Raw genomic sequence first — 109,069 nt, forward strand, 5'->3', positions numbered from 1 at the left:
CGCCGGACTTAAATTGTGAGATAGCCACACCCTTCACGGGGTGTGGCTATTTTGCTTTAACGGCCCAACCCTGAAATGCATGCACGCGAGATCAGCCTCGCGACCGTTCAGAGTTACAACGCTCGTAGCCCAGAGCGTTGTTGTTGCTGCTGCGTGCTGCGTGAGCGAAAGCGGCCTAGAGGTCAGTACCTAGCTCCGGGGCATCCTTGATCAGCGCACGCAACAAGCCCGGGGTCATCCTCAGCGCACCTGAGCGATCGACCGTGATGACATCCACATCCCAACGCGAAGTCACATCATCGAGTGCGTCGTCGCTGCCGGCCACAATTGCGGTCGCCAACACATCCGCTGTCACGATGTCATTCGCGACAACACTCACTTGAACGAACTGCGTCGGCGCTATGCTGCCCGCGCGCCATATGTGGTCACCACGTTCCGCGCTGCCCGAAGTCGCGATGGCCCGCCGCGGGTGCCGCAACTCCAGAGAACACAGCAGCTCCGTAGGGGAGAGCGGCTCGATGATTCCCGCACGAACTAACCGTGGGGCGCGCGGCGTGGCCGATGCAGAATCGAGAGTGGCATCGCCGGTGGGGGAGACGAGAAGGTCGCCACCGACGTTGATACTCCACTCCGGGCATCCGGCCTCCGTGAGGTGAGCGCCGGCCTGCTCGATTGCTTCTGCCTTGACGATGCCATTGAGATCGATCGTGCCGTCAGGGCGGTGGGGACTGAAGTTGCCACCGGTAGTCGACCGCCACTCGAGAGCGCGCGAGTACGACGCGAGGAGGATTGTGCTTGCCGAAGACAGCGAGAGGCGTCCGTCAGCAATCCTGCTGAGTTCCGAGTCGGGCTGGTACAGACTGAAGCGGTCATCGATGGCTCGAAAGCCGAGTTCCAGCTCCGGCAGTTCCGAAGCCCACGCATCGGGTACGTCGATTGAGGCCATCGTTCCCATCGTCGAGAACACATGCCGCATTACGCACCCGCTTGATCGAGCGCTGACTGCAGTGAAGTTAGGTAGGCCTGAGTTGTGTAGGTCGCGCCGCTCACATTCGAGACGTGAGCCGACTGGGAAGAGAGTACTTCACTGCGCAGAATTGGCGCCGCATGGTTGCTGATCTGCACCGAACGGCCATCCTGATCAGTCAGCCGCAGCGGCGTGACATCGCTGATGCTGCCCGACGCGATCGTCACCGCAACCTGCACGTTGCCGAATCGAGTGCGAACGCTCGATCCGGTGTAGGTGCCGTCGGCGGGGCCCGAGGAGGTGGCGGTCTGAGCAGGGGTGCCCTGTGACGGCGTACTTGACCCACCAGCGTTGCCGCTTGTCGTGCTGCCGCTAGACGTGGGTCCGGCGGTGCCGTTGGTCGCGCCATTTACGGGCAGCGAGATCGATGTGCCGTCGCTCGTCGTGACGTTGACGCCCGCCTGGTAGCCGACGACGAGCACACTCACCGATGCGAGAATGCTGCCTAAGATCGCTCGTGTTCTCACCAGTCGAACCTTTCTGCGTGAATTTGGTGGGGGTGGATGCCGGAAGCTCGCACTTCAGCTTCGACGAGGTCAAGCCATGCTGTCGGACCGCACAGGAAAACGTCGGAGTCGGCGAGGTCAGGGAAAGCGCTCTGAAGGGTGACGCCGCGCTCATAGTCGGCTGAGGTCATCCAGCTATCAACGCCTCGCGGACGGTGACCAACCATGGAATAGCAGTGTGCGCCCTTGGCCTCGGCAATGGCCCGAATCTCGTCCCAGTGATAGGTCTCGTCCGGCGTGCTGGCCCGCAAAAGGATGGTCGCTTCGCCGGGAGCGAAGGACGAGTGCTCGAGTAGTGCACGCACCGGCGTCACACCGATGCCTGCCGCGATAATGGCAAGCTTCGGCGATGTGCGTGCCGCTTCAGAGAACAGCCCATAGGGGCCTTCGATGCTGACGCGAGTGCCCACCGGAAGCGTCGTCAACTGCGCGCTCCCTTCACCCAAGTTGCGTACCGTAATGCGAGCCGTGCTTTCGGTCGGCATTGCGGAGAGCGAGATGGGATGCGAATGCCACCAGGTGCGGGGCGTCCAGAACCGCCAAATGAAGAACTGTCCACCGGATGCTCCGAGAGAGCGCAGATCGTTGCCGGCGAGTTGGATCGTGGTGACGCCCGGCGCAATTTCGGTAACCGCTGCCACGCGCATCCGGTGTCGGAGGCTCGACACGAGAGGCTCGACGAAGCGGAAAGTGATGATGCTGCCGAGGGCGATTACGTAGAGTGCTATCCAGTAGACGCGCTGGGCGGTGCCCTCGGCGAGCACGCCGCCGACACTCAACTGGTGCGGAAGCGCAAACGCCACCGAAACGTAGCTGAGCAAGTGGATGAGGTGCCATCCCTCGTAGCTGAAGCGACGACGCACGGCGACGAGTGACGACACCACCACCGCGATCAAGAGGCCCAGGCCGATGAACGCGAGAGGCATGTCGGGAAGAGCAAGCATGGGGCCGATTTCGGCAATCGGGTTGATCCCCGACGCCATCCCATAACCGATCAGCAAGACAGCGCCATGCCCGAGCAGAAGATACAGGGCAGGTTTGCCGAGGGAACGGTGAACAGCGATAGCGCGGTCGTGACCGATAGTGCGATCGATGAGGGGAATTCTGGCTGCCAGTACGAGCATCACGAGAATGAAGTCGGTGCCAATGAGTCCGGCGATGATGCCAACGCTCGTGACGGCATCCGAGAGCGTGGAGAACTGGCCGATGCCTCCCGAGGCGAGGAAAAGTGCTGCCGCGGTGGCACCCGACGCCCACAACGCGATGACCATGAGATCGGAGCGGCGGGCGCGCCGAGCAAAAGTACGTTGGTACTCGCGGGCGGCCGAGAGGCGGTTGCGCGCCGCGTTCCGATCGTTCTGAGGTGTTGCTCGAGGGTGAGCCTGAATGGTCATGAGTTAACAGTGCTCGGGCTAGCTATCGAAAGGCTAAGAGAAAGTGCCCTTTTGCGTGAGGAAACTCACATGTTCGGAAAAAGAACTGTGGCTCGAAGCCCGTTTGGTGCATTCTCGACCGTCGCCGAGCCGCCAGCGGCGCTCGCAATCGCATTCACTAGCGCAAGCCCCAACCCGCTGCCGCCCGTCGATTCGGTGCGGGAACTATCGGGGCGCGAGAAGCGATCAAACGCGATCGGGATGAACTCCTCGGGCATCCCCGGTCCGCTGTCGATGACTTCCAAGCGCAACGACGACTCATCCTGAACGAGCGACGCCACCACCTCGCCCTCAGCCGAGATCGCAGCGAGTGCGTTGGCCAGCAGATTGTCGACGACCCGGCCGAACGACTGCGCCGCAACCGCATACTCCGTCGTCTCCTGAGCAACGTCCACTGTGAAATCCACGCGTGCCGACCGGGACATCCCCACCAGCCGAGCGCGATCAATGCACCCCATAAACTCATCGACGAGCACTCCGGCACTAGCCGAACCCCTGCTCACCTCGTTCTCCATACGACTCAACTCCAGCAAGTTGGTCGCCAAAGAACTCAGACGATCCACGGATGCCTCAGCCGACGTCACTTGGGCGGCGAGAGCCTCCGCATTGCCGAAGTCGCCGTGCGCTAGTTCGAGCTGGGTTTTGAGTGCCGCCAGCGGCGTGCGCAACTCGTGAGCGGCATCCGAGACCATCTGTTTTTCACGATCGGTCGATGCCCGAATTCGACTCAGAAAGTCGTTGAGGGTGGTGGCGAGGGCGGAAAGCTCGTCGCGCGCGGCACCGACCGGAAGCGCGGCACTCGTGTCGCCGCTGAGCTGTTCGGCTTGGCGACGCATCGCGTTGACTGGCCGCAGAGCTGCGCTGGCGAGAGCCCACGATGCGATGCCGAAGCCCAGCAGCAGTGCGATGCCCGCGATGATGAGAATGCGGTCGAGGCCGCGCAGAGCAAGTTCGCTCGATGACGTGCTGCGCGCTGCAAACAACTCCCACGTGCCCTCTGCCGTTGACACTGTTTGGCTCGCGACAATGTATGAGCGTTCATCGTCGTGATCGCCGTGGTCATCCTTCAGCACGAATGTCTCGTCGGTGGTGGTTGCGCGTTCGATTGCCTCTGTGATGTCCCGCGGCAGCGTGTTTACCTGCACGTCGCCAGCGGGATCGGTGATGTACACGAGCACCCCTGTGCCGGGATCATCCACTGCTTCATCAGGGTTTGCCTTGATGTCGGTAACAAAAGAAGTGAGGTCGCTCGCGGCGAGTGAACTATCCGCGTCGGCCAAGATGTTTTGCACGGCCACACGAACGACGACAAGAGCGAGCAGCAACAGTATCGTGGCTGCCGCGACACTGCCGAGAGTGATGCGTGCGCGGATAGAGAGGCGGGAGAACATCACTCCACCACCGTGAGGGAGTAGCCGACACCGCGCACCGTGCTGATGCTGACGCCCGCCGCCGCGGGGTCGAGCTTGCGGCGAAGGTAACTGACGTACTGATCAACCACTGTTGCATCGATATGGGCGGTCGTGCCCCAGACTTCGCCGAGGATTTCGGCGCGAGTCAGAGTCTCGCCGGGGCGGGAGCTGAGCATCCAGAGCACAGCAAATTCTTTTGAACTCATAGGAAGTGCCGTGCCGCCGGATGTCGCCCGCACGGTCGCACCATCGAGAACGAGGTTGCCAATTTTGCAGCTGGCCTTCGCGGTGGACGAGTCGCGGCGAACGAGGGCGCGGATGCGTGCGGCGAACTCGGCGAAGGCAAATGGTTTGGTGAGGTAGTCATCGGCTCCGGAGTCGAGGCCGAGTACACGATCTTCGACAGCGTCGCGCGCGGTGAGCAGCAGCACAGGCAGAGGATTGCCGTGCTCGCGCAAGTGGCGACAGATCTCGAATCCCGACATTTCGGGCAGCATGACGTCGATGGCCGCGGCGGAGTAGTCGTCGCTCGCGGCGGCAATGAGCGCATCCATACCGTTGGTGACGAGCGTGACGGCGTAGCCATCATCTTCGAGCCCGTGTTGAACGAGAGCGCCCATGGCGGCATCATCTTCCACCACCAAGATCTTCGTCATGAGTGTCAGACTACGCCGCAGAGCGGTCGCTCTGATCGGCGGAGGCGAAGTGGCACCGGTGCGTCGGCAGACCGACGGGCTAGCTGCAGGCGCTTCGTAGTGCCGCAACCGCATGAAGAGGTGGCTGCGCAGCAGATAAACAGGGACAATGGATGGAGATAGCTCACTTTTTTGAAAGGGACATACATGGATATCTTCGCCACCGGCGGGCTCGTGCTCATTATCGGAATCGGGGTGGTTGTCCTTGTTGTACTTTTCCTCGTTATGCTGCTGATCGCTCGCGCCTGGTTCAAGGTCGCTCGCGCTGACGAGGCGCTCGTCGTTTCGGGACGCTCGCAGAAGGATGGCGCAGGCAATGACTCAGCAGTCACTGTCATCGTCAATGGCAAGGCGCTCGTTAACCCGATCACGCAACGCCACGAGACGATCTCGCTGCGTTCGCGCCAGGTTTCGATGACGGCGGAAGCCCAGTCGGCCGACAACGTGACCCTTCAGGTTGAAGCTGTCGCGATCGTGAAGATTGGCTCAGACCCGATGCTCGTTCGTCGCGCGGCCGAGCGTTTCGCCTCGCAAGACAAGGCCATTGAGCAGTTCACGACCGAACAGCTCGAAGGTGCTCTTCGTGGTGTTGTCGCAACCCTGTCGGTTGTTGAGCTCATGCGTGAGCGCAAGAAGTTCTCTGACCAGATCGCAACGGATGTTTCAACTGAGCTTGCTGAGCAGGGCCTCATTCTCGACTCGTTCCAGATCAAGGGCATCGGCGACAAGGTTGGTTACATCCAGTCGCTCGGAACCCCGCAGATTGAGTCGAAGCGTCGCGAAGCTGAGTTGGCAACCGCCGACGCAAACCGCGAAATCTCCAAGCGCAACATCACTGTTGCCGAAGCAAACCTGATCGAGCAGACTGCTCTCGACAAGAACACTGCAGACTCCAAGGCCGAGGTCGGTAAAGCTAACGCTGAAGCCGAGCAGGCCGAAGCGCTCGCCCGTGCCCGCGCAGAACAGGGCGTTCTGCAGCAGCGTGCCGAAAACCGTCAGGCTGAGCTTGATGCTGACGTGAAGCGTCTCGCTGATGCCAACCTGTACAAGGCGCAAAAGGATGCCGACTCTGACGCTTACCGTCTCGTCAAGGGTGCAGAAGCTCAAGCCCAGATCGCCGCCGTCGAAGCAGAAGCTGTTCGTGTTCGTGCAGCAGCTGACGCGGATGCCACCCGCCTTGCCGGTGAAGCAAAGGCTGCCAGCATCGAAGCAGAAGCCGCGGCTCTCGCTAAGCACCAAGATGCTCTTCTCGCCCAGCGTGCGCTCGAGGCGCTCCCGCAGGTTATGGAGCAGTGGGCCAAGGGTTACGGCCAGATCGGTTCTGTTACCGTCATCGGCGGCAGCGGGGCAAGCGGTGGAGACACCGTCGGCACCGAGAGCGCTGTTGCGCTTCGCGGCACGTTCGAGTCGATCAAGGCTGCCACCGGACTTGACTTGGCGTCGATCATCCAGGGCCGCACTGTTGGTCAGGCCGTAGGAGAAGCTGCTCGCGGAGAGTCAGGCGACAGCACTCTGGCGGCCACGCTCGCTCAGGCAGCGAACACGGTCGCGGAGCCAGCTCCGGCTTCGGCCCCGGCTGCTACCGAGGCTGACGCCGCCGAGTAGCGTTCGCGCTCTTTAGTCACGAGGCTATGGCCGGGCATCCGTACGGATGCCCGGCCATAGCTTTTTCTCGTGTGTGGGTGCGCGCTTCAGCACGCAGCGAACGAAAGTTAGTTGTCGTCGCCGACGAGTTCTGAGCCCTCGGGATATACGTCGAGCTGGGGTTTGCGAGCGAGGAAGATGATGCTCGCGACAAGCCCGCCCCAGACGAGCACGGCGGCGATGATGAAGAATGTGATGGCGATGCCGCTCATTTCTTGAGCTCCTTCAGTGCTGTGGTGCTGGGCCAGGGGGTGAAATCGTCGGGGTCGTGCTTCCAGCGCAGGACGGTCATGGTGATCGCGCCGATCACAATCACTGCGATGGTTCCCCAGCCGGCGACAGCGAGATACCAGAGCGGGTAGCCCTCGTAGCCTTCGGTCACGAGTACGATGATGCGTTGGATGAGCATGTAGAGCAGCACGGCCGGAGCAAGAATTCCGACGAGAAGCTGCCAGACGCGGCCGACCTTAAAGGTGGAGACGGCGTTGAGGTGGCCCGCCAACTCTGGTCCCTTGCGGAACACCCAAATCACCAGAATGGTGGCCGCAATTGCCGCGGCGACGATTCCGATGTTGTTGGCCCACTGGTCGACAGTATCGAGGGCGATGAGGCCGGTCGTCGTCGAGAACAGGAGTACCGAAACGATCGCCAGCGCAGAACCCACTCGAATGGAGGCTTGGCGGGCCGTAATGCCGAACTTGTCTTGGAACGCGGATGACACGACCTGCAGTACCGATAGCAGTGACGTGAATCCGGCCATGACGAGCGAGCCGAAGAACAGTGCACCGAAGAGGGGGCCACCCGGCATTTGCGAGACGATCGCCGGGAAGGTGATGAACGAAAGCCCCACCCCCGTGAGCCCCTCGAGTTCGTCGATCCCGACACCCTGCTGGAAGGCGAAGAAGCCGAGGGTCGCGAAGACTCCGATGCCGGCAATGATCTCGAACGAGGAGTTCGCGAAGGCAACAACGAGCGCCGGTGCAGTGACGTTCGCTTTGCGGCTGCGGTACGAGGAGTAGGTGATCATGATGCCGAAGGCGATGGACAGCGAGAAGAAGATCTGGCTGTAGGCCGCGATCCAGACATTGGGGTTGCTGAGCGCGGAGAAGTCAGGAGTGAAGAGAGCATCCAGACCGGTCATCGCGCCGTCGAGGAAGAGGGCGCGAACCACAAGGATGAGGAAGGCGACGACGAGCAACGGCAAGAAGATCACGTTCGCGCGCTGCACGCCCTTGGCAATACCCGAGCCGAGAACCGCAAGCACGGCAACCCATACGAGCACGAGAGGAATGAGTACGGCAGGCACGAACTGAGAGCTGAAGCCGGGATCTGAGGTTTGCAGGAACTCCGTGATGAAGAATCCCTGAGTGTCATCACCCCAGCGCAGATCGAAGCTAAAGGTGAAGTAGCTGGCTGCCCACGCGACAACGGCGGCGTAGTAGATGGCGATGACAATGCAGATCCAGACCTGAAACCAGCCAAGCGATTCGAGCCACTTGCCTGCCTTGCCGCCGAGACGACGGAACGCAGTCGGGGCTGAACCGCGAAAGCGGTGCCCAATCGCATAGTCGAGAAACAGAATCGGGATTCCGGCCGTGACCAAAGCGATCAGGTACGGAATCAGGAATGCCCCGCCACCGTTCTCGTAGGCGACACCCGGAAAGCGCCAAATGTTGCCGAGACCCACGGCGGAGCCGATAGCCGACAGGATGAACCCGAGCTGCCCACTCCACTGTTCGCGGGGCCGCGAGGCTACCGTTGTTGATGAGGGAGATCCTTGTTGCGCTGACACCGTCGCTCCTCTGCGTGATGGCCACCTGAGTGGCCGGCGCTGGGGCCGCCCCGAAATTGCGGCCCACTACCCCCGAAAGGGTGTTCTCACGTTAACACTTGGGTGCAGCTCGTTGCGACATGTGACAGTGATTGTTCTCGCTCAACCCCTCAAGTGCAGAGGTGTGACGCGAGGGACCGAACAGTAACGAATGACGCTAGAGCGCAGTGACGAGGCCGCCAAAGGGGAGTGCGACGCCGAGAATTTTTTCGGCCGCGCGGTGACCGGAGCGTAGTGCCGCGGTGACGGTGGCAGGGTCATCCGTCCACGTTGCTTCGCCCGCAAAGTGCAGCACATTCTCGACCGGGGTGGCCAGAAGGTCGTGATCTTCGGGCATCGAGCCCGGGGTCATATACGCGTACGAGCCGTGAGAGTAGGGGTCGTCTTGCCAGCGCGTCACGAGCACGTCGTCGGGCTGCTCGACACGATCGCCGTACAGCCCGCGCAATGCATCGAGCACGGATGCGGCGATCTCATCGTCGCTCCATGTGCGAGTTTCGAGCGCGCTCGGCCCCGCCGCGAACGTGAGTAGCCGAGGAACGCCATGAAGGTCGGTGAGGTCGTACCAGGAATGCCACCACTTTCCGGCCCCGCCCTGCTGGCGAATCGCGTAGACGTTCTCATCCCAGAAGCGCGTGGGGAAACGGAGGAAGACCTTCTCGAAGTTATTCATCTCGAAACCGTCAATGGCCTGCGTGAGCCACTCGGGCAGGGCCGGCTCGAACGCGAGATCGCCGCTCGTGAGCACCCCAATCGGCACGGTCACGATAACGCGGTCCGCGGAGAATTCGCCCTGCGCGGTGGCGACCGTTGCGCCCTGCTTCGACCAACGGATGCCGGTCACGACGTGCTCGAGACGCACGTCAAGCCCCGCCGCCAAGTTCGTCGCCAACTGATCGAAGCCGTCGGGAAACACCACCTCATCACCATCAACGGAATCGTCGTCGAGGCCGTGCGCATCGAGGCCGCCAGCGTGCACGCCGTACTGCTCCTCGGAGCGGTGCAGCACGAACTCCCGCACGCGCTCCGCCCGATCGGGGTTCCAGCCGAGGGCGGAAAGCGCGGCATCGATCGCCTGCTCATAGGTTGTGCCGCGAGTGGAAGCCTGCACCGCGGTCGCAAGGTGCATGTCGAAAGTGTGTACGTCATCCGCGAACTGGGCGACAGCCTCGTCGCTGAGGCGCTCGCCGGTGGGGCTGTAATAGGCGATAGGCCGACCGGTGGGTTGGTAGCTGCCGACGGTGAACTCGACGGTGCGCATGCCGAAGCCATTGACGACCTCGGTGAGGGGGTTGTCGTCGATGCCGTGAATCCAGGATGCTCCGCGGTCGGTGGCGACGTCGCCGGAGCGTTCGGTGAAGGTGCGGCCACCCGTGCGGTCGCGGGCCTCGAGCACGAGCACGCGCTGGCCAGATTGGGCAAGAAAGCGTGCCGCCGTGAGCCCGGAGACTCCGGCGCCGACGACGATTGTGTCGAACGTTGTCGCGGCGGGGTCGACGGTGGGCGCGCTCTCGAAGTCGGTCATGGGGTCAGAGTAGCAATGCAGTGCCGTGCGAGCCCGAGCGGAACAGACGACAGGCGGAAAAATTCGAGAGTTTTATCGCTTGCTCAGAATCCGGAAAAACTACGCCCGGACGTAGTTTCTAAAATAGGCAGCCCCAACATAGGATCGGACTATGACAACGGGGCCGAAAATGGGGCGCGGCAGGCGCGTGCGAACGTCCATGATCGTTGCCGCGACATCCGCTGTAATGCTTGTGCTGGCTGGCTGCACGGCCGCTCCGGATGCAGGCGCGACCGTTGCCCCGAATGACACTCGTCCCGTGGTGCTCACGACCTTCACGGTGCTCGCCGATATCGCCGAGAACGTGGCCGGCGACAACCTGCGGGTGGAGTCCATCACCAAGGTGGGTGCGGAGATTCACGGCTACGAGCCCACGCCCGGCGACATCGCCAAGGCGGCCGAAGCTGACCTGATTCTCGACAACGGGCTCAACCTTGAGGCGTGGTTCGCGCAGTTCGTGGACGGTCTCGATGTGCCGCATGTCGTTGTGTCTGATGGCGTCGACGTGATCACCATTGCGGAGGATGCCTACGAGGGGCTGCCCAATCCGCACGCCTGGATGAGCCCGCTCAATGCGCAGATTTACGTCGACAATATGGCGGCCGCGTTCTCTGAGCTCGACCCGGATAACGCCACCGACTACGCCGCCAACGCTGAGGCCTACAAAGCCGAGCTCCAGCTCGTGCACGACGAACTCAGCACCGAATTGGCCGAACTTCCGTCAACGCAACGCGCGCTCGTGACGTGCGAGGGCGCCTTCTCGTACCTCGCCCGCGATGCTGGCCTCAGTGAACGCTACTTGTGGGCGGTCAACGCTGAGCAGCAGTCGACGCCCCGCCAGATCGCGTCCGTCATCGAGTTCGTGCGTGACAACGAGGTGCCTGCCGTGTTCTGCGAATCTACTGTCTCCGACCGCTCGATGCAGCAGGTTGTTGAGGCCAGTGACGCGACCTTCGGCGGCACGCTCTATGTTGATTCGCTGTCCGAAGCGGATGGCCCGGTTCCGACCTATCTTGAGCTGCTGCGTCATGACGCCGAACTCATCATTGCCGGGCTCACGGGAGACGCATCATGAGTGTGCCCGCGATTGAGGTGCGCAATGTCAGCGTTCACTATGGCGATGTTCTTGCTCTCGACAACGTCAGTCTGAGCCTGGCGCCCGATCGCATATATGGCCTGATCGGCATGAACGGTTCGGGCAAGTCCACACTCTTCAAAACGATTACCGGGATGCTGCGCTCCGACCACGGAACAGTCACGTTGGCAGGTCGGCAGCCTGCACTCGCGCGCAAGGCCGGAGGGGTTGGCTATGTTCCGCAGAGCGAAGAGGTGGACTGGGCGTTCCCGATTTCGGTGCGCGATGTCGTGATGATGGGCCGCTACGGGCACATGGGGTTGTCGCGTCGTCCGCGCGCAGCAGACCGTGCCGCCGTTGAGGAGGCGCTCGCCCGTGTCGAGCTGACTGACCTGGCCGATCGCCAAATCGGCCAACTCTCCGGCGGGCAGAAGAAGCGCGCGTTTGTAGCGCGCGGCATCGCCCAGGGCGCGACGATCCTGTTGCTCGATGAGCCCTTCGCGGGAGTCGATAAGCGCTCCGAGCGCACGATCACGACACTGTTGCGCGAACTTGCCGCCGAAGGCGCAACGGTTCTCGTGTCGACTCACGACCTCAACGCGCTGCCGAAACTCGCCGACGAAGCAATCTTGCTGATGCGCACGGTGCTGTTGCAGTCGACCCCCGCGGAGGTCTTGAAACCCGAGAACCTTGCTCGCGCTTTCGGCCTCGATGTCACGGCGGGAGACACGGAATGACCCCTCTCGACTTCCTGCTCGAACCGCTGAGTTATGACTTCATGGTGCGGGCTCTCGCGACGAGCGTGACCGCTGCGATTGTGTGCGCCGTGCTGTCGTGTTGGCTCGTGTTGATCGGCTGGTCGCTCATGGGTGACGCGGTCTCGCATGCAGTGCTCCCCGGTGTGGTCCTCGCCTACGTTGTCGGTGCCCCCTTCGCCCTCGGCGCGGTCATCTTCGGGTTCCTGGCGGTAGCCCTCATTGGTGTGGTGAGAAACACGAGTCGCATCAAAGAGGATGCCGCGATCGGCATTGTTTTCACGAGCCTGTTCGCGCTCGGAATCGTGCTGATCTCGGTGACTCCCTCGCAAACAGATCTCAGTCACATCCTCTTCGGCAACCTCCTCGGCGTCTCGTGGGCTGACCTCGTGCAAGTGCTCATCCTCGGTGCCATTACTCTCACGATTCTTCTCGTGAAGCGCCGCGATTTCACGCTTTTCGCGTTCGACGCCACTCACGCTCACGCAATTGGCCTCAACCCCAAAGTGCTCGGTGCTGCGCTCTTGGGCCTCCTCGCCCTGACAGCGGTTGTCGCGCTGCAGGCGGTGGGAGTCGTGCTCGTGGTCGCACTACTCATCATTCCGGGGGCCACCGCCTACTTACTCACGGATCGCTTCGCCCGCATGCTCGTGGTCGCTCCGGCGCTGTCGGCGCTCGCGGCAGTCACGGGGCTGTATCTCAGCTACTACCTCGACACGGCATCCGGCGGCATGATTGTTCTCGTCGAAGGCTGTTTCTTCGCGGTCGTCTACTTGTTCAGTCCGACGCAGGGCGTGATCGGCACACGCGTGGGTGCCCGTCGACGTCAGCGGATGCTCGCTGCTCGGTAGCGGCAACGACACCGCCTCCACGCCGAACCCGCGCGGTGCGACTCGCGCTACGGCGTGAGGGTGCCGCCTGATACGTAGAGTGCGTCGGTCGCGCTCCGGCCGAGGCTAATCGGGCCCGCGGATTGGCGCCCGCCGTCGTTGCTCGCCCCGCCCCTCGCCCCACTGATTTCGCCGACGACGACTCCGAGCACGACCACCTCGAGCGCATCCGAATACGGCGCACCAGCGTTCACGCTGAGGGTCGCTTCGAACACGATGCCGCGCTCTTCGAAAAACTTGAGTAGCTCGGGGTCGTCGTCGGAGATGCGTTCGACGATGACGGTGCTGCCGGGGGCGATGCGGCTGAGCTGTACGGCATCCGGAATCGTGATCACGCCGTCGGCGCTGGGGATGGGGTCGCCGTGCGGGTCGCGGGTGGGGTGTTCGAGAAACTCGTCGATGCGTTCGACCATGAAGTCGGAGACGGCGTGCTCAAGGTTTTCGGCTTCGTCGTGCACTTGGTCCCAGCTATAGCCGAGCACGCTGACGAGGAACGATTCGATGAGGCGGTGGCGGCGAACCATCGCCACGGCGTGAGCACGGCCCACGGGGGTGAGGGCGATGGAACCGTAGCGGGCATGGTCAAGGAAGCCTTGATCGGTGAGGCGACGCACGGCATCCGAGACGCTCGAGAGGGTGTAGCCGGTGCGTTCCGCGATGACGGTGGCAGTGACGGGAGCGTCGGACCATTCGGTGAGGCTCCACACGGTTTTCAGGTAGTTCTGGGTGCTGACCGAGAGCTCTGTAACCGACATGAGCCAAGTCTAGAGCCGAAGATTCAACTACGGATAGACGTAGTTAACGACGCTTGCCCCCACCCTGAGAACGGAGGGTGGGGGCAAGTGGCTGGGAGAAGTTAGTTGAACATTCCGTCGAGACCAAGGTCGCCGGTTATGTCACCAATGAGGCCATCGGTGTCAACGACGCTGTCGAGGATGTCGTCGACATTCACTGCGTCGGTGACGTCAGTAACAACATCGCTCGTGTTGTCTACGACGTCGGATACCTCGGTGACGTTCTCGACAACGTCGGTTACCTGAGTGGCGTTGTCGACGACGTCAGAGACGGTGTTGCCGTTCGCGATGTCGCTGACGTTGGCCGAGTCGCTGACATTGCCGACCGCGGTGTCGTTACCCGAAGCGACGGGGGCGTTTACTTCGTTGCCCGATGCGACGGCCTTGCCGTTGAGGAGGTCACCGTTGAGGATGCCGCCACCAAGAATGTCTCCGCCGAGTACATCGCTGCGCAGGAGGTCAATGTCGCCAACCTGAGGCGCGATGAGCACCGGAATGTCGGTGCTGCTGGAAGATGAGTAGGAGTAGCCCTTCGTCGAGGAGTCGCTGTCGCCGGTTGCTGCCATGGCGGGAGCTGCGGCTCCAACTGCGATCAGTGCTACTGCTGTAGCGGTTGCGCCGATCGTGGTCTTCTTCGTGAATGCGTTCATTTCTGAACTCCTTCTTACGTTGTTGGTCTCCGTGGAGGCCCTGCGCCTCGAGGCTTTCCCGAGCCGCAATGAGTACTCCGGAGCACTCGTGTAACCGGTTTGGGGGTCATTTCGAAAAATCACGAAATCGGGCAATTTGAGTCACGGATGTCGTTGGCAAGCGCTCAGAGATTCCCGGTTTTCCGGGGGAGATTTCGCTCTCTGGCAGTCAACTGAGTGGAGTCTGGCGAAACGCCCAGTGGTGCATCCAACGCCGCATCCAGCCCTGCATCCAGCCCTGGAGCGGCTCGCCTATTCGGTCGCTGCTGCTGCCTTCACGGCGTTGTAGGCCTCAAGGGCTTCGCGACGGGTTTCGGCAAGATCCACGATCGGTTCGGGATACGCGGCGGTGCCGAGTTCGGGAATCCAACGAGAAACGTACTCACCCGTGGGGTCAAACTTTTTCTGCTGCAGCACCGGGTTGAAGACTCGGAAGTAGGGGGCGGCATCCGCACCGGATCCGGCAACCCACTGCCAGTTGGCGGGGTTGCTGGCGTCGTCGGCATCCACGAGAGTGTCCCAGAACCACTGTTCGCCAGCCCGCCAGTCGATGAGGAGGTTCTTGATGAGGAAGCTCGCGACGACCATGCGCACGCGGTTGTGCATCGTGCCGGTGTGCCAAAGTTCGCGCATCCCGGCATCGACGAGGGGGATGCCGGTGCGGCCGCGTCGCCACGCTTCGACTTCGCTGATACCGGCTGGTTCGGTGACGTCGCCGATCTGGTCGACCGTGTACCCCCACGGGAAGGCGTTGTAGGCGGGGCGGTAGCTGTCGGTCGCTAGCCGCGGGTTGTCGAAGAGTAGGGCGGTGGAGAATTCGCGCCAGCCGACTTCGCTCAAGAATTTGGCGACGTTCTTGCGGGCGGCTGAGGGCAGGTCGGCGGCGGCGTTACCGCGTACCCGATGCCAGATCTGGGTGGGACTGATCTCGCCGAACCGCAGGTGTGGGCTGAGGCCGCTCGTGGCATCCACGGCAGGTTCATCGCGGCGGTGATAGTCGGCGAGACGTTCGGTGACGAAGGCGGTAAGGCGATCGTGGGCTCCTGCTTCGCCGGGGGTCCAGGTCTCGCGCAATCCCTCGGCCCAGTCGGGGCGGGTAGGCAACAGGTTCCAGTTGGCGAGGTCGTCGCTCGCGGGGGAGTCGGCGGGCCAGCTCAGTTCGGCTGCGGTCGGCGCGGGAAGTGCCTCCCGCACGGGGCGATCTTGCGCCGCACGCCAATACGGGGTGAAGACTTTGTACGGCTCGCCCTGCCCATTGCGGATGTGCCACGGCTCGTTTAACAAATTGCCCTGATGACTTTCGACCGTGAGCCCCTGCTCGCGCAGGCTCGATTTGAGTCCGGCGTCAATGTCGCGGGCGGCCGTGTAGCGGCGGTTCCAGTGCACCGAGGCGGCGTCGAGCTCATCCACGAGAGCAGGCAGTGTGCGCGCGGCAGGACCGTGACGCAGCGTCAGCTGGCCGCCTAGATTCTGCAGGGCGGCATCCAGAGCAGTAAGGCTGTGGTGCAGCCACCACTTGCTTGCTGCCCCCAGCGGGCGGATGCCGTCGCTGGTTTCGTCATGAATGTAGACGACAACAAGGGGTCGGCCTTCGCTCGCGGCTGCCGTGAGCGCAGGGTTGTCGGCTAGTCGCAGGTCGTTGCGCAGCCACAGGATGGAGGGCTGATTCTGGTTTCCGCTCACGGCCCAACTCTACGTTCGGTGGCTTGTGTTTGGGGTCGCCTGGCGGGGATGCGCTGCCGGCGAGATTGTGGGGCTACCGCGGTTCGAGCGGGTAAAAGTGTTCGCCTTGCCAGCGCTGGGTGCTCTGGGCTTGGCGGCTCGTGGTCTGCGACCACGGCGGGTACACACGAAAGCCGCGTTTGCCGCCGATGCCATCGACCGAAACAATCCCGCGATCTTTGAGGGTGCTGAGCGGGAAGATGAAAGCACCGAAGTTGGTGCCGTCGCGCACGATCACGACGAGTCGCTGGGTGCCATCATCGCTGCGATGCGGCGCGGTACTGCCATCGGCGGATCGGTGCCAGACGGTGACAAAGAGTCCGGATTTGGTTGGCGTGAGTTTCGCTACCCGCAACCGGGTGCCGACAGGGAGCGTGGTGAAGGCGCCGTATTCCGCGTTGTCGGGTTCGGACACGAGCTGAGTGTGCTCGGGCAGCACATCGCCGAGAGCATGGATGGCGTGGGCAACATCCGGCTGCAGCGGGGGAGAGGTCACTGTGTCCGTTCGGTTCAGGCGTCGTGCCAGCCTACGTCTAAGAGCGCGCGTTTAGTTTCGGCAGTGGCTAGCGCGGCGCAGTCCTCTGGGTAATACTCAGGGAATGACTTCGAGTGCTGACCGCATCCTCAATGAGCGCCACGAAGTGCTTGGCGTTGTGCTCTTTGTCTTCGCGGGCTGCGGATTTCTGGTGCTCTGCCTTGTGGCGGGGATGGCGACGATTATGGCAGCCCAGGTGCCGGCAACCGTTCCCGTCGCGTGGAAAGGTCAGGGTCTTCTCGTGGCGGCCGTCGCGTGGTGGACGGGGCTGGCTGTCGCGTTGGCGGGGGTGGCGGTCTGGATACTGCGAGCCAAATCGAAAAGATCACTATTGCCCTGGGCTATTGTCGACTTCGCTCTGATGGTTTTACTCATCGCGGTTGTCGGGTTTTTCGCTTTCTAGGGGCGCCCGTTAAATAGTTCGAGGGCCGGTTTCAGAGGCATGAAACCGACCCTCTCCCTTTGCACCAAGAGTGTCCTGCAATCACATTCCGCAGTAGCTGCCACAGCAAACAACTTCTGCTCTATGAATGTATAACGGAAAGATAACGCTGTCTAGTTACCGTTCCGTTATTTTTGGAAAATTTCCAGAATTGGTTGTCTACCGCCTGTATTTCTGGGCAAAACACGTGGAAATCTGATGTCTTTTGGCCAGATGAGCAGCAGCCGTGGTGCTGAGATTGAGTTCGGGCCGTTACCGGTCATTGCGGTCGTGAGCGGCGTGCTCGGTATCGACGCTGGCGACGGAGACGGCCAGCCCATGCGCCATCGGGCCGCCAACGCCCTCTAATTAGGGGGAGCGGCTAGAGGTGGCAATCGGTTATGGTTCAGGCGCACCTAGTTGAGGGAGATTCATGCCTGCACCAGGCTTCGCTGTGATTGATTTCGAGACGACCGGGCTTGCGCCTGGTGTGCACGACCGAGTTGTCGAAGTCGCGATCGTCCATGTTGATGCGCAAGGCGTGATCGAGGGCAGATGGGACACGCTTGTGAATCCGGGGCGTGACCTTGGCCCTCAACATATTCACCGGATTAGGGCAGCCGAGATCTTAGACGCGCCTACATTCGCTCAAATTGTTCCTCGACTCTTGGAACTGTTCGCCGGACGCGTGATCGTGGCTCACAATGCAAGCTTCGACTTGCGTTTTCTTTCTGCGGAGTTCGACCGTGCTGGAGTGTGGGGCATGCCGTCAGTCATTAGTCTCTGCACGATGCAGCTTGCGCGTGAATACCTTCCTGGTGCGGGCCGTTCTTTGGCAGACTGTTGCGATGCAGTCGATATTGTCTTGGACGATGCGCACCGTGCTTCATCCGATGCATTCGCGACTGCGCAGTTGCTGGCTGCTTACATCCGCGCCTCTGTCGATCATGCGACTTGGGCGCAAGTGTTGAACGAAGCCCTTGGCTTGACGTGGCCCGCGTTCTCGGGTGCCGCAGTGGAATGGCTTCCACGTGAGCTCGCCGCAGGCGAAGCTAACGACAGTAGTTTTCTGGAACGCATCACGTTGAAAATGCCAGAGTATGCGGGCCCCGCCGAATGTCTGGACTATCTCGCACTGCTGGACCGATGTCTTATCGATCGAGCAATTTCGGCGCATGAGGCGCACGCACTCGTTGCGTTCGCCGAGGAGTCGGGCATTAGCCGCGACACGTGTGAGGCGCTGCACCTCGAGTATTTTGACCAACTAACTGAGATCGCGTGGGCCGATGCCATCTTGACCACGGCGGAGGCGGCTGACCTAGTTCACGTTGCAGACTTGTTGGGTATAGCGACGGGCGCAATCGAGCGTGCACTTGCAAAGCGCACTCCATCACAGGGCAGAACGAAGGCTGCCACACCTAGCTCGTTCGCCCTTGCGGCGGGAGACCTAATTGTTCTTACAGGCGATATGGCTCGCCCACGCCCCGAGTGGGAGGCGCGCCTGGTTGCGCTCGGCTATGCACCTCATGGAGCGGTGACGAAGAAGGTACGGCTCGTGGTCGCCGCTGACCCCGATTCACTCTCGGGCAAAGCTCGCAAAGCCCGCGACTATGGCATTCCGATCGTCAGCGAGAAGTGGCTTCTCGAATTGGTCGGGTAGCGCGGACCGACAGGGTTCGTCGCCGATAGAGTCGTCTCAGCGCCGCGAAACGTACACGGTTCTCGGCAATAGTTTTGCATGCACAACGGAAGCCCTATGACTGCTATCCACGAACTTCTCACCTATTACGCCACGATGGCGCGGGCTAGTCGAGTGGAATCAGGGCCGTGTGTCGCTCGACTGGTTCGCTGAACAACTCACGGAGAGCCCTCTCCAAAACCCGCTGAAGATCCCAAAAGCGAACCCGGCCAAGCGGTGGATAATTCGTTCATCGGAAGGATTCATGTCTGGACTCTTTATCGCGCTAGGGCTGCTTACCGTCTTTCAGATCCGAAAAGAACTGCGCGAGCTCTCCGAGTAACACGCTGTGACGACCTAATGCTCGTGCCGTGAGGAAGCGAAAAGTGTTGGTTTAGTGCGCCGAGTCGACCAACTTGAGCCCAACAACGCAGCCGACGAGTCCCATGAGCAGCAGCACTTTGATCCACGACACGGGTTCGCCGCCGAACACCATCGCGTAGGTCACGGTCAGCGCAGCACCGATGCCGACCCAGATGGCGTAGGCGGTGCCGATGGGAATCTCGCGCATCGCGTAGCCGAGGCCAGCCATGCTCGCGAGAATCGCGACACCAAAGATCACTGTCGGCCAGAGCTTCGTGAAGCCCTCCGATTTGCCGAGAGCGGTGGCCCAGACGGCTTCGAGCACGCCAGAAAGAATCAAAACAAGCCAGTACACAACAGTCTCCTTGGCCAGTCTTGTCGCGTACCCGGTACTGATCCGTCGTCGGGAGCCGACTATCGCGGCTACAAATTCAGCGTAGCAAAGTGGGTGCGCCTTGGCAGCGCCGGGCAGCATCGAGCACAGCCTCGAGTGTGATCCCGCGTCGAGCCATGACCTGCGCCCCTGAACCGGATTCGCCGAACTCTTCCACGCTCACCACTTCGCCGCCGAGACCAACCCAGCGGTACCAGCCATCACCGCGTCCTGCCTCAACGGCAACACGGGCGGTGATCGCAGCGGGCAGCACCGACTCACGGTACGAGGCATCGCTGCCCGCAAACCACTCAACGCTGGGCATCGAAATAACCCGAACCCCAACGCCATCCGCAGCTAATGCTTCTGCCGCCTCAAGGGCAAGCGAAACCTCACTGCCGGTAGCGATGAGTGCGAGATCGAGACCGTCGCCGTGCTGCCACGCCACATAACCGCCGTGGGCGACCTTGGCATCCAAGTCGTCGCGTTCGTGCAGAACGGGAACATCTTGGCGAGAGAACACGAGAGCCGTGGGGCCTGCGGGTTGCGCGATCAGGCGCTTCCACACCGACACCACTTCAGCGGCATCCGCGGGGCGCACCACATCGAGCCCGGGCACCGTGCGCAGCGACGCCACTTGCTCAACGGGCTGATGCGTTGGCCCATCCTCACCAACAGCAACACTGTCGTGAGTAAACACATAAACGACGGGCAACTGCATGAGCGCAGCGAGGCGGATGCTCGGTCGCATGTAGTCGCTGAATACGAGGTAGGTCGACGCAAACGGTCGCCATGGCCCTTGAATCGCGATGCCGGTGAGTATCGCCGCCATGGCGTGCTCCCGAATCCCAAAGCGGATGAATTCGCCGCCGGGGTTACTCGCGGTCACGGCGGAGCCGGGCACCTCCACCCCGGTAGAGCCGGCGAGGTCTGCCGATCCGCCCCACAGCGATGACACGTTTTGGAGAGCTTTGATGGCGACGCTGTTGAGCTTGCGAGTGGCGGAGGGTGTGCCGACGGCGGGAAGTTCGATGTCGTTCAGCGCGGAGAGCGCTGCGGTGGCATCCGGCGTTCGGAAGGCGTGCCAGGCCCTCGCTGCCTCGGGGTTGGCTGCCTTCCAGGTGCCGAGGTCAGCGTTCCATTTGTCTTCGAGGGCCTGACCGCGCGTGAGGGCTTGGCGCGCGAAGCAGAGCCCGTCATCGGTCACGAGGTCGTTGAGCGGAGCATCCGCAGCGAAACCGAGTGAAGTTTTGATGGCGGCAACTTCGTCGTCGCCAAAGCCGCCGGAGTGGGCGGCGGGCTTGCCCGAGAAAGCGGCCGAGGGGGCGCCGATCACGCTGCGCACGGCCACGAACGTGGGGCGGCCATCGCGAGACTGCGCTTCAGTGAGCACCGCTTCGATCTCATCGAGGTTGCTCGCGTCGTTGATCTCGAGAACTCGCCAGCCGTAGGCGGCGTAGCGAGCGCGAACGTCTTCGCTGAAGGCCGCCTCGCCAGTGGAGTCAATGGTGACGTTGTTGTCGTCCCAGATCACGACGAGGTTGTCGAGACCGAGGGTGCCCGCCAGGCTCGATGCCTCGCCGCTCACGCCCTCTTGCATGCAACCATCACCCGCGATGGCCCAGATGGTGTTATTCAGAATCTCGTTGTCGGGCGCGAACAGTGCGCGCTCGCGGCGGGCGGCCAGCGCCATGCCCACGGCCGAGGCGACTCCTTGCCCGAGCGGGCCGGTGCTCATTTCAACGCCAGGGGTGTGCCTGAGCTCCGGATGCCCGGGGGTGCGGCTATCGAGGGTGCGGCTCTTGGCCAACTCGTCGAGCTCAAGCCCGTAGCCCGTCAGGAATAACTGCACGTAGAGCAGCAGGCTCGCATGGCCGGCGGAGAGCACGAGGCGGTCGCGACCCAGCCAGTCAGGGTTGCCGGGGTTGTGGCGCAGAATCCGCTGGTAAAGCACGTGGGCGAGCGGCGCCAGTGCCATGGCGGTTCCGCCGTGGCCGTGGCCCTTCGCCTGCACCACGTGGGCGGGAATGGCGATGGCGGCGCGCAGCGAATCCGCTTCAGTGGGAGTGAGATTTCCTGAAAAAGGGAGGGCTGTGTCTGACATACCTGACACTTTGGTCTACTTGTGTACTAAAGTCAATGTGTGCGGAAGGATCCGCCCAGTCACGAAGTAGACTTCCCTGACGGTAGGTCACAATGCGGAGGACAAAGCTATGGCGCACGTGATCTCCACCGGTTCTGGCGTCGTGCTCGACCTCATCCGTTCGGGTCAGGCCACAACGCGTACCGATCTCATCTCCCAGCTCGGCTGGTCGCGCATCACTCTCGCTCGTCGCCTCGACGAACTGCTGAACGCCGCGATTATCGTCAGCGCTGGCCAATCCGATTCGCGTGGTGGGCGACCGCCCGAAGAGTTCGTCGTCAACAAAGACGCTGGCCTGCTGCTCGCGATGGATATCGGCGGCTCGCACTCTCGGCTCGCCATCACCGACCTCGTCTCCACGATCCTCCTCGAAGATGAAGCCGACATCGGTCTCGAGCACGGCCCCGACGACATCTTCGACTGGAGCTGCCAAGTCTTCGACCACATGCTTGGCCTGCTCGGCAAGTCTCGTGCCGACGTGCGCGGTATCGGGGTTGGTGTTCCAGGCCCGGTCGATTCGGCCAGCGGTCGCATCGCCTCGCCGCAGCTCAACTCCCAGTGGGCGGATGTCGTGGTCAAGGATTATTTTCCGGATGATTACCGAGCGGTGTTCGCTGTCGATCGCGACGTCAACATCCTCGCGGTCGGAGAGCACCGTTTGGGGTGGCCCGAATTCGACGATGCCATCGTCTTGAAGGTGGGTATGGGCATCGGCTGTGGACTGGTGCTCAACGGTCGGGTTTATCACGGTGGTCGTGGAGGAGCGGGCGATCTGGCCCATTCGCCGTCTGGTGGTGCTGAAGTCTGTTTGTGCGGGCGCACGGGCTGCCTCGACACCGTGGCCAGTGGGCGAGCGATCAAGCGTGAATTGAACGCGCTCGGCGCCTCAGTGCGCACGAGTGCCGACATCGTGGCGCTCGCGGACTCCGGGCATGGCGGAGTCGCCGGGCTTTTGGCGGCAGCGGGAGATCATATTGGGCGAGCGTTGCTCGATTCAGTGGCGTTGCTCAATCCATCTGTCGTCGTCGTCGGGGGCAACATTGCCCAGGCCGGTGCGATTCTCTTGGATCCCATTCGCGACCGTTTGCTTCGCGACGCAACGGCATTTTCGCGCCGCGACCTTGTCGTGATTCCGGCCACAATGGGGCATCAGGCGGGTGTGATCGGCGCATCACTCATCGTTCAGGACGCACTGTTTGAGGCCGACCGTATTAGCCGACTAACTCGCGAAGACGGTGCCTCGCTTGCCCGCTACGGCGGCAAGTAGCCACTTACGACTACTAGTAGACATAAGTCCCTTGAGGGGACTAGGCTCACAGTCGTCGGGCACAGTCATCGTTGACGGCTCGAGCCACAAAGCGAGAGAGAAGGATGCAGTGACCGCGACTTTGGCAGACGAACTGAGCGACGACGCGATAGTCCTTCACGCTGAAGCGCACGACTGGCGTGAAGCTGTTCGCCTTGCTGGTGCAGCTCTCACCGCGACCGGCTCTACCACTGACGAATACACGAACGAAATGATTCGTGCCGTTGAGGAACTCGGCCCGTACATCGTAATCGCCCCTTCCATCGCCTTGGCCCACTCGCGCCCCTCACCCGCCGTGCTCAGAACGGGCATCAGCTGGGTCACGCTCTCAAGCCCCGTCGAATTCGGCCACCCCAACAACGACCCCGTTCGACTCGTTGTTGGACTCGCGGCTGTCGACCACGATTCTCATCTGGCCACCATGTCCAATCTTGCCGGTGTGCTCAGCGGCGACATCGAGCGCTTTCTCGAAGCGACCGATCCTGAACAACTCCGGGCACTCATCCGAGAGAACACGCACTAACCCACTCTCGAAAACGAAAGGCACACATATGAAGATCGTTGCGGTCTGTGGAATGGGAATCGGCACATCCGTTCTCCTCAAAATGAACGCCGAGAAAGTCCTTCGCACGCTCGGAGTGGACGCTGAAGTGGAGGCCGCCGATATTGGGGTCGCCCGAGGCATGGCGCGGGACGCGCAAATTGTCTTGACGTCTGAAGAGCTTGCACCCGAAATCGGTGACGTGTCGGCAAACGTCATCATCATCGACAACTTCTTCGATCTGGAAGAAATCACCACGAAGCTCAAGGCGGCGCTGCCCGACTAGCGTGCGGCCTCCAACTCATCAACTAACACAAGGGAGAACACAATGGAGTGGCTTGTTGTAGTCCTGAATTTCATCGGACAACAGATCCTTAATGTGCCGGCATATCTTGTCGGCATCATCACCGCGGTGGGCCTCATCGCACTCAAAAGACCGGCAGGAGCCGTTATCGGCGGCGGTCTTAAAGCAGCACTAGGTTTCTTGATCCTTGGTGCCGGCGCTGGCGTTGTGGTTGGCTCGCTGACTCCACTCGGAGACCTTATCTTGCGGGTGACTGGAGCTCAGGGTGTCATCCCCACCAACGAGGTCATTACGGCACTCGCCTCGGTTGAGTATGGTGCGACCAGCGCCTATGTACTCACCCTCGGCTTTATCGTGATGCTCGTGCTTGCTCGGTTCACGCCGCTCAAGTACGTGTTCCTGACGGGTCACCACATGGTGTTCATGGCGCTGCTGCTGAGCGTTGTGCTCTCGGTCGGTTTCGGCCCGGATCTCAACTGGCTCGTCGTGCTGATCGGGGCGCTGTTGCTCGGTGTGATCATGGTTGTGATGCCGGCCTTCGCTCACCCCTGGACAAAGAAGATCACCGGTGATGACACAATCGCGATCGGCCACTTCGGAACCCTCGGCTACATTGCTGCTGGTGCTGCCGGTCAGGCAACCGGCCAGAAGAGCCACTCGACGGAGAAGATCAACTTCCCGCAAGGGCTGAAGTTCTTGCGCGACTCGATGGTCGCCACCGCAATTTCGATGGTTCTCATCTACCTGGTGTTCGCTGTCTGGGGCCTCATCGCTCTGCCGCTGCAAGAGGCGCTCGACGTCTTCGGCTCTGCGGATGCCGGTGCCTACATCATGGCCGCATTTGCGCAGGCGCTGCAGTTCGGTGTTGGTGTCGCGATCATCCTCTACGGTGTGCGCACCATCTTGGGTGAGCTTGTCCCTGCCTTCCAGGGCATCGCCGAAAAGGTCGTCCCCGGAGCAAAGCCTGCTCTCGACATCCCGCTGGTATTCCCCTTCGCTGCCAACGCTGTCTTGATCGGATTCCTCGCGTCGTTCCTTGGCGGTCTTATCTCGCTCGCCCTGTTGGCGACCTGGCTCGGCCCGGTCTTCGGCCTCGCGCTCATCCTGCCCGGCATGGTTCCCCACTTCTTCACGGGTGGTGGTGCCGGTGTCTACGGCAACGCGACCGGTGGCCGTATGGGTGCTGTCGTCGGTGGTTTCGTCAACGGTGTTCTCATCACGATCCTGCCCGCCATCCTGCTGCTCGTTCTCGGCGAGCTTGGGTTCGCGAACAGCACATTCGGCGATGCAGACTTCGGCTGGTTCGGAACGCTCATTGGCGTCAGCCTGCTCAGTGGGGTCCCGGCAGTGGGGGTCGTCTTGACGATTGTCATCGCGATCGTGCTCGTCGTCGCGGCATCCATCTTCCAGATTCGTGTCGTCAACAGAGGCTGGCTGCCCGGTGCGAAGAGGGAGGCGTGGCTCGCGAGCGAGGCTGAGAAAGCGGAAGCCGACAAGGCAGAAGCGAAGGCCTAGCTCAGCGATTCGGGCTGTAGTTTCCTAGGGCGGGCGTCATCTCTTCGGAGATGGCGCCCGTTCTTCATCGGTCGACCAGTGCTTGAGTAGACCGCTACTCAAACGCCCTCACTGACTCAGGAACGCGGATGCCGGAGCGCAGGTCAGGGGCCGCAACCACTGTCGCGGCTCGTGCCGCAAACCGCACTTGCCCACCCCAGGCGTCTGCCGCTATGTCGGCTTCGGTGTCTTCTGGCCACTCGTCGGAGGTGCGCAACGACCATTCCGTGATGGGCAGCGCGAGCACGAGGGTGGCCGCGAGTTCTTTCTTGCTGTTCGGGCGCACTTCGGCGAGGCGGCCGGGGATCAGTTTCTCGGTGATGGCGTCGAGTGCGGCAGCTTTGTCGTCGCCGTCGAGCACGCGAAAGGAGCCGAACAGTACTGCGCTGCTGTAGATGAGTGATGATTCGAATGCCGAGCGGGCGACGACGATGCCGCCGACTGCGGTGACAGAGACGGCGACCGGGGCACCGGAGACGAGGCGCATCCAGCGCGAGCCGGTTGACCCGTGCACGATGAGTTCGTCGCCGCGGCGGGCTACGGCGGTCGGTAGCACTCCGGGTGTTCCGTCGTCATGAACGTAGGCGACGTTGCCCACGATTTCCGAGTCGAGGAGGGCGTCAAGTTCTGCACGATCGCGGGACATCTTCTCGGGCATCCTGGTGGCAACTGTCGTGGTCATGTGGTCAGTGTGGCAGGTCGTGGGCCCGTCCGTCTTCCGCTGCGAATGACACGCAGTGGTCACGTCTCCACGTTGCATGACAAGCTCGCTTGACATGTGCGCCGAGTGTAAAGCATGCTTGTCACATGGAATCAGAGATTAGAGACAGGCGCACCGCCGCCGGGCTTTCGCAAGCAGCCCTTGGTGCCGCGCTCGGCGTATCTCGCCAGACCATCAATGCCATCGAGACGGGGCGTTACGATCCTTCCCTGATTCTCGCTGTTCGACTCGCCCGATTCTTCGGGTCAACCATCGAGGAAGTGTTTCACATTGAAGACAATTAGTCGTTTGAAAGTTTCGGCGGTCAACACAGTTCTCTTGAGCGTGCTCGTCGCCGGCGCAATCGCCACAGGGCTATTCAACAACTGGGTTGAAATGAGTATCCTGCTGATCGCGGCAGTATTCATTTTCGTCAGCGCCGTCTATGCCCGCGGTCAGAAAGCGAGTGACGTCACTCGACTCAACGCGATCGAGTATCGCGATGAGCGTGATCGACTACTCGCCAAGAGCGGGTTCGCTGTCGTCGGCGTTGCCGCGCTGGTTCTTTCCATCACCGAGTTCGTGCTCGCTGCTGTGTTCCAGCAATACATTGCCATCGCGGCGGCTCAAGTGTTGGTGCTGAGCATTGTGTGGGGCATCGCTAACTCGATAGCCGCCAAGCGCGGATGACCGGCTGCCCGTCGTCGTGACTAATCGTCTCGCAGCCACGGCGTGAAGCTGATCCCCACCAGCAGCCCATCGGGCCGTTGGAGCCGCGCGATCACTTGGCCCCACGGCTCAGTGCGCGTGTCATGGATGAGTTCGTGGCCGGACTCGACGAGCTCCGCGACTGCACCCGCAACGTCATCAACTTCAAACTCGATGGTGGCGTGGGGAACCGGATGCGTCGTGGGCCAGGTTGCAGTGCCGAAACACGATTGTGCGGCGTCGCTGAGCGGCCAGACCCCAAAGTGCTTCGCGCCTGCGATGTCGTCGGAGAACACGTAGTCAGATTCCGGCCCGCCTTCGGGAGCCTGAAGTGGCAGCCCGAGGGCGTTCACATAAAAGTCGTTATCGCGCGTCGAATCAGTACTGATCGCTGCAAAGCCCGCGATGAATCGAATCTCCATCGTCTTAGTATCCTCCGCGCGCCACCCGCGGGCAACGCCGAGCCTCGCTAGATGAAGTCGGGGCTGGGCGTCGACGCGAAGCGTACCGAAACATCCGGATGACGATCGTAGCGGTAGCCAATGCCACGAACCGTACGAACAACATCTTCGTACGCACCGAGCTTGGAACGGAGGCGGCGGATGTGCACGTCAATCGTGCGCTCGTTCGGTGCTTCTTCGTCTTCTGACGACCATAGGGTGGAGATCAGCTGCGCGCGGTCGATGGTTTGTGACTCGCGCAGAATGAGAAACTGCAGCAACTCAAACTCTTTGTAGGTGAGCGCTGCGGGCTCATCATCGATGAGTACTCGCTTGCGAGAGAGGTCGACGACGACTCCGCTTGCTGGCTTCTCTTCTGGCTCTTCTACCTGGCGGTGCTTGGCGAGAGCAGAGGGGTCTTGCAGGGCGAGACGCACAACGTCAACGTCACGGCCACCAGCTCCCACCGGGGCGAGGGCGACGGCAGCGTGTGTCTCAGCGGAGGGCACAAGCTGCTGGGTGAGCAGCTTGAGCTGCTCGACGATGGCGCTCAAATCCGTGCCGGCGGCAGCGGCCTTCAGCTCGTCGATGCCGACATACAGCACAAAGCCGCGGGCTTCAGTGCCTTGCGGCACGGCGCGCAGTCGCGGCGCTTCAGCCGGTGGCGTTGGCGCAGGAGCTACGGGTGCCGGAGCGACTGCTGGTCGTGTGGCCCGCGCGGGCTGCACGGCGAGGGAAAGTTCGCGCGCCGGTGCGACGGGGACGAAAGAGGTGCGAGAAGTGCGTTCGATTGTTGCAAGTGACATGGGTCCAGAAATCCTTGGATAAGGGTGAAGGGCCTCTGATGATGAGGGTGTGATCCTTCGGGAAAAAACAAGTGTGACGAGCTAGATAGACGTCGTTATGAGGACGAAAATCTGGGGACATTCATTCTGGTGAGAATGCCCGGCGCAGGTTGGCCGACTAGGCACACATTCGACAACACGACATTGCGCTGGCCGACGCGGTGCCCGTGAGCATTGCGCCAGCGGTCCTGGAAGCCTCAAGGGCGGTCAGGTCGCGAGTTCGTACAGTCATGGTTGCAACTATGTTTCATCGAGCGCCGGTCTGTCAAGTTACGCCCGGCTACGCGGTGTTGCGTCGTGAGGCTAGAGCGCCACGAGGATGGTGCGTGAGAGCAGAGAGGCGTCTTGAGGCTAGGCCGCGTTAGACGAGTCCGTACAGGCGGTCGCCAGCGTCGCCGAGTCCCGGAACAATGTAGCCGTTCTCGTTGAGGCGTTCGTCGAGGGCGCCGAGCACGATCGTGACGTCGCGGCCTTCCATTGCTTTCTCTACAGCGGCGAGACCTTCGGGGGCCCCGAGAATGCAGACGGCCGTAACATCGGTTGCTCCCCGGTCGAGCAGATACTGAATGGCTGCGATGAGCGAGCCTCCGGTAGCGAGCATGGGGTCGAGCACGAAGCACTGGCGGTTCGACAGGTCGTCGGGCAGTCGCTCGGCGTAAGTGTCGGGCTGCAGGGTCTCTTCGTTGCGCACCATGCCCAAGAAGCCGACTTCAGCGGTGGGCACGAGCTTGACCATTCCTTCGAGCATTCCGAGACCGGCACGAAGGATGGGCACCACGAGAGGCTTGGGAGAGCTGATGGCGACGCCCGTCGTCGCGGTCACGGGGGTTTCGATCTCGACTGCCTCGACGCGCACTGAGCGCGTCGCTTCGTACGCCAGCAGGGTCACCAGTTCCTCGGTCAGCGCCCGAAAAGTGGGGGCCGCGGTGTTCTTGTCGCGCAGCACGGTGAGCTTGTGCGTGATGAGCGGGTGGTCGGCAACGTGAACTCGCATAGGCTAAATCTACTTGAGGTCTGGACCAACAGGAGAACCGATCGTGACAAAGTTCGATCAATGGATGACGCGGGCCATCGCTGAGGCGAAGCTCACGGCCGATTCTGCTGACGTTCCGGTCGCTGCTCTCGTCTTCGATGAGAACGACAATCTCGTCTCGGTCGGGCGCAATGAGCGGGAGCTTACGGGCGACCCCACGGCGCACGCCGAGGTTGTGGCAATCCGGGCAGCTGCCGCGGCCACCGGTTCGTGGCGGCTCGACTCCATGACTCTTGTGGTCACTCTTGAGCCGTGCACGATGTGTGCTGGCGCAATTCTGCAGGCCCGCATCCCGCGCGTGGTGTTTGGGGCGTGGGACGAAAAAGCCGGCGCATCAGGCAGCGTGAATGATTTGCTGCGAGACCGCCGGCTTCCGCACAAGGTTGAGGTTGTGGCGGGCATCCAGGAGGCTGACTGTGCTGCGCTGTTGACGGGCTTCTTCGAGGCCCGTCGCTAAAACTGAGCTGCGGTGTCGTGCGTTGGGGTGCCTAGCGCCAGAGAACGGCAACCAGCACGTTGATGATGGCGCTGGCCCCGGCGAGGTGCAAGAACGGCAGAGCAGCCTTCTTTTCGCTCGTTCCGGCCGTCAGCGCTTTAGCTTGACGCGAGCGAGCGACCAGCACCGATACGAGTACAACGACGGCGAAGACCGTTTTGACAGCAATCTTGGCGTTGTTGACGTCTTCGTCAGCGACTTGCAAGAGTCCGACGAGGGCGAGCCCCGTCACGAGCTGAGTGATGGCACCGATGAGCATGGTGCCGAATTCGAAGCTCTGCTTGCGGCGCATCTGCAGCGCAAATGATCCGATGATGAGCGAGAGCCCGAGGATGTGAAAGACGACGAGGACGGAAATGACAGGTTCAATATTCATGATGCGGGGTTCTTTCGTTAGTCGTTGCCCACGATGACAATAGTGTCCGTGGGCGGGGCGGCTTCCGCAGGGCGGCGATAGATGTCTGGCTCGATATAGATAACGCGGGCCATCGGTTCTGCTTCGCGAATCTCTTGCTCAACGCTGTCGATGCTCGCGGCAACATCTGCAAGCCGAGTTTGGCTGCCGAAATCAATCTTTGCCGCGACCATGAGCTCTTCTGGGCCGAGGTAGAGGGTCTTCATGTGAATGAGCGAACGAACGTCGGGGTGGGCGTTGATGGCATCGCGGATCAGGACACGCTGTGCGACTGTCGCACCCTCTCCGACGAGCAGACTCTTGGTCTCGATGCCGAGAACGATGGCGACCAAGACGAGCAAGATTCCGATTGCAATGGTGCCGATGGCATCCCACATCGAGTCGCCCGTAATGATCGTGAGGCCAACGCCGAAGAGCGCGAGTACCAAACCGAGGAGTGCTGCAACGTCTTCGAGAAGCACGACGGGAAGTTCGGGCGCTTTGGAGTGGCGCACAAATGCGATCCAGCTCCGCTTGCCGCGCACAAGATTTGACTCCCTTACGGCAGTGCGAAGGGAGAACGACTCCAGCACGATTGCAATGAGGAGCACCGTGATGGGCAGCCAAGCCTGCTCGAGAGGGTGCGGATCTTGCAACTTGCGAATGCCCTCGTAGAGCGAGAACACACCACCGACGGAGAACAAGATGATCGATACGACGAAGGCGTACACGTAGCGCTCGCGGCCGTAGCCGAAGGGATGCTCGGCGTCCGCGTGCTTTTTCGCCTGCTTACCCCCGAGCAACAGGAGGGCCTGATTGCTCGTGTCGGCAACCGAGTGCACACTCTCGGCCAGCATCGCACTTGATCCCGAAATCAAGAATGCAATGAACTTGGTCACAGCGATTCCGCCGTTTGCCAGCATTGCCGCGATGATTGCTTTAGTTCCGCCTGACGCGCTCATGCGATCAATCCTAGGATGTTCACGTGGCTACTTCCCTTCCTCGCATTGCAATTGTCGGCGCCGGATCAATGGGAGGTGCCATCCTGTCGGGTTTACTTGACCCTTCAGTGACCGTAAGTGGGGGCATCCGCGTCACGAATCGCACGGAAGCTAAGGCGGCTGTAGTGCGCTCTGAGGGCGTCGAATCGTTTGCCTTGGAGAACACTCCGGATGGCAATGCTCGCGCCGTGAAGGGCGCCAAGGTGGTCATGCTCGGCGTGAAGCCCGCCATGATCCCTGACACTCTTACTGACCTGAAGCCTTTTCTTGAGCCCGACGCCATCGTCATTAGTGTCGCTGCCGGAGTGACGACTGCTCGGATGGAAGCGATCGTCGACAACGTCGTGTTGCGGGCAATGCCCAACACTCCCGCCATCGTGGGCAAAGCAGTGACCGGACTCAGCGCCGGATCGCGCGCCACCGATGACGACCTCGCCATTGGCCGAGCTGTCTTCGAGACCGTTGGCACAGTGGTCGAAACCCCCGAATCACAAATCGACGCGCTCAGCACGATTTCGGGTTCTGGACCGGCGTATGTCTTCTACTTCATCGAAGAGTTCACGCGCACCGCCATCGATATGGGCTTCACCCCCGAGCAGGCGCTAACGCTGGTTGCGGGAACCTTCGACGGTTCCTTGGCGCTGCTTGCAGCATCCGAGAGCTCGCCGGAGCAACTGCGCAAGCAGGTGACAAGCCCCAAGGGCACGACAGAGCGTGCCGTCGAACAGTTTCAGGCCGCCGACCTCAAGTCGATCTTCGACAAAGCCACGGGCGCAGCCTTGGCTCGCGCGAAAGAACTCGCCGCGGGCTAGAAGCGACCGTGCAGGGCGCGCGAGCGTCGCGATAGCGAGTCAATGATCACGGCGAGCAGCAGCACCGCTCCCGTGACCATGTAGCGCACTGAGGAGTCGAGGCTCAGCAGGGTGAGGCCGCTTGAGATCGACTGAATCACGACGATACCGAGCAGGGCCGACCAGGCGCTTCCGCGACCGCCAAAGAGGCTTGCACCGCCAATGACGGCTGCTGCGATGGCGGTGAGGTTGGTATCGCCGCCACCACTGCTCTGGTTGGCGGCGGCCAGGCGTGACGCAGCGAGCACTCCGCCGAGTGCCGCCAGCGTTGCGCTCACCATGAAGACCGAGATGTACACCCGATCAACCCGGATGCCGGCACGCCGGGCGGCTTCGACGTTGCCGCCGACCGCATAAATCGATCGACCCCACCGCGTGCGCTTGAGCGCAAAATCGACCGCGATCACGAGGATGACGAAAAGCAAGAACATGAGCCCGATGCCGCGGTCAGTGTTGAGGTACCACGCCCCAAAGAGAAGCGCCACGATCATGAGGGCGCCCCGAAGCACGATCGCAGTGCGTGACTCGGGCAGCAGGCCTGCGCGGCGCCGGCGGCGGGCGAGTGAGAGGTGCGCGCCGACATACGAGAGCGTCGCGACTCCGGCCAGCAGATAGGAGAGCCACGCGGGCACGAACATGAGCTGGGCGAACTGCACGATCCATGAATCGAAGGGAATGTTGATGGAGCCGAGCTTTCCGAGCACCCACAGTTGCAGCCCCAGCACCCCGAGCAGGCCAGCGAGAGTGATCACGAAGCTTGGAACGCCGAACCGGGTCAACAAGAATCCGTAGAACCAGCCGAAGAGAGCGCCGGAGGCTAAAGCGGCAGCGATAGCGGCGACGAGGGGCCAGCCGAGTTGCGTGAACGTGACCGCGAGAATTGCTGCGGAGAGCCCGGAAAGTGAACCGACCGAGAGGTCAATTTGGGCGAGCAAGAGAACCAGCACGACGCCGAGCGCGATAGTGCCGAGAGCGGCCGACTGCATCGCGAGGTTCACGAGATTGGCGCTCGAGAGGAACGTCGGGTTCAGAATTTGGAAGATTGTCCAGATGATCGCAAGCCCGACGACCACAGGAATTGCTCCTAGGTCGCCGCCGCGCACACGCGAGCGAAAAGCCGCCCACGACTCGGCGATGCCGGATGCCGGTGGCAGATCCACCGTGGGGGTGCTGTTCGAAGGAGGTCGGTTGTCGGCACTCGTCATGAGCTGAGCCCCTCCTTCGCCCGAGTCAACGTCGCGCCGGTCATCCCCGCTCGCCGACTCACCGCGTTATCCGTGGCGCCGGTGATCGCCGCAATAATGTCTTCGTAGGTCACATCGGCCGCGGCAAAATCACCGTTGTTGCGACCCAGTCGAAGCACGACGACGCGGTCGGCTACGGCTTGAACATCCGCCATGTTGTGACTGACCAGCACAATGCCGTGGCGGCGCTCGCGGAGGTGCTCAATGAGGTTCAGCACCTCAGCAGTTTGAGCGACGCCGAGGGCGGCGGTGGGCTCATCCAACACCACAATCGACGGGTTGCCGATGAGCGATCGCGCAATGGCGACGGTCTGCCTCTGACCACCCGAAAGGCCAGCAACGGGAGTGCGCACCGACGGAATCTTGGCCGACAACTGACGAAGCAAAGCCCAGGTCTGCTGTTCCATTTCGACCTCGTTGAGGGCACCCGCGCCGAGCTCTCGGCCCAAGAACAGGTTCGAGACGACGTCGAGGTTGTCGCAGAGCGCCAAATCTTGGAAGACCGTCGCAATACCGAGGTCACGCGCATCCGTCGGGTTCGCGAGCGACACCTCATCGCCTCGGTAACAAATAGTGCCCGAGCTTGCCGGATGCACGCCCGCGAGCACCTTCACGAGCGTCGACTTTCCCGCACCGTTGTCGCCAACGATTGCGACGACCTCGCCGGGATAGATATCGAGCGAGACGTCGCTCAACGCCTGAATAGCACCGAACTTCTTGCTAATTCCTCGCAACGACAGGATCGGTTCATCATCTGAAGTGGTCGGAGTGACCGCAGTCATAAGATGCTCTCTTCCTTGAGGGTTGTGGGTGCAGTGCTTTCGGGAGTTCCGTTGACTCTGTTCGGCATTACTGAATCCCCGCTGCCGCACACGCGACAGCATATTCCGGTGTGCAGATCTGTTCGACCGTGTAAAAACCGTCGGCCACGACCGTCTCCATGATGTTGTCGATCGTCACGATCACCGGCGTCAGCAGGGTGGTGGGGATGCCGTTGGTATCGTCACTCTCGCCAATCAACTGTTCGCCGTTGAGCAAGGCAACCGCCTGAGTTGCGGCGATCTCGGCCTCCTGCTTGAGATCTTTGTAGACCGTCATGTACTGGTCACCGCTCACGATGCGTTGGATCGCCGCGAGCTCCGCGTCCTGACCGGTGACGGCGGGAAGCGGCCGAACTCCTCCCGCTTTAAGCGCCGCAATCGCGCCGCCAGCGGTGGCGTCATTGGCGGCATACACGCCGACAAGGCTGTCGCCAAACTGCGTGACTTGGCTCGACATCCACTCTTGAGCTTTGTCTGGGCTCCAGTCTGGAGTATCGAACTCGGCGACAATCGTAAAGGCACTGCCGTCGATCACGTTATGGGCACCGCGCTTAAAAAGGCGCGAGTTGTTGTCGGTGGGAGAGCCATTGATCATCACGATGTTGCCCGACGACAGCCCCTGATCGGCAAGGCGTTCCACGAGCGCCTTGCCCTGCAGGGCGCCGACTTGCTCATTGTCAAAGGAAACCCAGAAGGCAAGCTCAGGGCTGCCAATCAAGCGGTCGTACGAGATGACGGGCACCTTGTAAGACTGAGCGGTTGCGACGATTGTTACCGCCGCCGAAGAATCAACCGGGTCGAGCACGAGCACGCTAATGCCCTGCGCAAACGCTGACTCTGCCTGCTGCTGTTGCTTGGCCGGATCTTGATCGGCGTTGGCATAAATGACCTCACACTCGGGGCACAACTCTTGAACCTTCGCCTCAAAAAATGGGCGATCGTAGGCCTCATATCGTGCCGTCTTCGACTCCGGAAGGAGCAACGCGATCGTGCGAGAACCATCCGCACCGCTACTGGGCATGACAATGCCGCAGCCGCTCAGCGCAAGCACGAGCAGTGCTGCCGAAGCGATCACGCGAAGAATGCGCACACCAAGGCGGGTCATGAAGTGGCCGACTCCGACGGCTCCGCCGACAAGGTCGTGCCCCTGCCGATCGAGAGCTGGTCAATCGCGAAAGCAATCGTGCCGAGCAGTTCGCTTCGTGGCCCCAGCTGGCTCTGCACCAGATCGGCCGCCTGCCCAGAACCCACAATTACCGAACGCTCCATCGCGTGACGCATCGGCCCCAGCAACAGTTCACCCGCCTGTGAGAGCTCGCCGCCCACGGCAATGCGCTCCGGGTCGAACACATTGCTCAGATTGCCCGCCGCGATGCCGAGATGCCGTCCGGCATCGGCAATGGCTCGAATGCACGCGCTATCCCCGGCGATTGCCCGAACGACAACATCGTGAAGCTTGAGACCGCGACGGCCCGTGCGCACCGAATCAACGATGGCTTGACCCCCAGCAAGAGTTTCGAGACATCCGCGATTGCCACAGCGGCAGAGAGCGCCCTCTTCATCGAGCACCATGTGGCCGAATTCGCCCGCTGCACCGTGGTGACCACGGAACACCGCACCGTTCAGGATGAGGCCGGCACCGATGCCGTCGTCGACGTTCACGTAGAGAGAGTTAGGTTTACCGCGCAGAGCTCCAGCGTGGTACTCGGCCAGGGCCCCCAAATTGGCATTGTTGTCGACGTAGACGGGGCTGTTGAGGCGGATGCCGAGAGATTCCGCGACAGGAACGCCATCCCAGCCGCGCATGATTCCCGTGCGCGAGATCACTCCCGTCGCAGCATCCATTGGCGCTGGCATCGCTAACCCGACCGCCAGAATCTCGTCGTGAGTTGCTTCGACCGATTCCAGCATGTCGGTGATGAGCTGGGCGGCGCGGTTGAGTTCGTTGTCGGCGCGGTGGTCTTTCGCGAGCGGCATGTGATGTTCAGCGACCACGGTGTGCGCGACATCCGAGAGGGCAACGCGCATGTGGCGTTCGGAGAAGTGCACGCCAGCGACGAGGCCGAGCGCTCGAGCAAGAGTGACCAGGTGAGCGCGGCGACCGCTGCGCGTGCTCATGGCCGTTGCGAGCACTTCAGCGCTCACAAGCTCTTTGACAATATTGGAGACCGTCGCGGGGGAGAGCCCCGTCACGCCGGCCAATTCGATCTGCGTGAGGCCGCCATGGTGCTTGACCGCGTCGACGATGCGAGCGCGGTTAGCTTCGCGGAGCGAAGTCTGCGACCCCGGGGTCGCCCGTTTTTTGCTCACGGAATCAAGATACAGGTAGCGAGGGCCCGCAGTTCAGCACACGAACGGGGTTAAGTCGCGAGCGTCGCGAACTTTTCGATGTCTTCGGAGTTGCCGCTCACGATCACGAGGTCATGATTCGAGATCACCGTCTCGGGAGTTGCATAGGTGAACTCCTTGCCTGGAGACTTCACCCCCACGACGGTGATGCCGTACTTGCGGCGCACTTGCGACTCGCTGAGTGGCAGGCCGCGGATGGGCTTCGGGGGATACATCTTCACGATCGCGAAGTCATCATCGAACTCGATGAAGTCGATCATCCGGCCAGAGACCAAGTGAGCAACGCGCTCGCCGGCCTCTGCTTCGGGATAGATCACATGATTGGCTCCGATACGCGCCAAGATCTTGCCGTGAGAGCGACTGATTGCTTTGGCCCAGATTTGGGGAATCTTGAGGTCGACCAGATTTGCCGTGATGAGAACGCTCGCCTCGATCGAGGAGCCGACGGCGACGACAGCAATGGAGAAGTCTTCTGCACCAATCTGGCGAAGCGCGTCAAGGCTACGAGCGTCGGTTTGCACCGCATGGGTGACACGCTCCGACCACTTCTGCACGAGGCTGAGGTCTGCGTCAACAGCGAGAACCTCGCGGTCAAGGCGCTGCAATTGACCGGCAGTGGCCGCGCCGAAGCGACCGAGCCCGATCACTAGCACGGGCGCATTGTGCGGAATCTTGTCAACCAACGATCGGCCTCTCTTCTGCTCTCGTGAACAACTGACGGCGCTGACTGGCCGCAAGGGCTGCCGCCAGAGTAACCGTTCCCACTCGCCCTGCCCACATTGTGGCGGCGAGGATGTACTTGCCGCTATCCGGCAGTGATTCGGTAAGCCCTGTCGATAGACCACACGTCGCGAAGGCCGAAATAACATCAAAGAGCACTCTGTCGAGAGGCTCCTTTGTTATTTGAAGAATGGCAATCGTCGATACGGCAACGATGGTTGCTCCCCAGAGCGTCACGCTGACCGCGAGGCGGAGCACATCGGTAGGGATTCGACGCTCAAAAGCGTGCATATCGTTGTCGCCTCGCGCTTCGGCGAGGGCGGCCAGGAACAGCACCGCGAGCGTCGTGACCTTGATGCCTCCCGCGGTGGAAGCGGAACCACCTCCGACAAACATCAGCATGTCGAACACGAGCAGCGTTGAGCCATTGAGCTCATTGATGTCGATAGGAGAGAACCCGCCCGAGCGCGTCATCGTCGACAGGAATGTGGATGTCAGGGGCCTGGAGATAAGGCTCTGCCCACCGAGGGTGTTGGTGTTGTTCCACTCGAGAACAAGCACAGCTATCGCGCCAGCAAAGATCAGCAGCACCGTGGTGAACAGTGTGAGGCGGGCGTGCACCGAGAGGCGCGATCCGTGCTTGAGGCGTCGCACGACCGCAAAGATCACCGGAAAACCAAGGCTGCCAAGAAAGACGCCAGTGCCGATTGCTCCGAGCATCCACGGGTCTTGAGCGAATGCTTCCATGCCGCTCGCCGCCGGCACAAAACCGGTGTTAGTGAATGCGGATGCCGCAAAGTAGAAGCCCTGCCAAATGGCGGGCCACACGTCGTACCCCTCCACCAGCAGGCGCGGGATAATGACGAGGGAAAGCACAACCTCAATAGCCAGCGCGCTAATCGCGACCGTCGCGAGGAGCCCACCAATTTCACCGAGACGGATCGCTTGCGACTCGGAGACGGGCCCGACATGGATGCGTGAGGGGTTGGTGTCGCTGGCAGCGATGAGACGTTGGCGAAGGCCAAGCCGACGAGAGACGACGAGGCCGAGCATGCTCGCGAGAGTCAGCACTCCGATTCCGCCGACCTGCAGGCCGATCAGGATCGCGGTATTGCCGAACGCTGACCAGTGGGTTGCCATGTCGACGGTCGTGAGGCCGGTCACACAAATCGCCGAGACTGCGGTGAATAGTGCGTCAACGAGGGGAGTCGCTTGGCCGTCGCGGGCCGAAATAGGCAGAACGAGCAGCGTCGTGAGCACGATAACGAGGGCGGAGAAGATGGCAATCGCGAAGCGGGCGGGAGTAGCCGCAGCGAACCGATCGATCAGATCGCGAATCTGAGCAAAGAGACTGCGTTCACGAGGGTGTGCACGCATGGGTGCCCAAGAACTCATCTATTTATCTCCCCACGCACAGGAGGCCATGGTACTCCCCAGCAAGCCCCGGTAGCCTTATCTCATGGCCGACATCTTTGACGTAGTAGCCGATTCAACCCGGCGTAGCCTTTTGACGGTGCTGCTTGAGCAGTACATCGCCTCTGACTCTCCGAGCGGCGAGCTCAGCGTAAGCGAGATTGTCGAGAAGCTCGATTTGAGCCAACCGACTGTCTCCAAGCACTTGAAGGTGCTGCGCGACCACGGGTTGGTGTCGGTGCGTGAAGACGGCCAACATCGCTACTACAGCCTCGATTCTTCTCCTCTTGAAGAGGTCGAAGACTGGCTGATTCCGTTCTTGAGCGCGGACTTCCACGATGACTTCGACGACGAGTTGCGCGAATCCACCGGCGCCTTCGCAGCGTGGTCTGGCGCGGATGTCGGAGACAACTTCGGCCGTCAGGTTGCAGAGCGCACGCACCAGGCTCGCTCCGCGTTGCACGACGTTACCGAGGCCGCGAAGCAACTGCCTCGCTCGGTGCGTTCTCGCATCTTCGGCAAGGATTAGGCCGAAGGCGCGCCGCACGGGCGCGATTAGGGGTGGACAGTGAGTCACACCAGCCCCTATTGTTACCGATTAGCACTCCAGTCACATGCTGGGTGCGTCGTGAATTTTTCGAGGGCGCTGCGCGGTCGGCAACAATCGTGCAGTAGCTAAACCAAAGGGGCTGGTCCGATGGCACAGGATCTATCTGAGATGCGTTTTCTCACCGTTGCTGAAGTAGCGGACATGATGCGCGTCTCAAACATGACCGTGTATCGACTCGTTCACTCTGGTGAACTGCCCGCCGTTCGTTTCGGTCGCTCGTTCCGCATCCCGGAATCCGCTGTTGCGAGTGCTGTTTCGCCCGAGATTTCCGAGGTCGGCTAGCGGCGAAAGTTCGTTCTGGGTTGGTTCCCAGTTCACCGAATCTTCAAAACCCGCCCGGTGCGGTAAACTCTTCCGGTATGTCTTTCCGCGGTTCTGAATCGGACCGGGTCGGTTCGTTCAGAAATCAGTGAGGTCCCTATGGGTTCAGTCATCAAAAAGCGTCGCAAGCGTATGGCAAAGAAGAAGCACCGCAAGCTGCTTCGTAAGACTCGCCACCAGCGTCGCAACAAGAAGTAACTAGCCTCAAAGCTAGAGGCCGTCCTCTCGGGCGGCCACATCTCGAACACCCGAACGTTCACCTGAACGATCGGGTGTTCGAGGTTAACGAGAGTTCTTGCGAACGTTCTTCGCTTGCCGCTTCACACGTCTGCGCGCCTCTTTGAGGCCCGCGCGACTGAGCGGCATGATCTGCCAGCCCATCTTCTGCGCATGGTGGGCGAGGCGGGCATCCGCGTTGACGGCAACACGGTTGCCTACCGCGCTCAGCAGCGGGATGTCGTTGCTGGAGTCTGAATATGCCCAGCAGTCCGCGAGATCGGCTCCCACGCGCTCAGCGAGCTCTGTGGCGACCGTGGCTTTTTCGGGCCCGTGCAGCACGTGGCCATCGAGTTCTCCCGTCAGAAGACCGTCTTCGGCGTGCACGCGGGTGCCGAGTGCACCGGTGAGTCCGAGGCGTTCGGCAATCACTTGAGCGACGAACTGTGGTGTCGCGGTGATGAGCCACACTTCATGGCCCCTAGCGAGGTGTTCTTTCGTGAGGTCTACCGTTTCGGGCCAGAGGTTCGGCAGAATGTCACGTTCGTAAATGATCTCGGCGAGCTCGATGAGCGTGTGCACCGAGTGCCCGCCGACAATTTCGAGGGCACGTTCCCGCGCGCTAGCCATGTGCTTGTGATTCTCGCCCACGGAGACGAACCGAAACTGGTGCCAAGCGAAACGGGCGATGTCTCGCCAACCTACGATTCCCCGACGCCACGCTTCTTTGCCCAGGTAAAAGGCGCTCGCGCCCCGCATCAAAGTGTTATCCACGTCAAAGAAAGCCACAACCGCGTTATGGCTCGTTGGGGGCGGCGTTACCTCGTGCATTCGGATTATTCTAAGGTGGTGCTCACGAAACGACTGACATTAATCGCAAAACCGGGTTGTCACCTGTGTGATGACGCTCGCGAGACGATTAACGCCGTGATCGGCGAGCTATCCACTCAGTGCTCAGTCGACTTCGCTGAGCAGTCGATTCTGGATGACGAAGAACTTCACGCCAAATATTGGGATGAAATTCCTGTCGTGCTCATCAACGACGCTGTGCACACCATCTGGCGTGTCGAACCTGCGCGCCTGACGGCCGCCCTTCTGGAGGAAACCGAATGATCCGTCACATCGTGATGTGGAAGCTCAAAGCTGACAACGCTGCAGACCAGAAGGTTGCGGCGGATGCCATGGCGGCGGCGCTTGAACCGCTTGTTGGTCAGATCGAGGGTCTCGAGGCGCTGACGGTTCGTCAGGATGCCGGGGCCGTTGACTCAAACTGGGATGTCATCCTCGTCTCCGACCACACCTCGCCCGAAGCGCTCCTGACGTACGGAACGCACCCTCTGCACCTTGAGGCGGGAGCCGTCGTCAAGGCGCACACTCGCGAGCGTGCCTGCATCGACTTCGAACTCTCGTAGTCGCTGCGCACTAGTGAGCGGGCACTACCAGTTGTCAGCTATTTGCTGACGCTGATGGGGCCCGTCATGTGGTTCTTGATCGAATCACGCTCTGCCGCCAACGACGCGAGGGTTCCGCTGTCGAGTCCTGGCTGAAGCATGTCGTCGAAGGGGTTGCCCATACCGCTTTTGGAGTGCACCGCTTCGGCGTAGGCCGTTGCCGCCGCTGCCACTTTTGCACTCGCCCGCTGAGCCTTCTTGAGTGAAACAGCACTGCTCCCCACAACCTCAGCGTGCTTGTTCAGCGCCTTCTTGAGATCCTTCAGAGCCGCATCAATTTTCTTTGACATGGGGTCATCCTGCCTTAACGAGTTGCGTGCTGGCTATGGGGTCGGTGTGTCGGATGCGGCACCCAGCAGTGACTACGGGGTCAGTCGTGTCGGTCCGCGGAAGAGGTACGTCGCTTCGCGCAGGTTCGGCAGGCCGAGCAGCAGCATCAGCACGCGACCGAGGCCCATGCCGAATCCGCCGTGCGGGGGCACGCCGTAGCGGAAGAAATCGAGGTAGAAGTCGAGCTCGGCAGGGTCCATACCCTTGTCGCGAATCTGCGCCTCCAAGACATCGACGCGGTGCTCACGCTGAGCTCCAGTGGAGATCTCGACGCCGTTGAACACGAGGTCGTAGCTGTTCGTGAGGCCCGCATCATCCGCGTGACGCATGTGATAAAACGGGCGGATGCTGGCGGCGTAGTCGGTCAAGAATACGAAGTCGTGATCGAACGTTTCTTTCACGTAGGCGGCGATCTGGCGCTCGCCTTCTGGGTCCATATCGGCGTCGGCACGCGGCACGGTGTAGCCACGGTCGCTGACGATCTGCTTAGCCTCGGCGAGCGGGATGCGGGGGAACGGGCGAGTGGGCACCGTCATCTCGATGCCGAACAGCTTCTCGATCTCGTCGCCGTGCTTGTCTTTGACAGCCTGGAATCCGGCAACCATGAGCTCTTCGTGCAAGTTCATGACGTCTTCGTGGCTGGAGATCCAGCTGATCTCGCTGTCGACCATCGTGAACTCGGTGGCGTGACGCGAGGTGAAGCTGGGGTCGGCACGGAAGCTCGGGGCGATCTCGAAAATCTTGCCGAAGCCAGCGGACTGCGCCATCTGCTTGAAGAACTGCGGGCTCTGCGCCAAGTACGCCTTGGTGTCGAAGTAGTCGACCTCGAACAGCTCCGCCTTCGATTCGCTTGCGCTCGCCATGAGCTTGGGGGTGTGAACCTCGATAAAGTCGTTCTCGACCCAGTAGGTGCGCCACGCGTGCTCGAGCGTGGTCTGGATGCGGAAGATCAGATTGTTGCGCGGCACGCGAAGGTCGAGGAAGCGCCAGTCCATGCGCTTGTCAACGCTGGTGTCTTCGGCAATCGGGGTCTCGGGGATGGCCTCAGCCGCGATCTCGATAGCGGCAAGCTTGATCTCCACGCCGCCGAGCTTCACGCGCTCGTCGTGCTTCAACTCACCGCTCGCGGTGAGGAAGGTGCCCTGAGCGAGCCCCGAGATGATCTCGGCGAGGGGGTCCTCGGCCGGGGTGCCGTCTTCGTTGAACGAGCGAGGGTGAACAAGCTGCACCGCACCCGACTCATCGCGCAGTACGACGAACTGCACCTTCTTTTGATCTCGAACAGTGTCGACCCAACCCGAAACGGAGGTCTCTCCATCGCTTGCGGCGGCCAAGTTCTTAATAAGGGTGCGTGTAGTCACAGCGCCGAGTTTACAAGGGATAACGCGAGAGAAAGTGCGGCAGGGCTGCCAACGTAGACTGAATACCGTGCCAGCAGACCTCATCCATCTCGTCCGCCATGGTGAAGTGCACAATCCCGACCGCATTCTCTATGGCCGTCTTCCCGGGTATCACCTCAGTGAACTCGGTCACACGATGGCGGATGTCGCCGCCGCAAGCTTCGCCGACCGGCCGCTCACGGCGCTCTACGCGAGCCCTCTGCAGCGCGCTCAAGAGTCAGCGCAGCCCTGGTCGGAACGCTACGCATTGCCCATCGCGACCGAAGAACGCATCATCGAGCCGGCTAACTGGTTCGAGGGCGGTCGCCTGCAATTTCCGAAGGTTCTCACCCAGCCGCGGGCCTGGCCGCACCTCGTAAACCCGCTCAAGCCCAGTTGGGGCGAAGCCTACGTGAGCATCGAAGCGCGCATGCTCGCCGCTATCGATGACGCGTGGTCGGCTGCCGAGGGCGGCGAAGTGGTCATGGTCAGTCACCAGTTGCCCATCGTGATGGTCGCTCGTTCCGTCAAAAAGATGCGCTTGGCGCACGACCCCCGCAACCGTCGCTGCACGCTGTCGAGCGTCACGACGCTCGCTCGCGAGGGTGACCATTTCGTCGAGGTTGACTATCAGGAACCTGCGGGAGAATTGCTCGCAGCATCCATCGATCTAGGAGCAGTGTGAACCGCCGTCTCATTGCCGTTGTTGTGGCGTTCGCCGCTCTCACGACGGTCTCGTGTTCCAGCCCGAACGAGTCTCTTGCCCAGCAGTACCAAAACGGTTCAGAAGAGGGCTACATTTCGGGCGACGGTTCGACCGTCGAGATCCCGGCCAGCAATCGCGATGAACCCATCACGTACGAGGCCACGCTCGATACCGGTGAAGCGGTCTCGAGCAGCGACTTCGCTGGCTCGGTCTATGTCGTCAACTTCTGGTATTCGAGCTGCCCACCGTGCCGACTAGAAGCCCCCGATCTTGCTGAACTGAGCGAGGAGTACACCGAGGTGCCGTTCCTTGGCGTCAACGTGGCAGATACCGCAGATACCTCTCTTACGTTTGCTGATGAGTTCGGCATCCCGTACCCCTCTGTCGTGGATGCCACGACCGCGGGCGTGCAGCTGGCGTTTGCCGGCTCCGTGCCTCCCAACGCGGTGCCGACCACTCTCGTCGTGGACCGCGAGGGTCGCGTTGCCGCTCGCATCAGCGGCCTTGTGCGTGACCCGAGCATCCTCGCAGCGATGATCGACTCTGTCATCGCCGAGGAACAGTAAGTGTCTAATCCCGTCGGCGAGCTCATTCTCGGCGGCAACCTTCTTATCGCGATTCCGATCGCGCTGCTCGCGGGCCTCGTCTCGTTCGCGTCGCCCTGCGTTCTCCCGCTCGTTCCGGGCTACCTCGGCTACATCGGCGGCTTCACTAGCAACGAGGAAAAGGGCAGCACGAAGCGTCTTGTTCTCGGCGTTGGCCTGTTCATCTTGGGCTTCACCGTGGTGTTCGTGGCGTTCACCGTGTTGTTCGGCACGGCTGGTCTTCTGCTGCGGCCCTGGCTCGACCTGATCACCCGCATCGCCGGTGCTCTCGTGATCGTGATGGGTGTCGTGTTCATCGGGCAAGTCACTTTCGCGCAGCGCACGATCAAGCCGAAGTTCAAGGTCGCAACCGGCCTCGCTGGTGCACCGCTGCTTGGCGTCGTTTTCGCCCTCGGCTGGACTCCGTGCGTTGGCCCCACTCTCATCGCTGTCGGCAGCATGGTTTTGGATGGTGGCGACCCCGGCCGGGCCGCTATCGTCGGTGTTGCCTACAGTCTCGGTCTCGGCATCCCGTTCCTGTTGGTGGCCCTCGGCCTCAACTGGGCGACCGGATCGGTGGCGTGGATGCGCCGCCACATTCGTCTTATTAATCTGATTGGTGGAGCACTGCTCGTAATGATCGGTCTCCTCATGGTCACCGGCGTGTGGCGTGCAATCGTGACAAGTTTGGGAGCGGTAATCGGTGGCTTCGACACACTCCTCTGATTCAACGAACGGCGACTCGGCCTCGGATAACTCGATGACTGAGGGCGATGCAACGCGCCCGAACGACCACATGGATGCTCCGGCACCCGCGCCGCAGAGCAAAGTTCAGCAACCGCGACTGACTCTCGCGGGCTACGCGCGGTTCTTCTGGCGTCAGCTCACGAGCATGCGCACCGCGCTGTTCCTGCTGTTGCTGCTGGCTGTCGCGGCGATCCCGGGCTCGCTTGTTCCGCAGATCACCTCGGACCCCAACGGCGTTATCGCGTACCGCACTAACTACCCCGATACCGCTGCGGTGCTCGATTTCTTCCAAGTTTTCAACACCTATACCTCGGTGTGGTTCTCCTCGATCTACCTGTTGCTCTTCATCTCGCTGATCGGCTGTGTGCTGCCGCGCACCAAGCACCACTTCGATGCTCTGCGTGCCAGCCCACCCAAGACCCCCGCTCGGCTCTCGCGCCTGCAAGGCTTCACGACGCGCACGACCGATGCGGATGTCGACACGGCCATCGCCTCCGCCCGCCGACTGCTGCGCTCGCAGCGCTACCGCACCGAGCTCTACGGTGACTCGGTCAGCGCCGAACGCGGCTACCTGCGCGAAACCGGAAACCTCGTGTTCCATGCCGCGCTCGTGGGCGTTCTGGTCACGGTCGGAATCGGTGGTGGCTTCGGATACACCGGTCAGCGCGTTGTTGTCGAGGGCTACGCCTTTAGCAATTCGCTCGCCAGTTACGACTCGTTCAACCCGGGCCGTTTCTTCACCGATGATGCGCTCGATCCGTACACCGTCGCGCTCGATTCGTTCGAGCCCGTGTACGAACAGAACAACCGCCAAGCCATCGGTCAAGCGATCGACTTCACGGCCAACGTCACGACCACCGTGCGTGGCGAAGAACCGCAGCAGTCGCAAATCAAGGTCAACGAGCCGCTCAGCCTCAGCGGAACAAACCTGTACCTCCTCGGTAACGGCTATGCGCCCGTGCTCACCGTGCGTGACGCCGATGAGAAGGTCATCTGGTCGCAGCCAACGCCGTGCCTTCCGTTCGATGCCAACCTCGGCAGCACCTGCGTCATCAAAATTCCGGATGGTCTCGACCAGCAAATCGGAATGCTCGGCTTTCTCTACCCGACCACCGGCACACTCAGCTCGGGAGCGCTCGCGTCTGTCTATCCCGACCTCATCTCACCCGTACTCACGTTGGAGGTGTACGAAGGCGACCTCGGCCTCGACAACGGCCAAGGCTCCAACGCCTATGCGCTCAACACTGACTCCCTCGAGCAGGTAGCAGGGCGCACCTCCGAGGCAGAAACACTGCGGTTGACTCCCGGCGATCGGCTCGAGCTACCCAATGGTCTCGGCAGTGTCGAGTTGACGAGCATCCCGCGCTTCGTGTCGCTCGATGTTCACCACGACCCCTCGCAACTGCCCGTGCTCTTGTTCTCCGTCTTGCTATTCGCGGGTCTCATCACCAGCCTCTTTGTACCGCGTCGCCGCATGTGGGTTTCAGCCCGCACCGACGCTTCGGGAACCACAACAATCGAGTACGCCGCACTGGCTCGCGGCGATGACCCTAACCTCGAAGCTGCGGTCACCGACTTTGCCGAGAAACATTCCCAGCAACTCGGGGTTAGGATGGATTCGTGACTGAGACCTTCGTGTCGTATTCGCTGATTGCGGTCTATTCAGCGATGGCGATCTACACCCTTGCGTTCGTGTTGTTTGCTGTCGACTTGGCGCGCCGTTCAGCAGAGTCGAGCGACGCTTCCGCAGCGCGTGCGACCGGTCTTGCTTCGGCATCCGCCCAGCAGGCCAGCGTGATGGTGAACGGCTCCAGTGTGAGCGGCACCGACACCCTGACGACGGCAGGGGCATCCGAGTCGAAGATCGTCGCGCACTCGCCCAAGTCGCTCAAGCTGGCCATGGCGATGACGGTGCTCGCCTGGGTGCTGCACGTCGGTGCGGTCATCTTCCGCGGCGTTGCTGCAAACCGCGTGCCGTGGGCCAACATGTTCGAATTCACGCTCACCGCCACCGCGCTTATCGTCGGTGTCTTTCTCATCGTTCAGTTCTGGCAAGACCTGCGCTTCCTCGGTTCGTTCATCACGGGCTTCGTGCTGATCGCCTTGGGCGTTGGCACCTCCAGCTTCTACGTGGATGTCGTACCCCTGCCGCCTGCGCTGCAGTCGGCCTGGCTGGTCATCCACGTGTTCGTTGCCAGTCTCAGTACGGGGTTCTTTGCCCTCGCCGCCAGCCTCTCGATCGTGCAGCTCATGCAGGCACGCCGCGAAGCCGGCAAAGCGCTCAAGCTGCGCTTCCTCGACACCTTGCCCGCTGCTGACCGCCTCGAAACCTTGGCGTACCGCCTCACGGTTGTCGGCTTCGTCATGTGGACCTTCACGCTTATCGCTGGCGCTGTCTGGGCCGAGCGCGCGTGGGGCCGCTACTGGGGTTGGGACACCAAGGAAGTCTGGACGTTTATCATCTGGACCATCTATGCCGGTTACATTCACGCACGGGCGACTCGCGGATGGCGTGGCTCGCGTTCGGCGTGGCTCGCCATCGTTGGCTTCCTCGCGATCGTGTTCAACTTCACCATCGTGAATCTCTTCTTCAAGGGACTGCACTCCTACTCAGGACTGTAACCACGCGCTGCGGTTACCGACCGCGAGTGAGCCGCTTTCCCTGCCCTGAGCAGAAGGAAAACGCTGGGGCCGCACCGAGCACACCCCAGCGTTTGCTTAGTAGAGCCACACAGCGGCTCAAGATTGTGAGATCTAGGCAGCAGGAGTTAGCTGCATCGGCACTGTCGGGGAACCCTCACCCGTCTTGAATTGGATGATCGGACCGTCCGCCCCGCATTCGTAGGGTGCAGAGTTGATCGGCGCGCTGTCCAAGATCGAATCGAACAGTCCCGCTCCATCTACCGTAATTCCCGAAACGGTGACCGAGAGTGCAACGTCGCTCACGTCGTGAGACGTCGTGATTTCGTTCTCTGTCGCGGAGTAGTCACCGGTGACTCCGCCCGTAATGGTGCCGGTGCCCTCCGCGCCCGATACTTGAACGAGGATCGAAAAATCGGGGGTGTACGCATACGTCGACTCAGTGAAGGAAAGCCCCGTTCCACCCTCAACGCCGATATCGAGCCCGGCATTGGCGGCGCTCAGCGCGGCGTAATACGCCTTCATCTGGTCTTCGGCGATATACCAGTCGCCGATAAGGCACTCCGGGCCGCTTACTGCCTCTTCTTCGGGCTCTGCCGGAGCCGCGGCATCCGTCTCCTCGGCGCTTTCGCCGGGATCGGCGGTCGGCGGAGCACAGGCGGTGAGAGCGACCAGGCTGAGCAGGCTTACGGCGGCTAGTGCACGCACACGGCGCAACTCAGTAGACATTTTCACTCCTCGGCACAGGATCACCCTCGGTGGCGACCAACGGATCCAGATTACTGAGCGACCGAGCTACTGCTCTGAGTAGTTTTTACCTAGTTCGTGGCAGCGCATGAGCCGATCAAGCCACCACTGGGTGCGCTCAGGACTCGCGCCCCATCGGGTGAGTAATGCCTCATCCGCTTCGACGCGACGCACTTCGAGCTTGCCGTCACGGGCACGCAGGGGCGAGGCGGTGACATCGGCGGCGAGAAGAGATGCAGTAGCAAGCCCCGAGTCGTAGTCGAGCGGATCGATCGCCGCAGCCAAGTGCGCTCCCATGGCGAGCCCCACAGAGGTCTCTAGAGCGCTCGAGACCACGACGGGCAGTCCCGCATCTTTCACGATCGCGAGAGCGCGAGAAATGCCCCCCAAGGGCTGTGCCTTGATCACCAAGAGGTCGGCTGCCCCGGCACGCGCAACAGCGAGCGGATCGGCGGCCTTGCGCACACTCTCGTCGGCCGCGACCGGGATGCCCATGTACGCAATGCGGCCACGTAGCTCACCCAGTTCTTCGACAGTCGCACACGGCTGCTCGACATATTCGAGGTCGTATTCAGCGAAAGCATGAATGGCGCGCTCGGCCTCATCGACCGTCCACACACCATTCGCATCGACGCGGATGCGGCCAGCCGGGCCCATGACGCGACGCACTTCGGCGACGCGCGCGACGTCATCCGCGAGCGTCTGGCCGGGCTCAGCCACTTTAATCTTGGCGGTGCGGCAGCCGTGGAAGCGTTCGAGCACAGCCTCGACTAAGTCAGCGGGCACGGCAGGCACTGTGGCATTGACCCAGACATGATCGCGCACGACGGGCGGCTGCTCGTTCCAGGCATAGTCGATCGCGGCGAGGAGCCAGGGGGTGGCTTCGGCATCGTCATACTCGGCGAAGGGAGAAAACTCGCTCCACCCCTGAGGCCCGCGGAACAGCAGAGCCTCGCGTTGATCAATGCCGCGAAAGCGCGACGTCATCGGCAATGACACCACATGGGCGGTATCGAGAATTTCGTTCACTGAAGGGAACATGTTCCCAGTCTGACAAGTTCCACTGTCAGTTAGGGTAATTGCGTGACTAATCCGGGGGATATTGAACGCGTTGCGACCAAAGTCGTGCCGTATTACGTCGTTGGGGTCGTAGACGACGAAGAAACTGTTCTGCCCGATGACGCCGAAGAGGGCGCCTATACAGACGCAGATGACGTGCCTGTTGCGCGACGTGCGCGCCCACGCTGGGTCGGATTCATTGCCGCAGCCCTCGGGGTCGCGACGCTCGTGCTCTTCATCATCGCGATGATCGTGTCATCCGGCGGGGATTACCCAGCAGGCACAGCGCTCGCCTACGCGACCATCGTTACCTCGATTGCGGCAGCGATTACCGCGGTGCTCTCGCTCATTCTTGGCCTACAGCGTCGCTGGGCAGCGTTTGGATTGGCGCTCGGAATACTCGCCAATCCCCTTATCGTGCTGAACGTTTTCCGGTTCTTCGGCGGCTAAACACTGTTCGGTGCCGAGCGAAAGCTGAGCATCCACGGTTCGGCATCAGCTTGCTCGGCAGCCCGATGGTTATGGTGGAGCCATGGCGCCTGTTTCTGAAATCTTTGACGAGAAGTTGTGGCGATCAGTCGCCGGGTTCGACGACCTGACCGACATCACCTATCACCACGATGTGACAGGAACAATCGCGCGCATCGCCTTTGACCGGCCAGAGGTGCGCAATGCCTTTCGGCCGCACACGGTCGACGAGCTCTACCAAACACTCGACGACGTTCGCCAAAACCCGCGCATCGGCGTCGTATTGCTCACCGGCAACGGTCCAAGCGACAAAGACGGCGGCTGGGCATTCTGCTCGGGCGGCGACCAACGGATCCGTGGCCGGGCCGGCTACGAGTACGAAGGCCAAGAAGGCGCCACGAACCCCACGGCCGCAGCTGAGCTCTCCGAAGCCGAAGCTGCCGCCGCAGCGGGCAAGCGCCGTGCCGCTGCCGGTCGCCTGCATATCCTCGAGGTGCAGCGCCTCATCCGCTTCATGCCCAAGGTCGTTATCGCCGTCGTTCCGGGTTGGGCCGCCGGGGGAGGGCACTCGCTTCACGTGGTTTGCGATCTCACGATTGCCAGCGCCGAGCACGCCCGCTTTAAGCAGACGGATGTCGACGTCGGGTCGTTCGACGCCGGCTACGGCAGTGCCTACTTCGCCCGCCAGGTCGGCCAAAAGTTTGCCCGCGAGGTGTTCTTCCTTGCCCGGGAGTACGACGCGCAGCGCGCCCTCGACGCGGGAGCGATCAACGCCTCCGTGCCGCACACCGAGCTCGAAGCCACGGCCTACGACTGGGCGACCACGATCATGACCAAGTCGCCCACCGCCATCCGCATGGTCAAGTTCGCCCTCAACGCCGTCGATGACGGTCTTGTGGGCCAGCAGGTCTTCGCCGGCGAAGCCACCCGCCTGGCGTACGGCACCGACGAAGCTGTGGAAGGCCGCGACTCGTTCCTGCAGAAGCGCGAACCCGACTGGTCGCCCTTCCCCTGGCAGTACTAAGCAGAGAGGTTTACCCGTGACCGCTGAAAACACTCCGACCCGAGAACTCTGGTCTGTTGACGCCCGTGATCCCCGCAAGGTGTGGGCGGCGCTGAAGCCAGCACTCGATGGATCGGGAGCCGCGATTCTGCCGCACCCGACCTCCCCCTCTGGCCTGCCCGAGACCGTGCCCGCGAACGTTGCGGTCATTGTGGAAACGAGCGGATCGACCGGCCGCCCCAAGCGCGTAATGCTCAGTGCTGCGGCGTTGAAGGCGAGTGCTGCGGCATCCGACGAACTTCTGGGCGGATCTGGCCAGTGGCTGCTGGCCGTTCCGGCGCACTACATCGCGGGCATCAACGTGCTGTCGCGCTCGTACTTTGCCGGCACCGAACCCGTACTCATGCCTCCGAAGGGGTTCACGGCGGAGACCTTCGTGGCTGCTGCGGCCGAACTCACTGCCGAGCGTCGCTTTGTCTCGCTCGTGCCCGTACAACTCTCGCGACTGCTCGAGTCGGATGAAGCTGTCGCGGCCCTCTCTCGTTTCACTCGGATTTTGGTCGGCGGCCAGTCGACGCCGATCGCTCTGCTCGCTGCGGCTCGCGCTCGCGGCCTCGCCGTCTCGACGACGTATGGGTCAAGCGAGACCAGCGGCGGTGCTGTCTGGGACGGTAAACCGCTGCCCGGTGTGGGCCTACGACTCGTGGATGACCGCATCGAACTTTCGGGGCCGATGCTCGCTGAGGGCTACCTCGACGATCCGCGCCGCAGCGCCTTCTCATTCCGTCTGCACGAGGGCGTGCGCTGGTACCGCACCGACGATGTCGGGGAGATTGTGGACGGCGTGCTGAGGGTTCGCGGCCGCGCCGACGACATGATCATTTCGGGCGGGGTGAAGGTTTCCCTCGCCGAGGTGGAGACCGCTGTTCGGGCGCTTCCCGGGCAGAGTGCCGCGGTAGTGGTGGCGGCTCCGCATCCAGAGTGGGGCGAAGCTCCCGTCGTCATCACGACGACGGCCATCGAGCTGGATGTGCTGCGCCAGTCGGTCGCTGCCCAGCTGTCTTCGACGGCAGCGGCTCCCGCTCGCGTCATCCTGATCGATGAGATTCCTCTGCTTTCGACGGGAAAACCCGACAAACTCGCCTTAGCGTCAGTCGTGCTTAAGTAGAATCCCTCCGTGGCCTCTCCCAAACAGCAACGCATCGATCCGAAGACCGTCTCGCCGAAGGCGGGCTCGAAGTCGAGTTCGGCGGCGGGCAAGAACGGCAACAAGAATGCCGGCACCGGAAAGAACAAGAGTGGCCGTCCGGGTGGGCGCCCGCCGAAAGCGCCCAAGATTGCCAAGGCAACGGCGCGCGACTGGATCAGCGGCGCTCGCATCCAGACGCTTCCCCTCGCTTTTGCTCCCGTGGCGCTCGGCACCGCTGCCGCCTATGTGCTGCCGCATGAAGAAGACGGTGCTGGGTGGCACTGGCTGCGCGCCCTGCTCTGCCTCGTGGTCGCGGTCTCGCTGCAGATCGGTGTGAACTTCGCCAACGACTACTCCGACGGAGTGAGGGGAACGGATGATCACCGCGTTGGTCCTCGTCGGCTCACCGCCTCGGGTGCCGCTCGTCCGCGCACCGTCATCACGGTCGCGTTCGTCTGGTTCGGCATTGCCGCTGTTGCAGGGCTCATCATTGTCGTGCGCAGCGAGCACTGGTGGCTACTCGGGGTGGGAGCGGCCGCGATCGTCGCCGCCTACTTTTACACCGGCGGCAAGCGCCCGTACGGGTACCTCGGCCTCGGCGAGATCTTCGTCTTCATCTTCTTCGGCCTCGTCGCCACGGCGGGAACCACCTACGTGCTCGCGGATACCGTGAACCTAGAGTCGTGGCTGGCCGCCGTCGCCGTGGGGCTGTTCGCGGTCGCGACGCTCATGGTCAACAACATCCGGGATATCGCTCAAGACAAGATCGCGGGCAAGCGCACGCTGGCTGTTCGAATGGGCAATCTGCCGTCGCGAATCTTCTACGTCGTCGCGATGCTCGTACCGTTCGGCATTCTGGGCGTGTATACCCTGCTCTACTTCAACGCCTACCTCGTGTACTTCGTGCTGCTGGCAGCGCTCCCGGCCTGCGTGATCGTGCTCACCGGCAAGACACCGGCCGAACTGATCTTGGCGCTAAAGCTGACGGGGCTCACTGCTCTGCTGTTCGGCATCGGCCTCGCTCTGGCTATCGCCTTCTAGCGAAGACTCGCGAGCGTTGTCGTCAGCAACAGGCTCGGCGGCAGAGTCGAAGTCGGCCTCGGCATCTTCGGCATCGCGATCGGGATCGTGGCTCGGGCCTTCGCGACGAGCGGCAAAATCGAGAGCAACAGCATCCCGAAGCTTGCCAAAAAAGACATAGGAAACGGCGAACCCGAGCACTGTCGCAATGACGGCGGCGAGCCACGGCTCAGTGTCCGCAATCATGAGAAGAGTGAACGCAGCAGCGAACACTCCGAGGCGGAGCAGCGTGTAGGCAATCCAAGGTTTCACGGCATCAGTCTAGGCTCGCATCCCGCGCGCAGCCTGCGAGCGTAGAATGGTGGCATGACTCGTCTATTGGTCGTTCTCGCCTTCGCACTCGTTGCGGTCGACGTGTTCTCCATCGTGGATGTGGCTCTGACTGATCGCAGCCGCGTGCGCGCATTGCCTAAGGCGCTCTGGATTATCGTGATCCTGCTCTTGCCCGTCATTGGCGTAGTGCTCTGGTTCATGCTCGGTAAGGCACGTAGTTCTAGCTCTGGTCGTCCGCGCACCGTTGCGCCTGACGATGACCCCGATTTCTTGCGCAACATGCGCGCCAAAGAAGAACAGGATGAGCGCATTCGCCGCCTCGAACAGGAACTAGCAGATCTCGACGATGACGATAAGATCAACTAACTCTCCGGCCACCAATTTCTCGGTAGCCCTTCTCGAAGAGTTCGTTCGTCTCGGCGTTCGAGACATCGTGCTGAGCCCCGGCTCGCGCTCGCAGGCTATTGCGCTTGCCGCTGCCGAGTTCGAAAAGCACGGCTTGTTGCGACTGCGCGTGCGCATCGACGAGCGTGTGGGGGCCTTCCTTGCTCTCGGTCTCGCGGTCGAAACGCAGTCGCCGGTCTTGGTTGTCACGACCTCCGGCACCGCGGTAGCCAACCTGCATCCGGCGGTGCTCGAAGCACATCACTCTGCTGTTCCGCTCATCATCATTAGTGCCGACCGACCGGATTCCCTGCGCGGCATTGGCTCCAACCAGACCACTCAGCAGCCGGGAATTTTCGGCACCGCTGTTCACCAGACGTGGGATGTCGAGGCGCCGACCGGTGCTGCCGGCGAGATGGATGCCGCGGCCCAACTCGCGCGCGACGCTGTCGCCGCGGTCAACGGCCCCGTTCATCTCAACCTGTCTTTCGACGAGCCGCTGTCTGCGCCGTTCGTCTGGCATCCTACTGAGAACGAGGTGGCCCCCGAACCGGCGGCTCACCGCGAGCCCGTGTTCCCCGATCTTTTTAGTGACCTCGACCCCGTGGTGGAAAACACCACGCACCAGTCGCCTGGCGCTCCCGCGACGCTCGCGCTGAGCCCGTCTCCCGCAACTGTGGTGGTGGCCGGAACCGGCGCTGGCCCGCGGGCTGAGCAGGTTGCTCGCGAGCTGGGTGCACCGCTCATCGCCGAGGTTTCGAGTGGCGCCCATTTCGGCCCGAACCTCGTCGTTGCCTATCGCGAGCTGTTGAACACGGCCAACTTCGGCGACCGCGTCGCTCGCGTGATCGTATTCGGGCATCCGACTCTGAGCCGCGAAATTCCGGCGCTCATTCAGCGTCGCGGCGTCGAGACTGTCGTCGTGCGGCATCCCTCGGCAGACGACTACAACCCCGGCCGCTGCGTGCGACTCTTCGTCGATGAGGTTTCTGTTTCGGGCGAAGCTACCGACCGCGCCTGGCTGGGGCGCTGGGTAACGACGAGCCGCCAGTTGCTCGAAACCGAGAGCATTGCGCCCGATATTGATGCGGATGCTGGAACTCACGCCAAGTCTGAGCTTGCGATTGTGCGCACCCCCGTCGATCGGCGGATGCTCGCCGAGGCAGTGTGGCGCGCGACGTGGCCGCACGATCGCCTCGTGTTGGGTGCTTCGCGCCTCATTCGCGAGGTAGACCGCGTTGCGCCGGGCAAGAAGATTTCGGTTCATGCCAATCGTGGTCTCGCGGGCATCGACGGCACCATCTCGACGGCGTTAGGTATTGCCCTCGCGAGTCAAGCGGAGAAGGGCAACGAGGGCGTCACTCGTGTTCTTCTCGGCGACCTCGCCATTTTTCATGACGTGGGCGCGCTCATGTTCGGCGCGGGAGAACCTCGTCCGCGCATCCAAGTGATTGTCGGCAACGACGGTGGTGGCACAATCTTCGACGGACTCGAGGTCGCAGGTCAGGCCGGCGAGAGTTTCGACCGGGTGCTGCTGACTCAACAGAATGCATCTATCGAGGCGCTCGCTGCTGCCTACGGTTGGCGCTATATTTCTGCGTCGACGCGGGGCGAGCTTGACCAAGCCCTTTCGGCTCATCCCGAGCCCACAATCATCGAAGTTCCGCTCGGTCGCTAAGGCCATAGACGACGGCTGTCGCAGAGGGCCTGAGAGTAGCCTTGGGTTATGAGCACTCTCACGCCTGTCACCGCTGACTTCGAGCTTGCGAGCATTGACCCGTCATCGACTCCTGGGTTCGATGGCGACAAGAAGGATGCCGAGAAGGCGTTAGAGAAAAACGGCGAGAAACTCGCTGACCTGCAAGAGCGACTTTTTGCCGAGAGCAAGTTCGGTGGCGAACGCCGCGTTCTGCTCGTGCTGCAGGCCATGGATACTGCGGGCAAGGGCGGCATCCTGCGTCACGTCATTGGTGGAGTCGACCCGCAGGGCGTGCAGATTCACGCGTTCAAGGCACCCACGGATGAAGAGAAGTCGCACGACTTTCTGTGGCGCATTCGCAAGGAGCTGCCGGAGGCGGGGTTCATCGGTGTCTTCGATCGCTCGCACTACGAGGATGTTTTGATTCACCGAGTGCGCGGATTCTCTACTCCGGAGACTGTTGAAGAGCGCTACGGCATCATCCGGGAGTTTGAAGAGGAGTTGGTGGCGCAGGGAACAACCCTCATCAAGGTGATGCTGCACATCAGCGCCGACGAGCAAAAAGAGCGGCTACAAGAGCGACTCGATCGCCCCGAGAAGCACTGGAAGTACAACCCGGGTGACGTGGATGAGCGCCTGCTCTGGGAGGAGTACCAAGAGGCGTACGAGATCGCTCTGCGCCGCACGACAACCGAAAGTGCGCCCTGGTATGTGATCCCGGCCAACCACAAGTGGTACGCCCGTTGGGCTGTTCAGCAGCTGCTTCTCGACGCTCTGCAGGGCATGGATCCGCAGTGGCCGAGTGCTGATTATGACGTTGAAGCGGAAAAGAAACGCTTGGCGGCTAGCTGAGGTTTTGCGTTGCGTGGTGAACGGTAGGTGAACCTCGTTCGTTGAACAGTGCAAAAGCATAGACAACCATCTATGCTTTTGATGTTCGAGCGAAACGAGGAATTGTGCGATCAGCAGCAGCGGGCCAATTGCCCCTTAACGATCCTGACAACGTGCTTCGCCGAAGCGCTGAGCGCTTGGCGGCGCAGTACGCGGGGTTGGTGAACGAAGAGACAATCGAACGAACTCTCTTTGAGTCGTACGCGGCCCTTGCGCGTTCGGCGAAAGTTTCTACTCATCTCCCGAGCCTCGCCTACCGCTTTGCTCATGACCGGTTGGCAGCTCTTGCGCAGGCTAAAGGTGTCATTCCTAAGCCGGTTCCCGAAGTGCTCTTCGTGTGCGTGCAGAACTCTGGTCGCTCGCAGATGGCTGCGGCCTGGTTGCGTGAACTCGGCAAGGACCGTGTGCATGTGCGCTCCGCGGGCTCTGAGCCCGGAGTGACGATTCTCGCGAGCGTCGTTGAGGCGATGGCTGAGGTCGGGATCGATGTGGGTCAGGACTTTCCGAAGCCCCTCACCGATGACGTCGTGCGCGCCGCCGACGTAGTGATCACGATGGGGTGTGGTGACGCGTGCCCGATCTATCCTGGCAAGCGCTACCTTGATTGGCGGCTCGTCGACCCCGCTGAGCTCGATGCCGCTGGAGTGCGCCGCGTGCGCGATGAGATCCGCTCTCACGTCGAGGCGCTGCTGCAGGAGATCACGCCTTAACCTCACACGCTGGTCACTGCTGTGCTAGCTGAAGGCCTCCACGATGGGGCGGAACTTGAGTTCTGTTTCCGCGAGCTCTTTCTTGGCATCCGAGCCCGCGACTATTCCAGCGCCGGCATACGCGGTGATGCGCGCGCCAGCGACTTGGGCACAGCGCAACGCAACGGCCCATTCACCATTGCCATTGGCATCCACCCAGCCGACCGGGCCAGCGTAGCGGCCACGGTCGAAGCCTTCGAGCTCGTCGATGAGTCGGATGGCGTCGGGCGTGGGTGTGCCGGCTACGGCAGCGGTGGGGTGCAAGATTCCAATGAGGTCGAGTCCGCTGGAGCGCTGGCTGAGTTGGCCTTCGATGTCGGTGGCGAGGTGCCACAGGTTCGGCAATTGCAGGGCGAACGGTTCGGATGCCGCGTGCAGTTCGCTGCTGAGCGGTGCGAGAGCATCCATGACGCTGGCAAGCGCGAGCGCATGTTCTTTCTGATCTTTGGGCGATTTCATGAGGGTGTTTGCGGCTCGCCCGTCGGAGATGCGGTCGTTGCCGCGCGCGGCACTTCCCGCGAGCACGCGGGCGCTGACGGCACCGTTCTGCACACGAACTAGGGTTTCGGGGCTTGAGCCGATGAGGCCATCGACGGCGAATGTGAAGGTGTCGGGGTAGCGGCTGGCGAGCGCGGTGATGGGCAGTCGAAGGTCGGCCTCGGCGGGCAGCTCGGCCGTTTGGTCGCGGGCGATGACGATTTTGGCTGCCGCTCCTGAGGCGATCTTGCGCAGTGCTGCCGTGACGGTTGCGGTGAAGTTTTTCGCGCTCATCTGGCCGGGGGCGAAGTTGATATGAACGGGGTCGCCTGCGGGCTCATGTGCGCCTTCGGGCAAGCCGCCTGTGGCGCCGGGTTGCCCGCTTGTCTCGGCGGTGGTGATGGTGGTGACCCACTGAATTCCGTCGCGGCTGCCCACAACGATGCGCGGCACGATGAGCACGCTTACGGAGTCGGAGGAGTCGGCGAAGGCGAAACTGCCGAGGGCGACGAGGCCGGTGCCTGGGCGCTTGACGCTGTCGTGAACGACGGCTGCGCGCGCAAGTTCGCTCCACGCGGTTGCTGCGGCGGTAAAGCGGTCAGCGCCGCGAAACTCGAGGCGCAGCAGTTCGCCGATGCCGACGAGACCGTCTCCATCTCGAACGAAGGCGATGGGATGCTGCGGAGTGATCCAGTCGAGCAGTCGGTCGACGGCGGCTGTCGGGCGAGTGACAACGGTGAGAATCTCGGGGGTGCTAACCATCGCAGTGTCTCCGATTCCGCCCGTGAACGGACCGCTCTATAGCCCCTTTTTGTCCCACAAGTATCAGAGTACCTGTCAGTTGGGGCCTAGAAAGTGAGCATCGGCTCTGAGCGCCCTAGACTAAAGGGGTGGGTAAGGCTGACATGAACAAGCGACCGGAAGACGTAGCCGGAATGTTCGACGGTGTCGCAAAACATTATGACCGCACGAACAACGTACTCTCGGCCGGAAATGCAGTGTTGTGGCGGGCCGCTACCGTCCGTGCGGTTGCTCCGGCGGCAGGCGAGCGCATCCTCGATATCGCGGCGGGCACGGGCACAAGCTCGGCAGCGCTTCATCGCAATGGCGCTCGAGTTGTCGGCCTCGATTTCTCTACGGGGATGGTCGAGCAGGCCCGCAAGCGCCACAAGAAGATCGAGTTCATTCAGGGCGATGCGCAGCAGTTGCCGTTTGGCGACAACGAGTTCGACGCCGTGACGATTAGCTTCGGCCTGCGCAACATCAACGATCCGCGCGCGGCGCTCTCGGAGATGTACCGCGTGCTCAAGCCGGGCGGCCGTCTCGTGATCACCGAATTCTCGAAGCCGCCGGTCGCGATCGTGCGCGCCGGTTACTTCACGTACCTCAACCGAGTGATGCCGATCATCGCTGATCGCTCAAGCTCTAATCCTGAGGCGTACACCTATCTCGCAGAGTCGATTCGTGAGTGGCCCGATCAGGGCGAACTCAGCCAGTGGATCCGGGCAGCCGGGTTCACCCGTGTCGCGTACCGCAATCTCACCGCAGGCATTGTGGCCATGCACCGTGGGCACAAGCCCGCTGATGCCACCGTTCTGGCATCGGTTGCCAAGCGCAAGGGCAACGCCACTCGTCCGATCAAGACGATCAAGACGACAAAGACCAACTCCGACAGCACACCGAAGCCGTAGCGCTTCGCAAAAGAAACCGGTTGATTAGTGAACCCGAGCGTTCCTCCTGCTCGTCGCAGTAACACTCTGAGCTCCTCTCTGGGGCTGGGAGAGAAACTGTTCGCTTCGAGCGATGAGCGTCGTTTCGCGACGGCGATTGAAAAGGGCCTCGACGAGGTCGAGGCTGGCCTGCTTTCTCACATGGCTTTTGCCGACGAGATTGCGGATGCCACGAGCCGCTACCTGCTCGAAGCTGGCGGCAAGCGCGTGCGCCCCGTGCTGGCGCTGCTCACCGCTCAGCTTGGTGACGGCAATAACGCAGATGTGGTGACGGCGGCTCAGGCTGTAGAGATCACTCACCTTGCTTCGCTCTACCACGATGACGTTATGGATGAGGCGCAATTGCGCCGCGGTGTTCCGAGCGCCCAGAACGTGTGGGGCAATTCGGTCGCGATCCTCACCGGGGATCTGCTGTTCGCGCGGGCGAGCAAGCTCATTGCAGGGTTGGGCTCCGAGGCGCTCATCTTGCAGTCGAACACTTTTGAGCGACTGTGCTTGGGCCAGTTGCATGAGACGTTGGGGCCGAAGCCCGACGAGAACCCCGTTGAGCATTACCTTCAGGTGCTCGCCGATAAGACGGGTTCGTTGATTGCTACAGCGGCTGAGGTCGGTGTGATGTTCTCTAACGCGCCCAGGGAGTACACGGTTCCCGTGCGCGACTTCGGCGAAAAGATCGGTGTCGCTTTCCAGCTCATTGACGACGTTATTGATTTGTCGGCGGAGACCGGCAAGACCGGCAAGAAGCCCGGAACTGACCTGCGCAGTGGCGTTGCGACTCTGCCTCTCTTGTATCTGCGTGAGCTTGCGCTTACCGACAGTGACGCTGCTGAATTGCTCACCCGCATCGAGCGCGATGTGAACGCCAACTTCTATGGCGAGGGTGATGAGGCGGCAATTGATGCTGCCGTGACCGATCTGCGCGAGCATCCGGTTACGAAGAAGACTTTGGATGAAGCCCGTCGTTGGGGTCGCGAAGCTGTAGAAGCTCTTGCCCCGCTGCCCGATGGCTCCGTCAAGAAAGCCCTGACGCGTTTTGCCGAGAGCATCGTCGAACGCTCCAACTAGTACGCCCACTCGCCCGCGCCCCGGGCGCACCGAGATGAACGGAAATCGCAACAGATGAGCAAGCTACGACTGGCCATTGTTGGCGCAGGCCCTGCCGGAATCTACGCCGCTGACATCCTCCTGAAGGCAGAACGCCAGTTCGAGGTGTCGATCGACCTGTTCGAGCAGCTTCCGGCGCCGTATGGTCTGGTGCGCTACGGTGTGGCTCCCGATCATCCGCGTATCAAGGGCATCGTCAATGCGCTTCGTGACGTGCTCGACACGGGCAACATCCGCCTCTTCGGCAACGTGACGTATGGGCGCGACATCACGCTCGACGACCTCAAGAAGCACTACAACGCCGTCATTTTCTCGACCGGTTCGGTTCGGGATGCTCCGCTGCCGATTCCCGGAATCGACCTGCCAGGCAGCCACGGTGCTGCCGACTTCGTCAGCTGGTACGACGGCCACCCCGACTACCCGCGCGAGTGGACGTTGGATGCGAAAGAGACCGCGGTTATCGGCAACGGAAACGTTGCACTCGACGTCGCCAGAATGCTGGCTAAGCACGCGGATGACCTGCTGCCGACCGAGATTCCGGCCAACGTCTACGAGGGCCTCAAAGCGAGCCCTGTGACCGATGTGCACGTCTTTGGCCGCCGTGGACCCATGCAGGTGAAGTTCACTCCCCTTGAGTTGCGTGAGCTTGGTGAACTCAACGATGTCGACATGGTCGTCTATGAAGAAGACTTCGACTACGACGACGCCTCGAGGGCTGCGATCGAGTCGAACAAGCAGATCATGGTGCTCGACCGCATCTTCACGAAATGGCGTGGAGAAGAGAAGGGTAACGCGTCGCGTCGTCTGCACTTGCACTTCTACGCCGGCCCCGTTGAGGTTCTCGGCACTGACCGCGTTGAGGGCTTCCGGTATGAACGCACTAAGCCAGATGGCCAGGGCGGGGTCGTCGGCACCGGCGAGTTCCGCGAGGTTGCGGTGCAAAGCCTGTATCGCGCTGTTGGCTACTTCGGATCGCCTCTCGACGGCATCCCGTTCGATGAGAACCGCGGAGTCATCCCGAACCGTGAAGGTCAAGTCATCGACGACAACGATGAGCAAGTGCACGGCGTCTATGCGACCGGCTGGATCAAGCGCGGACCTGTAGGCCTCATCGGTCACACCAAGTCAGACGCGATGGAAACCATCAAGCACGTCATGAACGACCAGGCCAACTGGTGGAGCCCCGAGAACGCCGACGAGCAAGCCATCGTCGACCTTCTGAAGAGCCGTGACGTTGAGTACACAAACTTGCAGGGCTGGCAGTCGCTGGATGCCCACGAAATCGCTCTCGGAGAGCCGGAAGGCCGCGCGCGCATCAAGCTTGTCGATCGCGACGAAATGCTCGCGGCTTCCCAGGGTTCCGACGCCAAATAGCGTCCGCAGCGTCGCGCGTTCCTGAGCCAGCAGGGCGAGGGAACGGCGGCGACCGCCGAGCATCCGCGGCTACTGAACGGCTGCGGTGAGTCTCGCGATGTTGTCGAGGACCTTGGATCGCCGTGGCCGCGTCATCCACTCCTCAAGAGTGAGTTCACGGCTGACGCTGCGGTACTGAGCTTCGAGTTCGCGCATGTCGGCGATGAACTCGGCACCACGCACCATCACCGAGATCTCGAGGTTGAGGCTGAACGAGCGCATGTCCATGTTGCTTGAGCCGATCACGGCGACCTGATCGTCGATCGTGAAGTGCTTGGCGTGCAGCACAGTCGGCGACGGGAACAGCCAGATCTTTACGCCCGCCCGCAGCAGCGTCTCGTAGTAGCTGCGCTGCGCGTGATACACGAGCGCCTGGTCCCCGACCTCGGAGACAAACAATTGCACGTCGAGCCCGCTCTGTGCCGCCGTCGTAATGGCATAAAGCATCGAGTCGTCTGGCACAAAGTAGGGGCTCGTGATGATGACGCGGTGTTGGGCGCCATAGAGCAGCGAGTTAAAGAGTCTGAGGTTGTTCTCGCCCTCAAAGCCCGGGCCGCTCGGCACAACTTGAGCATCAAGCGATGCGCTCGTGCGAGCGAGCTTTTGTACGCTCTCGCGAACGAGTAATTCGTCAGTCTCGCTGTACCAGTCAGTAATGAAGAGCGAGTTGATTCCGGCAACGATGGGGCCCTCAAAGCGCACCATGAGGTCTTTCCACTTGAGACCGCGCTTCTTATTGACGCGCTTGTTGTAGGTGGAATCGACCATGTTCTGCGAGCCCGTAAACCCGACTTGCCCATCAATGATGAGGAGCTTGCGGTGGTTGCGCAGATCGGGGCGCTGGAACTTCCACTTGAAGGGCTGAACCGGCAACATCAACTGCCAATCGACACCGATGCGCTTCAAGTGGCGGATGGTGGTGAGATAGCCCGGCGAACGCAGCGAGGCGATGTGGTCGAGAAGCACTCGCACCCGCACTCCACGTTTCACTGCAGCCTCGAGGGCATCGAAGAACTTCTTGGTCGTGGGGTCGAGGCTGAGAATGTAGAACTCGACGTGCACGTAGCTTGTTGCCTCACCGACCGCTTCGGTCATGGCATCCAAGGATTCTTGATACTCAGAATAGAGTTTCGCTGAGTTGCCACCCACGAGCGGCATCGCGCCGAGCGTGCGGTTGAGTTCCACCACGGGTTGCAACCAGGGAGGCCAAGGCTGGTCGCGGCTCACGAGATCCATACCCTCGGTGGTGTCGAGAATGAACTTGTTGATCTCAAGTTGCTTATCGCGGCGGCCTTTGGGCAGTTTGCGGCTTCCCAACAGTAAGAACAGCAAGACGCCAACGTAGGGGATAAAAAAGATCGCTAGCAGCCACGCCATGGCGGTCTGGGGGCGCCGATTGCGCGGAACGTAGATGATCGAGAGCACTCGAATCGTGAAGTCGACAGCCACGAGAATGAAGGCGAGAATCGCGGTGTAATTGAGGGTGATATTGACCGCGTCCATGGGCGAAGTCTAACGAATCCCGCTGACCAACTTGGTGATGTTCGCGGTCCGACGCGCGGCTACCAGCGCGGAGGCGGGCCTTGCCACGCTGGTGTCTCCTCGGGTTCCGTGAAGGACCGGGCGACGATGACATCCGTCGATGAATGGGCGATGATCGACAGCGCAATCGTGAGAGCCACAATGTGGAAGATCAGGTCTCCCGAGGGGATGCCGGCGGAGACGACCACGAGCACGTATACGACCGAGGCGAAACCCTTCGGGCCAAACCACATGGCGGCAAGCTGCTCTCGCATCGACAGCCCCGAGCCCACGAACGAGACAGCGAGTGCGATGGGGCGTGCGGCGATGAGCGCGAGAATGGCGAAGACCCAGCCGGTCCACGCGATCTCGCCCAAGAACTTGAACGACAAAAGCGCACCGAAGATCATGAGGGCCAAGAGCTTGAGAAGCTCCGAGATGATCTCACCGAACTCCTCGAAGGCCTCACGTTCTTTGTGGCCAACGGTGGCGACGGTCACACCCGCTGCAAAGGCGGCCAAGAAAAGGTTGGCGTGGGTGTAGCTCGACAGAGCAAACACGAGAAGCCCAATAGCGATAGGCACGATGGGCTCGAACACGCCTGCCGCCGCGAAGATGCGGGTGTGGAGAGCCTTGATGACGATCCACGGAACGGCGATACCGATAGCGGTTCCGGCTAGAAGCTCAAGGCCAAGTTCTCCCAGATGCAATTCGTCTGATCCGGAGCTGACCGCTAAGAACACCACGACGAAGGGCAGCGCCAAGCCGTCGTTGACGCCAGACTCCACATTGAGAAGCTCGCGTAAACGCTGCGGCACCCGCATATTGCCCACGAGCGCCGCAGCAAATACCGGGTCAGTGGGGGCCAATATGGCGCCGATCAGCAGCGACTCCGCCCAGCCGAGCCCCAGAAGGAAGTGCGCGAGCACCGCCGTGATGGCGAGCGTTAACGGTAAACCCCAGCCGAGAGCGCGACCGGGAAGTCGCCAAGCCCGGCGCAGGTCAGGCCAACCCATCTTCATGCCATCCGTGAATAGCACTACAAAGAGGGCGATCTCAGCGATCGCCGATACCTCAGGCGATGATGAATCAAACTGCAGGATGCCTGTGGTTTCGGAACCGATCACGAAGCCGACCACCAAAAACAGCACGGCAGCCGACAGCACAGTGCGTCCCGCGAGAGCGGAGAACAGCACAGCAACCAGCAGGGTTGCCGCGAAGATCAGCAGGAAGACATCCATGCTGGGGGAGGTGTTAGCGGAAGTTCACAAACTGGAGCGCGACTTCGAGATCTTTGCCCTTCAGCAGCGCCATCGTGGACTGAAGGTCATCGCGGCTCTTGGACTGCACACGCAGTTCGTCGCCCTGAATTTGTGACTTCACGCTCTTGGGAGCTTCGTCGCGGATGATCTTCGAAATCTTCTTCGCGTCTTCTGACGAGATACCGTTCTTCAGGCTGATCTCGATGCGGTACTCCTTGCCGCTCGGGAAAGGCTCACCTGCGTCGAGGCTGCGCAGCGAAATTCCGCGCTTGATGAACTTGGCCTCAAGCACCTCAAGAACGGCCTTCACGCGCTCTTCGGCGCTTGCCTTCAGGAGCAGGTTTTCGCCCGTCCACTCGACGGAGGCACCAACACCCTTGAAGTCGTAGCGCTGAGCGAGTTCCTTTTGCGCCTGGTTGACGGCGTTTTCCGCCTCCATTTGGTCAACTTTGCTCACAATGTCAAACGAAGAATCAGCCATATCCCCATGCTACCCGGGCTGCGGCAAGAACTCTCGCAGGCCAGTTTTGCCGAAGTGGTCACGCGGCGCTCAGATTCCTTGTATCCTTGTCCAGCGCGTTCGGTCAGATGAATACATGTGGCCGGAGGCGTCTTGGCGAGTTACCCAAGTGGCCAAAGGGATCTGACTGTAAATCAGACTGCTTCGCATTCGGGGGTTCGAATCCCTCACTCGCCACCACAAAAGGGCTGGTCAGCGACATTATTTTTCGCTGACCAGCCCTTTTTCATGCCTACTTATTGCGGGTTCACCGAGGTTGGGGCGTGCGGCCTCGGACGAATCGCGCCCGGCTAGCTCTGGGCGCTGTCATTCCAAGACCAGATGTCGTCGCCGCGCAGCACGGCATCGGCGCCGCCATCGCAGTAGATAGTTTGGCCGGCCATGTGGGTATTGCTGGGGCTCGTCAGCCAGACAAGCAGCTCCGCGATAGAGGATGCTGGCTGGTGGTAGTTCAGCGGCATAGGAACAGCCCCATCCACCATCTCCGTACCCTCCGGCGTCGCAAGAAGTTCTGCTGTCATGGCGGTGGTCACTGTTCCGGGCCCTACCGCGTTGAGGGGAATCCCTGCACCCGCCCAGTCTTCGCTCACAGATTCGCGGCGCACCCAGCGCGAAAGGGCTCTCTTGCTTGAGGGGTAGTTGAGGTAGCCGGCCTGGGGATCTTCGGCGAGAGTGTCGCCAATGCTGAGTGCTGCGGCTTCGTCTCCGCGAAGTGCTGCGTCAACGAGTTCCGCGGATACTGGCTGCAGTGACGCCATCGATGACACTACTGCGGCGCGGGGCGCAGATGACGACGCGAGTGTTGGACGAAGGGCGGTCAGGAATTCGGTGACCCCAAAGAAGTTGATCGCCACTGTCTTGGAGATCGGTGCTGCAATTCCGGCGCACGCGATTACGGCATCGATGGAGCCATTGGCCTTGCTGATGGCCTGTTCTGCCGCTGTTGATCGGCCGAGTGGGGTGGAGAGGTCTGCTTCGACATCCGCGTTCTTGAGGTCGACACCAATGACGGTGTGGCCGAGCTTCGTTAGTAGCTCTGCGGTGGCGGCTCCGATTCCGGATGCTGATCCGGTGACGATATACGTGCGTGACATGGTGTCTCCTTTTTTCAGGTGCCGTGGTGTTTCGGCTATGGGGTGGCGGTTATGGCGTCGACAAATCGCGTCAGGTGTGAGCGGAACTGCTCAAGCTCGTCGGTGCCCCATCCGGCTGTCGAGTCTGCAATTACGCGCTTGCCGGCGTCCACGAGGCGGGTGTAGACCAGCCGCCCGGATTCCGTCAATCGCACGTCGACCGTGCGCCCGGTGCGATCTCGATCGACGAGACCATCGCTGGCGAGTCGCGAAACGAGCTTCGAGGTGGTCGGGCGTGAAGTGTGGCACAGCTCTGCTAGCTGCCCAGCGCTCATGGTGCCGCCGTGGAGGCCCAGAAGGTAGAGAGCGCGAATGGCGGTCGCATCCAGTTCAACACCGACGCTTCCGGCGAGGTCGCGTTGCACGTCGCTGGCTGTCCACGCGGCAATGAGCTGAATGAGTGAAGAGTAGATGTCCTCATGCTCGGCGACGTTGACCATACTCCGATGCTACTCGCTTAGTTGCCTGGGGCAACAGTCTGTCGTTCAGCCACTGTGCTCACGGCCTCGTGCCCCTGGAATCGGGCCTTTCCGGAATAATGGTCGCGTGACTCAGACTCCTCTTCCCGAGAGCGCGACCTTTCGTCGTCAATTAGCTCGATTCGTTGACTCCTCCGCCGTTCAGAACGTCGTTCTTGCGGTGATCATTGTGAACGCGGTCGTCATTGCGCTCGCCACCGCGGCAGTGGAGGGCACTACCACTTACGCCGTTCTGCATGCACTCGACTCGATCGCACTGGTCGTCTTCGTAATTGAGCTCGTGCTCAAACTGGTCGCCTATGGCCCGAAGCGTTTCTTTACTGACGGATGGTCGGTGTTCGACTTCATCGTTGTCGCCATCGCTCTCGTGCCCAGCTCGGGGCCGCTCTCGGTGCTGCGTGCGCTGCGGGTGCTAAGGGTGTTGCGGGTCATCAAGTTTCTCCCGCAAGTGCGGATGGTTGTGGATGCGCTGCTTCGCTCGTTCCCGGGGATCGGTGCCATCGCGTTGCTGATGTCTCTCGTCTTCTTCGTGGCATCCGTCATGTCGACCGAACTGTTCGGGGCCGCCTTCCCGGAATGGTTTGGCGACATCGGCAAGTCGACCTACTCGCTCTTTCAGATCATGACTCTCGAGAGCTGGTCGATGGGCATTGTGCGACCGATTATGGAAGTCATGCCGATGGCTTGGCTCTTCTTTGTCCCGTTCATCTTGATCGCGGCCTTCATCACGCTCAACCTCTTCATCGCCGTCATCGTCGACACCATGCAGTCGTTGCGCGTGGAACGCCAAGAGGCAGCGGATGCTCAAGCCGAGAAGGAGAGCCCGCCGGTGGTGCTCGATTTGAGCGACGATGAACTTGCGATGCTCTCGCGCGGATTGGATCGGCTGTCAGCATCCGATTCGGCACGGCCAGAAGTGCTGCAGATGTGGGGCGTGGATACTCCGGCGGCTCTGCACGAAGAGTTGCAGCGACTGCAGCGGGCGCTAGTGGGGAGTCACGCGATGTCACACGCGGACTGGGCTCGCACGCTGTTCGCCTCCGACCTGGCTCTGATCAGAGGGCTGTCGGGCGGCATGACGGATGACGGTGGTGCCGCTGACGATCAAGCCGCCTTGGCGCTCTCGCGGTCGATTCGCGCGCGGTTTGACGCGCACGGCCCGGCGATCCCGCTGGCGAGCGGGCGATAGAGAGTTCTCCTGCTTGTTGCTGCTGGGTCGCTGTTGAGCGAGTTGTCATCCGTTGCGCTCTAGGCTTGAGCAATGCCTCACGATGAACTTTTGGATCTCGCCCGCACCGTTGCAACACAGGCTGCCGAGCTTGCTGCCCGTCGCCGTATTGAGGGCGTTGCTGTCGCTGACCTCAAGTCGTCATCCGTGGATGTTGTCACGCACGCTGACCGTGAAAGCGAACAGCTCATTCGAAGCCTGCTCGCCGATGCCCGACCCGATGATGGCTTTCTCGGTGAAGAGAGTGGGGCAGAACGCGGGTCCAGTGGCTTGACCTGGGTTGTCGACCCCATCGATGGCACCGTCAACTATCTGTACGGCATCCCGCACTACGCCATCAGCATCGCTGTTGTGGAGGGCGAACCAGACCCCTCGACGTGGCGTTCATTGGCTGGGGCTGTCGTGAACCTCGGTGCGGGGGAGACCTACACCGGAACGGCCGGTGGGGGATCGTACGTGAACGGGCAGCCATTGCGGGTCGCTGAAGAAGTAGACCTCTCTGAAGCCCTCGTCGCGACGGGATTCTCGTACCTCCAAGAATTGCGCGTCGAACAGGGCCGCGTGATTGCCAGTCTGCTGCCGCAGGTGCGGGACATTAGGCGGATGGGAACGGCTTCTCTTGACCTCTGCATGGTGGCATCCGGTCGAGTCAATGCGTACTTCGAACGAAGCCTTAATCCATGGGATCACGCGGCTGCCGCTCTGATTGCCCGTGAAGCTGGAGCGACGGTAAAAGGTCGCGGCGCGGAAGCCGAAGGCAAGGACTTTATCCTCGCTGCGCAACCAGCGGTTGCCCAGAAACTTGAGGCAGCATTGAGCCAATTGAAGGTGTGAGTAGACCACTTGAAAAAGGTCGGGCCACTAGACCACTTGGGCGCTAGCCTTTATGAATCTGTTACCCGCGTACACCCCGTACGTGCGCGGCAAGTCACCCGAATTATGCATTCACACCTAGCAGGTGAATCGCGTGGAGGAGAAGAATGTCACTGACGAGCGCTTACGCCGCAGTGACATTCTCCTCCCGCCACCACGGGTGTGATCTGTGAGCAACGACGCTGTGCCACCGCTGAACTCCGCATCCGGGCAGACTCCTCCGCTCACGCGTAGAGAGATGCGCGAACGCGAACGTCTCGCTCAGCAGGGCGCAAATAACCAGCCGCCAGCTGTGATGCCCTCCGCGGAGGATTCGCACACTCCTGTTCTCGCTGATTTGTTTACGCCCTCTTCCTCAGCGACACAACAGCCCGAACCGCGGCCCGCAACCGTCGAAATCGCGGTCGCGCTGCCCAGCCGTCGCTCGTTGCGCGCTCAAGTAGCAGCGGATGCCGTCGCTAGTGTGCCGGCGATTCCCGCAGCGCCTCGAGAGCTCGAGGTCGTGACTGTACCCGTTTCGACGAGTGCGAAGTCGAACAAGGCACCCCGGCGTGCTCGCGCGCTCAAGCGTGCGAAGGTCTCGACTGCTCCGCGTTCTCGCAAGGGGCGTGGCGCCGAAGAAGTTAAGTCGAAGCGCGTGCGGGTTTCACACCGGGCACTCGCGACTAGCGGAGCATCCCAGCCTCGTGGCCGGCGCAAGCGGCTCGGGTCTCAGGTTCTCTCCCTTGTCGCCATGCTGTTTGCGTTTCCGATCTTCGTCGGTGTTTCGGTTCCTTCGAACGTCTTCTTGAATGCCGACTCGGCAACTATTGCCGCCGGGGAGAACGAGGCTGATGTTGCTGCGCTCAGCGCAAATGTCCGAAGCAACCAATCGTTAGCTGTCTCGGATGATGTGAAGAGCGAGGTCGCTGCGCACGACAACATTAAGGTCATTTCGTATGCCGAAGTTCTCGCGCTCAAGTACGCGGGTATCAGCTACGAATACAACGCCACTACTGGCGCGGTTCGTTGGCCGTTCCCCTACTCGGTGCCGATCACTGATGGCTATGGTGACCGCATTGGTGGTTTCCATAAGGGAACCGACTTTGCGGCTCCCTCAGGCACCCCTATCTATGCCATCGCCGATGGAACTGTCGAACTGATCCAGTCGGACTGGTCAGGGTACGGCTACCACGCCATCATCAGTCACACCATCAACGGTCAGCAGGTCAAGAGTCTTTCGGCACACATGGTGACCGATTCAAGCCCGATCGTGGTGGGCCAGGAGATAAAGGCGGGCGACTTCATCGGCCTAGTGGGTGAGACTGGCATCGCTTATGGCGCTCATTTGCACTTCGAAATCCACCTCGATGATGTTCCGGTTGACCCGTTCGCTTGGCTCACAGCCAATGCGGTCAACTAATCGCACTTCGGGGCCATTTTTAGGCCGAAAGCGTACTTAGCAGGCCAAAACGGATGCTAGTCTCTTACGGTGCCAATCGCGCGTTCTGCGCTTTTGTGTGCCCCCTTAGCTCATTGGTAGAGCACTTCCTTGGTAAGGAAGAGGTAATGGGTCCGATTCCCATAGGGGGCTCGCTCGTCCAGTAATTGGATGATGCGGCTGAGTAGCTCAGTTGGTGAGAGCGCACGACTCATAATCGTGAGGTCGCGGGTTCGAATCCCGCCTCAGCTACAGTCGGTTTCTTCTTCGTAAGAGGCTCCTGGATGAGCCTGCGCCCGACGCGTGCCCTTCCGGTCGAATCGTGTGCGGACTGGCCCGAAGTGCCTTACACCGATCAAGCGGCAGCGCAGGCCAGACAGCTCACCCTGAATCGCTGATTGGAAACAGGGAGGCTCGGTTCCCGGTGGAAACTTCTTCAACGATGTGGACTCAGGCACCTAACCTGTGATTTTTGCCAGACGTTGGCCGAGCCGGGTCTGGTCCCTGTCTTTTGGAGGGACGAAGGATAGCCAACGCTTCAGGACGGCAATCTCCTGATCCTTTTGGCCGAGCTTGCGATGAATTATCGCGGACTGTTCGGTGTACCAGGGTGCGGGCGCCCTGCCGTCGCGGCTGTTTTCAGCGCCCTTAATGGCGGCTTCACACAGCGTTAGGGCCTCGAGGATTCTGCCCTCCCGTTTCAGCTCCTTGATGGGTTCAACCAGTTCAAGATAATGGACTCCCTTGACCATCCCAGACTTGAACTGCTCAGCACGCGTGCCGCCACCAGCGATGGCATCCTGGACCATCGCGGAACTGGATTCGTGCGCAGCCATCCGCTTTTGCGCTGGGGTCATGGCGGGCGGATTTTCCGTGCTGTATTGCCACTGCGGGTCGTCGTTCCCCAACCAAGCAAATGCCTCAACTCGCACTCCCTTGCCTAAATCCGCGCGGAACAATTGGACCGGCACGGTTACGCTGGCGCCCACTCTCAATGACAGTTCTTTGGCGACGTAGCCGGGAACATATCCAATACGGTCACCTTCAACCAGCAGAGCGATTGCTTGGGGATCGAAGGTGTTTTCGGGCTCCCGTTGCAGTGTGCCCGGGATGTACAAGGCGACTCGCTCGCCGAGTTCATGACGTCGCACAAGCGCGACTGCTGCTTCCTTCGAATTGGTCGTCGTACCCGCGACCTGAACGAGTTGGCTCGTACCGAAGTGCAGTGTGAGTTTTGATGCCGCTACTGGCCCATCGCTCTGCTTTGAATATGCGTTTTGAGAGTGTATGAGCTCAACTGACTTTGACCGTTTGAAAACATCAAAGAATCCCATCATTTACCTCCGCTTGAATCTTGTCACGCGGCTGAGGGTGAAGTGAATACCCAGAACGGGAGCCGCACTACGTGTCCGCTCGACGGTCCTAGTTTCCGTGCATAATCGGTGGGCGGCGTATTGCCAACATGGCCGATTTGTGAAAATTCACCTCGCATTCTTGCGGTCGATTACCATCGGTCTATGGAAATGGCAACGACACCGAAGGGCCTCGCGCAGGAGCTCGGCTATGACGACGATGGACGGGCGGTGCGCACTGTGCTTCGAAGGGGATTCCCAGACCACCCACAGTATTCGAGGTGGGAACCATTATCACCGCAACAAATTGACTATGTGGTGAACCATCTGATCTCCCGGCGATAGCGGGAATGCGGATCGACCATCTCGGACATTGGCGCAATACATCGCCGGGCCGATGGTCAGCGCAGTTACCAGTGAAGACCGTTATCCGTTTTCACACTACAGTCGGCTCAGCGACTCAGCCGCTGTGCGGAACGTCGGCACACGTTTGGGGAGCCATGGCCTAAAACCTAGGGGTGTGAGCTTTGCTGCCGAAGGCAACGGCGTTGTCCAGGAAGCCGTCTAATCAGCCCATACCCGGTCCGAGCTGAGCTACCAACTCCGCGGGGCTATCCGACTTTTCGAGCTTTGCGGATAGCCTGCGGTTCGGCATGTCACGGAGAGAAAGCACATTCTCGGGTGCGATCAATTCAGGGAGAGCGCGAGCATTCACACTCTCCTTGACGCTCTTCAAGAAGGCGTGGAGCGCGGGATTCGTTGTTAGGAGCTTCTCTAATTGAGCAACAACGTCGTCCATCACCGCATCAGTCAGCGACTCACCACGCTTGGTCGAATCAACGAGTCGGCTGATCTCTTCGATCTGATCCTGCTGTGCCTCGGTGATTTCCGTGCTGCAAGCCTCTCGGGTGGTTTGCGTTGTGGAGCCGACTCAAGGATGCGAACGGAAGATATCCGAAATCTACCGACCGGGCGGACTTCTGCCATCGGAGGGGCAGCGCCCACGAGAGTTGGAGAACGGCGCAGTTTGCGGGCAGGCTAGCCGACTGCCCGCAATCAGTTAGTTGGTGCGCTTGCTGACCCAGCTGCGAAAGTCGCTTTGCGAAGAGAAGGAAACCCCCTCGTTTCATGCTCTGTTCCATTGTTGTCGATCACCGTGGCGTTGCTCATGCTCTCGCTCTGCACGTCCCCGGTGGCTTTCCAATGACTCTTCGGATCTATCCAACTTTCAATCTTTCTCCGCATCTATGAGAAAGATGAAAACTCATTTTCCTCTAGCGTAGCGACACCGAACCGTATTGAATAGTCCTCGACACCGTTGCGTCGAATGCACCTTCCGCAATCTCAAATTCGGAGCCATCACGAGGCGGCGAAGGTGTTCCCTTTTCATGGCGTAGCCAGCACCTAGGGTCGTCTAGATGGATGACAAGGCCAAATTTTCCGGAGGGTGTTCGATGAGTGCTGAATCGGCTAACGGCACTGACGCCCTCGCTGCGACCTCGAGGCTCTGGTTGGGGGCAGGCAAGCGGCTTCGCGAGCACGACTCGGACCCCACCGCCGACAGCACCGCGAAGAGCGACCACCTGGCACGCATCATGCCTGAGTCGCCACCGTGGGTCGCTTCGGGCAAGCTTATGGCCGCATACGACGCTGCCCGCGCGGCAGGCGTGCTGTGGCGTGCCGGCGAGGTTCACCTCGTCGCTGACTACGCGCTACTTCGGGTGATCATCGAAGCCGCGGCACTGAGCTGGTGGATCACCCGGGCCCCACCGCCGCTGACCGGGTGACCCGCGCGTACCGCGTCACCGTCGACGACCTCACTAGCGCGGTTGCACGCGAGGCAGCGGCCGTGAAACACGCGCGGACTCCGCTCGCGCGAGAGAAACGGGCCAAGGCCGGCGCACATGCCGCTGTCGAGCGCGATCGCGTCATTGGTGCCATGCGGGACTCCGCGATCCAGCTCCCGGTCAGATTTCTCGAACGGGAGACGTCCCTGCGGATGATGCCACTGCTCGTTCATGCAGAACAGCACATTTCCGATGCCGGGGACCTGGGCTACTCGCTCCTGTGGTCGATCACGAGCAACAGTGCCCATGGCTCGCTGAGCGCTGTGAGCCAATTGGGCGCGCCTGCCGGCCACGCGGGGGACCCGATGGTGTACTCCAACCCCGAGTCCGTGGCGACATTCGCGCTCCAGACAGCTCACCTGCTAAACGCCGCCCACGAGAGCTGGAACCGCTACGCGGGCCACACCACTGCCAAATAGATCACGTGCGTCCAATTTCAGAGAGAGGGTTATGATTCGTGCATGACCTTCACTAACGACCGCGCGGGCATGCTCATCTACACCCTTAATGCCCTTGCGTCGAGGGAACCGGACTATACCGTCCACGATGCGGCACGTGACGCCGAGGCCGGGTTCGTTGACTCATTCCTTGCCAAGCTGCGGCAGCACGACCTCGACACGTCGATGTTCGAGTTGTACTTCGCGGACGGAACGGCGGGTGACGAGCTTGACGACATGTTCGTCCGATGGACCAACGCCGCTGACAGCCACAAGTTCCTCTTGTCCTACGAGTCCAACGGGTGGCTCTGGCTCTCATCGATCGCCGTAAACGTATTCCTCGTCAGCCCCTACGGTGATCAAACCGCCATCCTGAACTGAATCGCGCCAAGGGATGGGAAGCGCAGGCCAGCCGGTGTTCCTCGTGGATCTTCCGACCGCGGACTCAGACCGCGACATGGTCGACCGTGGCGGCAGTCTCGCCGAGTTCATCGCCCTCCCCTCTATCGCTCGCCTTGGGTGGCCGAACGCCGTGGTCGAAGACTGGCTGTTTGACCACGGCGCCCACGAAGCGTTCCGGAACGACTACCGCGACCTGGATCTCAGCGCGATCGCCTGGGCGCTCGAAGATGTGCCGTCAGCGTCCCTGCAGGGCATCCGCACCGGCCCGTCCGAGCAGGAGTTCCTCGAGAGCGTCGCCAAGCACCACTCTCATTTTCTCGGCCTGAGGCGAGAGCCAATCCGAGACGGGTGGGAACGTAAGGGGACATGGCTGGACGCACCGCTACTGCTGGATCTGAAGCTGATGAACCGTGACGAAGTGAGCCTCCAACTCGTGGAGGGACGGATGCGCGTCGGCATTCTTCAGGGCAGACTGCGCGGCGGGTTCCGCGTTGCGTCGACCCACAAGGCCTGGGTCGGTAGAAAGCGACCGGGTGGGAGCTAAGAACGGGCGGGTGCCAATCGAGGGGAGAGCCGCAGCGGCCTTTCCCACCACCTCCGGAGAGACACACTTCCCAGAACATGGGGGAGACACCAGCGTCAGGCTACTAGAGGCGATAGACGTCTGTCTTCCGCGCCACCTGTCGTTAGATCCAACCAGAAGCAGGTACCGCGCAATTCTCTGCGATCATTGCTCATGCTCTACACCGCGCTGCATCGCCTTCTCGGCTTGCCCCCTGGCCCCATCACAGATGAGATGATCGACGCCGCCGTGGCGGGTCAGCTCGCGGAGACGGACGACTTGGATTGGAAGAGCAAGCTGATCCCGGTCAAGGAGCTGCCTACCAGCGAGTTTCCGAAGGATGTAGCCGCGATGGCCAACAGGGGAGGGGGCGTGCTCGTCTATGGAGTGAAGGAGGCTACTAAGCGCGCTATCAGCAGGGTCGATGTTGGCGAGTTCGATGAGCGCTACGAAGCCGCACTAATCAGTGCAGCCGTGTCTGCGATCTCTCCGCCGGTATTCGGCGTTCATGCTTATTGGGTGGGTGACCCCGGCAATAAGGTGGCCGCAGTCGTAATCCCTGCCACCTCCGACGTGCCGCACCTGATCTACAAGAACGATTATTTTGGCGCACCTGTTCGAAACGATGCCATGACGGTGTGGATGAAGGAACGCCAGGTGGAGGCGATGTACCGAGCGCGTTTCGATGGGCGCCGCCACTTGACCGAGGCTCTGGACAACCTCTACGCCGAGGTCGCCGCCAACTGGGCCGCACCCCAACGGGCATGGCTAATCGCGGTGGGCCATCCGCAGTTGCCCTCGACCGCCGCTGTGCGACCGTCACGAGACCGAGCGCGCCAGGTGTTCGAGGAGGCTAGAACGAACACCTTGATCTATTCGGGCAGCGGTGGAATCCACCCGCTGGAATCGGTCGAGTATCTGAATCCTCGTCCAGGCCTACGACGCTGGGTCGCCGCGAACAACGCTCTGACGGACTCGCGAAAGTGGCGCGAGTCCTGGGCGGCCCTGCACCACGACGGCTCGGTGACGCTGGGCACGGGCGTCGGTGGTCAGCGCACGAGCACTGGCCATCTGGAGGAGTATCAGATTGACTCGGCAGCTATCGAGGTCGCCGTGTCTGACTTCATGGGGCTGGTGAGAGCTTCGAGCAAGAGTCTGGGCCTCGCGGAGTACGACGTGCGGGTGGGCATTCGCTGGGGCGGCTCTACGCCGCTCAGCGTGCAGAACGTGAACAGCCGAGGGTACGCGTTCGACAGCATCACTCCACTCGCCCAGTACACACCGGTGGAGCGCACCGTGGTGGCCGATGCCGACCCGGTCGACTTCTACTGGCAAGTTCATGACTTTGCGGAAGACTGTATTAACCAAGGAGGCATTGCCGAGGTTCAGATGATTCGCCCGCCAGCACGCCCCGAATCCGAGGTGTAAGCCATCGAGCAGGCGCATCATCCGCAGCGTCCCGCCACCATGAAGTTGCGTTTTTTCGGCGTGGGGGGAGTGAAAGTCCTTGCCAGTGGGCGAGCCGGAGTGTAGCTCGGGTGCTACTTATCTCTGCTCTTTTTGAGAAAGCGCAATTGGAGCAACTTCCAAGCGACATATCGGGTCTGCTGAAAAACCCGCTAACGGGTCAATTCGTCACCCATTCAAATAGCGGACCCGATACTCGAATATTTGCCTTGCGCGCAGACGTTAGGTCATCGCCACTCACGCGTCTCCTCGGACTAAGTCGGCGAGCAGAGATGGATAAAGCTTCTCAAGCGCCTTGTCGTTACGAAATCTCGGAAGTGGTAACTGGAACACAGGGCGCTGCCCATAGTGCAATTCGAGAGTTGGGTTTCGCGGGAGGAGTGCTTCCGATCCCATGTCCTCATCTGAGTGCGGACATAAGTCGATGACCGTGAGTTCAGTGAGACTAGCCCTGGACCATGCGGTTGTCCGCACAGTGGCGTTCTGGCGGCCCGCGTTATCAGCTAAGCCCGAAACCTGCGCATGAATTGCGAGATTCGCAGTAAAAGCGTAAACTTCGTCGCCGTCGATTCGGGAGTCTTGGATACTGCTGGTGACGTATTCGATGGGGGATCTCGCCGCGAGAGCGTGAATCTGATTCAGTAGCTGTTGGTACCAGTGCGGCCACTTCTCTCTGCCCCAAAGCAATATTCGCAGGTCGGCGGACTCGTTGGAGCTGGTGATCGCTTCGCTGATCGCTTCAAGCGCGGTCCACGTAGTGGCCTGGTCATTAGACGGCACTGAGGACCCTTCCGGTTAGTGGTTCAATGAGTGAAGGTTAGCGTTGACGCGATTCCGTGAAGTTCCGAATTAGTGAGCGAACTAAAGTCGCAGCTACTTCGTCCGCTCCTCGGTCCAGCGCAGCGCGGGACACAGACTCGTCAGGCAACACATGTACGGGCCCGCTCTCCATAGTCATTGACGCACTGTTACGTGGGGGGTGCCCAGCCACGCCGATCGTCACCATTGATTTCGAGCTCAGCCCGATGCCGATTGCAATTTTGGTTGCTCTTGTCATGTCGAGCTGGCCCACAAGACGAAGCGCTGACGCTACGCGAGCGGTCGCGTCCGCTGAGTCCAAAATCTGGCCCATCTGGTCGCTGGGGAGGCGAAATGCTACGGCTGTCTGTCCGTCCGTTGACACTCTGACGGTCGCGAGTGACCCGCTCCGTACACTGTTCCAACCTCCCGTCGCAGTCGGGGGGACGTTAAGCCGAACTGCGTCACTCGCTTGGTCGATATCGAGCGCTTCAGTGGCACTCACTAACCCTGCGGATCGTACGTGGGATGGGACCCCGGTGAAAACCTGCTCCAGCATGCGCGAGGACAAGAGCTGACCGTCTAAGGGAACGACATGCACTTCCAAGAGGGGGTCACTTGATGAACTTAAACCCCTGTTTGCGTTATTGCCCTCTAGCCAAGCGACATCCACGATGCCGTCGAGTGGTTCGAACTCTAGTAGCCCCGGAGACTGCTCCAAGCTTCTGATTGCTCCAGCCGCAGCTTGCTGCGCCTCAGCGACTGTCTCAAAGAACTTGAAGAATCGACCCGATCCGTAGTCGCCGAGCGCTCTCTCAAACACTTGCTGCTGTTGGTCGAGCTCGACACCTGTTTTCCGAAGAACAAAGCGAGGTTTCCCTAAGCGTTCGGCAGTAGTCCATTCGTCGTGAGTAGCGGAGCGTCCTGTCTCAGGAAAGACGGTGCCGTAGTGCGGGCCGAGAAGAAGGAGGTAGGCATCGCTGGACTCGACCGCTCGAATGCATGCCTCACGACTAGGAATGGGCTGCGCGGTGAAATCTTCGAAGCGCACTGGCTCGTGGCCCATGGCCATGATTAGGCCAGGAAGTGCGTCGCGTTCGGCTTCGAGTCCGTTGCGGACGCTGCTTATAAAAATCTTCACTCTTATATTGTGCTTGAATCCGCCGACAACGTCTCAAGTTCTTGTCGGTACGGATCGTTGTTGCGGCTTCGTGCCCACAACTGCAAAGAGAACCGCGCCGACAGCGTTATAACGCGAGAAGGATAGTTGGCATCGCTGAGCAGTTGTGGATCAAAACCTGTCGTAGCGTGGAACAAGCATAAGTAAATTCGAATATTCCTCAATGACTGCGGCTCTGCTTCGACTGAATGGAAGAGCCGCAACTAGAGATGCCTGAGAATTCGCAGACGGGCCCCCGAAATATGGCCTCACGATTCAAGCGCGCGCTTTCAGCGCGCCAACTACGGATGAAGCCCGCGCAGTCGCTAACTTCAATACGTCGTCGAGGATCACCTGAGCATCTTTTTCAAAGACGGAACTTACAAATGTGTCTAATTGCTTCAAGAATTCCCCACCTTCCACGTAGTGGATCTGATGGCTATTGGACGAAACTCGACGCTCCTCACCTGCTTGTGTCCTGCTGAAGTGGCTTTTGACATCTTCAGACACGGAGTCAGTCGTGACGATAACTGCGTGCGAGGGACTAGTAATGCCCATTTTTGCCCCGAAGGAATATGCGTTGCCGATGCTAAATTCTTTATCCTTGAGTTCAAAAATTGTCAGTTCACCGCTAATGAGAGCGATGCAGTCGATCTCATCCGATCCAAGTTGACACTCAAGCAATATGTAGTGGTTTGGAACGCCCAACGCCTGTAGGCGGTCGCGAACTAGCACGGACATCCATCGGCTTTTATTTAGGAGAACAATGCCCATCGGTGAGACAGAATACAACTCCTGCGCAACTTCTTCGTTGATAGGCTTTCCGCATGCGCACCGCAGTCCGAGGTTGCTGAGCGCGTCCAAATTCGCAGCATCATCATCCAACCGGGCGACCTGGTTTCCACTCGTGCCGCACACCACGACCATCTCCGTGGAAATTATGCCTGCGGTGTGAAGGGCGTCTAGGACGTTTGGAGCTTGCTCTGGGTCGACGGGAACCCGCTTTAGGGCATCCGCCTTAAGGAGCCCTCTAGAGCTTTTGATCGCGATGGCCGTAGACCGCGCGTGTGCGTCTGAGAGAACGAGAGACGCGGCGACGTACTTTTCCTCTGATGGCACCTCCTCTATGAGTGCTTCACTTCGGAGTGCGTCGAAGGAGGAGTTTTTGTAGTGAAAATCAACAGGCGCAATTTCGAAATGTTCAAGGCACAGGGCGCCGATCTCATCGAGATATTCAGTCGCGTTCTCTTCGGACACTGAAACAACCGACACCCTCAAGATGAGTTCAGCGCTTTCATCCAACACTCTCTCGAGGCCACCATCACTAGTTGGAACGAACTTCACCCGTGCACCACGAGTATTCCGGGCGACAGTCATAACCACGAGAGCACTGTCGAAGACGAAAACCTCGCCGTCGATCAGTTCGGTGCGTCGGGAAGAGAACAGGTCTTCGGTGTGCTCAGCACCCCAGTTAAGTGGACTTGACGACGCGCCGAGAATGCCTGCTTGGGATTCCCGCAATGGGCGAACGAGTGGCTTCCAGCGATCACTGAGCGCTGAAATCAACGATACGAACGCGGCTTCGCGTTCGGCTGGAATCTCGGCGCGTCGCATGAGGAGTTTGAGCATGCTAAAAGAGTAGTGCGCTCTCTGAGCGAATATCGGGTTGGAGTTGAACACTTGCTTTGGCCGCGACGTTAGGGAAGGATCCCTGCCTTCGCGCTCCGGCTACGCTTGGTTTTGTGGCTGGATCCCCAGCGTGGCGGGTTCGATTGACCGGCGTGCGAGGGGTGGCTGAGCGGGGCCGCGTGTTCGCCCCTCCGCTGCAACCACGCGCGACACCCGCCCGGCCCGCCACATTCATGGCCCGCTACACCTACTAGTCAGACGCAGTAAAGTGCACAACGCGCGCCCAAACAGATCACGCTCTTCTTTGCGCGGGGTGGAATTTCCCCACGCATCACACACGCGAAGGCCCATCATCGCGCAGATTTAGCAATCAGCTTCCGCCGCCCGGATGGGGCAGGCCACGGTCACAGCGCTTAGGGTGAGGTCAATGGATCATCTTCTGCTCAAGCAGTTCGTCGCCGCCTCGCACGAATTGCACTTTGCGCATGCGGCACGGTCGCTCGGGGTGCCCCGCTCGCAAGTGATCCTCGCCGTCAGGTCGCTCGAAGCGCAGCTCGGATACGCGCTGTTCGACAACGCCGCGCCCACAACGCAGCTCACCCCCGAGGGCGAAGTCTTTCTGGTGGATGCCGAACGGCAGCTCGACAAGTCAGCGAAAGCGGCCTCGGCATCCGTTGCGAAGCCCGGAGGAAAGGCGAAAGCCAACAAAGGCAAAGGGCGGGCGCCCGCTGTCAAAGGAAAGTCGAAGCCAGGCTTTAGGCGTCAGGCACGCTAGCCACCACCGCCACGCTGTGATGGCGTCGGCGTAATTTACTTCGTGTTTACAGCGCTGGAATACCGGTGACCAATTTGTGTCAATAGCTGTGTCAGACTTCAGCAAGAACGAAGATAGGTCCGCTCGACGCATTCACCGGTTCGGTAGATTCATGCTCAGAAATGACGCTCGTCCCGCCCTCACATCGCCCCTGCGCGTGCCGACGATGCACACCGAGCGTCTGCTGCTGCGATCGCACCGGCTGTCAGACATCGACCGCTGGCATGAAATCCAATCAAGCCCTCACATCCGCCGATACACTGCGTGGCCGCAACGCACGCGTAGATCGTCCGTGCGGCAGCTCAAACTGCGAACACGGCAAACACAACTGCGTCGTGTGGATGATGTGCTCGCGATAGCAATTGAGTACGAGGGGGAACTGGTGGGCGAGATCAGTTTGCAACTGCGATCCCTCACGGCGGCGACACGCTGTCTCGAAGTGAGCTGGCTCATCCACCCCGACCATCAGGGCCGAGGATTCGCCTACGAGGCCATGCGCTCAGTTTTGAGCTACGCGAGGGCCACCATCGAGTCCTTGCTTCTCGTCGCGGTTGTGCATCCGGAGAACGCTGCCTCGGTCGCGTTGGCTCACAAACTCAACCTTCACCCTCTGCCGGGCACAGCCGTTCGCACCGTATTCGTAGGCAGGAGTGGGCCGCTTGCTCCCGTTGCCGAGCAGTTCGCGAGCGCACAAAGGGTCGGACTCAACACAAGGAGCAAAAAGCCCGTAGATGCTGAGATGCACTCACTCTCCTCAAGGGAAATGCAGAGGTAAGTCTGATTTCATTGGCGAATGAAGACACCCCCTAAGACTCGTTTCAAGGTCATGACGCGACCTAATGTGACGCAGCAGAGTGCCTTCTCTGCGCCCGGCCGAATAGTGACGACGGGCGGTTACTAATCAGTGTCCCCAGTCAAGCGACCCCGGCTACTCCGAGGCCCTTCACTGGCCACCCCAGTAGTCGTCGAATCAATCAACACAGAGCGACTTGTTCTGCGCCCGCACATTGTCGAAGACAGTGAGCGCTGGTTTGAGATTCAGTCGAACCCCCAAGTTCACGCCTTCACGTCGTGGCCAGAGCGAACTGCTGAAGAGTCCCTTCAGCACCTCAAAGACCGCACCAGCCACGTCGTTCTGAAGCAAGCGGATGACTTTCTCGCGCTCGCCATCGAACACGATGGCGTGCTGGTGGGCGACATCTCTTTGCACTTGAGGTCAGTCGCCTCAGTGACGCGTGCTGCAGAAATCAGTTGGATCCTGCATCCGGATGCTCAAGGCCACGGGTTCGCGCTCGAAGCCGCCACGGCGATGCTCGAGGTCGCGTTCACCCGTCTTGAGGCGCGATTCGTGTACGCCCTCGTGCACCCCGACAACGTGGCATCCGCCGTTCTTGCCACCAAGCTGGGCTTCAGTCTGCTCGTTGAAGCAGCGGATGAGAATGTGTACATCGCGACGCATTCACCGAAGGCATAACGCAGAAATGCACGCCACAGTCTGACTGTGGCGTGCATCCCGCTAGGTGAGGCTCAGTGCTTAGAGGCGCACAAGCGCCTTACCGACGTTGGCGCCCTTCATGAGGCCATTGAAAGCATCCAGAGTGTTCTCGATACCGTCGGTGATCGTCTCGTCGTAGGCGATCTTGCCTGCGCCAAGCCAGCTCTGCATTGCTTCAGCGAACTGAGGAGCGAGGTGGTAGTAGGCACCCATCGTGAAGCCCTTGATCGTGAGGCCACGGGTGACAATGTTGGCGCTGTTCTTGATGCCATTGTCTTTGCCGTTAATGAGAGACATGACGCCACAAATAGCCGCGCGGCCGCCATCCTTGAACGCGCCAAGCGCTGCCGAAAGGTGATCACCACCGACGTTGTCGAAGTAGATGTCGATACCGTCGGGCGCCGCAGCGGCGAGCTGACCATCGATGTCGCCATCCTTGTAATTGAAGGCGGCGTCATAGCCGTACTTGCTCGTCAGCAGCTCCACCTTTTCGGCCGTTCCAGCACTACCGACGACCCGAGCAGCACCAAGCTGGCGTGCGATCTGACCGACCATCGTGCCCACGCCACCGGCTGCACCGGAAACGAAAACAGTATCTCCCTCCTTGATGTGCGCGATCTGCGTGAGTCCCGTCCAGGCGGTGATGCCGTTGAGGCCGAGAACACTCAAGAAGAGCGAAGGCGACATGCCGGGAACGGTGGGGAGCGCCATGAACTGCTCGGCGGGGCCCTGCGCGATGTCGCGCCATCCGAGTTGATGTTGCACGAGCGTGCCAACAGGAAGAGCCTCGACGGTTGACTCGACTACTTCGCCGACAGCAGCGCCCGTCAAGGTCTCGCCCACGTTGTACGGAGCGACATAGGAGCGGCCCTCGTTCATGCGACCGCGCATGTACGGGTCGACAGAGAGGAACGAGTTGCGCACGCGAACCTCGCCAGCGGCGAGTTCTGGCAATTCAATCTCAACCATGGAGATGTTCTCGTTCGTGGGCTCGCCAGTGGGGCGAGAGGCAAGCTGCCATTGGATGCTTGTGGTGGTCATTTATTGCTCCTTGACACGTAAAACGGGTTGGTGGGTGGTGAAGTGTGGGCGCCGTTACGACTTGTCGGCGACGATGCGCTCGGCAACAGCGACGGATGACGCGGGGTTCTGTCCCGTGTAGAGCTGGCCGTCGACTACGACATACGAAGCGAATGGCTCAGAGGCTTTGGAGTACTCAGCGCCGAGTTCGACGAGGCGAGTTTCGACGAGCCACTTGGCCTTGTCGGCGAGGCCACCGATTTCTTCTTCGCTGTTCGCAAAGCCGGTCATTCTGCGACCCTTGAGAACCCAGTCGCCGGTCTTCTTGTCGTTCGCGGCGAGCAGCGCAGCGGGGGCATGGCACAGCACACCAAGAGTGGTGTTGGACTTCACGGCTTCCACAATGAGCTGGCCAGAATCTTCGTTCACTGCGAGGTCTTCCATGGGGCCGTGGCCACCCGGGTAGAAGATGACGTCAAAGTCGCCAGCATTGACGGCATCCAAGCGAAGCGGATGCTGCAGCACGGGCTGCAAGTCGGCAATGCGTGATTCAAATTCTGCGACACGCTCGGTCGAGCCGGCGCCGCCTTCGCTGAGGCTGGCGGGATCAAAAGTGGGGGCTGCACCCGACGGGCTTGCGAGCTGGATCTTCCAGCCGGCTTCGCTGAAGATGCGGTACGGCTCGAGGAATTCCTCTGCCCAGACGCCGGTGGGGTGCTGCGTTCCGTCGGCGAGCGTCCAATGAGAGGCGGCCGAGAGGACCATCAGTACGTTTGTCATAAAAGCTCCTTACCGAAGACAGCGGTTCGTGACGAACCTGTGGTTCTTTACCGAACCATTTGGTTCGACACTACGTCCGCGTGTAGGCTAAGTCAAACCAAAAGGTTCGATTTGGAGGTGTTTAGTGGTTTCGACAGAAATACCGCGTGATCAACTCCGCGGTCGCGAAACAAAACAGCGCGTTCTTGAGGCTGCGGCAGCCGAATTCGCCGAATATGGTGTTGCGGGCGCCCGCATCAACCGCATCGCCGAAACCGCGAAAGCCAGCAAAGAACGCATCTATGCGTGGTTCGGCGACAAGGATGCCCTCTTCGACCACGTCATGCAAACCGGCCTCGATCGACTCGCTCACGCCGTGCCCATTGACGCCGACCTCGTTGAATACACCGTGCGCCTGCACAACTACTTCGTCAACGACCCCTCCGCCGAACGAGTCGCGATGTGGGCCTGGCTGCACGACGCCGCGACCCTCGGCTCGTTCTCCGAAGGGCGTGTCGAGGGATACCGTCACAAGCTCGCGGTGATCGCTGAAGCGCAACAGCGCGGCGTCGTCGACTCATCATGGAAACCCGAAGAGCTGCTCGCGCTGCTGCTGGCCGTCGCCAGCAACTGGGAACGCGCACCGGCAGAACTGCGCTCCATCGGATGTGCCGAATATGCGCACAGCGAAGAAGCTCGGTGCGCTTCAGTGCGACAGGCAGCCCAGCGACTCGTGCAACCGCGCGACTAGAGCGCGAGCATCCGGCCGACTGCGCTGGGAGAGTCGGCTACTCCGGCGGCCGTGCGGTACTTGAGCGCACAATCAAGTCGTAATCGAGAGGAATGTTCTCGGGCACTTCGGCGTGCTTGCCCGGTCGCAACTCGTTCAGAAGGATGTCAACGGCGTGCTCACCCTGAGCGCCCGGATACTGCGCGATCGTCGTGAGCCCAAAGAACGCAGAAAGTTCATGGCCGTCAATGCCAACGATCGAAATATCGCGCGGAACAACCAGCCCGAGGTCACGGGCAGCCAAAATGCAACCGATCGCCATCTCATCCGCCGCCGCAAAAATAGCTGTCGGGCGATCCCGCGGATCACCCAGAAGCTGCTTCGCCGCGTGGTAGCCACCCTCAATCGTGAAATCGGCCCCCGAGAAGTACTCAGGCTTCGGCTCAATGCCCGCCTCGCGCAGCGCCATCTCGTAACCCACCCGACGGTTTGTCGGAATATGGAAATCGAGATCGTACGTCTCGGAGCCACCCATGTGCGCGATGCGGGTGTGGCCGAGCGAGAGCAGATGCTCAGTCGCCAGCCGAGAAATCGCAATGTCGTCGAGCGTCAACGTGCGAATACCCTCAAGCGGCCCGCCCACCCCCACGACAGGTTTGCCGAGCGCGTGTAAAGTTGCACTTTCTTGCGGCGAGAGCTCGAGGGCGATCGCAATAATGCCATCAATGCGTTGGCGCTGAAGCGACACCTCAAACACACTGTCACGCTCAGCGGTGCCGCCAGACAGGTTATAGAGCGTCACGTCATAGCCGTGTCGCATCAATGCTTGTTGCGCGCCCTCCACGGCTGCGGTGAAAAACCAGCGTGCCAAATACGGCACCATCAGGCCAACGTTCTTCGTGCGACCGGAAGCCAAGCTTGAGGCACTCGACGACACCACATAGCCCAGCGCGTTCGCCGCATCCGCCACTTTTTCGCGTGCCTTCGCGGAGACCGGGCCATTGCCACTCAAGGCCCGCGAAACGGTCGCTGTCGACACCCCGGCACGCCGAGCAACGTCTTCGATGCTGACCATCAGTTGCCCTTCATTGGATGCTGACGAGAACGGATGCCGCCCCGAGAAGCGGACTCGCCGTTGCTGATTCTATCGACCGGTATTCATTCGCTGGTATTCGGTGCGCGACTGGTTCAGGCTCTCAGCCACACTGTCGTGTCGGCGGGCAGCTCGTTGTCGCCGAGGGGACCGCTTGCCAGCAGCACGTCGCCGGCAGGCAAAGTGACCGCAGAGTCTCCCGTGTTGGCGTAGACGAGCACATCGGAGTTGCGCAACGCAAGCACGGTGTCGGCACCAGCGTCGAGCCATTCGATGGTTCCGGTGGCGAGTTCGTGAGCCCGGCGAAGTGCCAGCGCGAGCCGGTACATCGTGAGCGTTGAGCCTTCAACGCCGCGCTGCGAGTCACGAGCGAACGGCGCCCAGTCGCTCGGCTGCGGTAGCCACGATGCCGCGGTGGGGCCGAATCCGAACGAGGGGGAGTTCGCCTCCCACGGGATCGGCACGCGGCATCCGTCTCGACCATAGCGTTCGCCATTGGTGCGGAACCAGGTGGGGTCTTCGCGGGCGTCATCAGGAAGGTCGATAACCTCGGGAAGGCCGAGTTCTTCACCCTGGTAAATGTAGGCGCTGCCGGGAAGAGAGAGCATGAGCGCCGTGGCTGCCCGAGCTCGACGAAGCCCCAATTCAGGAATCGGAAGGCCTGCCGACTTAGGCCCGATGCCGTGTCCCTGTGGGTTCTCCGCAGTCAGAGCGAGGCGCGAGGCGTGACGCACAACGTCGTGGTTCGACAGCACCCAGGTGCTTGGAGCTTCGACCTCGCTAAATGCGCTGATCGAGGCGTCAATGACGGCGCGGAGAGGTTGCGCTGTCCACGGGGTCTCAAGGTAAGGAAAGTTGAAGGCCTGATGCATTTCGTCGGGACGAACCCACTTGGCCATATCGGTCAAAGGGTCAACCCAGGCTTCAGCGGCGAGGATGCGCTCACCCTCATAGCCGTTGAGAATCTCGCGCCATTCGCGGTAGATCTCGTGCACACCGTCTTGCGCCCAGAAGGGTGCGCGAGTCGCGTCGGAGCCGCCCATGCTTCCCGCCGCGTCGGGGGCAGTCCAGTCGGGGAGCCCGTCGGCCTTGACCATTCCGTGGGCGACATCCACCCGGAATCCGTCGACACCACGGTCGAGCCAGAAGCGAAGAATGTCGCCAAACTGATCGCGGACCCAGCGATTCTGCCAATTGAAGTCGGGCTGGGTGCTGTCGAAAAGGTGCAAGTACCACTGGCCGGGCGTTCCGTCGGGGTTGGTTGTGCGCGTCCAGGCGCGACCGCCGAACACCGATTCCCAGTTGTTGGGTGGAAGCTCGCCGTTCTCGCCGAGGCCGTCGCGGAACACGTAGCGGTCGCGCTCAGGGCTGCCAGGGGCAGCAGCAAGCGCTGCTTGGAACCAGACGTGCTCACTCGAGGAGTGATTGGGAACGAGGTCGACAATGACGCGCAGCCCCAGCTCGTGGGCGCGACTCGTCATCGAGTCAAAGTCATCGAGGGTTCCGAAGAGGGGGTCAACATCGCAGTAGTCAGCAACGTCGTAGCCGGCATCCTTTTGCGGAGAAGTGTAGAACGGCGAAAGCCAGACGGCATCGATGCCGAGTTCTGCAAGCTCGGGAAGACGATCGCGGATGCCGAGCAGATCACCCATGCCGTCACCGTTAGCGTCGGCGAACGACCGAGGGTAGATCTGGTAAATAACTGCGGAACGCCACCATTCGGTGTGCTGAAGCACGGAAGTCATAGCCGCCACACTATCGCTATCAGGCTCGGAATCTAAGCGCTTCCACATCGTTGTGTCCATTTCTTCCTCGGAAACTAAAGAAATTTCCTGAGGAGGTGCTTGCTGAAAAGTGTCTACAAGAGGTATACATGGAAGCGCTTGCAGTTTGCAATGCTTTCACTGACGAAAGGCAGCACCAATGAGGGTGAACAACAAAGGACTGTGGGCCGTAGGCGCACTCACAGTTACTGCATCGCTGGCACTCACCGGATGCACAGCAGCATCCGACTCAGCAGATAACGGCTCCGGCAACGGTGGCTCGCTCACCGTGTGGGTCGACGCCGACCGCGCCGCCGTGCTCAAAGACGCCGCAGCAGACTTCACCGCCGAGACTGGCGTCGAGGTCAAGCTCGTACAAAAAGAATTCGGTGACATTCGTGACCAGTTCATCGCCCAAGCCCCCACAGGCAAAGGCCCCGACATTGTGATCGGTGCCCACGACTGGCTGGGAACCTTCGTGACCAACGGTGTCGTTGCGCCCGTTGAACTCGGCGACAAAGCGGATGCCTTCCAAGACGTCGCCATCACCGCGATGAGCTACGAAGGCCAGGTCTACGGCGTTCCGTACTCGATCGAGAACATCGCTCTCGTGCGCAACACCGCTCTCGCGCCCAGCACCCCGGCGACCTTCGATGAGATGGTCACGATGGGAAATGCGGCCGGAACCGAGTACCCCTTCCTGGTCGGACTCGACCCCGAAGCTGCTGACCCGTACCACCTGTACCCCTTCCAGACCTCGTTCGGTGCTCCCGTGTTCGGCACTGACGCCGACGGAAGCTACGACTCAGACGCACTCGAAATCGGCAACGCCGGTGGCGACAAGTTCGCTGCGTGGCTTGGTGAACAGGGCGCAGCAGGAGTGCTCAACACGAACATCACCGGCGACCTCGCCAAGGAGAAGTTCATTGCGGGAGAAGCACCCTTCTACCTCACCGGACCGTGGAACGTACCCGCAGCCGTCGAAGCAGGCATCGACGTTGCGATCGACCCGATCCCCTCAGCAGGTGGAGAAGACGCCCAGCCCTTCGTCGGGGTGCAAGGCTTCTTCGTCAGCGCCAAGAGCGAAAACGCCCTCGCCGCAAACGAGTTCATCGTGAACTACATGGGTAGCGAAGAAGTGCAGACCGCTCTCTTCGAAGTTGGCGGACGCGCACCCGCGCTCATGGCATCCTTCGAAGCAGCAAGCGCCGACCCGATCGTTGCCGGATTCGGTGCCGTTGGTGAGAACGCAGTGCCCATGCCCTCGATTCCTGCCATGGGAGCCGTCTGGGAATTCTGGGGAGTAACCGAAGCCGCCATCATCAACGGTGGTGACGCAACCTCGCTCTGGCAGAAGATGTCGGGCGACATTCAGACCGCTATCGCTGGATAGCGCACGGTGGCCGTCCGTCTGCAAGCGGGCGGCCACTTCCTTCCGCTCGTGCACTGACCAAGCGGTGCCGCGCTCGCGGGCCGCCCCGCGCACCACGCACCACGCACCCCACGCCGCACACCACACGCCTTCAACGGAGAACTCTTGTGACGACACCCCCCGAGACTGACCCCGGCCCCCTCCGGCAGTCTGCCCGCTCGAAGCGCGCAACCAGAATTGCGGATGCCGCATCCGGCGGTTGGAAAGTCGTCGCCGTCAAGATCCTCGGTCTCGGCATCGTCGACGCGATCGCGATCTATGCGCTCTTCGTGCTCGTGCGCAGCGAATCGTGGCTCGTGGCTGGACTCGTCGTTGCGGTCACGTTGCTCGTCAACTGGATCTACTTCTCCCGCGGCAAGCTTCCCGCGAAATACCTCGCGCCGGGCCTCATCTTTCTTGCCATCTTTCAGATCTTTGTGCTGCTCTACTCGGGCTACATCGCCTTCACGAACTACGGCACGGGTCACAACTCCACCAAGGAGGATGCGGTCAACGCGCTTCTGCTGTCGTCGCAGAACCGAGTGGATGACTCACCCACCTATCAACTCACCGTGGTCGAACAACTCGGCGAACTGTCCTTTCTCGTCACCGAGCCCGACGGCAGTGTCAGCCTCGGCGGCGAGGAACGCCCACTGACCGAGGTGCGCAACGCCCAGCTTGAAGGCGGTGTTGCGGTCGGCCTCGATGGCTACACGACACTCGGATTTCAAGACATCCTCGCGCAGCAAAGCGCAATCGCGTCCATCAGCGTGCCCCTCACCGACGACCCCAATGACGGAATGCTGCGCACCCCCGACGGTTCAAGCGCCTTCCTCTACACATCATCACTGGAGTACGACGAAACCGCAGGCACGATGCGGGACACGAACACGGGCATCACCTACTCCGATATCGGTACCGGTGCCTTTACTGCTGATTCCGGCCAAGAGCTGCTGCCGGGATGGAAAATTGAGGTCGGGCTCGACAACTTCGTGCGCGCGTTCAGTGAGGAATCCATCCGTGGTCCCCTGATTAGCGTCACCGTGTGGACCTTCGCGTTCGCGTTCCTTTCGGTCTTCACTACGTTCGCGCTCGGCCTGTTCTTGGCGATCGTGTTCAACGACAAGCGGATGAAGAGCCGCAAGTATTACCGGATCATCATGATCTTGCCCTACGCCTTCCCGGGGTTCTTGTCGGCGCTCGTGTGGGCCGGAATGATGAACCAAGAGTTCGGCTTCATCAACACTGTGTTGTTGGGCGGGGCCGAAGTGCCCTGGCTGACGAACGAGTGGCTCGCCAAGGGGTCGGTGCTGTTCGTGAACCTGTGGCTCGGCTTTCCCTACATGTTCCTCGTGACGACCGGCGCTTTGCAGGCGATCCCCGAAGAACTCACCGAAGCCGCGACGGTCGACGGCGCCAAACCGTGGGCCATCTTCCGTTTCGTGAAACTGCCCCTGCTGTTGGTCTCTGTCGCCCCGCTGTTAATCTCCTCGTTCGCGTTCAACTTCAACAACTTCAACCTCATCTACATGCTCACCAACGGTGGGCCACGCGATGTCTCCGCTGGCGTGAATGTTGGCGCAACCGACATCCTGATCTCGATGGTCTACAAGGTTGCCTTCGTGGGAGCCAATCGTGATTACGGGCTCGCGAGTGCGTTCGCGATCATCATCTTCATTCTGGTGGCGGGCATCGCAATCATCAGTTTCCGTCGCACGAAGTCGCTTGAGGAGTTGAACTGAGATGACAACAACAACTCAGAAGCAGAACCCGGATGTCGCAGCCGTCGGGAATCCGAAGCGACCCTTCACGCGCTATTTCCGCGAGACTGGCTGGCGACACCTCATCGGAATCGCCATGTCGATCTTTGCGGCGTTCCCGCTGCTCTATGTCTTCAGTGCATCTCTCAACCCGGGCGGCACTCTTGTGACGGCCAACTCGCTCTTCTCGAACTTCAGTTTCGAGAGCTACGTGGATCTCTTCAACCGGCCTCAACAGCCCTACGCAGCCTGGTTCGGCAACACCCTGCTCATCGGCGGGATCTCTTCCGTCGGCACCGTCTTCCTCGGGGCTCTCGCGGCATATGCATTTTCGCGTATGCGCTTCATCGGGCGTCGCGTCGGGTTGTTGACGCTGCTGCTCGTGCAGATGTTCCCGCAGTTGCTCGCCGTCGTCGCGATCTTCCTGTTGCTCTCCGGAATCGCCGACATCTTTCCCGCGATCGGGCTCAACAGCCAGATCGGACTCATCATGGTGTACCTCGGTGGCGCGCTGGGAGTGAACACCTACCTGATGTACGGGTTCTTCAACACTGTGCCGTCATCCATCGATGAAGCGGCGAAGATCGATGGCGCGGGCCATGCGCGTATCTTTTTCACGATCATCCTGCGCCTTGTCGCGCCGATCTTGGCGGTCGTCGGTCTGCTGTCGTTCGTGGGCACTACGAGTGAGTTCGTGATCGCCAGCATCGTGCTGATCGACCCGGACAAGCAGACGCTCGCGGTGGGCCTCTACCAATTCGTGTCGCAGGAGTTCTCCCGCAACTGGAGCATCTTCGCTGCGGGTGCGGTGCTCGCCGCGATCCCCGTGATGACCCTGTTCTTGTTCCTCCAGAAATACATCGTCGGCGGTCTCACGGCAGGAAGTGTGAAGTAATGGATGCCCTCCTGCCGCACCACGATGGATCGCCACTCCACGTCTCCACCCAGACTCCCGCGCTCGGCGACACCGTAACGGTGCGGCTTCGCGTGCCTGTCGGCTATGGCCCGCTGAAGGCGGTGCGGGTGCGCGAGAACCCCGACCATGAACCGCGCTGGACGGGTGCTCGCCTCACGGGCACCGCTGCTGGTTGGGACTGGTGGGAGGCCGAGCTCGTCGTAGAGAATCCGCGTCACGGCTATCGCTGGCTGCTCGTTCATGACGCAGCAGAAGCGGGGCGGGGAAATGCGGGACGCGTTGAGTGGCTCAACCAGAGTGGTGTGCACTCGATCGAGACGCTCGACGCTGAAGACTTCGCGCTGCTCGCGACCTCTGCCGCTCCCGACTGGCTCCCGGAAACAGTGATGTATCAAGTGTTCCCTGATCGCTTTGCGCGGTCGGCCGCGGCCGACACTCACGCGAAGCCCGAGTGGGCGATTGCTGCTCGCTGGGATGAACCCGTCGACCCGGTGCTGCCGGGGCGGTCGCAACAGTTCTATGGGGGTGACCTCGACGGCATCACCGACCACCTCGACCACCTCACCTCGCTCGGCGTGACGATGCTGTACCTGACGCCGATCTTTCCCGCGCGTTCGAATCACCGCTACGACGCCTCGAGCTTCGTGGATGTCGATGAACTGCTGGGCGGCCGCAAAGCGCTCATCCGGCTGGTGGGGGAGGCCCACGCTCGCGGCCTCAAGGTCATCGGAGACCTCACGACGAATCACTCGGGCGATGCGCACGAGTGGTTTCAGGCCGCACTCGGAAAGCCGGAAGCGCCCGAGGGCGACTTCTACTACTTCACGAATGATGAACACACCGAATACGTCGGCTGGTTGGGCACTCCGACGCTGCCGAAGTTCAACTGGAACTCGACCGAACTACGTCGCCGCTTCATCGAGGGTGACGATTCGGTCGTCGCGCATTGGCTGAAAGAGCCCTACAACTTTGACGGCTGGCGCGTAGATGTCGCGAACATGACCGGTCGGATGGGGGCGGAGGATCTCAACGAGGAAGTGCGGCAGATCATCCGTCGCACCATGGAAGACGTGAACCCCGACACAGTGCTGTTGGCGGAGTCGACGAACGATGCCGCGAGTGATCTGCAGGGTGATGCCTGGCACGGAGCGATGACCTATCCCTCGTTTACCCGCCCGGTCTGGGGCTGGCTGACTGAACCGGGTGACACCGCGCATGTGACGGCGGACGGTTCGGTAGACCCCGAGGCATGGTTCTTTGGGCAGCCGATCGGCGGCATTCCTCGCTTGAGCGCGCGCGACTTTGCGCAAATGACAGTGCGGTTCACGGCTAGCATTCCGTGGCGCATCCGGCTCGGCAACATGAATGCCCTCAATACTCATGACACCGCCCGATTCCGCACTCATGCTCCCGCGGAGAATGTGCCCTTGGCGCTCGCCCTCTCGGCGACGCTGCCGGGAGTGCCCGTTGTATTCGCAGGCGACGAATTTGGGCTGAGCGGCGACGACGGCGAAATGTCTCGCACGCCTATGCCGTGGGGAACCGAAAACGATCCCGCGGTCGCTCCTGTCCTTGAGCTGTACCGTCAGTTGATCGGGCTGCGCCGTGAACTGCCGGCGCTATCGCACGGCGGTCTGCGCTGGTTACACGTCGACGACGATGCTCTGGTTTTCGTTCGCGAAGATGCCGATGCGACTGTGCTCGTTGTGGTGGCGCGGTCGCCGCTGACGGTGACGCTGCCGTCGAACGCGCTCGCCGTGGCTGGGCTTGCTGTGGCGACGGACTCTGCGCACGGCGCGGCAGCTGTATCCGGGCACGCTTCAAGCGGGGCGGATGTCGCAGCACCCGCGTTCCTCGCCGGCGACGCGACTCTGGCATCCACTCCCGCCGGACTCTCGCTCTCGGCGGCCGCCCACACTTGCGCTATCTGGACTCTGCCCGGCGTCGAGCACCCCGTCGCTTAGACAGAACCTGGCGCTTACCGAGCGGAATTCACGCGTCAGAGGCCAGCGCGGTCGCTTCGTCGTCAGTGCTGAGACCCGCCTTGCGAGGTCGACCCCTGCCGCGCGATAGTTCGTCGTCGAGAGTGCGAGCAGTTGTTTCGTGAAGTGGTCGCAGCTCGCCGCCCGCCGCGCGATAACGCTGGTTGCTCCGTTGCATGAAGCCAGCGTCGCTCAGCGGAATCCACAGGGGGAGCGATCGGGGTCCTGCCCAATAGTTGATGTCGCGATCGGTGAGCCAGGCGTCGTCGCGTTCGTTGAGATCTCCCGTGAATCCGGCAATCGCAGCGGTCAGCTTCAGAAAGTTCTCGAAGGTGACGGTGTCGCCCACGGCATTGATCGTTCCTGTCGTGCCTTCGAGCCCGGCGTGCACGATCCACTCAGCGAGATCGTCGACGTCAATCACTTGAACGTAGCGACCAGTGACGCTCGGTGTGAGAACGGTACCGCCGCGGTGGAGTCGTGCCGGCCAGTAGCCAAAACGGTCGGTGGGGTCGCCGGGGCCCACGATAAGTCCGGGCCGTGCGATGAGCAGGCGCTCGCCGCGGTGTCGAGCACTGGCTAGTTCTGCGGCGACCTTCGCGTGCGCGTAGTCGTCCAGATCGACGGGGTCGACCACTCGTGCGTGCTCATCGGCATCCGGTTCATCGTTGCGTTCGTAGACGGAGACGGTAGAGACGAAGGTCCAGTGTGCGGCGTGGGCGGCAAGCGACTGCAGCGCCGACTCGACCTGCGCGGGATCCCTCGACAAATCGATCACGGCATCCCAGTCGCCGGCCACCTCGTCGTAGGCTCCGGGTTGGGTGCGATCGGCGCGGATGAGATGGGCGCCCTCGGGTGCCGAGCCAGTTTCTCCGCGCGCGAGACACGTCACCTCGTCCCCGCGCCGCAGTGCAGTCTGCGCTATCGCTCGGCCCAGCCATCCGGTCCCGCCAAGAATGAGTACTCGTCGCATGAGTCCATGCAACAGCACGCGGCGCTCAACCGCCGACGTGTTCGCTCGCGGCGCAGGCCTCACGCTAACGAGCCTTACGCGGCCGTGACGTCGATGAGCACTTTGCCGACTGCTCCGCTCTCAACAAGAGCATGAGCATCCGCAGTGTGGGCAAGATCGAAACGGTGCAGTGGCAGTCCGGTCTCGTCGCCGATGCCGAGGGCACCATCCTCGAGAGCGACGTTGATGGCTGCGCCCGCTGCACGAATCGCATCGATACCGACGGTGTAGAGGAGCACGAACTGGTACCGCACGTTGAGTGCGAAGTGGCGGCGCACATCAAGAGTCACCTGGTCTCCGCCGTTGTTCGCGTAGACCGAGATTGAGCCGCGATTGCGGATGACGGCGAGATCGAGGTCTGCGTTCTGGGCAGGGGAGACTTCAACAATCTGGTCGACGCCATCTGGAGCAATGGCGCGGATCTGGTCGACGATGTCGGCGTCGGTGTAATTGAACACGTGGTGGGCACCAGCGGCGGTCGCGAGCGCCGCTTTCTGCGGGCCGCTCACGGTCGTGATGACTGTCGCGCCAGCCCACCGAGCAAGCTGGATGGTGGCATGGCCGACTGCACCGGCTCCACCGGCGACGAGCACAATCCTGCCGGTGAGCGCGGTCGGATGCAGCTGGTCTGGTCCGCCTTCGGCCACCGTCAGCGCGCGGTACGCGGTGATCGCAGGAACACCCATGCTGGCCCCCTGATCGAAGCTCGCGCTCGCGGGCAAAGCGAAGACGCGCTCGGCGGGCAGCACTGGCTGTTCTTGACTCGAGCCACTGTTCGGGCGCTGGTAGGCGGCGAGAGCAAGCCACACGCGGTCGCCGACGCTGACATGCTGCACGTCATCGCCGACTGCTTCAACAATGCCGGCACCATCCTGGCCGGGAACAACCTCATCAAAGGGCAACGCCTGACCGGATGCCGCACCGCGCCGTGACTTCCAATCGGTCGGGTTTACCCCGCTCACCACGATGCGCACGCGCACTTCGTCTGGCCCCGGTTCGAGCACCGGCCGATCAACGAGCTGCAATACGGAAGGATCACCGGTCTCGCTGTACACAATTGCTTTCATAGTGAGGTCAACAGGGTGCGGCTGTCGGAAAATTCCCGGCTCGCGACGCGCAGCATCCGACGTTCGCTCCTCGCTACTGCCCGGGGATTGCACTCCCCGGGGATTGCACTCCTCGGGGATCGCACTACGCGGCGATCGACTCCCGCGCCGCCACGAACGCTTCAACGCAGCGTGTGATGTCCTCGCTCGAGTGCCCAGCCGACAGCTGCACGCGAATTCGAGCTTTGCCCAGCGGCACGACGGGGTACGAGAAAGCGATCACGTAGACGCCGTGCTCGAGCAGAGCATCCGCCATGGCTACCGCTTCGTGTTCATCAGTGAACATGACCGGAATGATCGGATGCTCGCCCGGAAGCAACGTGAACCCAGCCTCAGCCATCCCGGCGCGGAATTGTTCGGCGTTCGCCTTGAGCTTGTCGCGGCTTTCGGCACCTTCGGCCACGAGGTTGAGGGCCTCGATCGAACCCGCAACCACGGATGGCGCGACGGCGTTCGAGAACAGGTACGGGCGGGCACGTTGACGCAGCAGCTCAACTATCTCGGAGTGGGCGCTGATGTAACCACCGGATGCCCCACCCAAGGCTTTGCCGAGCGTGCCCGAGATGATGTCGACGCGGTCGGAGACGCCACAGTGCTCGGGGGTTCCCGCACCGGTCTCGCCGACGAAGCCGACAGCGTGCGAATCATCGACCATAACCATCGCGTCGTACTGCTCGGCAAGGTCGCAGATCGCTTCGAGTGGGGCGAGGTAGCCGTCCATCGAGAACACGCCGTCGGTGACGATGAGGCGACGGCGGGCATCCTTCGCGGCAATCAACTGCGCCTCAAGGTCGGCCATGTCGCGGTTCTTGTAGCGGTAGCGGGCGGCCTTGGAGAGTCGAACGCCGTCGATGATCGAGGCGTGGTTGAGTTCGTCAGAAATTACGGCATCCTCGGCTCCAAGCAGCACCTCAAAGATGCCGCCATTGGCATCGAAGCAAGAGGGGAACAGGATGGTCGCCTCCATGCTCAGCAGGGTCGACAGCCGGTTCTCGAGCTCAACGTGTTGGGTTTGCGTGCCGCAAATGAACCGCACACTTGCCATGCCGAAGCCCCAATCGTCGAGGGCGTTCTTGGCGGCGGCAACCAAGCGCGGGTGGTTGGCCAACCCAAGGTAGTTGTTGGCGCAGAAGTTGAGCACGGGCTTGCCGGCCGACTCCACGTGCGCTGACTGGGCGGTGTCGAGCTGGCGCTCGGTCTTGTAGAGACCGGCCGAGCGGATCTCGCTCAGGGTGTCATTGAGTTGTTCGCGAACTGTTCCGTACATGGTGTTCTCCTCTAAAGCTGGGGCCGCGCGAACGCGGGTGATGGGGTGGTCGCTTAAGACCAGTCGATGATGACCTTGCCGCTAGTGCCGCGGCGGGCGGTCGCGAAAGCTTCTTCCCACTGTTCGGCAGGGAAACGATCGGTGACGACGGCCGAGACATCCAAGCCGGTATGCACCATCGCGTTCATGGCGTACCAAGTCTCGAACATTTCGCGGCCGTAGATGCCCTTGATTGTGATCATGTGGGTGACGACGGTGGCCCAGTCGATGCCAATAGGTTCGGCGGGCAACCCGAGCATCGCGATGCGGCCGCCCTGATTCATGTTGCTGATCATCTCGGGAAGCGCTGTGGGATGGCCGCTCATTTCGAGACCGATGTCGAAGCCTTCCACCATGCCCAGTTCGGCTTGAGCGTCGGCGATGCGCGTTGTCGCGACGTTGATCGCGAGGCTCACCCCCATGTCGCGGGCGAGCTGAAGTCGCTCTTCATTAACGTCAGTCATGACAATGTGGCGAGCGCCGATGTGGCGAGCAACCTTCGCGGCCATGAGGCCGATCGGACCAGCGCCCGTGATGAGCACGTCTTCGCCCACCATCGGGAACGAGAGTGCCGTGTGCACTGCGTTGCCGAGGGGGTCGAAGATGGCAGCAAGTTCGGGGTCGATGTCGGTCGGATGCGCCCAGACATTCTGTTCCGGAATCACCACGAATTCGGCAAAGGCGCCGTCGCGGTTGACGCCAATGCTTGACGTGAATTTGCAGAGGTGACGGCGGCCGGCGCGGCAGTTGCGGCAGTGGCCGCACACGACGTGGCCTTCGCCCGAGACGAGCGCGCCAACCTCGACCGAGGAAACTCCTTCGCCCAGTTCGACGACGTGGCCGGAGAACTCATGGCCGGGAATGAGGGGAGCGTTGATCGCTGAAGCGGCCCACGCATCCCACGATTCGATATGGAGGTCAGTGCCGCAGATTCCGGTGCGGGCCACTCGAATCTTCACTTCGCCGCGGCCGGGAGTGGGTTCGGGGCGTTCTGCCAGTATCAAGCCGGGTCCGGCTTTGTCTTTAAAGAGGGCTTTCATCGTTGATTGCTCCTAGTTGTGAGGGGCCTCATCTCCGGTGGGCTTGTGGCTTAGCGGTGATGTGATCTCTGCGATTGTGTCCTAGTGGTGGTGCACGTGCTCTTCGTCGATATTACTTTCGGGTTCGATCTGGAATGTTGAGTGTTCGATGCTGAGCTCGAAGTGTTCCGCTACACACTGTTGCAGAGCGGGCAGCATCTCGGCAGCGTGACCGTCGCGGAAACACGAGTCGTCAACGATGACGTGCGCTGTGAGCACGGGGAGGTCGGAGGAGATGCGCGTGATGTGCAGGTCGTGCACTGCGGTCACGTGATCCATTTCCATGATGTGGGCACGAACGGCCTCGGGGTCGATGCCACGGGGGGTCGATTCGAGCAGCACGCCAAGACTGGCCTTCAGCAGAATGATGGTGCGGGGCACGATCAGTAGGGCAATGAGGATGCCGGCGACGGCATCCGCTTGATACCAGCCGAAGAGCGCAATGACGATGGCGCTGAGGATGACTCCCACGGAGCCGAGAGCGTCGTTGACGACCTCGAGGAACGCGGCCCTCATATTAAGGTTCGAGTTGCGCCCGCTCGTGAGCACGATCATTGCGGCGATGTTGGCGAGCAAGCCGATGATTCCGAAGATGACGAGACTGCCTGCCTGAATCTCAGGCGGATCGAACAGCCGGCGCACACCTTCGACGAGGGCGTAGATTCCGACAGCAAAGAGCAGGCTTGACTGTGCCATCGCGCTCAACACTTCAGTGCGCTTGAGGCCCCAAGAGTGCTTGTTGGTGGCGGGGCGTTGCATCAGACCGGCGGCGATGAGTGCCATGAGCAGCCCGGCTGAGTCCGTGAGCATGTGCGCGGTATCGACGAGTAGCGCGAGGCTGCCCGTGACGATCGCGCCCACTGCCTGTGCAATGACGACGCCAACGGTGATGATGAACGCAATCAGCAGCCGAGTGCGGTTGTTGGTGCCGCTGGCGTGGTCGTGCCCGGCCCCCATCAGCTGGCTCCGCTCGCGCTAGCGACTGCGGTGCTGGGGATGCTGCCAGCGGAGTGATGGCTGTGGCGCACCGTGTCATCCACAGCATGCTCGGCTTGGAAGACAGCAACCCGGATGAGTTCAAGGGCGTGGTCGTTGCTAAGGCGGTAATACACGCGTGCACCTTCGTGGCGCGTCGTGACCACTCGGCTCATGCGTAGTTTTGCGAGGTGTTGCGAGACAGTAGCTTGAGGCTTCGAAACCCGTTCGGCGATTTCGCCCACGGCGAGTTCTCCTTCGCGGAGGGCAAGCACAATTCGAAAGCGCGTGGGGTCGGCGAGCAGGGAGAAAATCTCGACGGCGACCGATACGTAGTCGTCGCTCGGGTCTGTCCACTCGGAAATATCTGCGCTCATGCGAATATAATTACATGCGCAGATTCTAATATCAATAGCGCGTGACGCATTCTCAGACTGCGCTGGTCGACGGTGGCGGGACTAAATCGTGCGCTTCTGCGCTGATTGACTGAGTTGAAACTGCCGTTGGTGGCGAGCTTTGGCTTCGTCGAGAGTTGTGCACGTGCCGAGCGGGCGGGCGCGATGGTCGGTAATGAAGAACTCTCCTGCCGCGCTCCGCTCGATCATGCCCGCGAATTCACCAGCAGCATTGCCGACCCAGAGTCCCGCTTGGATGGTCGTCCACGCGACGGTGGGTCGTGCTTGACCTGCTGAACCTTCGGTCGGCCGGGGCGCGGCAATCGTCATAGTTTTCTACTCCTTCGAGTTCACACTATTGAAGACCTCAGACACTGCGGGAATTGTTTCCACGGCGGTGCGGTTATGTTCGTCTTCGATTCAACCCCTCCCGGGGCGATCTGTCGAGGCCTCGTGATGGCATTTTCGATGTTCGTAACAATCACCGCTCAGTCGTGCGTGCCCTGCTCTTCTGCGTGCACGTCATCGAGCATTTTTCGGCGTCCGATCAGGAACCAGCAGATGGGGCCAGCGATCGAGATGGCGAGAGAGATCGCTACCCACGCAGCTAACTCGATGCTGCGCAGCTTGTCGCGATTGCGATAGAGGGAAACGAGAGCGAGAACAGAAACTACTGCGGACGCGAGCCCTACCACCACGAAGAACCCGAGATAAGAGAACCATATGGCCATGAAGATCACGGCGGCCAGTGCCGACTCGGCTCCGCCGTTATTGACTGCTGCAAAAATGCTCATATTCCTAGAGTATCGGCGCACCGCGACGAACAATAGCCCCACTCTGGCGTCGCGTCGTTGCGTGTAACGCAAGAAAGCTGCAGGAACTCGGCGGGGAGCCGCGATACCTATCCGGCACTGTTCACCGGGCGATATCATCGACTAAGAGTGGCTCGGAGCAGTGCTGATCGTTGCCGAACACTCGATCGATTCGCTTTCTGCGGTGGTGATTCGGTCTAGTAGCGGTCGTGGCCTGAGGCCCGCACCGCATCCGATTGGCATTCCCTATTTCTCGTTTCAGAAAGCTGCCATGACCCCCACCGATTCCATCTTGCGCGGCTATCTCAGTGACAACGCTGCCGGCGCTTCACCGCAGATTTTGGCTGCCGTCGTCGCGGCATCCGCGGGGCCAGCTGCCCCGTATGGAAACGATGCGCTCACGGCTCAAATGCGGGCCAAGATGGCCGCAGCATTCGAGTGCGAGCTCGATGTCTTTGCGGTCGGCACGGGATCAGCGGCTAACGGTATCGGGCTTGCTGCTCTAACGCGTCCCTGGGGCAGCATCCTCGCGCACCGCGACAGCCACATTCAGAATGATGAAGCAGGCGCCCCCGAGTTCTTCACTGATGGCTCAAAGATCGTGTTGCTCGGTGGTGAGCACTCCAAGATCGACCCCGACGAACTGCGTGCGGCTGTGAAAGCGGGAGTCGGAGACGTGCACAGCGTTCAGGCCTCCGTGCTCAGCATCACTCAAGTCACCGAGACGGGCAGCGTATACACGATCGACGAGTTGCGCGTCTTGACGGACATTGCGCGAGAGGCTGGCCTGCGCATCCACATGGATGGTGCTCGTTTCGCTAACGCTCTCGTGGCCCTCGATGTGAGCCCGGCCGAGATGACCTGGAAGCTCGGCGTCGACATGCTCTCGTTCGGTGCAACCAAGAACGGCGCACTGACGGCGGATGCGATCGTCTGCTTTGACCCCAGCCTCGCCACCGAGTTGTCGTTCCGCCACAAGCGCGGTGGACAGCTGACCTCCAAGATGCGCTTTCAGACGGCCCAGCTCGACGCCTACCTGACCGACGATTTGTGGTTCGACAACGCTCGCCAAGCCAACGCCATGGCAGCACGCCTACGCGCAGGAATCGCGGATGTCGCAGGGGCGACGGTCATGAGCGAGCCCGGCAGCAACATCCTCTTCGCTAACTTTTCATCCGAACTCACGACAGCACTCTTCGATCGCGGTTTTGGTTTCTACGCCAACCGCTGGGAGCCCGGCGTGGTGCGCATCGTGGTTTCCTTTGCGCACCAGCCCGCCGACATCGATGAGTTCGTAGCGGCAATCAGAGAGCTGGCTTAGCTCTTCTTCGGGTCCTCGGGCGATTCCGCGCTCGCGGTTGGCGCCATGCCGATGGTGCTGCGCAGTTCTGAGCCTCGCGCTACCGCGATGGCGATGGCGATGACGGCGGTGGCGGTAACGAGCGCCGCGATCATGAAGACCGACCCGAAAGCGTCTGCGTAAGCGTGGTGGAAGGCGGTCTGAATGGCATCCGGGAGGCCCGTGATGTCGAGCCGGGTTTCACCAGAGCCGCCAGAGAGAGCGCTCGGGTCGACGCCGATTTCGGCCAGGTCATCTGCAATGTTGCTGCCGACATGGTTGGTCAGCACGGCGCCGAGCACGGTCACGCCGACGGCGCCGCCGAGCGAGCGGAAGAAGGCTACCGCTGCGGAAGCGGAGCCCACATCTTTTACATCGACAGTGTTCTGAACTGCGAGCACCACGTTCTGCACGAGGGCACCGATGCCGACGCCCATAAGCACCATGTAGATCGCGACAGTCCAGTACGCGGTGTCGTGGGTGATGGTGCCGAGACCGGTGAGGCCGGCGAGCAGCAGAATGCTGCCGATAAGCATGACGGGCTTCCAGCGGCCAATGCGGCTGACGATGAGTCCACCGATCGTTGCGGAAAGAAGCTGGGCGATGATCATGGGGATCGTCATGAGGCCGGCTTGGGTGGGCGTGGCGCCCGTGCCGAGTTGGAAGTACTGGGTTAAGAAGACACCCGAGCCGAACATCCCGACACCGATTCCGACGCTGGCCACGATCATCCAGATGGTCGTGGAATTGCCGAGGAGACGCAACGGGATCATCGGGGTGGGAGCGCGCAGCTCAACAACAACGGCGAAGAAGCCAACAATCAAGAAAGCGGCGAGGAAGACGCCCGACTGCCAGGAGATCCAGTCGTAGTCGCTGCCGGCGAAGGTGACCCAGAGCATGGGGAGAGCGGCGGTGATCGAGACCAGTACGGCACCGAGGTAGTCGAGTCGCGTTTTGGCAGGGGCGTGCGTCGGCAGGTGAAGTTTGAGTTGCAACACGATGAGGGCGATCACGGCGAGCGGGAGGCTCACGAAGAAGCACCAGCGCCACCCGAGAGAGTCAGTGATCAGGCCGCCCAAGAGCGGACCGGACACCGTCGCAACGGCCATGACAGCACCCATGTAGCCGGCATAGCGACCACGCTCGCGCGGCGCGATGATCGATCCCATGATCGACTGGACGAGCGCGGTGAGGCCACCCATCGCAACGCCCTGCAGCGCGCGGGCAATCATGAGCACGCCGATCGAGCCGGCTAACCCTGCGGTCAGTGAGCCGATGAGAAACAGCACGATGGCGAGCTGGGTCAGCATCTTCTTGTTGTAGAGGTCAGAGAGCTTTCCCCAGATCGGGGTAGTGATGGTCATCGTCAAGAGGCTGGCGGTGATGACCCAGGTGTACTGGCGTTGGGTTCCATCAAGCTCAGCGATGATCGTCGGCAGAGCTGTCGACACGATCGTCGTCGAGATCATCGCGGTGAAGAGGGCGGCTAACAGGCCAATCATGACCTGGAGGATCTCGCTATGGGTGTAATTGGCGGTCTGGCCGGCCGACTGCACGGGAACGGGGGGAGGTTGCTGTCATGCGTAATTCTCGATTTCTTCTTCAGCTGAGGCCGCGGTGGGCTCGTCAGCGCGATTGTGTGAGTCAGTATCGGTGGGCAGTGAGTGTTCATCGGGCTCAAGCACCACGATCAAACGTTCATTGAGGTCGCTGAGCAAGCCGACGGCATGTTCGGCATCCTCGGCCGACCAGTCGGCAAAAGCGTCAGCGAATTTATGGATGATGCGGCTCTCCGCATCGCTCAGCCTCGCGCGCCCACGCTCGGTGATGGAGATGAGAACTGCCCGGGCATCTGCCGGGTCAGTGCGTCGCTCAACCAAATTTTCGGCCTCGAGCGCTTCCACGGCGCGCGAAGCAACCGGGGCAGAGACGACGAGCTGGTGGGCGAGTTCGCCGAGGCGGGCATCCGTTTCGCGAAGGTGTCGCAAGAAGCCATACTTTGTGCCGGCAAGACTGCGCTCGCGGCTGCGCTGCCCTGCCTTGCGGAAGGTGCGGCTGATCGTCACCATGCCCGCGAGAAGTGCAGCGGCATCGTGGTCGTCGATCATGTCCATCTCCTTAAGTGCTTAGAGAGACTAACGATATTGCTTACCTTAAGCAACTAAGTGCCGAACGTGCTGTATCGCGAAACGGTGATCGCTGGCGCAGTGCGGCATTCGAGGAGTAGCGTCGAAGCGTGAACGACACTGTTGTGGCTGAGGTAATGGCTGAGCTAGCCGCGCTCGAAGATCCGGCAATGCGCGCCGTAAACGAACGCCACGGCGATGACCACGGGGTGAATCTCAGCAAGCTTCGTGCCATCGCGAAACGGCTCAAGACGCAGCATCCGCTCGCCACTGAATTGTGGGCGACCGACGACACCGCTGCGCAATTGCTGGCGTTGCTCATTTGTCGCCCCAAAGACTTCACCAGTGACGAGCTGGATGCCATGATGCGCCAAGCGAGGGCATCAAAAGTTCGCGACTGGCTGATCAACTATGTCGTCAAAAAGAGCCCCCACTCCGAAGACCTACGCCTCTCCTGGTCGGCTGATGATGATGCTTCGGTGAGGAGCGCCGGTTGGGCGCTCACGGCTGAGCGTGTGCGCAAAAACGCCGACGGGCTCGACCTGCCCGGGCTGCTAGACATCGTCGAAGCTCAGATGAAGGATGCCCCGGATCGACTGCAATGGCAGATGAACAATACCCTCGCGCACATCGGAATCGAGCATGCCGAACTGCGCGACCGCGCCCTCGGCATCGGGGAGCGACTTGAAGTGCTGAAGGACTACCCGACACCGCCCGGCTGCACCTCACCGTATGCGCCGCTGTGGATTGCGGAGATGGTTCGCCGCCAGGAGGCCGGTAGCGTCAAAGCATGAGCGAGTCATCGAGTGCGATCATGCCGCCCGAGGTTGCGGCCACTTTCAACGACTGGCCAGAGCCCTTGCGCCGAGAACTCTTCATTCTTCGCGACCTCATTCTGGCTACGGCATCCGAAACGGATGGTGTTGGTGAGATCACTGAAACACTGAAGTGGGGAGAACCCGCTTACCTGACGAGCGAAACGCGCAGCGGAAGCACGATTCGCATCGCTCCGACCAACGCCAAGTCGGCGCACGACTATGCGATGTTCTTTATTTGCAGCACTCATTTGGTCAACGATTTCCGCGCCAGGTTTGGCGACACTTTCGAATACGAGGGCGAACGAGCGGTGCTGTTTAACGTCGGCGACAGTGTGCCGGTTGATGAGCTTCGCGAGTGTGTGCGGTCAGCGCTTACCTATCATCGGCGTGCTGAGTAGGTGCGGCCGTGAGCGAGCCAGCGGGAGAGTGGCTGCCAGCTGGCTGGCAGCATCCATCCATTATTTTTCTGCCAACCGGCCATCACCTTCGGCCTATCCGCGCCACTGATACAGAGCTTGATATGGATGCGGTGATGGGGTCGCAAGAACGACTCTGGTCGATCTATGGCGATGCGTGGGGTTGGCCGCCAGCAACAATGACCGCGGAACAAGATCGCGCAGACCTGCAGCGTCACGCAGATGAAATGGAAGCGCACGAGTCCTTCAACTTTGCGCTTTTCGACGCGGACGAGACTGAACTAATTGGGTGCGTCTATATCGACCCGGGTGAGCTGCCGAAGGCTGACGCTGAAATCTCGTGGTGGGTGCGAGACGAGTACGTGGGCAGCGAACTTGAGGCAGTGCTCGACACGTTTGTGCCGACCTGGATTGAGCGTGACTGGCCGCTCAGTGCGCCGCGTTACAACGAGTTCTAGGCTGTACTCTCACGTTCGATATGCACGTTCACTTCGTCGCCGACGTCTTTCTTGAGCTTCTTCCGTAAGGCGGCACTCACGGAGACAAAATGGTCGCCCTGCCCGGTGGGCATGAGCGCCGAGGTCACCGCTATTCCATCAACGGTCGTCTTCGCTTTGACTGACTTTCCGGTGCCAAAGAAGTCTTTGGATCCAGGAACCTCAGTAACCGACCAGCTGGGCATCCATTCCGGGTTGACGATAGTTCCCGTGAAGGTGAGTTTTTCTGTCATAGATTCAGGCTATTGATGTGGGCGGTGCGCGTCACTAGCGGTGACTAAGAAAAGTCGGTCGCGACCGCGTTGCGGTGGTACTCGAAGATCATGCTCGTATTGGTGGATGCGACGCTGTGTCTCGCCGATAAATGGTCGACAACGAAGAGTCGCACTTGCGAGGAATTCTTGACCGCGATGTGGACCAGAAAGTCGTCGCTGCCACCGACGAAGAATAGCTGGATAACTTCGGGCAACCGGCGAATCTCGTCAGTAAACGCCTGGATGCTCTCTTGGCGGGCGCCCGGGCGCAGGGATACTCCGATGATGGCTTGCAGGCCGCGGCCGAGCTTCTCCTGATTGAGTGCTGCGTGATACCCCGTGATGAGGCCGCGGTCGAAGAGCGACTTGATGCGGGTGTGAGCCGTTGATGCCGCAATGCCTACCGTGTTCGCGATAGCCGCATTGCTCATGCGGGCATCGCGCGACAGAAGAGTGAGAATGTTCGTGTCGATCGAATCAAGGTCATCAGCCATGCGAAGATCCTTCGGTCAAAGCGGTCATAAAAGGCAAGTTTGGCACGGCAATAGACCTTCTTCGCCAATTTGCCGATTAAAATTCTGACTTTTCCACAAAAGACAGAATTTCTGACAGGCTATGCCCACAACTGCGAAAGGTAAGTCGATGCAAATTTCTGTGCCTGCTGAAATCAAAAACAATGAAAATCGTGTCGCGATAACCCCTGCGGGCGTCGACACCTTGGTAGCAAGCGGGCACACCGTGACGTTGCAGGCCGGAGCCGGTGTCGGCAGCGGCTTTTCTGACGATGACTACGCGGCAGCTGGCGCACGCATCGTCGCCGACGCTGAGGAAGTGTGGGCATCCGCCGACCTCGTCGTGAAGGTTAAAGAGCCGATTGCTTCGGAGTACGGCTACTTTCGCAAAGACCTCACCCTCTTCACCTACCTCCACTTGGCGGCGGATCGTGCGCTGACCGAAGCTCTTGTGGCCTCCGGTACGACCGCGATTGCCTACGAAACCGTGCAGGGTGACGACCGTTCACTTCCGCTCCTCGCTCCCATGAGTGAGGTCGCCGGTCGACTCTCGATCGTTGCTGGCGCACACGCTCTGCTCAAGGCTGAGGGTGGCGGCGGGCAACTGTTGGGCGGCGTTGCCGGAACACCAAAAGCGAAGGTTGTCGTGATTGGTGGCGGTGTCGCTGGTGAGCACGCCGCAGCCAATGCTCTCGGTTTGGGCGCTGACGTCACGATCATCGACATTTCCTTGCCGCGATTGCGCGTGCTCGAAGAACGCTTCAACGGTCAGGTGCAGACTCGCGTTTCGACGCGCTACGAAATCGCCGAGCAGCTTCTCGATGCTGATCTCGTTATCGGTTCGGTGCTGATCCCTGGCGCGGCAGCCCCCAAGCTCGTCACCGACGCAATGGTCGCCTCGATGAAGCCCGGTTCTGTGCTTGTCGATATCGCTATCGATCAGGGCGGATGCTTCGAAGGCTCCCACGCGACAACCTACGACAACCCGACCTTCGCCGTACACAACTCGCTCTACTACTGCGTCGCCAACATGCCCGGCGCTGTTCCGCGCACCTCTACGCGCGCGCTCAGCAACGCCACTCTGCCGTTCGTGGTCTCTATTGCGAACATGGGGTGGGACGCAGCTGCTGCAGCATCACCGGCTCTCGCTCGTGGTTTGAACGTGGCCGGTGGCGAAATCGTCAACGAGGGCGTTCGCGCCGCGATGGCGGTTCGCTAGTCGCGAATGGCTAGCCGACTGCTTGGGTCACGAGTGCGCGGACCTGGGCTTCGACAGCATCCGTCCACTCCACTAGGGCATAAGCGGCAGGCCACATCGGGCCGTCGTCGAGCGCAGCCTCATCGCTGAACCCAAGAGTCGCGTAACGCGCCTTGAACTTGACCGCGGCTTGGAAGAAGCACACGACCTTGCCATCTTTGGCGTAGGCGGGCATCCCGTACCACGTCTTCGGAGCGAGGTTGGGAGCAGCAGCGAGCACAGTAGCGTGAACGCGTTCGGCGAGAGTGCGGTCAATGTCAGGCATCTCGGCAATCTTGGAAAGCACATCTTCTAGGTCTTCGGCAGCAGATGCTTCACGCTTTGCTTCTCGAGCGCGCTCCTTCATCGCTGCACGTTCGTCTGCGCTGAAACTCTCTTTTGCCATAATGGGGCCTCCCTGTCTCGAGATTACTCTCCGATCGCACCTCTGTCTCGAGACGGTGGCCAGCTGTTACCTCGTGACGGCGAGTTGAGGGCTCACGCGTATCCATCCGGCCTTGAGTGCTTTGTTGTAGCCAGGCGGGAGGAGATGAGCACCACCGCTGCGACCGCTCATGCTGAATGAAACGATTGCTCCTCTATCGGCAAAGATTGCCAAGGGCACGCAGCTGGCGGAAGCGCCCCAATCGTCACCGTTACCGCTCGGGGACGGTGCAAGAACGGCGACAACGCACCAATTGTCGTCATCACGGCTCGCGTACGCGAGCATTTCGCCGTCATCGCGCAGTAGCGTCAGCTCGGCAGTCGGCAAGTTGAGGCTTTCGTCGAGCCACTCCGGATACTCGGCCGCTCCGCCTGCGACGCCTGGCAGCGCATCTGCCGACGTGACACAGCCTGAGAGCGTGAGGGCGCAACCGATCGCAATGATGGCAACCACTGGTGTGCGCATAGCTCCAGAGTTGCACTCCGGGCATCCGCCCGCAAGGGTCCTTCAGCCTTGTAAGTCCTCCCGGCTAGGCGCCATAATGCCGCACGTCCTCGGCGGGATTGTCAGCTCGCGTGCAACGGTCGCAGTTCGCCGGAGCGTGCCCTCGGCTGGCGCACGAGCACGACGGTTAGAACTATCGCGACGATGGGGGAGACGAACGCCGCAGCCAGCGCAACGATCATCCCGAGCGTGCCGGCGAGTGCGAGGCTGATCGCGACGACGAGGAGTGCTTTGAGCCAAGGGCGATTGGGTAGCACCGGCAAGAACAGGATGCCGAAGGCCAACCCGGTCAGAATGCCCGCGCTGACCATTAAGGCCCACGAAGTGGGGTCGTCGATGTTCATGGCGTAGCTCAGCGCGAGCACGAGGAGCGCTGCGATAAGAACAGCACCCGACCAGGCGCCGATCGTGCCTAGGCGAGCGAACAAGAGGATCGCACTCGCAGCAACAACAAGTGTTGCAGCAAGTGCGCCGAGAAGAATGCCGAGGCGCATGGCCTGCGTGGCATCGGGGCTTCCGGCGGCCCAGTTGCTGCCCGTGAGCGCGAAGGCCACGCAGCAGATGCCGAGCAGTGCCGCGGCCCCCGTGACAACGGCAAGCTGGCGGCGCGAGTTGCGATCCAACGGTTGTCGGGGTTGTGGAGCGACAGTGGATCGTTCGCGAGGTTTACGCAATTGCAGGCCGGCGAGGAGAAGGATAGTCGCGGCCGCGAGGAGTGTTGTCGATTGCACGACTGCTGAGATGCCAATGAAGAGAGAACTGACACCAGCAATTACCACGCTGAGCGTCCAACGCCACGATGATGTCGACAGAGTTCTGAAGACGGTTAGGTAGAGCGGCATGAGGGCGATAGCGCCCAACAGCACTGCTGCCCCAATGAAGAA

At 61.2% G+C, this 109,069-nt stretch carries 117 protein-coding genes, 3 tRNA genes and 1 riboswitch (1 of these 121 cut by a window edge); of the genes, 60 read left to right on the plus strand and 60 right to left on the minus strand.

Features of this window, described 5'->3' with window-relative positions; translation table 11 throughout:
• Positions 1-175: 175 nt before the first annotated feature.
• The 5 genes from AACZ26_RS08370 to AACZ26_RS08390 all read right to left on the minus strand — a co-directional run bounded on the left by AACZ26_RS08370 (position 176) and on the right by AACZ26_RS08390 (position 5,034).
• A complete protein-coding gene (locus AACZ26_RS08370; RefSeq protein WP_339620668.1) occupies positions 176-946 on the minus strand; it encodes an FAD:protein FMN transferase in 771 nt (256 codons plus the stop codon).
• Positions 947-975: 29 nt separating this feature from the next.
• Positions 976-1,494: an FMN-binding protein gene (locus tag AACZ26_RS08375; RefSeq protein ID WP_339620670.1), complete on the minus strand. Its 519-nt coding sequence runs from the start codon at positions 1,492-1,494 to the stop codon at positions 976-978.
• Positions 1,491-2,927 carry a ferredoxin reductase family protein gene (locus AACZ26_RS08380; RefSeq protein ID WP_339620671.1) on the minus strand — a complete coding sequence of 479 codons (1,437 nt, stop codon included), beginning with the start codon at positions 2,925-2,927 and terminating at the stop codon, positions 1,491-1,493. The genes AACZ26_RS08375 and AACZ26_RS08380 overlap by 4 nt, the downstream gene beginning before the upstream one ends.
• 65 nt (positions 2,928-2,992) lie before the next feature.
• Positions 2,993-4,357: a HAMP domain-containing sensor histidine kinase gene (locus AACZ26_RS08385; RefSeq protein ID WP_339621612.1), complete on the minus strand. Its 1,365-nt coding sequence runs from the start codon at positions 4,355-4,357 to the stop codon at positions 2,993-2,995.
• Positions 4,357-5,034, minus strand: coding sequence for a response regulator transcription factor (locus tag AACZ26_RS08390; RefSeq protein ID WP_339620672.1), 678 nt, complete (start codon positions 5,032-5,034; stop codon positions 4,357-4,359). The genes AACZ26_RS08385 and AACZ26_RS08390 overlap by 1 nt, the downstream gene beginning before the upstream one ends.
• Before the next feature lie 186 nt (positions 5,035-5,220).
• Here AACZ26_RS08390 and AACZ26_RS08395 point away from each other — a divergent pair, with 186 nt between their 5' ends.
• Entirely contained in the window at positions 5,221-6,678 is a 1,458-nt protein-coding gene (locus AACZ26_RS08395; protein ID WP_339620673.1) for an SPFH domain-containing protein, read from the plus strand.
• Positions 6,679-6,785: 107 nt separating this feature from the next.
• Here the strand turns inward: AACZ26_RS08395 and AACZ26_RS08400 are convergent, their stop codons facing one another.
• The 3 genes from AACZ26_RS08400 to AACZ26_RS08410 form a co-directional block, all read right to left on the minus strand.
• The gene (locus tag AACZ26_RS08400; RefSeq protein ID WP_339620674.1) at positions 6,786-6,929 is read right to left on the minus strand and encodes a methionine/alanine import family NSS transporter small subunit; all 144 of its coding nucleotides are present in this window, start codon (positions 6,927-6,929) and stop codon (positions 6,786-6,788) included.
• Positions 6,926-8,509: a sodium-dependent transporter gene (locus AACZ26_RS08405; protein ID WP_339620675.1), complete on the minus strand. Its 1,584-nt coding sequence runs from the start codon at positions 8,507-8,509 to the stop codon at positions 6,926-6,928. Before AACZ26_RS08405 ends, AACZ26_RS08400 begins: the two co-directional genes overlap by 4 nt.
• 196 nt (positions 8,510-8,705) lie before the next feature.
• Positions 8,706-10,073 (minus strand): NAD(P)/FAD-dependent oxidoreductase, encoded by a 1,368-nt coding sequence (locus tag AACZ26_RS08410; protein WP_339620676.1) that lies wholly within the window; start codon positions 10,071-10,073, stop codon positions 8,706-8,708.
• Positions 10,074-10,224: 151 nt separating this feature from the next.
• On the opposite strand from AACZ26_RS08410, the gene AACZ26_RS08415 reads away from it, so the two are divergent.
• From AACZ26_RS08415 to AACZ26_RS08425, 3 genes are read left to right on the plus strand one after another with little or no spacing between them, the layout of a single operon-like run.
• A complete protein-coding gene (locus AACZ26_RS08415) occupies positions 10,225-11,187 on the plus strand; it encodes a metal ABC transporter substrate-binding protein (protein WP_339620678.1) in 963 nt (320 codons plus the stop codon).
• On the plus strand, positions 11,184-11,924 hold the full coding sequence (locus AACZ26_RS08420) for a metal ABC transporter ATP-binding protein (RefSeq protein ID WP_339620680.1): 741 nt from the start codon (positions 11,184-11,186) through the stop codon (positions 11,922-11,924). The genes AACZ26_RS08415 and AACZ26_RS08420 overlap by 4 nt, the downstream gene beginning before the upstream one ends.
• Positions 11,921-12,793, plus strand: coding sequence for a metal ABC transporter permease (locus tag AACZ26_RS08425; RefSeq protein ID WP_339620681.1), 873 nt, complete (start codon positions 11,921-11,923; stop codon positions 12,791-12,793). The genes AACZ26_RS08420 and AACZ26_RS08425 overlap by 4 nt, the downstream gene beginning before the upstream one ends.
• A gap of 47 nt (positions 12,794-12,840) precedes the next feature.
• Here the strand turns inward: AACZ26_RS08425 and AACZ26_RS08430 are convergent, their stop codons facing one another.
• From AACZ26_RS08430 to AACZ26_RS08445, 4 genes are all read right to left on the minus strand, one after another.
• On the minus strand, positions 12,841-13,587 hold the full coding sequence (locus AACZ26_RS08430) for a metal-dependent transcriptional regulator (protein WP_339620683.1): 747 nt from the start codon (positions 13,585-13,587) through the stop codon (positions 12,841-12,843).
• Between the two features lie 101 nt (positions 13,588-13,688).
• Positions 13,689-14,276 carry a hypothetical protein gene (locus tag AACZ26_RS08435; protein WP_339620684.1) on the minus strand — a complete coding sequence of 196 codons (588 nt, stop codon included), beginning with the start codon at positions 14,274-14,276 and terminating at the stop codon, positions 13,689-13,691.
• A gap of 291 nt (positions 14,277-14,567) precedes the next feature.
• On the minus strand, positions 14,568-15,998 hold the full coding sequence (locus AACZ26_RS08440) for a deoxyribodipyrimidine photo-lyase (protein ID WP_339620686.1): 1,431 nt from the start codon (positions 15,996-15,998) through the stop codon (positions 14,568-14,570).
• Between the two features lie 73 nt (positions 15,999-16,071).
• Positions 16,072-16,533, minus strand: coding sequence for a MepB family protein (locus tag AACZ26_RS08445; RefSeq protein ID WP_339620688.1), 462 nt, complete (start codon positions 16,531-16,533; stop codon positions 16,072-16,074).
• 103 nt (positions 16,534-16,636) lie between these two features.
• Between AACZ26_RS08445 and AACZ26_RS08450 the strand changes: the two genes are divergently transcribed.
• The 3 genes from AACZ26_RS08450 to AACZ26_RS08460 all read left to right on the plus strand — a co-directional run bounded on the left by AACZ26_RS08450 (position 16,637) and on the right by AACZ26_RS08460 (position 18,653).
• Positions 16,637-16,975 (plus strand): hypothetical protein, encoded by a 339-nt coding sequence (locus tag AACZ26_RS08450; RefSeq protein WP_339620690.1) that lies wholly within the window; start codon positions 16,637-16,639, stop codon positions 16,973-16,975.
• Positions 16,976-17,227: 252 nt separating this feature from the next.
• The gene (locus AACZ26_RS08455) at positions 17,228-17,362 is read left to right on the plus strand and encodes a hypothetical protein (protein WP_339620691.1); all 135 of its coding nucleotides are present in this window, start codon (positions 17,228-17,230) and stop codon (positions 17,360-17,362) included.
• Between the two features lie 64 nt (positions 17,363-17,426).
• Entirely contained in the window at positions 17,427-18,653 is a 1,227-nt protein-coding gene (locus AACZ26_RS08460) for an exonuclease domain-containing protein (protein ID WP_339620693.1), read from the plus strand.
• Positions 18,654-19,065: 412 nt separating this feature from the next.
• Here the strand turns inward: AACZ26_RS08460 and AACZ26_RS08465 are convergent, their stop codons facing one another.
• Both AACZ26_RS08465 and AACZ26_RS08470 read right to left on the minus strand, forming a co-directional pair.
• On the minus strand, positions 19,066-19,389 hold the full coding sequence (locus AACZ26_RS08465; RefSeq protein WP_339620695.1) for a multidrug efflux SMR transporter: 324 nt from the start codon (positions 19,387-19,389) through the stop codon (positions 19,066-19,068).
• A gap of 9 nt (positions 19,390-19,398) precedes the next feature.
• Positions 19,399-19,463: riboswitch (guanidine-III (ykkC-III) riboswitch) on the minus strand.
• Between the two features lie 2 nt (positions 19,464-19,465).
• On the minus strand, positions 19,466-21,511 hold the full coding sequence (locus tag AACZ26_RS08470; RefSeq protein ID WP_339620697.1) for a transketolase: 2,046 nt from the start codon (positions 21,509-21,511) through the stop codon (positions 19,466-19,468).
• Between the two features lie 109 nt (positions 21,512-21,620).
• On the opposite strand from AACZ26_RS08470, the gene AACZ26_RS08475 reads away from it, so the two are divergent.
• From AACZ26_RS08475 to AACZ26_RS08490, 4 genes are all read left to right on the plus strand, one after another.
• Positions 21,621-22,817: an ROK family protein gene (locus AACZ26_RS08475; protein WP_339620699.1), complete on the plus strand. Its 1,197-nt coding sequence runs from the start codon at positions 21,621-21,623 to the stop codon at positions 22,815-22,817.
• A gap of 109 nt (positions 22,818-22,926) precedes the next feature.
• Positions 22,927-23,379 carry a PTS sugar transporter subunit IIA gene (locus tag AACZ26_RS08480; protein WP_339620701.1) on the plus strand — a complete coding sequence of 151 codons (453 nt, stop codon included), beginning with the start codon at positions 22,927-22,929 and terminating at the stop codon, positions 23,377-23,379.
• A 28-nt stretch (positions 23,380-23,407) separates the two neighbouring features.
• A complete protein-coding gene (locus AACZ26_RS08485; protein ID WP_339620703.1) occupies positions 23,408-23,683 on the plus strand; it encodes a PTS sugar transporter subunit IIB in 276 nt (91 codons plus the stop codon).
• Positions 23,684-23,725: 42 nt separating this feature from the next.
• Positions 23,726-25,216 (plus strand): PTS ascorbate transporter subunit IIC, encoded by a 1,491-nt coding sequence (locus AACZ26_RS08490; protein WP_339620704.1) that lies wholly within the window; start codon positions 23,726-23,728, stop codon positions 25,214-25,216.
• A 94-nt stretch (positions 25,217-25,310) separates the two neighbouring features.
• Here AACZ26_RS08490 and AACZ26_RS08495 read toward each other — a convergent pair whose 3' ends face one another.
• Positions 25,311-25,937, minus strand: coding sequence for a pyridoxamine 5'-phosphate oxidase family protein (locus AACZ26_RS08495; RefSeq protein ID WP_339620706.1), 627 nt, complete (start codon positions 25,935-25,937; stop codon positions 25,311-25,313).
• 125 nt (positions 25,938-26,062) lie between these two features.
• Here AACZ26_RS08495 and AACZ26_RS08500 point away from each other — a divergent pair, with 125 nt between their 5' ends.
• On the plus strand, positions 26,063-26,260 hold the full coding sequence (locus AACZ26_RS08500) for a helix-turn-helix transcriptional regulator (RefSeq protein ID WP_339620707.1): 198 nt from the start codon (positions 26,063-26,065) through the stop codon (positions 26,258-26,260).
• Positions 26,247-26,645 (plus strand): hypothetical protein, encoded by a 399-nt coding sequence (locus AACZ26_RS08505; RefSeq protein WP_339620708.1) that lies wholly within the window; start codon positions 26,247-26,249, stop codon positions 26,643-26,645. The genes AACZ26_RS08500 and AACZ26_RS08505 overlap by 14 nt, the downstream gene beginning before the upstream one ends.
• Before the next feature lie 20 nt (positions 26,646-26,665).
• Here the strand turns inward: AACZ26_RS08505 and AACZ26_RS08510 are convergent, their stop codons facing one another.
• The 3 genes from AACZ26_RS08510 to upp form a co-directional block, all read right to left on the minus strand.
• Positions 26,666-27,085 (minus strand): VOC family protein, encoded by a 420-nt coding sequence (locus AACZ26_RS08510; RefSeq protein ID WP_339620710.1) that lies wholly within the window; start codon positions 27,083-27,085, stop codon positions 26,666-26,668.
• Positions 27,086-27,132: 47 nt separating this feature from the next.
• Entirely contained in the window at positions 27,133-27,909 is a 777-nt protein-coding gene (locus AACZ26_RS08515) for a winged helix-turn-helix domain-containing protein (RefSeq protein WP_339620712.1), read from the minus strand.
• A gap of 400 nt (positions 27,910-28,309) precedes the next feature.
• On the minus strand, positions 28,310-28,942 hold the full coding sequence (gene upp / locus AACZ26_RS08520; RefSeq protein ID WP_339620715.1) for a uracil phosphoribosyltransferase: 633 nt from the start codon (positions 28,940-28,942) through the stop codon (positions 28,310-28,312).
• 64 nt (positions 28,943-29,006) lie between these two features.
• Here upp and AACZ26_RS08525 point away from each other — a divergent pair, with 64 nt between their 5' ends.
• The gene (locus tag AACZ26_RS08525) at positions 29,007-29,438 is read left to right on the plus strand and encodes a nucleoside deaminase (protein ID WP_339621615.1); all 432 of its coding nucleotides are present in this window, start codon (positions 29,007-29,009) and stop codon (positions 29,436-29,438) included.
• A 31-nt stretch (positions 29,439-29,469) separates the two neighbouring features.
• On the opposite strand, the gene AACZ26_RS08530 is transcribed toward AACZ26_RS08525, so the two are convergent.
• Positions 29,470-29,853 (minus strand): hypothetical protein, encoded by a 384-nt coding sequence (locus AACZ26_RS08530; RefSeq protein WP_339620717.1) that lies wholly within the window; start codon positions 29,851-29,853, stop codon positions 29,470-29,472.
• A gap of 17 nt (positions 29,854-29,870) precedes the next feature.
• Positions 29,871-30,833: a cation diffusion facilitator family transporter gene (locus AACZ26_RS08535; RefSeq protein WP_339620719.1), complete on the minus strand. Its 963-nt coding sequence runs from the start codon at positions 30,831-30,833 to the stop codon at positions 29,871-29,873.
• A 23-nt stretch (positions 30,834-30,856) separates the two neighbouring features.
• Here AACZ26_RS08535 and proC point away from each other — a divergent pair, with 23 nt between their 5' ends.
• Positions 30,857-31,684 (plus strand): pyrroline-5-carboxylate reductase, encoded by an 828-nt coding sequence (gene proC / locus AACZ26_RS08540; protein WP_339620721.1) that lies wholly within the window; start codon positions 30,857-30,859, stop codon positions 31,682-31,684.
• On the opposite strand, the gene AACZ26_RS08545 is transcribed toward proC, so the two are convergent.
• From AACZ26_RS08545 to AACZ26_RS08570, 6 genes are all read right to left on the minus strand, one after another.
• Positions 31,681-32,928, minus strand: a complete 1,248-nt coding sequence (locus tag AACZ26_RS08545) for a sugar ABC transporter permease (protein ID WP_339620723.1) — start codon at positions 32,926-32,928, stop codon at positions 31,681-31,683. The two genes, proC and AACZ26_RS08545, sit on opposite strands and share 4 nt — an antisense overlap.
• Positions 32,925-33,749, minus strand: coding sequence for an ATP-binding cassette domain-containing protein (locus tag AACZ26_RS08550; RefSeq protein ID WP_339620724.1), 825 nt, complete (start codon positions 33,747-33,749; stop codon positions 32,925-32,927). The genes AACZ26_RS08545 and AACZ26_RS08550 overlap by 4 nt, the downstream gene beginning before the upstream one ends.
• Positions 33,750-33,816: 67 nt before the next feature.
• Positions 33,817-34,893 carry a sugar ABC transporter substrate-binding protein gene (locus tag AACZ26_RS08555; protein WP_339620726.1) on the minus strand — a complete coding sequence of 359 codons (1,077 nt, stop codon included), beginning with the start codon at positions 34,891-34,893 and terminating at the stop codon, positions 33,817-33,819.
• Positions 34,890-36,098, minus strand: a complete 1,209-nt coding sequence (locus AACZ26_RS08560) for an ROK family transcriptional regulator (protein ID WP_339620728.1) — start codon at positions 36,096-36,098, stop codon at positions 34,890-34,892. The genes AACZ26_RS08555 and AACZ26_RS08560 overlap by 4 nt, the downstream gene beginning before the upstream one ends.
• A 50-nt stretch (positions 36,099-36,148) precedes the next feature.
• A complete protein-coding gene (locus AACZ26_RS08565; protein WP_339620730.1) occupies positions 36,149-36,820 on the minus strand; it encodes a TrkA family potassium uptake protein in 672 nt (223 codons plus the stop codon).
• Positions 36,813-38,252: a potassium transporter TrkG gene (locus tag AACZ26_RS08570; protein WP_339620732.1), complete on the minus strand. Its 1,440-nt coding sequence runs from the start codon at positions 38,250-38,252 to the stop codon at positions 36,813-36,815. The genes AACZ26_RS08565 and AACZ26_RS08570 overlap by 8 nt, the downstream gene beginning before the upstream one ends.
• Positions 38,253-38,316: 64 nt before the next feature.
• Here AACZ26_RS08570 and AACZ26_RS08575 point away from each other — a divergent pair, with 64 nt between their 5' ends.
• The 3 genes from AACZ26_RS08575 (at position 38,317) to AACZ26_RS08585 (ending at position 39,399) form a co-directional block, all read left to right on the plus strand.
• Positions 38,317-38,799 (plus strand): metalloregulator ArsR/SmtB family transcription factor, encoded by a 483-nt coding sequence (locus tag AACZ26_RS08575; RefSeq protein WP_339620734.1) that lies wholly within the window; start codon positions 38,317-38,319, stop codon positions 38,797-38,799.
• Between the two features lie 168 nt (positions 38,800-38,967).
• A complete protein-coding gene (locus AACZ26_RS08580; protein ID WP_339620736.1) occupies positions 38,968-39,162 on the plus strand; it encodes a helix-turn-helix domain-containing protein in 195 nt (64 codons plus the stop codon).
• Positions 39,163-39,300: 138 nt separating this feature from the next.
• Positions 39,301-39,399 (plus strand): 30S ribosomal protein bS22, encoded by a 99-nt coding sequence (locus tag AACZ26_RS08585; protein WP_003792170.1) that lies wholly within the window; start codon positions 39,301-39,303, stop codon positions 39,397-39,399.
• 84 nt (positions 39,400-39,483) lie between these two features.
• Here AACZ26_RS08585 and AACZ26_RS08590 read toward each other — a convergent pair whose 3' ends face one another.
• Positions 39,484-40,248 (minus strand): HAD family hydrolase, encoded by a 765-nt coding sequence (locus AACZ26_RS08590; RefSeq protein WP_339620739.1) that lies wholly within the window; start codon positions 40,246-40,248, stop codon positions 39,484-39,486.
• On the opposite strand from AACZ26_RS08590, the gene AACZ26_RS08595 reads away from it, so the two are divergent.
• Together AACZ26_RS08595 and AACZ26_RS08600 are read left to right on the plus strand one after the other, a co-directional pair.
• Positions 40,216-40,530 carry a glutaredoxin family protein gene (locus tag AACZ26_RS08595; RefSeq protein WP_339620741.1) on the plus strand — a complete coding sequence of 105 codons (315 nt, stop codon included), beginning with the start codon at positions 40,216-40,218 and terminating at the stop codon, positions 40,528-40,530. The two genes, AACZ26_RS08590 and AACZ26_RS08595, sit on opposite strands and share 33 nt — an antisense overlap.
• Positions 40,527-40,829, plus strand: coding sequence for a Dabb family protein (locus AACZ26_RS08600; RefSeq protein ID WP_339620743.1), 303 nt, complete (start codon positions 40,527-40,529; stop codon positions 40,827-40,829). Before AACZ26_RS08595 ends, AACZ26_RS08600 begins: the two co-directional genes overlap by 4 nt.
• A 38-nt stretch (positions 40,830-40,867) precedes the next feature.
• On the opposite strand, the gene AACZ26_RS08605 is transcribed toward AACZ26_RS08600, so the two are convergent.
• Positions 40,868-41,158 carry a hypothetical protein gene (locus AACZ26_RS08605; protein ID WP_339620745.1) on the minus strand — a complete coding sequence of 97 codons (291 nt, stop codon included), beginning with the start codon at positions 41,156-41,158 and terminating at the stop codon, positions 40,868-40,870.
• Positions 41,159-41,230: 72 nt separating this feature from the next.
• Complete coding sequence (aspS, locus tag AACZ26_RS08610) at positions 41,231-42,559, minus strand: aspartate--tRNA(Asn) ligase (protein WP_339620747.1); 1,329 nt, start codon at positions 42,557-42,559, stop codon at positions 41,231-41,233.
• Between the two features lie 67 nt (positions 42,560-42,626).
• On the opposite strand from aspS, the gene AACZ26_RS08615 reads away from it, so the two are divergent.
• From AACZ26_RS08615 to ccsB, 5 genes are read left to right on the plus strand one after another with little or no spacing between them, the layout of a single operon-like run.
• Positions 42,627-43,262, plus strand: a complete 636-nt coding sequence (locus AACZ26_RS08615; protein WP_339620749.1) for a histidine phosphatase family protein — start codon at positions 42,627-42,629, stop codon at positions 43,260-43,262.
• Entirely contained in the window at positions 43,259-43,849 is a 591-nt protein-coding gene (locus AACZ26_RS08620) for a TlpA disulfide reductase family protein (RefSeq protein WP_339620750.1), read from the plus strand. The genes AACZ26_RS08615 and AACZ26_RS08620 overlap by 4 nt, the downstream gene beginning before the upstream one ends.
• Entirely contained in the window at positions 43,850-44,593 is a 744-nt protein-coding gene (locus AACZ26_RS08625) for a cytochrome c biogenesis protein CcdA (RefSeq protein WP_339620751.1), read from the plus strand.
• Complete coding sequence (locus AACZ26_RS08630; RefSeq protein ID WP_339620752.1) at positions 44,571-46,238, plus strand: cytochrome c biogenesis protein ResB; 1,668 nt, start codon at positions 44,571-44,573, stop codon at positions 46,236-46,238. Before AACZ26_RS08625 ends, AACZ26_RS08630 begins: the two co-directional genes overlap by 23 nt.
• Positions 46,235-47,236: a c-type cytochrome biogenesis protein CcsB gene (gene ccsB, locus AACZ26_RS08635; RefSeq protein ID WP_339620754.1), complete on the plus strand. Its 1,002-nt coding sequence runs from the start codon at positions 46,235-46,237 to the stop codon at positions 47,234-47,236. Before AACZ26_RS08630 ends, ccsB begins: the two co-directional genes overlap by 4 nt.
• A gap of 132 nt (positions 47,237-47,368) precedes the next feature.
• Here the strand turns inward: ccsB and AACZ26_RS08640 are convergent, their stop codons facing one another.
• Together AACZ26_RS08640 and AACZ26_RS08645 are read right to left on the minus strand one after the other, a co-directional pair.
• Positions 47,369-47,983: a hypothetical protein gene (locus AACZ26_RS08640; protein ID WP_339620755.1), complete on the minus strand. Its 615-nt coding sequence runs from the start codon at positions 47,981-47,983 to the stop codon at positions 47,369-47,371.
• A gap of 66 nt (positions 47,984-48,049) precedes the next feature.
• Positions 48,050-49,042 (minus strand): o-succinylbenzoate synthase, encoded by a 993-nt coding sequence (locus tag AACZ26_RS08645; protein WP_339620757.1) that lies wholly within the window; start codon positions 49,040-49,042, stop codon positions 48,050-48,052.
• Between the two features lie 42 nt (positions 49,043-49,084).
• On the opposite strand from AACZ26_RS08645, the gene AACZ26_RS08650 reads away from it, so the two are divergent.
• From AACZ26_RS08650 to AACZ26_RS08665, 4 genes are all read left to right on the plus strand, one after another.
• Positions 49,085-49,510 carry a 1,4-dihydroxy-6-naphthoate synthase gene (locus AACZ26_RS08650; RefSeq protein WP_339620759.1) on the plus strand — a complete coding sequence of 142 codons (426 nt, stop codon included), beginning with the start codon at positions 49,085-49,087 and terminating at the stop codon, positions 49,508-49,510.
• 82 nt (positions 49,511-49,592) lie between these two features.
• Positions 49,593-50,552 carry a 1,4-dihydroxy-2-naphthoyl-CoA synthase gene (locus AACZ26_RS08655; RefSeq protein WP_339620761.1) on the plus strand — a complete coding sequence of 320 codons (960 nt, stop codon included), beginning with the start codon at positions 49,593-49,595 and terminating at the stop codon, positions 50,550-50,552.
• A 16-nt stretch (positions 50,553-50,568) separates the two neighbouring features.
• Complete coding sequence (locus tag AACZ26_RS08660) at positions 50,569-51,699, plus strand: AMP-binding protein (protein WP_339620763.1); 1,131 nt, start codon at positions 50,569-50,571, stop codon at positions 51,697-51,699.
• Positions 51,700-51,708: 9 nt separating this feature from the next.
• Positions 51,709-52,761, plus strand: a complete 1,053-nt coding sequence (locus AACZ26_RS08665; RefSeq protein ID WP_339620766.1) for a 1,4-dihydroxy-2-naphthoate polyprenyltransferase — start codon at positions 51,709-51,711, stop codon at positions 52,759-52,761.
• Here the strand turns inward: AACZ26_RS08665 and AACZ26_RS08670 are convergent.
• A complete protein-coding gene (locus AACZ26_RS08670) occupies positions 52,696-53,052 on the minus strand; it encodes a DUF4229 domain-containing protein (RefSeq protein ID WP_339620768.1) in 357 nt (118 codons plus the stop codon). The two genes, AACZ26_RS08665 and AACZ26_RS08670, sit on opposite strands and share 66 nt — an antisense overlap.
• 54 nt (positions 53,053-53,106) lie before the next feature.
• On the opposite strand from AACZ26_RS08670, the gene AACZ26_RS08675 reads away from it, so the two are divergent.
• The 4 genes from AACZ26_RS08675 to AACZ26_RS08690 all read left to right on the plus strand — a co-directional run bounded on the left by AACZ26_RS08675 (position 53,107) and on the right by AACZ26_RS08690 (position 56,757).
• On the plus strand, positions 53,107-53,439 hold the full coding sequence (locus AACZ26_RS08675) for a PLDc N-terminal domain-containing protein (RefSeq protein WP_339620770.1): 333 nt from the start codon (positions 53,107-53,109) through the stop codon (positions 53,437-53,439).
• Positions 53,420-55,135 carry a 2-succinyl-5-enolpyruvyl-6-hydroxy-3-cyclohexene-1-carboxylic-acid synthase gene (gene menD, locus AACZ26_RS08680; RefSeq protein WP_339620772.1) on the plus strand — a complete coding sequence of 572 codons (1,716 nt, stop codon included), beginning with the start codon at positions 53,420-53,422 and terminating at the stop codon, positions 55,133-55,135. Before AACZ26_RS08675 ends, menD begins: the two co-directional genes overlap by 20 nt.
• 48 nt (positions 55,136-55,183) lie before the next feature.
• A complete protein-coding gene (locus tag AACZ26_RS08685) occupies positions 55,184-56,008 on the plus strand; it encodes a polyphosphate kinase 2 family protein (RefSeq protein ID WP_339620774.1) in 825 nt (274 codons plus the stop codon).
• A gap of 104 nt (positions 56,009-56,112) precedes the next feature.
• Positions 56,113-56,757 (plus strand): arsenate reductase ArsC, encoded by a 645-nt coding sequence (locus AACZ26_RS08690; protein WP_339620776.1) that lies wholly within the window; start codon positions 56,113-56,115, stop codon positions 56,755-56,757.
• A 24-nt stretch (positions 56,758-56,781) separates the two neighbouring features.
• Here the strand turns inward: AACZ26_RS08690 and AACZ26_RS08695 are convergent, their stop codons facing one another.
• Positions 56,782-58,035, minus strand: coding sequence for an isochorismate synthase (locus AACZ26_RS08695; RefSeq protein WP_339620777.1), 1,254 nt, complete (start codon positions 58,033-58,035; stop codon positions 56,782-56,784).
• Positions 58,036-58,178: 143 nt separating this feature from the next.
• Between AACZ26_RS08695 and ubiE the strand changes: the two genes are divergently transcribed.
• Genes ubiE through AACZ26_RS08710 form a run of 3 tightly spaced genes read left to right on the plus strand, consistent with a single transcriptional unit; the run spans position 58,179 to position 61,481 of the window.
• A complete protein-coding gene (gene ubiE / locus AACZ26_RS08700) occupies positions 58,179-58,964 on the plus strand; it encodes a bifunctional demethylmenaquinone methyltransferase/2-methoxy-6-polyprenyl-1,4-benzoquinol methylase UbiE (RefSeq protein WP_339620779.1) in 786 nt (261 codons plus the stop codon).
• A gap of 27 nt (positions 58,965-58,991) precedes the next feature.
• Entirely contained in the window at positions 58,992-60,068 is a 1,077-nt protein-coding gene (locus tag AACZ26_RS08705; RefSeq protein ID WP_339620780.1) for a polyprenyl synthetase family protein, read from the plus strand.
• A gap of 54 nt (positions 60,069-60,122) precedes the next feature.
• A complete protein-coding gene (locus tag AACZ26_RS08710; protein WP_339620782.1) occupies positions 60,123-61,481 on the plus strand; it encodes an FAD-dependent oxidoreductase in 1,359 nt (452 codons plus the stop codon).
• A gap of 69 nt (positions 61,482-61,550) precedes the next feature.
• Here the strand turns inward: AACZ26_RS08710 and cls are convergent, their stop codons facing one another.
• Genes cls through AACZ26_RS08725 form a run of 3 tightly spaced genes read right to left on the minus strand, consistent with a single transcriptional unit; the run spans position 61,551 to position 64,784 of the window.
• The gene (gene cls / locus AACZ26_RS08715; RefSeq protein WP_339620784.1) at positions 61,551-63,023 is read right to left on the minus strand and encodes a cardiolipin synthase; all 1,473 of its coding nucleotides are present in this window, start codon (positions 63,021-63,023) and stop codon (positions 61,551-61,553) included.
• A 59-nt stretch (positions 63,024-63,082) separates the two neighbouring features.
• The gene (locus AACZ26_RS08720; protein WP_339620787.1) at positions 63,083-64,282 is read right to left on the minus strand and encodes a cation:proton antiporter; all 1,200 of its coding nucleotides are present in this window, start codon (positions 64,280-64,282) and stop codon (positions 63,083-63,085) included.
• 13 nt (positions 64,283-64,295) lie between these two features.
• Positions 64,296-64,784, minus strand: coding sequence for a YajQ family cyclic di-GMP-binding protein (locus tag AACZ26_RS08725; protein WP_339620789.1), 489 nt, complete (start codon positions 64,782-64,784; stop codon positions 64,296-64,298).
• Positions 64,785-64,918: 134 nt separating this feature from the next.
• On the opposite strand from AACZ26_RS08725, the gene AACZ26_RS08730 reads away from it, so the two are divergent.
• A tRNA-Tyr gene (locus tag AACZ26_RS08730) sits at positions 64,919-65,003 on the plus strand.
• A 110-nt stretch (positions 65,004-65,113) separates the two neighbouring features.
• On the opposite strand, the gene AACZ26_RS08735 is transcribed toward AACZ26_RS08730, so the two are convergent.
• Both AACZ26_RS08735 and AACZ26_RS08740 read right to left on the minus strand, forming a co-directional pair.
• On the minus strand, positions 65,114-65,917 hold the full coding sequence (locus AACZ26_RS08735) for an SDR family NAD(P)-dependent oxidoreductase (protein ID WP_339620791.1): 804 nt from the start codon (positions 65,915-65,917) through the stop codon (positions 65,114-65,116).
• 35 nt (positions 65,918-65,952) lie between these two features.
• Complete coding sequence (locus AACZ26_RS08740; RefSeq protein ID WP_339620793.1) at positions 65,953-66,396, minus strand: MarR family transcriptional regulator; 444 nt, start codon at positions 66,394-66,396, stop codon at positions 65,953-65,955.
• Between the two features lie 106 nt (positions 66,397-66,502).
• Between AACZ26_RS08740 and AACZ26_RS08745 the strand changes: the two genes are divergently transcribed.
• The 5 genes from AACZ26_RS08745 to AACZ26_RS08765 all read left to right on the plus strand — a co-directional run bounded on the left by AACZ26_RS08745 (position 66,503) and on the right by AACZ26_RS08765 (position 70,208).
• Positions 66,503-67,624: an ion transporter gene (locus AACZ26_RS08745; RefSeq protein ID WP_339620794.1), complete on the plus strand. Its 1,122-nt coding sequence runs from the start codon at positions 66,503-66,505 to the stop codon at positions 67,622-67,624.
• Positions 67,625-67,696: 72 nt separating this feature from the next.
• Positions 67,697-68,497 carry an inositol monophosphatase family protein gene (locus AACZ26_RS08750; protein WP_339620796.1) on the plus strand — a complete coding sequence of 267 codons (801 nt, stop codon included), beginning with the start codon at positions 67,697-67,699 and terminating at the stop codon, positions 68,495-68,497.
• Between the two features lie 208 nt (positions 68,498-68,705).
• Positions 68,706-69,938 (plus strand): peptidoglycan DD-metalloendopeptidase family protein, encoded by a 1,233-nt coding sequence (locus AACZ26_RS08755; RefSeq protein WP_339620798.1) that lies wholly within the window; start codon positions 68,706-68,708, stop codon positions 69,936-69,938.
• Positions 69,939-70,037: 99 nt separating this feature from the next.
• Positions 70,038-70,109 (plus strand) — tRNA-Thr (locus AACZ26_RS08760).
• Positions 70,110-70,134: 25 nt separating this feature from the next.
• Positions 70,135-70,208 (plus strand) — tRNA-Met (locus AACZ26_RS08765).
• 206 nt (positions 70,209-70,414) lie between these two features.
• On the opposite strand, the gene AACZ26_RS08770 is transcribed toward AACZ26_RS08765, so the two are convergent.
• The gene (locus AACZ26_RS08770) at positions 70,415-71,293 is read right to left on the minus strand and encodes a hypothetical protein (RefSeq protein ID WP_339620799.1); all 879 of its coding nucleotides are present in this window, start codon (positions 71,291-71,293) and stop codon (positions 70,415-70,417) included.
• Positions 71,294-71,876: 583 nt separating this feature from the next.
• Positions 71,877-72,107, minus strand: a complete 231-nt coding sequence (locus AACZ26_RS08775; RefSeq protein WP_339620800.1) for a hypothetical protein — start codon at positions 72,105-72,107, stop codon at positions 71,877-71,879.
• Between the two features lie 655 nt (positions 72,108-72,762).
• Between AACZ26_RS08775 and AACZ26_RS08780 the strand changes: the two genes are divergently transcribed.
• The 5 genes from AACZ26_RS08780 (at position 72,763) to AACZ26_RS08800 (ending at position 75,984) form a co-directional block, all read left to right on the plus strand.
• Entirely contained in the window at positions 72,763-73,095 is a 333-nt protein-coding gene (locus AACZ26_RS08780) for a hypothetical protein (RefSeq protein ID WP_339620801.1), read from the plus strand.
• Complete coding sequence (locus tag AACZ26_RS08785) at positions 73,059-73,574, plus strand: hypothetical protein (protein WP_339620803.1); 516 nt, start codon at positions 73,059-73,061, stop codon at positions 73,572-73,574. The genes AACZ26_RS08780 and AACZ26_RS08785 overlap by 37 nt, the downstream gene beginning before the upstream one ends.
• Positions 73,575-73,616: 42 nt before the next feature.
• Complete coding sequence (locus tag AACZ26_RS08790) at positions 73,617-73,973, plus strand: hypothetical protein (protein WP_339620804.1); 357 nt, start codon at positions 73,617-73,619, stop codon at positions 73,971-73,973.
• 13 nt (positions 73,974-73,986) lie between these two features.
• Positions 73,987-74,538, plus strand: coding sequence for a hypothetical protein (locus AACZ26_RS08795; protein WP_339620805.1), 552 nt, complete (start codon positions 73,987-73,989; stop codon positions 74,536-74,538).
• Positions 74,539-74,730: 192 nt separating this feature from the next.
• Positions 74,731-75,984 (plus strand): ATP-binding protein, encoded by a 1,254-nt coding sequence (locus AACZ26_RS08800; protein ID WP_339620807.1) that lies wholly within the window; start codon positions 74,731-74,733, stop codon positions 75,982-75,984.
• A gap of 2,272 nt (positions 75,985-78,256) precedes the next feature.
• Here AACZ26_RS08800 and AACZ26_RS08805 read toward each other — a convergent pair.
• Entirely contained in the window at positions 78,257-79,609 is a 1,353-nt protein-coding gene (locus AACZ26_RS08805; protein WP_339620808.1) for a hypothetical protein, read from the minus strand.
• A 427-nt stretch (positions 79,610-80,036) separates the two neighbouring features.
• Between AACZ26_RS08805 and AACZ26_RS08810 the strand changes: the two genes are divergently transcribed.
• From AACZ26_RS08810 to AACZ26_RS08820, 3 genes are all read left to right on the plus strand, one after another.
• Positions 80,037-80,384 (plus strand): LysR family transcriptional regulator, encoded by a 348-nt coding sequence (locus AACZ26_RS08810; protein ID WP_339620810.1) that lies wholly within the window; start codon positions 80,037-80,039, stop codon positions 80,382-80,384.
• 205 nt (positions 80,385-80,589) lie between these two features.
• Positions 80,590-81,198, plus strand: a complete 609-nt coding sequence (locus tag AACZ26_RS08815; RefSeq protein ID WP_339621616.1) for a GNAT family N-acetyltransferase — start codon at positions 80,590-80,592, stop codon at positions 81,196-81,198.
• A gap of 129 nt (positions 81,199-81,327) precedes the next feature.
• The gene (locus AACZ26_RS08820) at positions 81,328-81,897 is read left to right on the plus strand and encodes a GNAT family N-acetyltransferase (protein ID WP_339620811.1); all 570 of its coding nucleotides are present in this window, start codon (positions 81,328-81,330) and stop codon (positions 81,895-81,897) included.
• A gap of 60 nt (positions 81,898-81,957) precedes the next feature.
• Here AACZ26_RS08820 and AACZ26_RS08825 read toward each other — a convergent pair whose 3' ends face one another.
• Together AACZ26_RS08825 and AACZ26_RS08830 are read right to left on the minus strand one after the other, a co-directional pair.
• Entirely contained in the window at positions 81,958-82,959 is a 1,002-nt protein-coding gene (locus AACZ26_RS08825; protein WP_339620812.1) for an NADP-dependent oxidoreductase, read from the minus strand.
• A gap of 54 nt (positions 82,960-83,013) precedes the next feature.
• Positions 83,014-83,718 carry a type 1 glutamine amidotransferase domain-containing protein gene (locus AACZ26_RS08830; protein WP_339620813.1) on the minus strand — a complete coding sequence of 235 codons (705 nt, stop codon included), beginning with the start codon at positions 83,716-83,718 and terminating at the stop codon, positions 83,014-83,016.
• Between the two features lie 124 nt (positions 83,719-83,842).
• Between AACZ26_RS08830 and AACZ26_RS08835 the strand changes: the two genes are divergently transcribed.
• Entirely contained in the window at positions 83,843-84,448 is a 606-nt protein-coding gene (locus tag AACZ26_RS08835; RefSeq protein ID WP_339620814.1) for a TetR family transcriptional regulator, read from the plus strand.
• A 37-nt stretch (positions 84,449-84,485) separates the two neighbouring features.
• Here the strand turns inward: AACZ26_RS08835 and AACZ26_RS08840 are convergent, their stop codons facing one another.
• Positions 84,486-85,502: a LacI family DNA-binding transcriptional regulator gene (locus AACZ26_RS08840; RefSeq protein WP_339620815.1), complete on the minus strand. Its 1,017-nt coding sequence runs from the start codon at positions 85,500-85,502 to the stop codon at positions 84,486-84,488.
• 113 nt (positions 85,503-85,615) lie between these two features.
• On the minus strand, positions 85,616-87,265 hold the full coding sequence (locus AACZ26_RS08845; RefSeq protein WP_339620816.1) for a glycoside hydrolase family 13 protein: 1,650 nt from the start codon (positions 87,263-87,265) through the stop codon (positions 85,616-85,618).
• Between the two features lie 178 nt (positions 87,266-87,443).
• Here AACZ26_RS08845 and AACZ26_RS08850 point away from each other — a divergent pair, with 178 nt between their 5' ends.
• The 4 genes from AACZ26_RS08850 to AACZ26_RS08865 all read left to right on the plus strand — a co-directional run bounded on the left by AACZ26_RS08850 (position 87,444) and on the right by AACZ26_RS08865 (position 93,334).
• Complete coding sequence (locus AACZ26_RS08850) at positions 87,444-88,676, plus strand: maltose ABC transporter substrate-binding protein (RefSeq protein WP_339620817.1); 1,233 nt, start codon at positions 87,444-87,446, stop codon at positions 88,674-88,676.
• A gap of 146 nt (positions 88,677-88,822) precedes the next feature.
• A complete protein-coding gene (locus AACZ26_RS08855) occupies positions 88,823-90,436 on the plus strand; it encodes an ABC transporter permease subunit (protein ID WP_339620819.1) in 1,614 nt (537 codons plus the stop codon).
• Between the two features lies 1 nt (position 90,437).
• Positions 90,438-91,349 (plus strand): sugar ABC transporter permease, encoded by a 912-nt coding sequence (locus AACZ26_RS08860; protein WP_339620821.1) that lies wholly within the window; start codon positions 90,438-90,440, stop codon positions 91,347-91,349.
• Positions 91,349-93,334, plus strand: coding sequence for a glycoside hydrolase family 13 protein (locus AACZ26_RS08865; protein ID WP_339620822.1), 1,986 nt, complete (start codon positions 91,349-91,351; stop codon positions 93,332-93,334). The genes AACZ26_RS08860 and AACZ26_RS08865 overlap by 1 nt, the downstream gene beginning before the upstream one ends.
• Before the next feature lie 28 nt (positions 93,335-93,362).
• Here AACZ26_RS08865 and AACZ26_RS08870 read toward each other — a convergent pair whose 3' ends face one another.
• The 8 genes from AACZ26_RS08870 to AACZ26_RS08905 all read right to left on the minus strand — a co-directional run bounded on the left by AACZ26_RS08870 (position 93,363) and on the right by AACZ26_RS08905 (position 100,019).
• Positions 93,363-94,388 (minus strand): NAD-dependent epimerase/dehydratase family protein, encoded by a 1,026-nt coding sequence (locus tag AACZ26_RS08870; RefSeq protein ID WP_339620823.1) that lies wholly within the window; start codon positions 94,386-94,388, stop codon positions 93,363-93,365.
• A gap of 11 nt (positions 94,389-94,399) precedes the next feature.
• A complete protein-coding gene (locus tag AACZ26_RS08875; RefSeq protein ID WP_339620824.1) occupies positions 94,400-95,431 on the minus strand; it encodes an NADPH:quinone reductase in 1,032 nt (343 codons plus the stop codon).
• A 124-nt stretch (positions 95,432-95,555) separates the two neighbouring features.
• Positions 95,556-96,737 (minus strand): glycine C-acetyltransferase, encoded by a 1,182-nt coding sequence (locus AACZ26_RS08880; protein ID WP_339620826.1) that lies wholly within the window; start codon positions 96,735-96,737, stop codon positions 95,556-95,558.
• Between the two features lie 53 nt (positions 96,738-96,790).
• A complete protein-coding gene (gene tdh / locus AACZ26_RS08885) occupies positions 96,791-97,816 on the minus strand; it encodes an L-threonine 3-dehydrogenase (RefSeq protein WP_339620827.1) in 1,026 nt (341 codons plus the stop codon).
• A gap of 81 nt (positions 97,817-97,897) precedes the next feature.
• Positions 97,898-98,812 carry a cation diffusion facilitator family transporter gene (locus tag AACZ26_RS08890; RefSeq protein ID WP_339620828.1) on the minus strand — a complete coding sequence of 305 codons (915 nt, stop codon included), beginning with the start codon at positions 98,810-98,812 and terminating at the stop codon, positions 97,898-97,900.
• Complete coding sequence (locus tag AACZ26_RS08895) at positions 98,812-99,207, minus strand: metalloregulator ArsR/SmtB family transcription factor (protein ID WP_339620829.1); 396 nt, start codon at positions 99,205-99,207, stop codon at positions 98,812-98,814. The genes AACZ26_RS08890 and AACZ26_RS08895 overlap by 1 nt, the downstream gene beginning before the upstream one ends.
• Before the next feature lie 81 nt (positions 99,208-99,288).
• Positions 99,289-99,555, minus strand: a complete 267-nt coding sequence (locus AACZ26_RS08900; protein WP_339620830.1) for a hypothetical protein — start codon at positions 99,553-99,555, stop codon at positions 99,289-99,291.
• Positions 99,556-99,713: 158 nt separating this feature from the next.
• On the minus strand, positions 99,714-100,019 hold the full coding sequence (locus AACZ26_RS08905) for a PLDc N-terminal domain-containing protein (protein WP_339620831.1): 306 nt from the start codon (positions 100,017-100,019) through the stop codon (positions 99,714-99,716).
• A gap of 289 nt (positions 100,020-100,308) precedes the next feature.
• Between AACZ26_RS08905 and AACZ26_RS08910 the strand changes: the two genes are divergently transcribed.
• The gene (locus AACZ26_RS08910) at positions 100,309-101,358 is read left to right on the plus strand and encodes a low specificity L-threonine aldolase (RefSeq protein ID WP_339620833.1); all 1,050 of its coding nucleotides are present in this window, start codon (positions 100,309-100,311) and stop codon (positions 101,356-101,358) included.
• Here AACZ26_RS08910 and AACZ26_RS08915 read toward each other — a convergent pair.
• Entirely contained in the window at positions 101,355-102,878 is a 1,524-nt protein-coding gene (locus tag AACZ26_RS08915) for an MDR family MFS transporter (RefSeq protein ID WP_339620835.1), read from the minus strand. The genes AACZ26_RS08910 and AACZ26_RS08915 overlap by 4 nt on opposite strands.
• A 75-nt stretch (positions 102,879-102,953) precedes the next feature.
• Complete coding sequence (locus AACZ26_RS08920; RefSeq protein WP_339620836.1) at positions 102,954-103,484, minus strand: MarR family transcriptional regulator; 531 nt, start codon at positions 103,482-103,484, stop codon at positions 102,954-102,956.
• 128 nt (positions 103,485-103,612) lie between these two features.
• Here AACZ26_RS08920 and AACZ26_RS08925 point away from each other — a divergent pair, with 128 nt between their 5' ends.
• Genes AACZ26_RS08925 through AACZ26_RS08935 form a run of 3 tightly spaced genes read left to right on the plus strand, consistent with a single transcriptional unit; the run spans position 103,613 to position 105,194 of the window.
• Entirely contained in the window at positions 103,613-104,296 is a 684-nt protein-coding gene (locus AACZ26_RS08925; RefSeq protein ID WP_339620837.1) for a DNA alkylation repair protein, read from the plus strand.
• Positions 104,293-104,718 (plus strand): DUF1801 domain-containing protein, encoded by a 426-nt coding sequence (locus AACZ26_RS08930; RefSeq protein WP_339620838.1) that lies wholly within the window; start codon positions 104,293-104,295, stop codon positions 104,716-104,718. The genes AACZ26_RS08925 and AACZ26_RS08930 overlap by 4 nt, the downstream gene beginning before the upstream one ends.
• Positions 104,719-104,726: 8 nt before the next feature.
• On the plus strand, positions 104,727-105,194 hold the full coding sequence (locus AACZ26_RS08935; protein WP_339620839.1) for a GNAT family N-acetyltransferase: 468 nt from the start codon (positions 104,727-104,729) through the stop codon (positions 105,192-105,194).
• Here the strand turns inward: AACZ26_RS08935 and AACZ26_RS08940 are convergent.
• Both AACZ26_RS08940 and AACZ26_RS08945 read right to left on the minus strand, forming a co-directional pair.
• Positions 105,191-105,466: a DUF1905 domain-containing protein gene (locus AACZ26_RS08940; protein WP_339620840.1), complete on the minus strand. Its 276-nt coding sequence runs from the start codon at positions 105,464-105,466 to the stop codon at positions 105,191-105,193. The two genes, AACZ26_RS08935 and AACZ26_RS08940, sit on opposite strands and share 4 nt — an antisense overlap.
• Before the next feature lie 44 nt (positions 105,467-105,510).
• On the minus strand, positions 105,511-105,981 hold the full coding sequence (locus AACZ26_RS08945) for an Lrp/AsnC family transcriptional regulator (RefSeq protein WP_339620841.1): 471 nt from the start codon (positions 105,979-105,981) through the stop codon (positions 105,511-105,513).
• A gap of 148 nt (positions 105,982-106,129) precedes the next feature.
• On the opposite strand from AACZ26_RS08945, the gene ald reads away from it, so the two are divergent.
• A complete protein-coding gene (ald, locus tag AACZ26_RS08950) occupies positions 106,130-107,218 on the plus strand; it encodes an alanine dehydrogenase (protein ID WP_339621617.1) in 1,089 nt (362 codons plus the stop codon).
• 10 nt (positions 107,219-107,228) lie between these two features.
• Here ald and AACZ26_RS08955 read toward each other — a convergent pair whose 3' ends face one another.
• From AACZ26_RS08955 to AACZ26_RS08965, 3 genes are all read right to left on the minus strand, one after another.
• Positions 107,229-107,642 carry a DUF1801 domain-containing protein gene (locus AACZ26_RS08955; protein ID WP_339620843.1) on the minus strand — a complete coding sequence of 138 codons (414 nt, stop codon included), beginning with the start codon at positions 107,640-107,642 and terminating at the stop codon, positions 107,229-107,231.
• Positions 107,643-107,708: 66 nt separating this feature from the next.
• The gene (locus tag AACZ26_RS08960; RefSeq protein ID WP_339620844.1) at positions 107,709-108,146 is read right to left on the minus strand and encodes a hypothetical protein; all 438 of its coding nucleotides are present in this window, start codon (positions 108,144-108,146) and stop codon (positions 107,709-107,711) included.
• Between the two features lie 101 nt (positions 108,147-108,247).
• Positions 108,248-109,069: the 3' portion of a hypothetical protein gene (locus AACZ26_RS08965; RefSeq protein ID WP_339620847.1), read on the minus strand. It continues 513 nt past the right edge of the window; 822 of the gene's 1,335 nt are visible here — the last part of the coding sequence; its start codon lies off the right edge, out of view — the gene reads right to left on this strand; the stop codon is at positions 108,248-108,250.

Origin of the sequence: uncultured Salinibacterium sp., from assembly GCF_963974405.1 — a bacterium.
In the GTDB taxonomy this organism is placed as follows: domain Bacteria; phylum Actinomycetota; class Actinomycetes; order Actinomycetales; family Microbacteriaceae; genus Rhodoglobus.

What these genes read in the sequence shown, in the direction of transcription:
- cls (WP_339620784.1), bottom strand. Translation starts at nt 63,023, where the DNA reads ATGGACGCGGTCAATATCACCCTCAATTACACCGCGATTCTCGCCTTC.
- AACZ26_RS08595 (WP_339620741.1), top strand. Translation starts at nt 40,216, where the DNA reads ATGGCTCGTTGGGGGCGGCGTTACCTCGTGCATTCGGATTATTCTAAG.
- AACZ26_RS08645 (WP_339620757.1), bottom strand. Translation starts at nt 49,042, where the DNA reads ATGTTCCCTTCAGTGAACGAAATTCTCGATACCGCCCATGTGGTGTCA.
- AACZ26_RS08875 (WP_339620824.1), bottom strand. Translation starts at nt 95,431, where the DNA reads ATGAAAGCAATTGTGTACAGCGAGACCGGTGATCCTTCCGTATTGCAG.
- AACZ26_RS08860 (WP_339620821.1), top strand. Translation starts at nt 90,438, where the DNA reads ATGACAACAACAACTCAGAAGCAGAACCCGGATGTCGCAGCCGTCGGG.
- AACZ26_RS08905 (WP_339620831.1), bottom strand. Translation starts at nt 100,019, where the DNA reads ATGAGCATTTTTGCAGCAGTCAATAACGGCGGAGCCGAGTCGGCACTG.
- AACZ26_RS08455 (WP_339620691.1), top strand. Translation starts at nt 17,228, where the DNA reads ATGAGCAGCAGCCGTGGTGCTGAGATTGAGTTCGGGCCGTTACCGGTC.
- AACZ26_RS08955 (WP_339620843.1), bottom strand. Translation starts at nt 107,642, where the DNA reads ATGGCAAAAGAGAGTTTCAGCGCAGACGAACGTGCAGCGATGAAGGAG.
- AACZ26_RS08655 (WP_339620761.1), top strand. Translation starts at nt 49,593, where the DNA reads ATGGCGCCTGTTTCTGAAATCTTTGACGAGAAGTTGTGGCGATCAGTC.
- AACZ26_RS08795 (WP_339620805.1), top strand. Translation starts at nt 73,987, where the DNA reads ATGGGAAGCGCAGGCCAGCCGGTGTTCCTCGTGGATCTTCCGACCGCG.
- ald (WP_339621617.1), top strand. Translation starts at nt 106,130, where the DNA reads ATGCAAATTTCTGTGCCTGCTGAAATCAAAAACAATGAAAATCGTGTC.
- AACZ26_RS08420 (WP_339620680.1), top strand. Translation starts at nt 11,184, where the DNA reads ATGAGTGTGCCCGCGATTGAGGTGCGCAATGTCAGCGTTCACTATGGC.
- AACZ26_RS08400 (WP_339620674.1), bottom strand. Translation starts at nt 6,929, where the DNA reads ATGAGCGGCATCGCCATCACATTCTTCATCATCGCCGCCGTGCTCGTC.
- AACZ26_RS08590 (WP_339620739.1), bottom strand. Translation starts at nt 40,248, where the DNA reads ATGCACGAGGTAACGCCGCCCCCAACGAGCCATAACGCGGTTGTGGCT.
- AACZ26_RS08585 (WP_003792170.1), top strand. Translation starts at nt 39,301, where the DNA reads ATGGGTTCAGTCATCAAAAAGCGTCGCAAGCGTATGGCAAAGAAGAAG.
- AACZ26_RS08640 (WP_339620755.1), bottom strand. Translation starts at nt 47,983, where the DNA reads ATGTCTACTGAGTTGCGCCGTGTGCGTGCACTAGCCGCCGTAAGCCTG.
- AACZ26_RS08685 (WP_339620774.1), top strand. Translation starts at nt 55,184, where the DNA reads ATGAGCACTCTCACGCCTGTCACCGCTGACTTCGAGCTTGCGAGCATT.
- AACZ26_RS08930 (WP_339620838.1), top strand. Translation starts at nt 104,293, where the DNA reads ATGAGCGAGTCATCGAGTGCGATCATGCCGCCCGAGGTTGCGGCCACT.
- AACZ26_RS08430 (WP_339620683.1), bottom strand. Translation starts at nt 13,587, where the DNA reads ATGTCGGTTACAGAGCTCTCGGTCAGCACCCAGAACTACCTGAAAACC.
- AACZ26_RS08850 (WP_339620817.1), top strand. Translation starts at nt 87,444, where the DNA reads ATGAGGGTGAACAACAAAGGACTGTGGGCCGTAGGCGCACTCACAGTT.
- AACZ26_RS08840 (WP_339620815.1), bottom strand. Translation starts at nt 85,502, where the DNA reads ATGGTCAGCATCGAAGACGTTGCTCGGCGTGCCGGGGTGTCGACAGCG.
- AACZ26_RS08410 (WP_339620676.1), bottom strand. Translation starts at nt 10,073, where the DNA reads ATGACCGACTTCGAGAGCGCGCCCACCGTCGACCCCGCCGCGACAACG.
- AACZ26_RS08460 (WP_339620693.1), top strand. Translation starts at nt 17,427, where the DNA reads ATGCCTGCACCAGGCTTCGCTGTGATTGATTTCGAGACGACCGGGCTT.
- AACZ26_RS08510 (WP_339620710.1), bottom strand. Translation starts at nt 27,085, where the DNA reads ATGGAGATTCGATTCATCGCGGGCTTTGCAGCGATCAGTACTGATTCG.
- AACZ26_RS08920 (WP_339620836.1), bottom strand. Translation starts at nt 103,484, where the DNA reads ATGATCGACGACCACGATGCCGCTGCACTTCTCGCGGGCATGGTGACG.
- AACZ26_RS08450 (WP_339620690.1), top strand. Translation starts at nt 16,637, where the DNA reads ATGACTTCGAGTGCTGACCGCATCCTCAATGAGCGCCACGAAGTGCTT.
- AACZ26_RS08825 (WP_339620812.1), bottom strand. Translation starts at nt 82,959, where the DNA reads ATGACCACCACAAGCATCCAATGGCAGCTTGCCTCTCGCCCCACTGGC.
- AACZ26_RS08845 (WP_339620816.1), bottom strand. Translation starts at nt 87,265, where the DNA reads ATGACTTCCGTGCTTCAGCACACCGAATGGTGGCGTTCCGCAGTTATT.
- AACZ26_RS08545 (WP_339620723.1), bottom strand. Translation starts at nt 32,928, where the DNA reads ATGACGAGTGCCGACAACCGACCTCCTTCGAACAGCACCCCCACGGTG.
- menD (WP_339620772.1), top strand. Translation starts at nt 53,420, where the DNA reads ATGACGATAAGATCAACTAACTCTCCGGCCACCAATTTCTCGGTAGCC.
- AACZ26_RS08555 (WP_339620726.1), bottom strand. Translation starts at nt 34,893, where the DNA reads ATGACCCGCCTTGGTGTGCGCATTCTTCGCGTGATCGCTTCGGCAGCA.
- AACZ26_RS08535 (WP_339620719.1), bottom strand. Translation starts at nt 30,833, where the DNA reads ATGAGCGCGTCAGGCGGAACTAAAGCAATCATCGCGGCAATGCTGGCA.
- AACZ26_RS08895 (WP_339620829.1), bottom strand. Translation starts at nt 99,207, where the DNA reads ATGAGCGCAGATATTTCCGAGTGGACAGACCCGAGCGACGACTACGTA.
- AACZ26_RS08580 (WP_339620736.1), top strand. Translation starts at nt 38,968, where the DNA reads ATGGCACAGGATCTATCTGAGATGCGTTTTCTCACCGTTGCTGAAGTA.
- AACZ26_RS08390 (WP_339620672.1), bottom strand. Translation starts at nt 5,034, where the DNA reads ATGACGAAGATCTTGGTGGTGGAAGATGATGCCGCCATGGGCGCTCTC.
- AACZ26_RS08770 (WP_339620799.1), bottom strand. Translation starts at nt 71,293, where the DNA reads ATGATGGGATTCTTTGATGTTTTCAAACGGTCAAAGTCAGTTGAGCTC.
- AACZ26_RS08515 (WP_339620712.1), bottom strand. Translation starts at nt 27,909, where the DNA reads ATGTCACTTGCAACAATCGAACGCACTTCTCGCACCTCTTTCGTCCCC.
- AACZ26_RS08750 (WP_339620796.1), top strand. Translation starts at nt 67,697, where the DNA reads ATGCCTCACGATGAACTTTTGGATCTCGCCCGCACCGTTGCAACACAG.
- AACZ26_RS08910 (WP_339620833.1), top strand. Translation starts at nt 100,309, where the DNA reads ATGACCCCCACCGATTCCATCTTGCGCGGCTATCTCAGTGACAACGCT.
- AACZ26_RS08380 (WP_339620671.1), bottom strand. Translation starts at nt 2,927, where the DNA reads ATGACCATTCAGGCTCACCCTCGAGCAACACCTCAGAACGATCGGAAC.
- AACZ26_RS08960 (WP_339620844.1), bottom strand. Translation starts at nt 108,146, where the DNA reads ATGCGCACACCAGTGGTTGCCATCATTGCGATCGGTTGCGCCCTCACG.
- tdh (WP_339620827.1), bottom strand. Translation starts at nt 97,816, where the DNA reads ATGAAAGCCCTCTTTAAAGACAAAGCCGGACCCGGCTTGATACTGGCA.
- AACZ26_RS08395 (WP_339620673.1), top strand. Translation starts at nt 5,221, where the DNA reads ATGGATATCTTCGCCACCGGCGGGCTCGTGCTCATTATCGGAATCGGG.
- AACZ26_RS08720 (WP_339620787.1), bottom strand. Translation starts at nt 64,282, where the DNA reads ATGGATGTCTTCCTGCTGATCTTCGCGGCAACCCTGCTGGTTGCTGTG.
- AACZ26_RS08815 (WP_339621616.1), top strand. Translation starts at nt 80,590, where the DNA reads ATGCACACCGAGCGTCTGCTGCTGCGATCGCACCGGCTGTCAGACATC.
- AACZ26_RS08500 (WP_339620707.1), top strand. Translation starts at nt 26,063, where the DNA reads ATGGAATCAGAGATTAGAGACAGGCGCACCGCCGCCGGGCTTTCGCAA.
- AACZ26_RS08385 (WP_339621612.1), bottom strand. Translation starts at nt 4,357, where the DNA reads ATGTTCTCCCGCCTCTCTATCCGCGCACGCATCACTCTCGGCAGTGTC.
- AACZ26_RS08710 (WP_339620782.1), top strand. Translation starts at nt 60,123, where the DNA reads ATGAGCAAGCTACGACTGGCCATTGTTGGCGCAGGCCCTGCCGGAATC.
- AACZ26_RS08485 (WP_339620703.1), top strand. Translation starts at nt 23,408, where the DNA reads ATGAAGATCGTTGCGGTCTGTGGAATGGGAATCGGCACATCCGTTCTC.
- AACZ26_RS08780 (WP_339620801.1), top strand. Translation starts at nt 72,763, where the DNA reads ATGAGTGCTGAATCGGCTAACGGCACTGACGCCCTCGCTGCGACCTCG.
- AACZ26_RS08415 (WP_339620678.1), top strand. Translation starts at nt 10,225, where the DNA reads ATGACAACGGGGCCGAAAATGGGGCGCGGCAGGCGCGTGCGAACGTCC.
- AACZ26_RS08775 (WP_339620800.1), bottom strand. Translation starts at nt 72,107, where the DNA reads ATGGACGACGTTGTTGCTCAATTAGAGAAGCTCCTAACAACGAATCCC.
- AACZ26_RS08570 (WP_339620732.1), bottom strand. Translation starts at nt 38,252, where the DNA reads ATGAGTTCTTGGGCACCCATGCGTGCACACCCTCGTGAACGCAGTCTC.
- AACZ26_RS08890 (WP_339620828.1), bottom strand. Translation starts at nt 98,812, where the DNA reads ATGGGGGCCGGGCACGACCACGCCAGCGGCACCAACAACCGCACTCGG.
- AACZ26_RS08800 (WP_339620807.1), top strand. Translation starts at nt 74,731, where the DNA reads ATGCTCTACACCGCGCTGCATCGCCTTCTCGGCTTGCCCCCTGGCCCC.
- AACZ26_RS08735 (WP_339620791.1), bottom strand. Translation starts at nt 65,917, where the DNA reads ATGTCACGCACGTATATCGTCACCGGATCAGCATCCGGAATCGGAGCC.
- AACZ26_RS08675 (WP_339620770.1), top strand. Translation starts at nt 53,107, where the DNA reads ATGACTCGTCTATTGGTCGTTCTCGCCTTCGCACTCGTTGCGGTCGAC.
- upp (WP_339620715.1), bottom strand. Translation starts at nt 28,942, where the DNA reads ATGCGAGTTCACGTTGCCGACCACCCGCTCATCACGCACAAGCTCACC.
- AACZ26_RS08530 (WP_339620717.1), bottom strand. Translation starts at nt 29,853, where the DNA reads ATGAATATTGAACCTGTCATTTCCGTCCTCGTCGTCTTTCACATCCTC.
- AACZ26_RS08495 (WP_339620706.1), bottom strand. Translation starts at nt 25,937, where the DNA reads ATGACCACGACAGTTGCCACCAGGATGCCCGAGAAGATGTCCCGCGAT.
- AACZ26_RS08575 (WP_339620734.1), top strand. Translation starts at nt 38,317, where the DNA reads ATGGCCGACATCTTTGACGTAGTAGCCGATTCAACCCGGCGTAGCCTT.
- AACZ26_RS08470 (WP_339620697.1), bottom strand. Translation starts at nt 21,511, where the DNA reads ATGTCAGACACAGCCCTCCCTTTTTCAGGAAATCTCACTCCCACTGAA.
- AACZ26_RS08790 (WP_339620804.1), top strand. Translation starts at nt 73,617, where the DNA reads ATGACCTTCACTAACGACCGCGCGGGCATGCTCATCTACACCCTTAAT.
- AACZ26_RS08830 (WP_339620813.1), bottom strand. Translation starts at nt 83,718, where the DNA reads ATGACAAACGTACTGATGGTCCTCTCGGCCGCCTCTCATTGGACGCTC.
- AACZ26_RS08490 (WP_339620704.1), top strand. Translation starts at nt 23,726, where the DNA reads ATGGAGTGGCTTGTTGTAGTCCTGAATTTCATCGGACAACAGATCCTT.
- AACZ26_RS08805 (WP_339620808.1), bottom strand. Translation starts at nt 79,609, where the DNA reads ATGCTCAAACTCCTCATGCGACGCGCCGAGATTCCAGCCGAACGCGAA.
- AACZ26_RS08740 (WP_339620793.1), bottom strand. Translation starts at nt 66,396, where the DNA reads ATGGTCAACGTCGCCGAGCATGAGGACATCTACTCTTCACTCATTCAG.
- AACZ26_RS08915 (WP_339620835.1), bottom strand. Translation starts at nt 102,878, where the DNA reads ATGATTGGCCTGTTAGCCGCCCTCTTCACCGCGATGATCTCGACGACG.
- AACZ26_RS08695 (WP_339620777.1), bottom strand. Translation starts at nt 58,035, where the DNA reads ATGGTTAGCACCCCCGAGATTCTCACCGTTGTCACTCGCCCGACAGCC.
- AACZ26_RS08435 (WP_339620684.1), bottom strand. Translation starts at nt 14,276, where the DNA reads ATGAACGCATTCACGAAGAAGACCACGATCGGCGCAACCGCTACAGCA.
- AACZ26_RS08475 (WP_339620699.1), top strand. Translation starts at nt 21,621, where the DNA reads ATGGCGCACGTGATCTCCACCGGTTCTGGCGTCGTGCTCGACCTCATC.
- AACZ26_RS08940 (WP_339620840.1), bottom strand. Translation starts at nt 105,466, where the DNA reads ATGACAGAAAAACTCACCTTCACGGGAACTATCGTCAACCCGGAATGG.
- AACZ26_RS08550 (WP_339620724.1), bottom strand. Translation starts at nt 33,749, where the DNA reads ATGACTGCGGTCACTCCGACCACTTCAGATGATGAACCGATCCTGTCG.
- AACZ26_RS08810 (WP_339620810.1), top strand. Translation starts at nt 80,037, where the DNA reads ATGGATCATCTTCTGCTCAAGCAGTTCGTCGCCGCCTCGCACGAATTG.
- AACZ26_RS08425 (WP_339620681.1), top strand. Translation starts at nt 11,921, where the DNA reads ATGACCCCTCTCGACTTCCTGCTCGAACCGCTGAGTTATGACTTCATG.
- ubiE (WP_339620779.1), top strand. Translation starts at nt 58,179, where the DNA reads ATGAACAAGCGACCGGAAGACGTAGCCGGAATGTTCGACGGTGTCGCA.
- AACZ26_RS08605 (WP_339620745.1), bottom strand. Translation starts at nt 41,158, where the DNA reads ATGTCAAAGAAAATTGATGCGGCTCTGAAGGATCTCAAGAAGGCGCTG.
- AACZ26_RS08600 (WP_339620743.1), top strand. Translation starts at nt 40,527, where the DNA reads ATGATCCGTCACATCGTGATGTGGAAGCTCAAAGCTGACAACGCTGCA.
- AACZ26_RS08880 (WP_339620826.1), bottom strand. Translation starts at nt 96,737, where the DNA reads ATGTACGGAACAGTTCGCGAACAACTCAATGACACCCTGAGCGAGATC.
- AACZ26_RS08865 (WP_339620822.1), top strand. Translation starts at nt 91,349, where the DNA reads ATGGATGCCCTCCTGCCGCACCACGATGGATCGCCACTCCACGTCTCC.
- AACZ26_RS08945 (WP_339620841.1), bottom strand. Translation starts at nt 105,981, where the DNA reads ATGGCTGATGACCTTGATTCGATCGACACGAACATTCTCACTCTTCTG.
- AACZ26_RS08525 (WP_339621615.1), top strand. Translation starts at nt 29,007, where the DNA reads ATGACGCGGGCCATCGCTGAGGCGAAGCTCACGGCCGATTCTGCTGAC.
- AACZ26_RS08725 (WP_339620789.1), bottom strand. Translation starts at nt 64,784, where the DNA reads ATGGCTGATTCTTCGTTTGACATTGTGAGCAAAGTTGACCAAATGGAG.
- AACZ26_RS08370 (WP_339620668.1), bottom strand. Translation starts at nt 946, where the DNA reads ATGGCCTCAATCGACGTACCCGATGCGTGGGCTTCGGAACTGCCGGAG.
- AACZ26_RS08900 (WP_339620830.1), bottom strand. Translation starts at nt 99,555, where the DNA reads ATGACGATTGCCGCGCCCCGGCCGACCGAAGGTTCAGCAGGTCAAGCA.